The 115343-nt window shown below is 49.5% G+C and carries 112 protein-coding genes, 1 tRNA gene, 6 pseudogenes and 1 riboswitch (2 of these 120 running past the window's edge); of the genes and pseudogenes, 52 read left to right on the forward strand and 67 right to left on the reverse strand.

Annotated features, from left to right (window positions below; all coding sequences use genetic code 11):
* The 9 genes from FCL47_RS02550 to FCL47_RS24290 all read right to left on the reverse strand — a co-directional run.
* A protein-coding gene (locus FCL47_RS02550) for a multicopper oxidase domain-containing protein (protein WP_205747185.1) crosses the window boundary here: on the reverse strand, nt 1-748 show its 5' end (the start). Its footprint begins 4796 nt before the window's first position; the window shows 748 of its 5544 coding nt (coding positions 1-748); its start codon is at nt 746-748; its stop codon lies beyond the left edge, outside the window.
* 991 nt (nt 749-1739) lie between these two features.
* A complete protein-coding gene (locus FCL47_RS02555; RefSeq protein ID WP_136811879.1) occupies nt 1740-3599 on the reverse strand; it encodes a bifunctional acetyl-CoA hydrolase/transferase family protein/GNAT family N-acetyltransferase in 1860 nt (619 codons plus the stop codon).
* Between the two features lie 191 nt (nt 3600-3790).
* Entirely contained in the window at nt 3791-4324 is a 534-nt protein-coding gene (locus FCL47_RS02560) for a DUF308 domain-containing protein (protein ID WP_136811880.1), read from the reverse strand.
* A gap of 32 nt (nt 4325-4356) precedes the next feature.
* On the reverse strand, nt 4357-4782 hold the full coding sequence (locus FCL47_RS02565) for a cell envelope biogenesis protein OmpA (protein ID WP_205747186.1): 426 nt from the start codon (nt 4780-4782) through the stop codon (nt 4357-4359).
* A 214-nt stretch (nt 4783-4996) separates the two neighbouring features.
* Nucleotides 4997-5962 carry an ABC transporter substrate-binding protein gene (locus FCL47_RS02570; protein ID WP_136811882.1) on the reverse strand — a complete coding sequence of 322 codons (966 nt, stop codon included), beginning with the start codon at nt 5960-5962 and terminating at the stop codon, nt 4997-4999.
* 48 nt (nt 5963-6010) lie between these two features.
* Nucleotides 6011-6997 carry a sirohydrochlorin cobaltochelatase gene (locus tag FCL47_RS02575; protein WP_136811883.1) on the reverse strand — a complete coding sequence of 329 codons (987 nt, stop codon included), beginning with the start codon at nt 6995-6997 and terminating at the stop codon, nt 6011-6013.
* A 114-nt stretch (nt 6998-7111) separates the two neighbouring features.
* A riboswitch (cobalamin riboswitch) is annotated at nt 7112-7334 on the reverse strand.
* Between the two features lie 189 nt (nt 7335-7523).
* On the reverse strand, nt 7524-8831 hold the full coding sequence (locus FCL47_RS02580; protein ID WP_136811884.1) for a thiamine pyrophosphate-dependent enzyme: 1308 nt from the start codon (nt 8829-8831) through the stop codon (nt 7524-7526).
* Nucleotides 8824-9945 carry a transketolase C-terminal domain-containing protein gene (locus FCL47_RS02585; RefSeq protein ID WP_136811885.1) on the reverse strand — a complete coding sequence of 374 codons (1122 nt, stop codon included), beginning with the start codon at nt 9943-9945 and terminating at the stop codon, nt 8824-8826. The genes FCL47_RS02580 and FCL47_RS02585 overlap by 8 nt, the downstream gene beginning before the upstream one ends.
* 359 nt (nt 9946-10304) lie before the next feature.
* Nucleotides 10305-10448 (reverse strand): hypothetical protein, encoded by a 144-nt coding sequence (locus tag FCL47_RS24290; RefSeq protein WP_153306344.1) that lies wholly within the window; start codon nt 10446-10448, stop codon nt 10305-10307.
* Between the two features lie 188 nt (nt 10449-10636).
* Here FCL47_RS24290 and FCL47_RS02590 point away from each other — a divergent pair, with 188 nt between their 5' ends.
* The 3 genes from FCL47_RS02590 to FCL47_RS25535 all read left to right on the forward strand — a co-directional run bounded on the left by FCL47_RS02590 (nt 10637) and on the right by FCL47_RS25535 (nt 11978).
* Nucleotides 10637-11482, forward strand: coding sequence for a DMT family transporter (locus FCL47_RS02590; RefSeq protein WP_136811886.1), 846 nt, complete (start codon nt 10637-10639; stop codon nt 11480-11482).
* Between the two features lie 86 nt (nt 11483-11568).
* Nucleotides 11569-11814 carry a hypothetical protein gene (locus FCL47_RS24995; protein WP_167496303.1) on the forward strand — a complete coding sequence of 82 codons (246 nt, stop codon included), beginning with the start codon at nt 11569-11571 and terminating at the stop codon, nt 11812-11814.
* A complete protein-coding gene (locus FCL47_RS25535; RefSeq protein WP_370459540.1) occupies nt 11814-11978 on the forward strand; it encodes a hypothetical protein in 165 nt (54 codons plus the stop codon). The genes FCL47_RS24995 and FCL47_RS25535 overlap by 1 nt, the downstream gene beginning before the upstream one ends.
* Nucleotides 11979-12331: 353 nt before the next feature.
* Here the strand turns inward: FCL47_RS25535 and FCL47_RS02600 are convergent, their stop codons facing one another.
* Both FCL47_RS02600 and FCL47_RS02605 read right to left on the reverse strand, forming a co-directional pair.
* Nucleotides 12332-13552, reverse strand: a complete 1221-nt coding sequence (locus FCL47_RS02600) for a type II toxin-antitoxin system HipA family toxin (RefSeq protein WP_136811887.1) — start codon at nt 13550-13552, stop codon at nt 12332-12334.
* Complete coding sequence (locus FCL47_RS02605; RefSeq protein WP_136811888.1) at nt 13549-13854, reverse strand: helix-turn-helix domain-containing protein; 306 nt, start codon at nt 13852-13854, stop codon at nt 13549-13551. Before FCL47_RS02605 ends, FCL47_RS02600 begins: the two co-directional genes overlap by 4 nt.
* Nucleotides 13855-14742: 888 nt before the next feature.
* Between FCL47_RS02605 and FCL47_RS02610 the strand changes: the two genes are divergently transcribed.
* Nucleotides 14743-14922, forward strand: coding sequence for a CsbD family protein (locus FCL47_RS02610; RefSeq protein WP_136811889.1), 180 nt, complete (start codon nt 14743-14745; stop codon nt 14920-14922).
* Between the two features lie 255 nt (nt 14923-15177).
* Nucleotides 15178-16356, forward strand: a pseudogene (locus tag FCL47_RS25540) (DUF2254 domain-containing protein).
* A 202-nt stretch (nt 16357-16558) separates the two neighbouring features.
* Here FCL47_RS25540 and FCL47_RS02620 read toward each other — a convergent pair.
* The 8 genes and pseudogenes from FCL47_RS02620 to FCL47_RS02655 all read right to left on the reverse strand — a co-directional run.
* Nucleotides 16559-16783 (reverse strand): annotated as a pseudogene (locus FCL47_RS02620) (oleate hydratase); the annotation flags it as partial.
* Nucleotides 16779-17225: a hypothetical protein gene (locus FCL47_RS02625; protein ID WP_205747190.1), complete on the reverse strand. Its 447-nt coding sequence runs from the start codon at nt 17223-17225 to the stop codon at nt 16779-16781. The gene FCL47_RS02625 and the pseudogene FCL47_RS02620, both read right to left, overlap by 5 nt.
* A 725-nt stretch (nt 17226-17950) precedes the next feature.
* Nucleotides 17951-18097, reverse strand: a pseudogene (locus tag FCL47_RS25000) (IS1595 family transposase); the annotation flags it as partial.
* 52 nt (nt 18098-18149) lie between these two features.
* Complete coding sequence (fucP, locus tag FCL47_RS02635) at nt 18150-19481, reverse strand: L-fucose:H+ symporter permease (RefSeq protein ID WP_136811892.1); 1332 nt, start codon at nt 19479-19481, stop codon at nt 18150-18152.
* A gap of 200 nt (nt 19482-19681) precedes the next feature.
* Nucleotides 19682-20671 carry a glucokinase gene (glk, locus tag FCL47_RS02640; RefSeq protein ID WP_136811893.1) on the reverse strand — a complete coding sequence of 330 codons (990 nt, stop codon included), beginning with the start codon at nt 20669-20671 and terminating at the stop codon, nt 19682-19684.
* A gap of 32 nt (nt 20672-20703) precedes the next feature.
* Nucleotides 20704-21105, reverse strand: a complete 402-nt coding sequence (locus tag FCL47_RS02645; RefSeq protein WP_136811894.1) for a PqqD family protein — start codon at nt 21103-21105, stop codon at nt 20704-20706.
* A gap of 5 nt (nt 21106-21110) precedes the next feature.
* Nucleotides 21111-23093 (reverse strand): OPT family oligopeptide transporter, encoded by a 1983-nt coding sequence (locus FCL47_RS02650; protein ID WP_136811895.1) that lies wholly within the window; start codon nt 23091-23093, stop codon nt 21111-21113.
* Nucleotides 23094-23112: 19 nt separating this feature from the next.
* The gene (locus tag FCL47_RS02655) at nt 23113-24552 is read right to left on the reverse strand and encodes an aminoacyl-histidine dipeptidase (protein WP_136811896.1); all 1440 of its coding nucleotides are present in this window, start codon (nt 24550-24552) and stop codon (nt 23113-23115) included.
* A gap of 483 nt (nt 24553-25035) precedes the next feature.
* On the opposite strand from FCL47_RS02655, the gene FCL47_RS02660 reads away from it, so the two are divergent.
* The 8 genes from FCL47_RS02660 to FCL47_RS02690 all read left to right on the forward strand — a co-directional run bounded on the left by FCL47_RS02660 (nt 25036) and on the right by FCL47_RS02690 (nt 32988).
* Nucleotides 25036-25671, forward strand: a complete 636-nt coding sequence (locus tag FCL47_RS02660; RefSeq protein ID WP_136811897.1) for a MarC family protein — start codon at nt 25036-25038, stop codon at nt 25669-25671.
* A gap of 93 nt (nt 25672-25764) precedes the next feature.
* Complete coding sequence (locus FCL47_RS02665) at nt 25765-26184, forward strand: low affinity iron permease family protein (protein WP_136811898.1); 420 nt, start codon at nt 25765-25767, stop codon at nt 26182-26184.
* Between the two features lie 133 nt (nt 26185-26317).
* On the forward strand, nt 26318-26653 hold the full coding sequence (locus FCL47_RS02670; protein ID WP_205747191.1) for a YhjD/YihY/BrkB family envelope integrity protein: 336 nt from the start codon (nt 26318-26320) through the stop codon (nt 26651-26653).
* The gene (locus FCL47_RS02675; protein ID WP_136811900.1) at nt 26650-27603 is read left to right on the forward strand and encodes a cation diffusion facilitator family transporter; all 954 of its coding nucleotides are present in this window, start codon (nt 26650-26652) and stop codon (nt 27601-27603) included. Before FCL47_RS02670 ends, FCL47_RS02675 begins: the two co-directional genes overlap by 4 nt.
* A gap of 372 nt (nt 27604-27975) precedes the next feature.
* Nucleotides 27976-28140 (forward strand): hypothetical protein, encoded by a 165-nt coding sequence (locus tag FCL47_RS24295; protein ID WP_153306345.1) that lies wholly within the window; start codon nt 27976-27978, stop codon nt 28138-28140.
* Nucleotides 28141-28192: 52 nt separating this feature from the next.
* Nucleotides 28193-30595 carry a phosphoketolase gene (locus FCL47_RS02680; RefSeq protein ID WP_136811901.1) on the forward strand — a complete coding sequence of 801 codons (2403 nt, stop codon included), beginning with the start codon at nt 28193-28195 and terminating at the stop codon, nt 30593-30595.
* Entirely contained in the window at nt 30595-31050 is a 456-nt protein-coding gene (locus tag FCL47_RS02685) for an RpiB/LacA/LacB family sugar-phosphate isomerase (RefSeq protein WP_136812161.1), read from the forward strand. The genes FCL47_RS02680 and FCL47_RS02685 overlap by 1 nt, the downstream gene beginning before the upstream one ends.
* 450 nt (nt 31051-31500) lie before the next feature.
* The gene (locus tag FCL47_RS02690; protein ID WP_240744105.1) at nt 31501-32988 is read left to right on the forward strand and encodes an efflux transporter outer membrane subunit; all 1488 of its coding nucleotides are present in this window, start codon (nt 31501-31503) and stop codon (nt 32986-32988) included.
* On the opposite strand, the gene FCL47_RS24735 is transcribed toward FCL47_RS02690, so the two are convergent.
* Nucleotides 32957-33178 (reverse strand): hypothetical protein, encoded by a 222-nt coding sequence (locus FCL47_RS24735; protein WP_205747193.1) that lies wholly within the window; start codon nt 33176-33178, stop codon nt 32957-32959. The two genes, FCL47_RS02690 and FCL47_RS24735, sit on opposite strands and share 32 nt — an antisense overlap.
* Before the next feature lie 21 nt (nt 33179-33199).
* Nucleotides 33200-33346 (reverse strand): hypothetical protein, encoded by a 147-nt coding sequence (locus FCL47_RS24740; protein WP_205747194.1) that lies wholly within the window; start codon nt 33344-33346, stop codon nt 33200-33202.
* Here FCL47_RS24740 and FCL47_RS02695 point away from each other — a divergent pair.
* Genes FCL47_RS02695 through FCL47_RS02705 form a run of 3 tightly spaced genes read left to right on the forward strand, consistent with a single transcriptional unit; the run spans nt 33330 to nt 38280 of the window.
* On the forward strand, nt 33330-34376 hold the full coding sequence (locus FCL47_RS02695) for an HlyD family secretion protein (protein WP_370459541.1): 1047 nt from the start codon (nt 33330-33332) through the stop codon (nt 34374-34376). The two genes, FCL47_RS24740 and FCL47_RS02695, sit on opposite strands and share 17 nt — an antisense overlap.
* Entirely contained in the window at nt 34340-37150 is a 2811-nt protein-coding gene (gene rbbA, locus FCL47_RS02700) for a ribosome-associated ATPase/putative transporter RbbA (protein ID WP_136811903.1), read from the forward strand. The genes FCL47_RS02695 and rbbA overlap by 37 nt, the downstream gene beginning before the upstream one ends.
* 2 nt (nt 37151-37152) lie before the next feature.
* Nucleotides 37153-38280 carry an ABC transporter permease gene (locus FCL47_RS02705; protein WP_136811904.1) on the forward strand — a complete coding sequence of 376 codons (1128 nt, stop codon included), beginning with the start codon at nt 37153-37155 and terminating at the stop codon, nt 38278-38280.
* A gap of 44 nt (nt 38281-38324) precedes the next feature.
* Here FCL47_RS02705 and FCL47_RS02710 read toward each other — a convergent pair whose 3' ends face one another.
* The gene (locus FCL47_RS02710; RefSeq protein WP_136811905.1) at nt 38325-38657 is read right to left on the reverse strand and encodes a hypothetical protein; all 333 of its coding nucleotides are present in this window, start codon (nt 38655-38657) and stop codon (nt 38325-38327) included.
* Nucleotides 38658-38804: 147 nt separating this feature from the next.
* Between FCL47_RS02710 and FCL47_RS02715 the strand changes: the two genes are divergently transcribed.
* From FCL47_RS02715 to FCL47_RS02725, 3 genes are all read left to right on the forward strand, one after another.
* Nucleotides 38805-38996: a hypothetical protein gene (locus FCL47_RS02715; RefSeq protein WP_136811906.1), complete on the forward strand. Its 192-nt coding sequence runs from the start codon at nt 38805-38807 to the stop codon at nt 38994-38996.
* An 821-nt stretch (nt 38997-39817) separates the two neighbouring features.
* Nucleotides 39818-39991, forward strand: coding sequence for an ATP-binding protein (locus FCL47_RS02720; RefSeq protein WP_167496334.1), 174 nt, complete (start codon nt 39818-39820; stop codon nt 39989-39991).
* A 39-nt stretch (nt 39992-40030) separates the two neighbouring features.
* Nucleotides 40031-40405 (forward strand): response regulator, encoded by a 375-nt coding sequence (locus tag FCL47_RS02725; RefSeq protein WP_167496335.1) that lies wholly within the window; start codon nt 40031-40033, stop codon nt 40403-40405.
* A 70-nt stretch (nt 40406-40475) separates the two neighbouring features.
* Here the strand turns inward: FCL47_RS02725 and FCL47_RS02730 are convergent, their stop codons facing one another.
* The 9 genes from FCL47_RS02730 to FCL47_RS02770 form a co-directional block, all read right to left on the reverse strand.
* Nucleotides 40476-40964 (reverse strand): CreA family protein, encoded by a 489-nt coding sequence (locus FCL47_RS02730; RefSeq protein ID WP_136811909.1) that lies wholly within the window; start codon nt 40962-40964, stop codon nt 40476-40478.
* 361 nt (nt 40965-41325) lie between these two features.
* The gene (locus tag FCL47_RS02735) at nt 41326-41481 is read right to left on the reverse strand and encodes a DUF3309 family protein (protein ID WP_136811910.1); all 156 of its coding nucleotides are present in this window, start codon (nt 41479-41481) and stop codon (nt 41326-41328) included.
* 59 nt (nt 41482-41540) lie between these two features.
* Entirely contained in the window at nt 41541-42320 is a 780-nt protein-coding gene (locus FCL47_RS02740; RefSeq protein ID WP_136811911.1) for a BON domain-containing protein, read from the reverse strand.
* Nucleotides 42321-42401: 81 nt separating this feature from the next.
* Nucleotides 42402-42581 carry a CsbD family protein gene (locus FCL47_RS02745; protein WP_136811912.1) on the reverse strand — a complete coding sequence of 60 codons (180 nt, stop codon included), beginning with the start codon at nt 42579-42581 and terminating at the stop codon, nt 42402-42404.
* A gap of 100 nt (nt 42582-42681) precedes the next feature.
* Nucleotides 42682-43479 carry a BON domain-containing protein gene (locus FCL47_RS02750; RefSeq protein WP_136811913.1) on the reverse strand — a complete coding sequence of 266 codons (798 nt, stop codon included), beginning with the start codon at nt 43477-43479 and terminating at the stop codon, nt 42682-42684.
* Between the two features lie 868 nt (nt 43480-44347).
* On the reverse strand, nt 44348-45067 hold the full coding sequence (locus FCL47_RS02755) for a M23 family metallopeptidase (protein ID WP_136812163.1): 720 nt from the start codon (nt 45065-45067) through the stop codon (nt 44348-44350).
* Between the two features lie 23 nt (nt 45068-45090).
* Entirely contained in the window at nt 45091-46110 is a 1020-nt protein-coding gene (locus FCL47_RS02760; protein WP_136811914.1) for a L,D-transpeptidase, read from the reverse strand.
* 235 nt (nt 46111-46345) lie between these two features.
* A complete protein-coding gene (locus tag FCL47_RS02765; RefSeq protein ID WP_136811915.1) occupies nt 46346-46609 on the reverse strand; it encodes a hypothetical protein in 264 nt (87 codons plus the stop codon).
* 89 nt (nt 46610-46698) lie between these two features.
* Nucleotides 46699-47127: a response regulator gene (locus FCL47_RS02770; protein WP_136811916.1), complete on the reverse strand. Its 429-nt coding sequence runs from the start codon at nt 47125-47127 to the stop codon at nt 46699-46701.
* 720 nt (nt 47128-47847) lie between these two features.
* On the opposite strand from FCL47_RS02770, the pseudogene FCL47_RS25545 reads away from it, so the two are divergent.
* Nucleotides 47848-48121, forward strand: a pseudogene (locus tag FCL47_RS25545) (alpha-D-glucose phosphate-specific phosphoglucomutase); the annotation flags it as partial.
* A gap of 437 nt (nt 48122-48558) precedes the next feature.
* Here FCL47_RS25545 and FCL47_RS02780 read toward each other — a convergent pair.
* The 5 genes from FCL47_RS02780 to FCL47_RS02795 all read right to left on the reverse strand — a co-directional run bounded on the left by FCL47_RS02780 (nt 48559) and on the right by FCL47_RS02795 (nt 52321).
* Entirely contained in the window at nt 48559-48921 is a 363-nt protein-coding gene (locus tag FCL47_RS02780; RefSeq protein ID WP_136811917.1) for a hypothetical protein, read from the reverse strand.
* A 156-nt stretch (nt 48922-49077) separates the two neighbouring features.
* On the reverse strand, nt 49078-49554 hold the full coding sequence (locus FCL47_RS02785) for a hypothetical protein (protein WP_136811918.1): 477 nt from the start codon (nt 49552-49554) through the stop codon (nt 49078-49080).
* Between the two features lie 17 nt (nt 49555-49571).
* A complete protein-coding gene (locus FCL47_RS02790; RefSeq protein ID WP_136811919.1) occupies nt 49572-49736 on the reverse strand; it encodes a DUF3096 domain-containing protein in 165 nt (54 codons plus the stop codon).
* Between the two features lie 36 nt (nt 49737-49772).
* On the reverse strand, nt 49773-50225 hold the full coding sequence (locus FCL47_RS25005; RefSeq protein ID WP_240744106.1) for a PAS domain-containing protein: 453 nt from the start codon (nt 50223-50225) through the stop codon (nt 49773-49775).
* Nucleotides 50226-50236: 11 nt separating this feature from the next.
* Complete coding sequence (locus tag FCL47_RS02795) at nt 50237-52321, reverse strand: CheR family methyltransferase (protein ID WP_240744107.1); 2085 nt, start codon at nt 52319-52321, stop codon at nt 50237-50239.
* An 834-nt stretch (nt 52322-53155) separates the two neighbouring features.
* Between FCL47_RS02795 and FCL47_RS02800 the strand changes: the two genes are divergently transcribed.
* From FCL47_RS02800 to FCL47_RS02850, 13 genes and pseudogenes are all read left to right on the forward strand, one after another.
* Complete coding sequence (locus FCL47_RS02800; protein WP_136811920.1) at nt 53156-53518, forward strand: STAS/SEC14 domain-containing protein; 363 nt, start codon at nt 53156-53158, stop codon at nt 53516-53518.
* A 38-nt stretch (nt 53519-53556) separates the two neighbouring features.
* Nucleotides 53557-54153 carry a hypothetical protein gene (locus FCL47_RS25010; RefSeq protein WP_240744108.1) on the forward strand — a complete coding sequence of 199 codons (597 nt, stop codon included), beginning with the start codon at nt 53557-53559 and terminating at the stop codon, nt 54151-54153.
* The gene (locus FCL47_RS02810) at nt 54134-54571 is read left to right on the forward strand and encodes a response regulator (RefSeq protein ID WP_136811922.1); all 438 of its coding nucleotides are present in this window, start codon (nt 54134-54136) and stop codon (nt 54569-54571) included. The genes FCL47_RS25010 and FCL47_RS02810 overlap by 20 nt, the downstream gene beginning before the upstream one ends.
* Nucleotides 54572-55197: 626 nt before the next feature.
* The gene (locus FCL47_RS02815) at nt 55198-55398 is read left to right on the forward strand and encodes a hypothetical protein (RefSeq protein WP_136811923.1); all 201 of its coding nucleotides are present in this window, start codon (nt 55198-55200) and stop codon (nt 55396-55398) included.
* A 26-nt stretch (nt 55399-55424) separates the two neighbouring features.
* Nucleotides 55425-55754: a class I SAM-dependent methyltransferase gene (locus tag FCL47_RS02820; RefSeq protein WP_240744109.1), complete on the forward strand. Its 330-nt coding sequence runs from the start codon at nt 55425-55427 to the stop codon at nt 55752-55754.
* A 459-nt stretch (nt 55755-56213) separates the two neighbouring features.
* Nucleotides 56214-58856 carry a chemotaxis protein CheB gene (locus tag FCL47_RS02825; protein ID WP_136811925.1) on the forward strand — a complete coding sequence of 881 codons (2643 nt, stop codon included), beginning with the start codon at nt 56214-56216 and terminating at the stop codon, nt 58854-58856.
* Nucleotides 58857-59160: 304 nt separating this feature from the next.
* Nucleotides 59161-59697 (forward strand): annotated as a pseudogene (locus tag FCL47_RS25550) (PAS domain-containing protein); the annotation flags it as partial.
* A 195-nt stretch (nt 59698-59892) separates the two neighbouring features.
* Nucleotides 59893-61023: pseudogene (locus FCL47_RS25555) on the forward strand (sigma-54 interaction domain-containing protein); the annotation flags it as partial.
* Nucleotides 61024-61356: 333 nt separating this feature from the next.
* Nucleotides 61357-61695 carry a hemolysin III family protein gene (locus tag FCL47_RS02835; RefSeq protein ID WP_240744110.1) on the forward strand — a complete coding sequence of 113 codons (339 nt, stop codon included), beginning with the start codon at nt 61357-61359 and terminating at the stop codon, nt 61693-61695.
* Nucleotides 61696-62191: 496 nt separating this feature from the next.
* Nucleotides 62192-62338 (forward strand): lmo0937 family membrane protein, encoded by a 147-nt coding sequence (locus tag FCL47_RS02840; protein ID WP_136811927.1) that lies wholly within the window; start codon nt 62192-62194, stop codon nt 62336-62338.
* A 261-nt stretch (nt 62339-62599) separates the two neighbouring features.
* Entirely contained in the window at nt 62600-62890 is a 291-nt protein-coding gene (locus FCL47_RS02845; protein WP_136811928.1) for a hypothetical protein, read from the forward strand.
* Nucleotides 62891-63052: 162 nt separating this feature from the next.
* Nucleotides 63053-63181 (forward strand): hypothetical protein, encoded by a 129-nt coding sequence (locus tag FCL47_RS25285; protein ID WP_255580632.1) that lies wholly within the window; start codon nt 63053-63055, stop codon nt 63179-63181.
* A 136-nt stretch (nt 63182-63317) separates the two neighbouring features.
* Nucleotides 63318-63548, forward strand: coding sequence for a DUF302 domain-containing protein (locus FCL47_RS02850; protein WP_136811929.1), 231 nt, complete (start codon nt 63318-63320; stop codon nt 63546-63548).
* Nucleotides 63549-63693: 145 nt separating this feature from the next.
* On the opposite strand, the gene FCL47_RS02855 is transcribed toward FCL47_RS02850, so the two are convergent.
* The 6 genes from FCL47_RS02855 to FCL47_RS24305 all read right to left on the reverse strand — a co-directional run bounded on the left by FCL47_RS02855 (nt 63694) and on the right by FCL47_RS24305 (nt 66756).
* Nucleotides 63694-64269, reverse strand: coding sequence for a lipid-binding SYLF domain-containing protein (locus FCL47_RS02855; RefSeq protein ID WP_136811930.1), 576 nt, complete (start codon nt 64267-64269; stop codon nt 63694-63696).
* 264 nt (nt 64270-64533) lie between these two features.
* Nucleotides 64534-65100: a hypothetical protein gene (locus FCL47_RS02860; protein WP_136811931.1), complete on the reverse strand. Its 567-nt coding sequence runs from the start codon at nt 65098-65100 to the stop codon at nt 64534-64536.
* Nucleotides 65101-65112: 12 nt separating this feature from the next.
* A complete protein-coding gene (locus FCL47_RS02865) occupies nt 65113-65517 on the reverse strand; it encodes a hypothetical protein (protein ID WP_136811932.1) in 405 nt (134 codons plus the stop codon).
* Complete coding sequence (locus FCL47_RS02870) at nt 65489-66169, reverse strand: chemotaxis protein CheB (RefSeq protein ID WP_136811933.1); 681 nt, start codon at nt 66167-66169, stop codon at nt 65489-65491. The genes FCL47_RS02865 and FCL47_RS02870 overlap by 29 nt, the downstream gene beginning before the upstream one ends.
* 10 nt (nt 66170-66179) lie before the next feature.
* Nucleotides 66180-66305 (reverse strand): hypothetical protein, encoded by a 126-nt coding sequence (locus FCL47_RS25290; RefSeq protein WP_255580633.1) that lies wholly within the window; start codon nt 66303-66305, stop codon nt 66180-66182.
* Between the two features lie 301 nt (nt 66306-66606).
* A complete protein-coding gene (locus FCL47_RS24305) occupies nt 66607-66756 on the reverse strand; it encodes a hypothetical protein (RefSeq protein ID WP_153306347.1) in 150 nt (49 codons plus the stop codon).
* A gap of 1386 nt (nt 66757-68142) precedes the next feature.
* On the opposite strand from FCL47_RS24305, the gene FCL47_RS02880 reads away from it, so the two are divergent.
* The 4 genes from FCL47_RS02880 to FCL47_RS02895 all read left to right on the forward strand — a co-directional run bounded on the left by FCL47_RS02880 (nt 68143) and on the right by FCL47_RS02895 (nt 74617).
* Entirely contained in the window at nt 68143-68622 is a 480-nt protein-coding gene (locus tag FCL47_RS02880; protein ID WP_136811935.1) for a hypothetical protein, read from the forward strand.
* Nucleotides 68623-68756: 134 nt separating this feature from the next.
* A complete protein-coding gene (locus FCL47_RS02885; RefSeq protein WP_136811936.1) occupies nt 68757-71060 on the forward strand; it encodes a heavy metal translocating P-type ATPase in 2304 nt (767 codons plus the stop codon).
* Nucleotides 71061-71240: 180 nt separating this feature from the next.
* A complete protein-coding gene (locus FCL47_RS02890) occupies nt 71241-73178 on the forward strand; it encodes a potassium transporter Kup (RefSeq protein WP_136811937.1) in 1938 nt (645 codons plus the stop codon).
* Nucleotides 73179-73300: 122 nt separating this feature from the next.
* A complete protein-coding gene (locus tag FCL47_RS02895; RefSeq protein WP_136811938.1) occupies nt 73301-74617 on the forward strand; it encodes an APC family permease in 1317 nt (438 codons plus the stop codon).
* A gap of 275 nt (nt 74618-74892) precedes the next feature.
* On the opposite strand, the gene FCL47_RS02900 is transcribed toward FCL47_RS02895, so the two are convergent.
* From FCL47_RS02900 to FCL47_RS02915, 4 genes are all read right to left on the reverse strand, one after another.
* Nucleotides 74893-75609 (reverse strand): DNA/RNA non-specific endonuclease, encoded by a 717-nt coding sequence (locus FCL47_RS02900; RefSeq protein WP_136811939.1) that lies wholly within the window; start codon nt 75607-75609, stop codon nt 74893-74895.
* A gap of 492 nt (nt 75610-76101) precedes the next feature.
* Nucleotides 76102-76680, reverse strand: a complete 579-nt coding sequence (locus FCL47_RS02905) for a thermonuclease family protein (RefSeq protein ID WP_136811940.1) — start codon at nt 76678-76680, stop codon at nt 76102-76104.
* 215 nt (nt 76681-76895) lie between these two features.
* Nucleotides 76896-76972, reverse strand: a tRNA-Arg gene (locus FCL47_RS02910).
* Nucleotides 76973-77011: 39 nt separating this feature from the next.
* Nucleotides 77012-79243 (reverse strand): Rne/Rng family ribonuclease, encoded by a 2232-nt coding sequence (locus FCL47_RS02915; RefSeq protein ID WP_136811941.1) that lies wholly within the window; start codon nt 79241-79243, stop codon nt 77012-77014.
* 819 nt (nt 79244-80062) lie between these two features.
* Here FCL47_RS02915 and FCL47_RS02920 point away from each other — a divergent pair.
* The 4 genes from FCL47_RS02920 to FCL47_RS02935 all read left to right on the forward strand — a co-directional run bounded on the left by FCL47_RS02920 (nt 80063) and on the right by FCL47_RS02935 (nt 85834).
* Nucleotides 80063-82378, forward strand: a complete 2316-nt coding sequence (locus tag FCL47_RS02920; protein ID WP_167496336.1) for an LPS-assembly protein LptD — start codon at nt 80063-80065, stop codon at nt 82376-82378.
* A gap of 35 nt (nt 82379-82413) precedes the next feature.
* Nucleotides 82414-83370: a DHH family phosphoesterase gene (locus tag FCL47_RS02925; protein ID WP_136811943.1), complete on the forward strand. Its 957-nt coding sequence runs from the start codon at nt 82414-82416 to the stop codon at nt 83368-83370.
* Between the two features lie 243 nt (nt 83371-83613).
* Complete coding sequence (locus FCL47_RS02930) at nt 83614-84618, forward strand: lytic transglycosylase domain-containing protein (RefSeq protein ID WP_167496337.1); 1005 nt, start codon at nt 83614-83616, stop codon at nt 84616-84618.
* 10 nt (nt 84619-84628) lie between these two features.
* Nucleotides 84629-85834, forward strand: a complete 1206-nt coding sequence (locus FCL47_RS02935) for a murein transglycosylase A (protein ID WP_136811945.1) — start codon at nt 84629-84631, stop codon at nt 85832-85834.
* Between the two features lie 18 nt (nt 85835-85852).
* On the opposite strand, the gene aroA is transcribed toward FCL47_RS02935, so the two are convergent.
* The 3 genes from aroA to FCL47_RS02950 are packed head-to-tail and all read right to left on the reverse strand — an operon-like array spanning nt 85853 to nt 88892.
* Nucleotides 85853-87124: a 3-phosphoshikimate 1-carboxyvinyltransferase gene (gene aroA, locus FCL47_RS02940; protein WP_136811946.1), complete on the reverse strand. Its 1272-nt coding sequence runs from the start codon at nt 87122-87124 to the stop codon at nt 85853-85855.
* 2 nt (nt 87125-87126) lie between these two features.
* The gene (locus FCL47_RS02945) at nt 87127-88116 is read right to left on the reverse strand and encodes a dihydroorotate dehydrogenase (protein WP_136811947.1); all 990 of its coding nucleotides are present in this window, start codon (nt 88114-88116) and stop codon (nt 87127-87129) included.
* Nucleotides 88104-88892, reverse strand: a complete 789-nt coding sequence (locus FCL47_RS02950; protein WP_136811948.1) for a dihydroorotate dehydrogenase electron transfer subunit — start codon at nt 88890-88892, stop codon at nt 88104-88106. Before FCL47_RS02950 ends, FCL47_RS02945 begins: the two co-directional genes overlap by 13 nt.
* A gap of 177 nt (nt 88893-89069) precedes the next feature.
* On the opposite strand from FCL47_RS02950, the gene FCL47_RS02955 reads away from it, so the two are divergent.
* Complete coding sequence (locus FCL47_RS02955) at nt 89070-89861, forward strand: A24 family peptidase (RefSeq protein WP_136811949.1); 792 nt, start codon at nt 89070-89072, stop codon at nt 89859-89861.
* A gap of 10 nt (nt 89862-89871) precedes the next feature.
* Here the strand turns inward: FCL47_RS02955 and FCL47_RS02960 are convergent, their stop codons facing one another.
* The 16 genes from FCL47_RS02960 to FCL47_RS03035 all read right to left on the reverse strand — a co-directional run bounded on the left by FCL47_RS02960 (nt 89872) and on the right by FCL47_RS03035 (nt 104480).
* On the reverse strand, nt 89872-90510 hold the full coding sequence (locus FCL47_RS02960; protein ID WP_136811950.1) for a flavodoxin family protein: 639 nt from the start codon (nt 90508-90510) through the stop codon (nt 89872-89874).
* A gap of 123 nt (nt 90511-90633) precedes the next feature.
* Nucleotides 90634-91809, reverse strand: a complete 1176-nt coding sequence (dsrP, locus tag FCL47_RS02965; protein ID WP_136811951.1) for a sulfate reduction electron transfer complex DsrMKJOP subunit DsrP — start codon at nt 91807-91809, stop codon at nt 90634-90636.
* Nucleotides 91810-91816: 7 nt separating this feature from the next.
* Nucleotides 91817-92665 carry a sulfate reduction electron transfer complex DsrMKJOP subunit DsrO gene (gene dsrO, locus FCL47_RS02970; protein ID WP_136811952.1) on the reverse strand — a complete coding sequence of 283 codons (849 nt, stop codon included), beginning with the start codon at nt 92663-92665 and terminating at the stop codon, nt 91817-91819.
* Nucleotides 92665-93066: a sulfate reduction electron transfer complex DsrMKJOP subunit DsrJ gene (gene dsrJ, locus FCL47_RS02975; RefSeq protein WP_136811953.1), complete on the reverse strand. Its 402-nt coding sequence runs from the start codon at nt 93064-93066 to the stop codon at nt 92665-92667. Before dsrJ ends, dsrO begins: the two co-directional genes overlap by 1 nt.
* A 32-nt stretch (nt 93067-93098) precedes the next feature.
* Nucleotides 93099-94727 carry a sulfate reduction electron transfer complex DsrMKJOP subunit DsrK gene (dsrK, locus tag FCL47_RS02980; protein ID WP_136811954.1) on the reverse strand — a complete coding sequence of 543 codons (1629 nt, stop codon included), beginning with the start codon at nt 94725-94727 and terminating at the stop codon, nt 93099-93101.
* A 39-nt stretch (nt 94728-94766) separates the two neighbouring features.
* Nucleotides 94767-95789, reverse strand: a complete 1023-nt coding sequence (dsrM, locus tag FCL47_RS02985) for a sulfate reduction electron transfer complex DsrMKJOP subunit DsrM (protein WP_136811955.1) — start codon at nt 95787-95789, stop codon at nt 94767-94769.
* Nucleotides 95790-95880: 91 nt separating this feature from the next.
* On the reverse strand, nt 95881-96402 hold the full coding sequence (locus tag FCL47_RS02990) for an RsbRD N-terminal domain-containing protein (protein WP_136811956.1): 522 nt from the start codon (nt 96400-96402) through the stop codon (nt 95881-95883).
* A gap of 294 nt (nt 96403-96696) precedes the next feature.
* Nucleotides 96697-98907, reverse strand: a complete 2211-nt coding sequence (locus FCL47_RS02995) for a carboxy terminal-processing peptidase (protein WP_136811957.1) — start codon at nt 98905-98907, stop codon at nt 96697-96699.
* 282 nt (nt 98908-99189) lie between these two features.
* Nucleotides 99190-99387: a hypothetical protein gene (locus tag FCL47_RS03000; RefSeq protein ID WP_136811958.1), complete on the reverse strand. Its 198-nt coding sequence runs from the start codon at nt 99385-99387 to the stop codon at nt 99190-99192.
* Nucleotides 99384-99893, reverse strand: a complete 510-nt coding sequence (locus FCL47_RS03005; RefSeq protein WP_136811959.1) for a hypothetical protein — start codon at nt 99891-99893, stop codon at nt 99384-99386. The genes FCL47_RS03000 and FCL47_RS03005 overlap by 4 nt, the downstream gene beginning before the upstream one ends.
* 9 nt (nt 99894-99902) lie before the next feature.
* Nucleotides 99903-101192 (reverse strand): glutamyl-tRNA reductase, encoded by a 1290-nt coding sequence (hemA, locus tag FCL47_RS03010; protein WP_136811960.1) that lies wholly within the window; start codon nt 101190-101192, stop codon nt 99903-99905.
* Nucleotides 101182-102009 carry a c-type cytochrome biogenesis protein CcsB gene (gene ccsB / locus FCL47_RS03015; protein ID WP_136811961.1) on the reverse strand — a complete coding sequence of 276 codons (828 nt, stop codon included), beginning with the start codon at nt 102007-102009 and terminating at the stop codon, nt 101182-101184. The genes hemA and ccsB overlap by 11 nt, the downstream gene beginning before the upstream one ends.
* Before the next feature lie 72 nt (nt 102010-102081).
* Nucleotides 102082-102753, reverse strand: coding sequence for a bifunctional precorrin-2 dehydrogenase/sirohydrochlorin ferrochelatase (locus FCL47_RS03020; RefSeq protein ID WP_136811962.1), 672 nt, complete (start codon nt 102751-102753; stop codon nt 102082-102084).
* An 81-nt stretch (nt 102754-102834) separates the two neighbouring features.
* Complete coding sequence (locus FCL47_RS03025; RefSeq protein WP_136811963.1) at nt 102835-103530, reverse strand: methyltransferase; 696 nt, start codon at nt 103528-103530, stop codon at nt 102835-102837.
* Between the two features lie 115 nt (nt 103531-103645).
* Entirely contained in the window at nt 103646-103852 is a 207-nt protein-coding gene (extJ, locus tag FCL47_RS03030; RefSeq protein ID WP_136811964.1) for a selenite/tellurite reduction operon protein ExtJ, read from the reverse strand.
* A gap of 127 nt (nt 103853-103979) precedes the next feature.
* Complete coding sequence (locus FCL47_RS03035; RefSeq protein ID WP_167496338.1) at nt 103980-104480, reverse strand: TlpA disulfide reductase family protein; 501 nt, start codon at nt 104478-104480, stop codon at nt 103980-103982.
* 194 nt (nt 104481-104674) lie between these two features.
* Here FCL47_RS03035 and FCL47_RS03040 point away from each other — a divergent pair, with 194 nt between their 5' ends.
* From FCL47_RS03040 to recO, 3 genes are read left to right on the forward strand one after another with little or no spacing between them, the layout of a single operon-like run.
* Entirely contained in the window at nt 104675-105688 is a 1014-nt protein-coding gene (locus tag FCL47_RS03040; protein ID WP_136811966.1) for a peptidylprolyl isomerase, read from the forward strand.
* Nucleotides 105689-105721: 33 nt separating this feature from the next.
* Nucleotides 105722-106453: a helix-turn-helix transcriptional regulator gene (locus FCL47_RS03045; RefSeq protein ID WP_167496339.1), complete on the forward strand. Its 732-nt coding sequence runs from the start codon at nt 105722-105724 to the stop codon at nt 106451-106453.
* Between the two features lie 6 nt (nt 106454-106459).
* A complete protein-coding gene (gene recO, locus FCL47_RS03050; RefSeq protein WP_136811968.1) occupies nt 106460-107221 on the forward strand; it encodes a DNA repair protein RecO in 762 nt (253 codons plus the stop codon).
* Between the two features lie 19 nt (nt 107222-107240).
* Here the strand turns inward: recO and FCL47_RS03055 are convergent, their stop codons facing one another.
* Both FCL47_RS03055 and FCL47_RS03060 read right to left on the reverse strand, forming a co-directional pair.
* A complete protein-coding gene (locus tag FCL47_RS03055) occupies nt 107241-108170 on the reverse strand; it encodes a biotin--[acetyl-CoA-carboxylase] ligase (protein WP_136811969.1) in 930 nt (309 codons plus the stop codon).
* 218 nt (nt 108171-108388) lie between these two features.
* Entirely contained in the window at nt 108389-109045 is a 657-nt protein-coding gene (locus tag FCL47_RS03060; RefSeq protein ID WP_136811970.1) for a hypothetical protein, read from the reverse strand.
* A gap of 259 nt (nt 109046-109304) precedes the next feature.
* On the opposite strand from FCL47_RS03060, the gene FCL47_RS03065 reads away from it, so the two are divergent.
* From FCL47_RS03065 to FCL47_RS03095, 7 genes are all read left to right on the forward strand, one after another.
* On the forward strand, nt 109305-111563 hold the full coding sequence (locus FCL47_RS03065; RefSeq protein WP_136811971.1) for a YdbH domain-containing protein: 2259 nt from the start codon (nt 109305-109307) through the stop codon (nt 111561-111563).
* 16 nt (nt 111564-111579) lie between these two features.
* On the forward strand, nt 111580-111762 hold the full coding sequence (locus tag FCL47_RS03070; protein WP_167496353.1) for a YnbE family lipoprotein: 183 nt from the start codon (nt 111580-111582) through the stop codon (nt 111760-111762).
* 23 nt (nt 111763-111785) lie between these two features.
* A complete protein-coding gene (locus FCL47_RS03075; RefSeq protein WP_136811973.1) occupies nt 111786-112160 on the forward strand; it encodes a YdbL family protein in 375 nt (124 codons plus the stop codon).
* 22 nt (nt 112161-112182) lie between these two features.
* Entirely contained in the window at nt 112183-112920 is a 738-nt protein-coding gene (gene cmoA / locus FCL47_RS03080) for a carboxy-S-adenosyl-L-methionine synthase CmoA (RefSeq protein ID WP_136811974.1), read from the forward strand.
* Nucleotides 112878-113897 (forward strand): tRNA 5-methoxyuridine(34)/uridine 5-oxyacetic acid(34) synthase CmoB, encoded by a 1020-nt coding sequence (gene cmoB / locus FCL47_RS03085; RefSeq protein ID WP_240744111.1) that lies wholly within the window; start codon nt 112878-112880, stop codon nt 113895-113897. The genes cmoA and cmoB overlap by 43 nt, the downstream gene beginning before the upstream one ends.
* Before the next feature lie 104 nt (nt 113898-114001).
* Nucleotides 114002-114547, forward strand: coding sequence for a hypothetical protein (locus FCL47_RS03090; RefSeq protein ID WP_136811975.1), 546 nt, complete (start codon nt 114002-114004; stop codon nt 114545-114547).
* Nucleotides 114548-114832: 285 nt separating this feature from the next.
* A protein-coding gene (locus FCL47_RS03095) for a rhodanese-like domain-containing protein (RefSeq protein ID WP_136811976.1) crosses the window boundary here: on the forward strand, nt 114833-115343 show its 5' portion. Its footprint extends 86 nt past the window's final position; only the first 511 of its 597 coding nucleotides appear in the window; the start codon lies at nt 114833-114835; the stop codon falls past the right edge of the window.

A 115343-nucleotide genomic window follows, 5' to 3' on the forward strand; every position in this document is an offset into this window, starting at 1 on the left:
CGCCGCTGGCCGGCATTGTTGCCGGCACGACCACTAATACGGGCCCAAGGACGCCTGGCCCAGTCGCATAATCGGTGGCAAAGGTCCGAGCGATTGGCGGATTGCCAACCTGCACCAAGGTTCCCGTTCCCCCGCCACCCGAGATGTCCACAACAGGTGTGGTGTAGCCATTCCCAGGAGTATTAACAAGGATGGAAGTGACTGCACCCGCCGTGGTTATTTCAGCCATTGCTAACGCGCTGGTGTTCCCTCCAGCGGCATCGGTAATCGCCACAGTTGGAGGCGTCTTGTAGCCTGAGCCGGGGTTGGTAACGGTGATGCCGGTAATGGTGCCACCTGGGCCAACTGAAGCCGTGGCCGTCGCGCCCGTTCCGTCGCCCGTGATTGTCACGGTGGCATCAGGCAAAGTAAATGGGCTGTTGGCCCAGTTCGGGAAGGGTCCATAGTAGTGCGGAACCTTTGTTTGGTCCGTCGGTCCTGCAGGGACTGCCAACCTCGCGGGTGACGCCAACGTTGAAGGTGCTGCTAACATTGTGGGTGACGCCATCATAACGGCACTGGCCGCCTTTTGCAGTGCGGTTTGCCTGCCCGTCTTGCTGGGGATCGGTTTTTTCGTGGTGACTTTTTGCTTTTTCGGATTTTTTGGCGCTGCCTGGGCGGGTGCTGTAGCCACTGCCAAAGCCAAGGCCAGTACAAGCATCAGCACCGGCAGCGGATTCATCCATCGAGGAATCTTGTGTTTTGTCATTTTAACACCCCTTAGAACTAGTTTGGAAAATTGTAACCGCCTCATTAACAAAGGAGCATCTCTCAATCCTGCGGCTCGATTTGCTAGAGACCATCATTTCGCCCCGTAGACTCTGACCAAAGAGAGTCTGTTCAATTTCAGTCGTATTCTGGCAACTGTGCCGGAAGGGCAGAAGCCGACCCCGAAACAATCCAACACTGGTTTTTTTTTCCTGAACTGAAATTTCGCAGAGAAACCCTGACAGATGAGTATTCAGAGCGCAATATGCCACAGGAAGCAGCATATATTAGTATTCACTTGAGCAATATTCGTTCCGATTTTAAAATAATAATTATTATTTATATTCTGCATACATATACTACATTGTATCAACTGGTCCGGACAAAGCCATCCATTTTTCCGGAAAAGCAGCTCGCTTTTACGGAAAACATTACCCTGAAACACGTGGTTTATCTTACTGAACATATTGTTTTTTTAGGACTCGTCGCTTGGCGTGGAAACTCTCGCATGCTGTTTCAAAGCGCAAAACTGTCAGAATGTGCGAATAACAAAGCCGTGGGGAATGTGCAGCTTTTATCATGCACACCCAGCCCTCTTTGCCTTCACAGTTTTGCAGCGTAACAAAGGAGCTATGCTTACAATCGCAGAAAGTCTGTTTTGTCGTTGAGATATAATGGAGATTCTATTCTGCTTTTTAATGCTAGGCAAAATTACCACGGCTCTTGAAAAAAGTTTAAGAAGCTTGCACCCTTTCTGACCAGATTAATGACCTTTTCCTCAAAGGCTTAAAGCCACAACCTTTAAAGGCTTAGCTTTCTTCGATTTAACTACCGGTGCAGCCGGTGAAATAAATGGACGCGTCTGTCCTCTCTCAATGCGAGCACTGCTTTTCTGCTGGGAGCTACACATATTGGACCTTGAGCAATTTCGGACGTTGGTTATTTGCCACGTCATGACACAGGACGACAATTTCACTTTGATCGTCGTCCTGTTATTTCGGGGTAAATTTCATCCAGATGTCTATCTCATCCTGGTTTGTGGTTATTTTGGTGTCGGCAAAGCATTTCTTGCAGAGATGAATCATGGCCGTGTTTTCCGGCAATGTGGTGGCAAAAAACCCCTTGAACCCATTTGCCGATGCGATCCTTTCCAGTTCCATAAAGATATAGCGGGCAATGCCCAGATTTTGAAAATCTTCCCGCACCACGAACGCTACTTCGGCCCAGGTCGCATCCATTTTAGCGTAAGTCCCGACAGCCACGACCTCTTTCGTATCCCTGTTCGGCACAAGACCTATCAGGGATATATTATTCCGGTAATCAATGGTAGCCCAATCACGCTGTGCCATTTCCCGCGAAAAGATGGTGACGACATGAAAAAAACGCATGTACACCGTCTCTTTCGTCAGGGAATAAAAGAAATTGCGGTAGGCGATTTCATCTGATGGCAGAAGCGGGCGCAAGGACATGGTCTTGCCGTTTTTCAGTTTTATGCGGCTCTTGTATTCCTCGATAAAGATGAGATCTTCGGCCAGGGGCGGCAACTGATCGGGGAAGATATAACGATTTTTTTTCGCCTCCTCGATAAGGCTCTCCCTAAAATCCGGATGGGCAATCTGGCAGAGCTCGATGACTCGCTGACTGATGCTTTTCCCTTTCAGCTGCGCTATCCCAAACTCAGTCACGACAAAATTGACATCGGCGCGCAGCGTCGCCACGCCTGCTCCGGCACTGAGGTTGGCAACTATGCGTGAGACCTGACCGCCCTTGGCCGTTGAGGGAAGAGCGATGATCGACAATCCGCCTTTTGACAGGGTCGCGCCACGGATGAAATTCGCTTGATCTCCGGTTCCGCTAAAAAATTGCCGGCCAACGGAATCGGAACACACCTGCCCCGTCAGATCGATCTCCAAGGCAGAGCTGATAGATATGAAATTATCGTTTTTGCCGATTATACCTGGCGTATTCACCCAATCTGCCGTCCCAAAATAGAACTGGATATTGTTGTCTATATAATCATAGGCTACCCTTGTGCCCATGCAGAATGTCGCCACCGCCCGGCCGGTCATGAAATTTTTATATTTGTTGGTAATGACGCCCTGTTTGATAAGAGGAATAAAGGCATCGGAAATCATGTGGGTATGGATACCAAGATCGTTCTTGTTGCCAAAATACTGCAACAGGGCGTAAGGCATATGGCCATACCCGACCTGCAGGGTGCTGCCGTCGTCAATCAGGTCTTTTACGTACTGAGCGATCCGGCTTGCCGTCTTCTCGTCCACCGTTTCCTGATCGATACATATCAATTCCTCTTCAAATGGAACCAGATAGTCGATATCCTTGACATGGATGAATCCATCGCCATGGGTTCGAGGCATGCGTGGGTTGATCTGGGCAATGACTGTTTTCGCACTCTTCACTGCCTCCAGGGTGACATCGACGGAAACGCCCAGACTGGCAATACCAAACATGTCTGGGGGGCTTATCTGGATGAGTACCGTATCGATGACAATCTGTTTATTTTTGAAAAGCTGCGGCAGTTGTGAAAGATAGGTTGGAATATAATCAACCTTCCCTTCAAACGCGGCCTGCTGCATATTAACCGGTACAAAAAAGAGTTTTACCGAGAAGCGCTGCAGAAAGGTCTGATCGTTGAGATAATCGGCAAGAGTATGGGCCAGCATCTGAAAGACCATGATGTCGTTCATGTTTTGATTGTTGGCCAGGGTATGGATAAGATGCTGGGGTTCGCCGCACCCCGAACCAATAAAAACACGACTGCCATTTTTTATGGTTGCTATTGCTTCTTCAGCCGTAACTACTTTTCCCTTCCCCCCGTTGACGTTGCTCATTTTTCACGACCTCCCTTACCCCGTTGGCATGTTGAGCATGCAGGCGGTAAACACTCCAGATGTAACGATCCATCCATTGCCAGGCCAGCGATGTTCTGCAGAGAGGCGAAAGCGATCCTCAGCCCGCTCCGGGAATCCTTTTTGCAAAAGCAAGATAGGTAAAATTTTGCCCACTCACCGCAGTATCTCCACTACGACATTGGGTTGCCAGCCGTAAGAGTCATCCAGAGACTGACGCCGGCAATCAGCATATTCAGGCCAAAGAACACGCCAATGAGCCAGGCTGTTCCGGCAGCTCCAGACAGAATAAGAACCAGACCGAAGATACCGGTAATCACATGGCGCAGTTGCCACAGGACGGAAGGTTGACCGGTATGCTTTTCTGCCAGCCACCCCATGGCACCGGAAGCCATCAGGCCGGTTCCTATAATCAGTCCGGCGACAGAGAGCGTCAGTTTTGGTGTGGTTAAGAGCAGAAAGCCCAGCAGAACGAACAGCCAGGGTGCCAATTTTGCACCCGAATCTACACCCAGCCGGGCAAGCTGCCAGTTATAAGCAACACCCAGGATGCCGCTCGCCAGAACTGCGCCACCAAGAATAAGGACAGAAAACAGACCGAAATAAAATGGCAGAAGTATCGCCAGCACCCCAATCAGTATCATGATCCGCGCTGCCATTTTAGCATGAGCGAGAAACTCATCCGGAACAGGCGAATAGAGTTGCATGAATTTACCTCAATTTTTTAAAATTACATTCCTCAGCGCCAGCCAATCGGCTGGTATCCTTTGTCGCGCAGACACTGTTCAACAAATAGCCGATAGACCTGGGTTGGCTCCGAAGCCTTGAAAGCCCCGCCAACCAACGCTGCGGTGGCGGCCCCGGCACCACCGATAGCGGCACCGCGGCCGACACCTGTACTCGAAGAAATTGCGCCGACAACCGCACCCGTGGCTCCGCCAACGGCGCCGGCTTTGGCCGTATTCGCAACAAGTTCCTCACCCTTGCCCGCATTGGCTCCGCTTGCCTCTGCAGCTTGCATGCACGCCCTGATGTCGGCATCGGCCTGATACTGACCGACTGTATTCAGATATTGATTGGGATAGAGCACCGGTTTCTTTGCGCTGGCGCAACCGGTAAAAGTCAGCATTGCCAGAAACAGCAGCATACCAGGAGTTGATCTCATTGCCATACCTCCACAAGTTGATTCCCTGTCAGATATTCTAATCGCTCTGATCGATTTTTCCACTCCTGGTCGTGGCTTACGTATTCGCTCCGGCTTCTTCAAGCAGCCCGTTTAACAACCATAGCCGCCCCTGTCCAGCACCGCAAGATCCTTACGATCCTGGATAAGCAGGCCCTTTGTCCGCCGATAAACAGGTACAGCAAACGCCTGTCCATCACCCGGAGGTCGGATAAAAAATATCGTAAAGTTGCTGTATTCCCTGCAGAAGCCGCAATGTCGGCCGCGAAACCTCCTTCTCATCGATTAAAAACACCCTTCCCTCCCGGACGGCTTTGATCGACTCGAATCCCGGTTCTTCCAGGATCGTCATTTTATCCACCCGATTCATTCGCCCATTCTGAGCGAGAAAAATATCGATATCACCGGCATGGGAGAGTATTCTTTCCTTGCCGTAGTCGGCAATATTGCTCGAGCGTCTCGGAATGGCATCTGTTGCAATATTAATTCCTCCGGCACTTTTCAGGGCAAAGAGGGAAATTGAATCGGGAGAGAAGGTCCGCATCATTTCGTGGATGGCCTCGAAATAGACTTTGGGCCTTTTGTCCTCTGGAATAGCCTTAAATTTCTTGCGAACCTGAGCCAGTCCCGAGGTGAATGCGTCAATCATCGCTTCCGCTTCCTGTCGTTTTCCGGTCAGCTTCCCCAGGTCCCGCCAGTAGGCATACATTTCATCGATAGTGGTCGGTTGCAGGGAAACAACGGTTATCCCGACTTTCTGCAACCGGGTGAAGAGTTCGGGATGCCGGGCCTGCAACATCGGGCGGATTAACACCAGGTCAGGACGGGCGGCAATGAATTTCTCAATATTTTCGCTGCTGAACTCAGGTTTGGCAGTGATTGCCGGCGGATAATCGTCATCTCCCGACCTGCCGATGATTTCCTTATCCAGTCCAAGGCTTGCAAGATTTTCGGTATGGGCACCGTAAAGTGAGATAATCCGGGTAAAGGGACGATCGAAGTGGATGGTTTTGCCGCTGAGATCGGTGAGTTCGGCGGCCATTGCCGTATGCTGCAGGATGATCGGGATGAACACGAGAAACAGCGTGCACAGCCAATGTGAAAAAAAGAGAGATGCAGGGCAATGGCGAGGGTAATGACCTGATGTTTTGTTAAAGCGCATAGAGAACTCCAAAGTATCTGGTGTGAAAACGCACATCATTTCCGTCTTTTATTTGAGGGTAATTCCATAGTCAACGGCGGTCTGGGCCAGGTGGTCGACAAAGACATCGGCAAAGCCGTCTTGTTCCCCCAGACCTTCCATGATTATCGTCACCTGGAAGCCATTTTCTGTAAGCACTGATTTCAAGCTCTCCGGTCCCTCTCCTGCCATATCGTTATTGGCATGATCGCCGGCAACGCTCATAAAGGGCTTGAGCAGGACTTTCGTCACCTTGTCTCTTTTCATCTGGTTCATGACAGATTCAAGATTCGGAAAACCTTCCACCGTGGTGAGGTAGGTTTTCGTCTCCGGGTAGCGGGAATTCATCACATCAACCAGCTGCAGATATGAGCCGCTTGATGGAAAGTAGTCATTACCATGCCCCATGTAGAGGAGGGCCGATCCCAATTTCTGGGCTTTCTCGATGTCACCGGCCAGTACCCCGGCCACCTGCCTGATATCTTCTTCATAGGGATGTTTTGGGCCCATGGTTCCCAGGGCGGGACGACTGACAGCCAGCCTGAGAAAAGGCCGGTTTTTATCTTTTATGGTAGTGATTGAATTGAGCCCTTTGATATACGAGACAAGATCAAGATACTCTTCACCGAGGGTGAGATGTCCCGGTTGCACGAGGATAGTGGCAAAGCCCTCATCCTGGAGATCAGCGATAGTTGCCAGCGGTCCCTTGACATAAAATATATCTTCCGGGACGGAAGGGTTCTCTTTCTTAAAGGCGTCGTCGTGCTGCCGTTTATGCCAGGTCTTACGGATCATATTCGAGGTGAAGGCAAGCCTGATTTCGGTTCCGGGAAATCTTTTCTGCATCCGGTCCCGGATATGCAATATCCCGGGAAGGGCACGGGGAACGGTAGTGCCAAAGGTAGCTATAACGATAGCATTGGCATTGTTTTCGGGTTTTTCAGCGGCGAGAACAGTCGAGAGGGAGATGAGAAGGCAGAAAAAGGTAAGAAGTGTACAGCTGATCAAACGTTGCATGGCACCTGCTCCTTTAAGTCGGTCTGGGCAAAAAAAATCCCGGACCAATATTAAAATTGATCCGGGATATCCCAAACTACCCGAAATTCCTTATCATATGATCAGTCCACGATACTATGATAACACCACTCAGGCAGGTCTTCTGACTTCCGGATCATCCTTCTCCTGCGCCTTCCCATTTAGCATCGTCTTTTTACAAGACTGGTAAACAGTGGCAAAAAGCAGGAGTCGTCCCCGATTACAGCGGCGGGCCCGTCTTCGAATTACACGAAGTTCCCTCTTACACCGGCAAATACCAGTCAGGGTGATTGCCGGTACCTGAGCTTCTATACATGCGCAAGTAATCTAATTTCAAAAAATTTGTCAATCACTATCAGTACGATTCGGTTAGAAAACTGCAGCCCCAAAATTAAAACATCGTTGCGCCGCTTGTAAAGAGGAGATACGTATCTCAGCCAATCACAGAGTAAAATTGGCGTTAAATTCCCTGCAAGGTGATCTATCGATTCGATCAGCTCCGAAAACATCATGTATTACCAAGGGACACAACCGCTTTTTCCAGCATGGCGATCGCCGTCTCATATTGCCCGGCCTTGAAACGCAATTGCAAAGCAGCCTTGAGCATATCCATGGTCAACACTTTATTCTGCTGAGCCAGAACAGCCAAAGCAACCAGCGCCCAATCCTGAGACTTTATTTTTTCAGCCTTGCAATCAATCTCGATTATGGATGCCTGACATGACGGCAGTTCAATGCCGGAGGCTTTGATAACCAGTGCTTCCGGTGCCAGATGTGCCAACATTTTCTTCCGGCGATTGACGCCTTCCGGTGCCAGGGCAATAACGACAGAAGGATTTTGAATTCCGGTATATTCAATTTCGGTGTCGGAAATGATAATATCGGTCACGGAGTGGCCCCGCATGACGGTAATCGGATAGTCGCTCTTCTGTGCCGCATGACATCCCGCTGCAGCGCCTGCCAGACACAGCAATTCACCGGCGGTAATAATACGTTGGCCGGCACTTCCCAGTACAACCACTTCCATGCGGCCCGACTGCGGGGCCGTGCACGACTTTTCAATCCGGACCGGTTCGCCTGCGGGGACAAGCTTCGCGGCCTCCTGCCGGTAAGCCCTGCCATATTCCGGGCGGGCATTGCTGATCTTGTAATCAGCCAAACCCGGAAGTTTAGCCAGATCAGTTTCGATATTTTTGGGGGTAATCTTATTGCGGCGGGTGTAACGGCCGGGACAAATCCCCCAGATATCGAGCAGAGAAAAACCATCAAATGACAGGGCCGCTTCCAGGCCATCCACCAGCCCTTTATCATATGTGGAGATGCGGTCTACATACGCCGCTCCCGCGGCCCCCGCTACCTGACAAATATCAATGGGCTTTTCCAGCTTGTTTAAAAAGCCCGAGCCCACCTGCGCATCCTGGGGAGTCGTCGAAGAGCACTGGCCGCCCGTCATACCGTAGTTAAAGTTATTGAGGACCAAGAGCGTCAGGTCAATATTTCGCCGACAGGAACTCAACACATGGGCACCGCCGATGCCAAGGCCTCCGTCGCCCATGGTCACGACCACCTTTAAATCCGGCCGGGCCATCTTGATCCCGGTCGCATAGGTGAGGGCCCGGCCATGAAGACCATGAAAAGCGTGGGTATTAAAAAACGTGTCGAACAGGCCGGAACATCCGATATCAGAAACCATAACGATATCTTTTCCGGAGAACCCCATCCGCAGCAATGCCTGATCCAGGGCATGCAGAACCTGCTCATGGGAACATCCAGGGCAGAACACCGGGGGACGATTGCTGTTGAGTAGACTATCCATGTTGAATTACCTCCTGAATCTGCCCTGGCTTGATCAGCTCTCCATTCATCTGCCCTATAAAGTCGATTTTTTTATCGGTCAACACCCGCTGCAATTCCCGGACATACTGACCAAGATTCATCTCCGCCACGACCACCCGCCGATACGACGCAGCCTTCTCCAGAATCAGCTGTTCGGGGACGGGCCACAGGGTTTTCAGGACCAGCAGGGATGCCTTTGCGTTGGTGTGCTGAACTTTTTTCACCGCCGTCATGGCCGCACGGGCGGTTACCCCGTAGGTAATCACCAATGTCTCGGCGCCCGGCACCTGATATTCGTCGTAGTAAGTAAAGGAGGCGATGTTTCTGCGGAGCTTATCATCCAAGCGCTGCTGGATTGCACCTATTTGCTCCGGATCGGTGGTAATGTAGCCGTCTGTTCCGTGGGTTGAAGAGGTCTGCCTAACCAGACGTTCGCCGCCGATAGGCAGAAAATCCGGCACCAGCTGGTCTTCGTGCACGCCAAAAGGCAGAAAGGGCCGATCCGCAGCAGCAGTTCGGCGATCGATTGTCTGCGGCAGATCCAGTGCATCCAGATCAATCGTCTCGCGAGTCATGGAGACCTCCTTGTTGGCAGCCACAAAAACCGGACACCTATATTGCTCGGCCAGGTTAAAAGCCTGCATGGTGAGCGTATAACAGTCCTTTACATCCACCGGCGCCAGTACGATTACCGGCAGCCCCCCGCTGTTGCTCCATTGCAGAAACTGGATGTCCCCGTCGGCTCCTTTGGTGGCGGAGCCGGTGGACGGCCCCAACCGTTGTACATCAACAATCACAAGGGGAATTTCACTGCCGATGGCAAAGGAAATCTGCTCGCTGTAAAGACTGATCCCCGGACCGGAAGTAGCAGTCATTGCCTTCATACCCGACATCGAGGCGCCCAGGCAAAATCCTATGGATGCAATTTCATCTTCCCCCTGAAGGCATACACCACCTTTGGGGGGCAGGAGTTCAAGCATGGTATTGTAAATTGTTGTTGCCGGGGTAATCGGATAACCGGCAAAAAAATTACAGCCAGCAGCCATCGCTCCCCAGCCGATTGCCTCGTTTCCTTCCATTAAAGTCAGTCCCATGATATTCCATTCATTATTTTTTATCTGGATCAGTCACGCGTCAGACGAATCAAAAAATCGCAATACCTGCAAAGGCAAAAATACTTCGTCAATCGAGTATAAAGCAAGTGCCATGAATGAACTCCGGATAGATAGAGATAAAATATTACAGCTTTCGTAATTCCCCTTTTCTTACATCTCATTCTTATATCTTCGCGAATCGACCCGCACCCACCGACACCATAATCTCTCGTAAAAACATAACTTTGTCAATGAGAGATGTTTTTCCGTTGTCAAAAAAAGGTCATACAACCCGAACCTATATTTCCTATCTACACCCCATTCTAAAAATGGGTATAGTATCCTTGCGCCTCCGGCACCTAAAGTATAGCCTGAACAAGAGAGAACCAACAGCTCGTTGCAAAGCAGTCTTCTCGCGTGAAGGACCTGATGATACTGAGATCGGCGGTGCTGTTGGCAGCGAGAAAGAAACCGGCGGCGGTCGAACAATCTTTCGCCTTCATGACGCGCTGCAGACCATCTCGCATGAGCCGTCTTAATAATGGGAAAGATGGAATGAAAAGCGTATGATTTTACAAAGGAGTTGCCTGAAAACAGCTTGATGTATTAGTGTCGTTCTGTGGTTGAAAAATGTTGATGCAGACCGATCAAATATCAGCTTTATAACATCTATCAAAGGCGACCTCCCCTTATGTTAACCGGATACGTATTTATTCTCGCAGCTGCAATAAGTTGGGGGTTTATCGGCATCTTTTCTGCGGTGGCCTTTTCACAGGGACTCGGCCCGATGGAGGTTGCTTTCTGGCGCGCCATCCTGGCATGGTGCTGCTTTGGCGGTCAGGCTTTTTGGTGCGGACAGACGAAAGTGAAAAAGCAGGACCTGTCTCTCCTTGCTTTTTTTGCGGTCTTTGGCATCTCTTTGTTCTATATCTCTTATCAGTATGCAGTCAAATCAGGCGGAGCTGCGTTTGCGGCAGTTTTGCTCTACACGGCACCAGCCTGGGTCGTGGCCTTTTCGTTTCTTATGTATCGGGAAAAATTGACCGCAATAAAGATCAGCGCAGTGGTACTGGTCATGACCGGAGTCTACCTGATCTCCAGATCTGGTAATGCTGGAGGATCCGGTATTGGACCATTGGCACTGATTTCCGGACTTGTCTCCGGATTTTGTTATTCTCTCTATTACACAGTGGGAAAATACTTTTCAAAAAGATATTCCTCTGCAAATCTCTTCCTCTACGTGTTGCCTCTAGGTGCTCTTGGCATCTTTCCTTTTGTCACTTTCGTCGACAAAACACCTTTGGCCTGGGGGGCGCTGGTAGGCGTAACGGTAGTTTCGACATTCTTTGCGAACTATTGCTATTACAATGGCCTAAAATACCTGGAAGCAGGCAGAGCCTCTATTGTTGCGACCATTGAACCGGTGGTGGCAGCGGTGGCAGCCTATCTGTTTTTAGGTGAGTATTTTACCCCGCTTGGTTATCTGGGGGCTGGACTCATTCTTACAGCTGTTGTCGCCACTGTCTGCGAAAAATAGCATGCCGGCCCGGAGGGTCGCAGCGCTCATGGCTATCTTAAATAATTATCTTTTTCAGGATCGAATAATTTAGAGGAAATACGATAATGTATCGAGCTGCACAAAAAAATATTTATCTGCCATTGGCAGCTTTTCTTTTTCTTGGCATCGTCTGGGGAAGCAACTTTATTTATATGAAACTTGCGGCCAGTCTCATCACCCCGACCCAGATCGTATTTCTGAGGGTTCTTTTTGGTTTTTTTCCCGTATTGATCTATGCATACCTGTCGGGAGCCTTGGTGCCGTCACCGCGTCGTCCGTTACCTATATCCCCCCCGTCGTTGCGCTTCTGATCGGCGCACTCATTGTTGGTGAACCAATCGAATTCGTCGACTATGCAGCGACTTCGATTATTTTTATCGGTGTATTTTTATTAAAAAGAGGTTCAGCACGAACATCGCCTGCTTCGTCGAAGACAAGTGACCCAATAATTCGTGGGTTAAAAAGAGGTGAATGAGCAAAGCACAAAGTGATTCATAATCAGAACAGAAACCCGGATAAAAATCCTTAATCCAGGCTTTTTTTGTGGATAGACTTAATCAAATTAGAAGCTTGCAAAAACCGAAAAAGCGGTTACAGCCAAAAGACTGTAACCGCTTCAATTTCTTGGTACACCAAGCAGGATTCGAACCTGTGACCCCTGTTCGCAGGCATCGCCTTCGCAGTTTCGCAACCTCGTCAATTGCGATAAATTATTGGTTTTTCAAAAGATAAACATTCTATATTTTTTCTTATTTTTCATGTTTTTGCCTATTTGGGAACATTTTTCACACACGGAAAATGACCAGAGATCTTGTCGATAATTTCAAGTCAGCCTTTAATTCTGGCCATCCTTTCCTCGATGTCTCGACCAAGGATTTGTATATCCCTGTCCGGCACATCAAACTCCCTAAATACTTTTTCCCAATGTGACACTTCCGAGAATACAGCCGTAATAATCTTGTCCGCTTTTGCCTGCTGTTTTATCCCGAATTTTTTTGCTTCCCTGATAAGAACTTCTTTATTTGCTACCACATTATCATAACCGATGCGTAACACATGCTCACGATTCAAGCCGACATTTGGCACCAAGTCAAAGGCCGGACTAAGCCTCCAACCTTCGCCATCAAAAATCAGGCAGAAGTTTTTAAGGTGATCATCCGTATTTCCAATCAATATATTAAAAAGAAGCTGTTTGAAAAGCTTTAGCAGGTCTTGACCCGGATTTGTCGAAACCCGGCGGATAATATCGGCAATATCGCGATAAGCGGCAGTATAGTAACCTTCAGCTTTCAGTAAGGTCTGCATACTTATCACATGGTAGCGGCCCATGGTAGCATTATCGATGTCAAATCGTTCAACCAATAAAACTTTTTTGGTTTCGCAAGGTACAAGTTTTGTCGGCGCTGCGTTGACTCCGGCTCGCCTTGCCAGCTCCATAGTGGCAACCTCAAGGGCGACAACGTCAAACTGATCTCGGATACTGGAAAATTTAGCCAGGAATGAACGATCACTATCTTTGATAAGGGCTTTAGGACGTGCTCCCCCCGGAGAACTTCCGGCCTGGAAAAGAAGTGCCAGATCTTCATCTACCGAGGTCGCGTCCTCTTCGAATTTCCCCGCTAAACGTTGCAACTCCGTAAGATGTTGTCCATCGACATCTTTACCTTTTTCAGGGATCCCATCATCAGAACTGTAACTGAGCGCGCCCATCCCCTGCCCCCCAAGCAAAGCCAGCAACTGCGGAACACGCTGCTCATTTCTCTCCAATTGATAACGCCTGGCGAGAATCCGGCGGCCCCAGTCATCCGGCAAGCTGTCCTCAAATACGCCATGCACACCGGAATGCGGTCTTTCGGCATTGAAGTTGTCAAGTGTGAGAGGAAGATGAATTGGATCCAGCGCAAATGCTTCTGGATGATTGAGATAGTCTGCAGAATATCTGAACTGGCCTTGCAACCTCCCCTGCATATCTGGATCAGCGACGACGAGCTCGCCGACACGTAAGTTCTCCGCGTTGGCTAAGGTCACCCAAATATTTAGTTTGATCATTTTCTAACTCGCTTTCTGCTTGCCCTTTTTCTTTTCAACTTTTTTCTCTCAAACTGCTCAAAGAGATCATCTTTTTCAGCAAGCACCTCTTGCCATGTCTGAAGGCGATCAAGAATTTCACTTGCAGCAAGCCAATAGCCTATCGACACTGTAGGAACTCCCTTTTCCATCTTACTATACGTTTGTCTCGTCAAACCAATGCGGGCACCAAATACTTCCTGGCTCTCATTCCGGGCCAAACGAGCTTTTCTGAGCCGATCAGCGAGCTGCTCCAGTATAGATGCAATGTTAATGTTAATCATAATTTACATAATACTAATATAATTCATTAATGTATATATATTTTAACAATAAAAATATAAACGCATGGATGGAATCAATGATTGGATATCGACAATGCGTAAGGTATTGATCTGCCTAGAACAGTGGGAGTTTTAAAACTGTTTGACGCCGGTAATTGCTCTTGGCTGTGCAATCAACCAGGAGATATAATACGATCGATCTTGTCTATGCTTCTATCTCAGCTATCACAAAGCTTCATTGGTGAATTTCTGTCCGCCGACGGAAAATTCATACATGAGACCGCCCTTGGCGTGCACGAAGGTGGCCATCCCTTTGATATAATCTGACTTCACCTGAACGCCATTTTTAAATCAGGCTCTGGCGCCGGAACTTTTACCTGCGGTACCTGTCCTAGCCTCAAACGCTCATGTAAAATACAGAACAGAGACTCCATTGCTGGCGGGAAAAAAACACAACGCAGCGACAGACTCCCAATATAATTTGCCAGTTGTAATAGCATTAGCATGTTTCATCCATTGCTTTAGGATAGACGGGAAAATGGTTGCCTATGACCAAGAGGTTACCTACAACCATTTACATTCAGTTTTCAACCGTCTCTCTGCAGGTCCATTTTTTTGGTTAATAATTCCTAATAAATCAAGTGATGGACGACCTGACGCTGAGCATTGTAAACATGGCATAATGATTGCTCAGTGAGACCTATACCACAGACGAATTGATTCACGATCATGGTGTCAAGACGGTATTCAATAACATGACCATCGAAAGAATCGCACCCATAACCAAATAAGGATGTCGACTCGCAACCGACTGTGCTGGAACCTTAAACAGGCTGCAGTGGCCCCCTGTAGCAGTTACTTCAACCAAAATTCAACAGGAGAAACACTATGAAATCAAACACAAAAAACAGCGCCGAAGGAAGAATTCACCAGGCCAGAGGCAAGATCAAGGAGACCATCGGGAAAATCGTCAATAACCACGAGCTTGAGATCGAAGGAAAGGTGGAGGATGCCGAAGGAAAAATTCAGGAAAAGATAGGCGAAATTGAAAATATCATTGAAAAATAGTGGGTTAACTTTAAATTAGCAGGTCTTTCGGGTTTTTATGGTACCATTTTCTAAGTGACCAAAATAAATTGTCAAACTGAGGTGGGAGGAGTGCTGAAAGAGACGCACTGTGATATAGCTATTGATAAAAAAGATTATTGATTTATTTGCTAAAATAACTGCTCGTTGCTTCAGCTGCGTGCGTCGAATTCGCTCACTTAATCGGCAAAATGATCGCTTGAAGATAAACAGACCCAACTACCAAGAGGGGAAATAATGGGTGATCGATTGAGGTATCTTCTTAATCGCATCAGCGAGCGGCTATGGGTTAGACCGCTTACGATGTGCGTTCTTTCAACAACCCTGGTGTTTCTTGCGAAAACAATGGACACTGCAGAAATAGGTCGGCTTGTTCCGGCAATTACCAAAGAATCGTTAGAAACCCTGCTTTCCATTATTGCCGCATGCATGTTGGTTATCGCCACCTTCACTGTCGGATCAATGGTCTCCGCCTATGCTTCAGCCAGCAATACCGCAACGCCGCGCTTGTCGCCTTAATGAACGGCTATTATGAAAAAGCCGGTCGTTTTGCTTTATTTGCACTGACCTTAATAATTCTTGCTATGGTTATAATCACCTTCGTGAGTTGGGTGGATCGCATCGCCCGCCTTGGCAGGCTGGGGGGAACCATCGAGAAGGTCGAGGCGGCGACAGCTGCCGCTTTACAACGCAGGCGACGCGCACCCACCCTTCGAGGCGTCCCTGTAGACGAGCATCAGAAAGGAGGGCAGACCGTTTACGGACAGACTATTGGGTACGTCCATCGCATAGATATCACCGCTCTCCAGGCATTTGCTGAAACATTCGGGGTGCGAATCAGATTGGCGGCCTTACCCGGCACCTTTTCTGCTCCGGGCCGGGTTCTTGCCTATGTATCCACTGACTCCGGTGCCTTCTCCAATTTCGACAGCAGTCAGATAGCAAAGGCATTTCTGATCGGTAATGACCGGCAATTTGACGAAGATCCCCGGTTTGGTCTTATCGTTCTTTCTGAAATCGCCAGTCGCGCGTTGTCACCGGGCCGTTAATGCCCCCGGCACGGCAAACTATACAACCGGCGCTCTGGTCCGCCTTTTTGCCCACTGGAGCCAGCCTCTTGCTGAAGGCGGCACCAGTCCACCTCTATTTGATCGGGTAAAAGTACCCGAATTATCTGTCCAGAATATGTTTGACGATGCTTTCACCGCCATTGGTCGTGACGGGGCAGGTGTCATTGAGGTCGCTGGACGGCTGCAGAAAGCGTTTGCCTCGCTCGCATCGATCGGAGATGCCGCCATGCGGGAAACCGCAAATCACCATTCTCGCCTGGCGCTTGCCAGAGCGGAAAAAGTTCTGCAACTTCCGGAAGAACTCGAGATTTTGCATAAATTGGCCGAGTTCGCCAATCCTGGTTAGTTGAAGAAGTCGACAGGTCGTGAAGGTGCACTGCAGTTTCAGAAAAGAGTTTCACTGCCGTGGCACCCGGTTCCCTTATTTCAGCGCTTTTAACCTCGTTCGTGAGAAATCCAAGCCAGTCAGAAAATCAGAGGGCTGGCAACAAGCTCATCTTTTTTTTATTGTACGTTCTGATGATATTATTCAATATATAGCCTGTCTGTCATGTAAACGACTTCGTCACTACATCGAGCTGCACTTTGAGCGATTTGGAGTTTTGGGTTATGAGTGGAATCTTTCGCTCAATACCCAGTCGTTGATAAACAGCCATTTGCGCTGCGCGCACCGAATATTCCACCGTAAAAACGACATCATCGTCAATTTCAACGAACTGGCTGATGAACCCGAGATTCTTCACGCCGGTTGGCACAGGCAGTGGCCGATCATTGACTGCGTTGGCCTCCGGATCCCATACCAGCCCCATGGCCCATACTGCCACTGCCCTGATTCATCATACTGCCACCCTGGTTCATCATACCCCCACCTTGGCCCATACCTTGTTTACCGGCAGGAGGCTGATCGGGCAGGGTAATGCCATGAGATTCGGCGCGTTCCTGCATGGCCTGATGATTTTCGTTGCGGATTTTTTCCCGCTCTTCAAGAGATTTTGCAGCAGACATTCTGGCGCGAAATTCAGTACGTTCTTGTGGTGTCATCAGTTGGACGCCGTAGATTTGTCCCTGATCGTCTGATTGGGTGTTTTCCCGGCCTGCTGTTGGAACGGTGGTGGTCAACGCAGATGTATCTGTAGCGGTCGCTGCCAATGCAAAGCAGGTTTGCAGAGATAAGGCGCCGACCAGGGCGGATACTACCAAAAATCGTTTATTCATGAGAGACTCCTTGTGAGTGCAGGTTATTCAGACTGAGATCGTGACTTCTCTAACCCAGGTAAACGGGATTCATTTTTTCACAACTCTTCTGACAACAGAACGGCCGCGGTGGACAGGCCGGACAAGGGCAAGACCATATTGGGGCCAATAATATCGGAAGATTGTATGTGATAGACCAAGATGTTTCTGAAAATTTTGGATAAATAAGCAGGCCGTGCATGTTGCCAGGCTCCCTTTTGCACTTCTTGCTGGATTGTGGATATTTTCATCCCAGGCTCCCCTTCCGCAGTGGCTACCTCAATGATTTATTTCGCAATCATTGTGCCACAGCGCACTGTTTTCACATCTCTTCTCCTATTCCTTTGTTTTATTGAGCAATATTGATTGAAATGCGAAGACTCGATAACGGTTAATTGCTTATTTTGCAGGTCATATATAACCATGTGGTTGTATATGACCTGCGATGAGCAATCAGGATGTTTCTCCTTTTCTTTATTATTTTATTGGGTGGAAGCATCATTTTAGCCATCAGCCCCTAAGGCGGAAAGTTGCGTAACAAGGTCGTTACGCGGATTCTGGCTGGTGAGATGCAGACCTTGCAGGATTACCAACTGGCCGGGAAATATACCGGAACTGGAAAACGTCCTCGAACGGGCGGAGATCAATTCGTTGGGTACGAAACTGCGACTGGCCGATGATCTCATACAGCCGCTAAAGAATCCCGGACCCAGCACCTCTCTTCGAGTTTCCACGGCAACAAGCACAGGTTGTTTACCTCCTGCTCCGTGGCCTCTCTTACCAGTACGTTTGCCACCGACATAAATTTCATCGAGTTCAAGCAGCCTCTGGAGACGATAGATGCTGTCACGATGAGAATGACGAGGGTGGCTTTTGGCCTGACGAGTTTTTTTACTTTCTTTCCCTTTACGACACCCCTGCTGCTTTAACAAACTCCGGAACAGATCCCTTGACACCATAATATGCGATATAAATATAACAGAATACTGGTAAGAGGAATGCATGGTGTATCCCAATACTATCGGCAAGAGCTCCCTGCAATAAAGGAATGAGTGCTCCTCCCACAATAGCCATACATAAAATACCAGACCCCTGGCTGGTATGCTTACCCAGACCGCGGAGAGCCAGAGAAAAAATCGTCGGGAACATAATAGAATTAAATAGCCCGATAGATAGAATTGACCACATGGCGATTCTTCCATCGAACAGCATGGTAATAACAACCAGCACTCCAGCAACAGCGGCATTGAAGCTCAGTATTTTCCCGGGGTTCAGCTTTCTCATCAGCGCAGAACCAATAAAGCGGCCGACCATGGCGCCCCCCCAGTAAAATGAGACATAATGGCCTGCTTCAAATGGTGACATATCGGCGATATTTTTTTCACCGAGAAAATTAACCAGGAAACTGCCAATAGCCACTTCCCCGCCTACATACACAAAAATTCCGAGAGCACCAAGCACCAGGTGTTTGTAGCCCCAGGCGCTTTTGTGCAATCGATCAAATTCATGAAAATTGCCGGTTTCAGAGTCGTCTTCATTGTCCTTGATAACCGGAAGTTTAAGCAAGACCGTTATCCCGGCCAAAACAAATAGAGCAGCTGCCAATCCCAGGTAGGGAACCTGAACGGCCGCAGCCTCTGCCAACTGGTACATGTTCAGATCCGAGCTGGAAAGTTGCGACAATTCCGAAGCACTCTTTACTGCGACGGATAAAATCAGCAATGATCCAAAGTAGGGAGCGACGGTGGTTCCCAGGGAATTAAAGGCCTGGGTAAGGTTAAGACGGCTGGAAGCTGTTTGAGGTTTCCCTAAAATAGATACATAAGGATTGGCGGCAACCTGCAGCAGGGTAATTCCGGATGCCAGGATAAAAAAAGCCAGCAAAAACAAACCGTAAATACGAGAACCTGCGGCAGGATAGAACAAAAGACACCCTATCCCTGCTGTTACCAGCCCGACCACTATCCCCTTTTTATATCCTAATTTTTTAACAATATACCCGGAAGGTAAAGAGACGATAAAATATGCCGCAAAAAATACAAACTGAATCAGCATTGCCTCAAAGTAACTAAGCGAAAACACCGACTTTAAATGAGGAATCAAAATATCATTAAGACAGGTTAAAAAACCCCACATGAAAAACAGCATAGTCAGCGCCGACAAAGCCGGCGTGTAATTACTCTCACGCTTAGATTCCAGACTATTCGATTTGTTGACAGTCACAGATAAAGCCGCCATTATCTCATCTCCATATTGGTTAGGTGTGTTGAAATTCTAGTAATCGGTCACCGAAGCGCAATAACTGACAGCATAACCCCGATCACAGTAACCGTTCAACCAGCGCTCCAGGATCGTTCAAGCAGGCCTCCGAGCTATAGCTGGCTATGTGAAGTGGCCTGATCGGACGAAAATGAGGTGCTGGTGAACGGTTACTCATCCTATAATATTTCGAGGCCATAATAGGCGGTCCCTGTAAGGGCCATGTCACTTTTAAGGATGACATTAACCGGCATTTTAGAAAGTAATTTCGACATTCGCCCCTTCTGTAGAAAAGTCTTCATAAGAAGCCCTTTCTGAAGTTGCGGAAGAATCCGAGGTGGAATCCCTCCGCCTAAATAGACTCCGCCGGTTGGTAGTATTTTTAAAGCCATATTGCCTGCTTCTGCGCCTAGAAAAGAAATAAACATATCCAGCGTCGCTTTACAAATAGGGCAACTGCTCTCTTTTTCAAGAGCTGTATTGACGATCAGCGGTGTAGGATCCTGCACGTTTACGAGTTCTTTCATCAACCACGCGGGTTCTTCTATCCTGCCACTGTCCTTGAAAAAATTATATATATTGGGAATACCGATTCCGGAACATACCCTCTCATAGCTCACACGCTCATATTTCTTCAGTAAATAGCGCAGGAGTTCAATTTCCAGTTCATTCGTTGGTGCTAAATCGGCATGACCACCTTCTGAGGCATGGGCAAGGTATCGCGAACCATCCCATACCAGAAAGGCCTCGCCAAGACCAGTTCCGGGTGCGATAACAGCGATTGTTCCTCCCTTTTCAGGTTCGCCATTGTCGTTCAGAGCATAAATATCGTTTTCTTCCAGGGAAGAAACTGACCAGGATATTGCTTCAAGATCATTGAGGAGCTTGACAGATGAAGTATCGAGGGCGTTTTTCAACTGGTCTTCATCAATCGTCCAGGGGAGATTGGTAATTACTGCCTTTCCTCCGGCAACCGGGCCGGCTACTCCGAAAGCAGCTTTTTCAATTTCAAAATCAAACTTCAGGCGAAACTCAGCCACAATATCCTCAAGACAGGCATACTTTGCACTTGCAAATGTTTCCCGGGCAAGAGGCGTCCCTATACCTTTTTCAGGTGAGTATATCCCCAACGCTGTTTTGGTTCCGCCGATGTCACCCGCGAGTATCATTATGCACCTCTGTTTATGTCAAAGTTATTTTTTCAACCTGAATTTCTAAAACGAAGAGCAATCCGTGATGTCGGCCTGGCTTCGGCCAGTTTAAATTTGATCCAGCCTCTATTGGCAATATATCGCATAAACTGGACAATTCTTCGCGCAGCCTCGTCTATGTCGTCGCCGGTCTTTTTGCTTTGGATGCGCGCTATATCCAGGATGCTTCGCGTTCCATCCATGTTGAGCCATACTGAAGAAGAAAGCTCATCCAACTCAAGGTCTGCAGCAGGTTCTCTGTTTACAAGCCTGCCCAGCAGCTTTTTGGCTGGATTTATCTTGAAATCCAGAATGACCCTGCCCGTATCGGTTACTCTGAATTTCTGGTGGATGATTTCGGGAATATAGAGGACAAAATTATATTTATCCTTTGCACAGCTTTGCCGGTTCATTTTGATCAATCCTTTCTCGTCGAATAGATATACATCCAGATTGCCAGTAACAGGAACATGACAAAAGCTGCCAGATTGCTCTCTGCAATAACGGGGAAGAGCTTGAGTCCGAAGGCGATATCCGTCCCAATAGCGGCGAAGATGCCGATAACAATGCCGATCAAGGCGTCTCCCGCGACAAGGCCTGACGCAAGAAGTATCCCCTTTTCAACCGCCTTGTCGAGGTCAACATTTTTTTCCTTTTCAACCGTCTTGTCATCTTCAGCGTCCTTTTCCTTGGCGGCGGGTTGCATTTTTCTCTCCACGAGATCTCTGACGATGCCGCCGGCAAATATTGCCGCAGTGAGACCTATGGGAAGATAAATACCAAGGGCAACCGCGAGGATTGGTATTTTCGCCATGAAACAGAATACCGCCAGAGCCACACCGATAAATACCAGCGTCCACGGAAGTTGAGCCGTCATGATGCCGTTGACGATCATTTTCATGAGCGTTGCCTGTGGTGCAGGAACGGCCACGTCACCGATGCCATAGGCCGAATTCAATAAAATCAAGGTACCTCCCGCAGCAACAGAGGCAATCGAAAGAGCGGCAAACATGCCGAGCTGAACTTTTCTGGGAGTGCCGCCGATGATAAAGGTCGTCTTAAGACTTTGTGCCGTGCCACCCGCTACGGCGATGGCGACGCAGACGACGCCGCCAATCATCAGTGCGGTCTTGATCCCGAGATCACCGGTATTGCCCATAAGCTTCAGGACAGTCGTGACGACAAGAAGTGTCGCAATGGTCATGCCGGATACGGGGTTGTTGGAAGCGCCGACCAGGCCGACCATTCTGCCCGAGACGACCGCGAAAAAGAAGCTGAAGAACACGGCAAGGAGAGAGCCGACCAGGCCTCCGCCGATGATCGGCACAAACCAGGTCAACAAAAAACCCAATACCGCTGCAGCGATGACCCAGGTGAGAGGTGACTCAAGATCCATCCTCTTCACACTTTCGGTTCCACCTTTGCCCATTCCACCAATTGCCTGTTTGAAGCTGTTGACGATGGTGGGAAGGGACTTAATGAGCGATATGAAGCCACCGGTGGCAACGGCACCGGCACCGATATATCGAATGTAACTGGACCACACGTCAAATGCCCCCATTTCTGATATCGGCACTGTCGAGGGGAAAACAGGCTCCGTCATCCCGGCGCCGAAAAATTTAATTAAGGGAATAAGAGCAAGCCATGCAATAACGGAGCCGCCAAACATCAGTATGGAGGTTTTTGTGCCGACGATGAAGCCGACCCCCATGAGTGAAGCAACGGTATTTACACCTATCATGGTTCCCTGATAGGACTGTATGGTATACGAAGCATTTTCGCCGAAGAATTTGAAGCCGCCGGAGAATATCTTGTAAACGGCGCCAACCCCCATGCCGAGCAGGACGGTCCTGAATCCGCTGCCACCCTCGCTTCCGGTAACAAGTACCTCGGCCGCCGCCATCGACTCGGGATAGATGAGATGGCCATGCTCCTCGACAATAAGATATCTTCTTACCGGGGTGATAAAGAATACGCCCATCAGGCCGCCGATGATTGTCACGATAACAACCGTCATGATGCTCAGGCCAAAACCAAGGAGTATCAGTGCCGGAAGAACGAAGATGATGCCCCCGGCAATGGACTCGCCCATGGCGGAAAGAGACGCGACCATGTTCGCTTCCAAGATATTGTTCCTTCTGAAAAGTCCTTTCAGAAGGCCTGTCGCGAGAATCGCGCCGGGTATGCCTGCGGAAATAGTAAGACCGACCTTGAGCCCGAGGTAGGTATTTGCCGCGGCGAATATGAGGGCGAAGAGGACGCCGATAATGATGGAATATCCGGTTAGTTCAGGCATGACCTCTGTCGTCGGAATATAGGGCACATATTCGTTTCCGGGCTTTCCGCCGTAGGCGTCCTGAGACAGTTCGTATTTTTTGGCTCCAGACTTCGCTTTAGCCATGATTCTCCTCCGTGTTTCCCTATTTTAATTTTATGAGGATCGCCTTCAGGAATGCCCACATATTGGCTACCGAATGTATACTGAGATACTCATCCGGCGTGTGGACACTGTAAAGGTTCGGCCCGAAGCTGATCATATCCGTCTTTGGCAGTTTTTCCTTGAGTAGGCCGCATTCAAGTCCTGCGTGAATGGCCTGTATAGATGCATCGCTGCCGGAGACCTCCTTGTAAACAGCGACGCACAAATCCCGTATCTTCGAATCCGCCTGGTAATGCCAGGCGGGATACTCACCTGTTCGTGAGGTTTTTGCGCCGACCCTCTTCGCCAAGGCTTCAAGCCCGCGGGTGATCTCTTCCCTGATGGAAGTAACAGAACTCCTCACAGAAATAGTGATCTTGATAGATTTCTCCAATTGCTCGAGTACGCCAAAATTCAGGCTGCTTTCAACGAGATTTTCCAGATCGGGACTCATCGACTGAACGCCATTGGGAGCAATCAAGAGAAAGTCAATAAGCCTCGCCGTAGAACCCCTGCCAATGGATGTGGCAACTTTATCGACAGCAGTGACTGCCACCTGCAGATCCGGATCCGCAGATGCGAATTCCTTTTTTAATTCCCCGGAGAATCCTTTAACAATCACCTTGATCTTTTTGAGAACGGAACTACTGGCGGCAACGGTCACTTGCGCTTCTTTGGCGATGGCATTGTGAGCCGAACCTCCTGAGATCGCGGAAATATTAAACTCTCCAGCTTTCCTGGCCGAGTCCAGTACTCTTCCCAGAAGCTTGATGGCATTAGCTCTTTGCTTGACAATTTCCAGGCCTGAATGCCCGCCTTGCAAACCGGAAATCTTTATGAGAAGGCCACTACCGGAAGTCTTCTTCCAGCGGGGGGTGAACTCATTTATGAGAATCAGTCCACCCGCGCAGCTGACAAAGAATACGCCCTCCTCCTCCGCATCGATATTCAGAAGCGTTTTACCGGTAAGATGAGCTGTTTTGAGTGATGCCGCTCCGTGCATACCGGTCTCTTCGTCGGTTGTGACGAGCAACTCAATAGGTGGATGGGGAATGTCCTTCGAATCCAAAATAGCCAGGCCATAGGCCACTCCGATGCCATTATCCGCGCCGAGCGTTGTGCCATTCGCTCGTAGAAAATCCCCATCGATCTTTAAGGATATCGGCTCCTTGGTAAAATCATGACTGGATTTTTTGGATTTACCACAGACCATGTCCATATGTCCCTGAATAATCACCGCGGGTGATTTTTCATATCCTGCGGTTCCGGGTTTTTTGATAATGACGTTCAGAGCTTTATCCTGAAACACTTTCAGCTTTCTTTGTTTTGCAAAATTAACCAGATAATCGCTCACCTGCTTTTCGTTACCGGAACATCTCGGAATTGCAGTCAGTTCTTCAAAATAGTGAAACACTTGTTTTGGCTTCAAATTTTTTAACATCAAGGTCTCCATTCGAATGAATTATGCAGCAGCATTTTGCTTCTCTAATCTGCAGGCATTCAAACTTCATACCAGAGATACAGCTTTTGCTTTTCAATGCATATCTTACTGATTTGTCTATATAATAAATATGCAAATCGCTGATAACGCAGATGCCGGGAATCACACGCTGAAAGGTCATATGCAACCACTGGTCATATATGACCTCTATTTGACAACATTACCGCGAAGAGATGCTCTGAGACTCGGTAGTCTCAGAGGACTATGTGATAATGGAAAGCAGGGATTTTCTATAGGTTGTTCTGGTTAACTCATCGGTACAATGAAATAGGCATTAAGTTTGCAATCATAAGAATCAGCAATAATGCGGAGCCTTTTCCTGGAAAACCGCGCGCAGGGGTTTGCGAGGGGCTGTCCCGTAATTGGTACTCCGATTCCCTTGGCTACCATAGGCAATATCTGAGAGAGGGTGAAAGCTAAAAAATGGAAGAGATACTGCTACACGCATTGACGGTCTTTATGGGATTCTTTGCGATTATGAATCCCATCGCTAACATTCCTATTTTTATGAGTCTTACGCATGAAGAGGATAAACAGACGAAGAGTGCCATAGCATCAAAATCGCTGATATTGGCATTCCTGATCGTTGTCGTTTTTTCCTTTGCGGGAAAGGTGATTTTCGAATTGTTTGGCATTACCCTGCCTGCCTTTCGCATTACCGGAGGTCTGCTCGTTTTTCTTATAGGTTTTCACATGTTGCAGGGTGATTTTTCAAGGGTTAATCACCCAAGCGAAAAAGACAGGCGGGAGTCAAAGGCGGCGGCACTCAGTGTGTCGGTATCTCCACTGGCTATACCGATTCTCGCAGGTCCGGGCACCATTACAACTGCGATGAATTTCTCCGCGGGCGGTTTTGTCAATATGGCAGTGACTATTGCGGTGTTCGCCATTCTTTGTGCAATAACATACGTGTGTTTTGTCTTCGGTGAGAAGTTTGTGGCCTTCATCGGTACCAGCGCATTAGGAGCAATTACTCGTATGATGGGTTTAATCCTTGCGGTAATTGGGACGCAGATGGTGCTTGATGGACTCTATGATGCCATCAAGCTTACGCGCTGATTGACGAAAGGAACCTGCAGAAACAGCCTTTTTTGCCTGCATCCGAGACAAAAAGCAAACACCTGCATCTTTTATCAAAAATGAGGAATCGTTATGAAACCTACAAAATCTACCTCCTGTTTTACCCGCTTTGCAAAAGCGACAGCGCGGAAAACCGGACAGCCCACTGCCTTTATGATGGCTGTATCAGTCATTATTATCTGGCTCATCACAGGCCCAATCTTCAAATTCGGTGATACCTGGCAACTGGTTATTAATACCGGCACTACTATTGTCACCTTTCTTATGGTGTTCCTCATACAAAACACACAAAACCGTGACTCTATGGCCTTACAGGTAAAATTGGACGAATTGATCCGCGTTATGGAAGGAGCACATAATGCGCTTCTGGATCTGGAAGAATTAGACGAGAAGGAACTCGATTTGGTTCGATTCAATTATGAGAATCTGGCAAAACAAGCAAGAGAAGATTTGAGAAAAAATACGAGCGATACCGGAGTACCAAAAATATAAAATTATTGTAGTTGCTCAGATTGGTCATTAATGCCTTACTCCTGAAATCCGGCCATTTGGTGCAATTAAGACCCAGGAAGACAGAGATCGGATAATTCTGGGTTGGAGTTTAAACCTCGGAGGTACAACCGCAGTGGCACTGTCTCTTTTGAGAATAGTCGGCGAAGTGTTGATACTCACCTCTATCTATCTGGTGATGCCTGTGGTGCGGGTCAGGTTTCGTCACGCGCTCATCGGGGGAGTGACCGCAACGGTTTTATGGGAGATCACCCGCCGTGTGCTGATCTGGTATTGCGCGAACGTATCCATGGTTAATATCATTTACGTCTCCATCGCCATAACGGTGGTGGCTCTCATAAGTATTGAGATTGTCCCAGTGATACTGCTGCTTGGAGCCCAGGGTATTGTAGAACTGGAGCGTAAATCCGATACATTGACCGGAAGGAAAAACCTGGGAATTAAGACATGATGACCCCTTCTAAAAAGGTTATCTATGCAGCCTTGATCGGAAATTGCCTGATAGCAATATCCAAATTCACTGCAGCCGTTATCACCGGAAGTTCGGCCATGTTGTCGGAAGCATTCCATTCGGTCGCTGACACGGGCAACGAAATCCTGCTGCTGTATGGATTGCAACGAGCTAAAATGCCGGCCGACAGCCAATTCCCTTTCGGACATGGCAAGGAGATTTATTTCTGGAGCTTTGTTGTAGCCATGGTCCTCTTTGCCGGTGGTGCCGGACTTTCCCTGTATAAAGGAATTGATCATCTCATCTCTCCGGTGCCGGTGAAGAATTCTTCCGTCAATTACGGCGTTATCTGCCTGGCTTTGATATTTGAAGGGACCAGCTGGTATATCGCTCTCAAAGAATTCAACAAATCGAAAGGAACCTGGGGCTATATTCGGGCTATTCACAGAGGGAAAGATCCATCGATTTTTATCGTGCTGATGGAAGATTCCGCCGCAATCCTCGGTCTTGGCATCGCATTTCTGGGAATCCTTGTCAGCGATATTACTGGCAGCCCTGCCTATGATGCAGCCGCAGCCGTCATCATAGGCTTGATACTGGCCGGAACCGCCCTTCTGCTCGCATCCGAGACGAAAAGCCTGTTGATCGGGGAGAGCGCCAACAAAGAGGTCGTTCAGGGGATACGGGAAATCGCCAGTTCCTATAAAGAAATCAAGCAGGTCAACGAAGTATTGACCATGCATATGGGGCCTGACTTCATTCTTGTGAATATCAGCGTCGATTTCGTGGACCCGATACTCGCCACAGACGTTGAGGTGACCGTGGCGGGATTGGACAGGGCTATCAAACAAGCTTACCCGCATGTGCAACGCATATTTATCGAAATAGAGACATGGCAGGCAAAAGAAAAGCACAGAGATTCTCAGTATTGTAGCGATACCCTCAAGTGAATCAAAAAAAGTTTTACGTCTGTTGTTTTTTTGGGCTGCGCTCATGATCTGCGATCTGCCATGCATGATCACCAGGAAAACCTGAACAAGGTCATATATGACCATTTGGGCAAATATGACCCCGTCCCTTGATCGTCAGCGCTTTCAAGCGCATCTTTTTTCGGTATTTTCTTCATAAATAGCAAAACGATAGATCACATGAACAAAGTGCCTAAGACCTGGCACAATGATTGCAAAATTAAAGAATAGCATAGTTACACCCTCCCCTTGGAAACCTCACTAGCGTAATCCTAACCACGATCTGTGACCGAGATATTGGAACACCATCAGTGTCGATATCGGCGACAAACAATTCAGACAGGATTCAAAATCATGAACATAAGCCCTTACGCAGGCAAACTCGCTGGCCCATCGATGCTGGTTCGCGTACCAGAACTGGTCACGGCCTACTATACAACGAAACCCGATCCCGCGGTTCCGGAACAACGGGTTGCTTTCGGCACCTCGGGGCACCGTGGTTGCATATACCAACGATGACCGGACCTCCGGAAGAAAGAAAATAGATGGCTAAAAAATGGAGAAATGAACCATGCAGAATGAACCTCTTACACCTGAATTGCTCAACCGGATGGATGGTTACTGGCGCGCCGCCAACTATCTGTCTGTCGGCCAGATTTACCTTTACGACAATCCGTTGCTCAGAGAACCCTTGCACCTCTCGCATGTGAAGCCGACACTGCTCGGGCACTGGGGCACGACCCCCGGCCAGAATTTCATTTATGTGCATCTGAACCGGGTCATCACCAAATATGACCTGGATATGATTTATATTTCCGGCCCGGGCCACGGTGGCCCGGCGCTGGTCGCCAATACCTATCTTGAAGGCACCTACAGCGAGGTTTATCCAAATATCAGCCAGGATGCCGCCGGACTGAAAAAACTGTTCACCCAGTTCTCCTTCCCCAGCGGGATTCCCAGCCATGTCTCCCCGGAGTGTCCGGGATCGATTCACGAAGGAGGCGAGCTGGGATATTCGCTCAGCCACGCCTTCGGGGCCGTATTCGACAATCCGGATCTGATCGTCGCCTGCGTCATAGGTGACGGCGAAGCGGAGACCGGCCCTTTAGCCACGGCATGGCATTCCAATAAATTTCTGAATCCAATCACCGATGGCGCCGTACTGCCGATCCTGCATCTCAACGGTTATAAAATAGCCAACCCGACCCTCCTTGCCCGCATCACCCATGAGGAACTGGATCAGTTGCTCCGAGGCTACGGCTGGACGCCGTACTTTGTGGAAGGTGATGAACCGGAAAAAATGCATCATCTTATGGCCTCGATACTGGAGACGGCAATTATCGAGATCCGGGGCATCCAAAGTAACGCCAGGGACAATAACGATGCCGCCAGACCGCGCTGGCCGATGATAGTTTTTAATTCACCCAAGGGTTGGACGGGACCGAAAGTCGTCGGTGGTCAGCAGATAGAGGGCACTTTTCGAGCGCACCAGGTGCCGATCCTGATCGATGCGGCACATCCCGATCACCTGAGCCAGCTCGAAAGCTGGATGAAGAGTTACAGACCGGAAGAACTGTTCGATACGAATGGCCGGCTGATGCCGGAGTTGGCAGAGCTTGCGCCAAAGAGTGACCGGCGGATGGGGGCCAATCCACACGCCAACGGCGGCATTCTGCTGCGTGATCTGATTATGCCGGACTTTCGGGACCTTGCGGTGCCGGTGCCAGCGCCGGGATCAGTTCAGGCCGCTGACACCCACGTGCTGGGAGAGTTCCTGCGCGATGTGGTCAAAGTCAATAAAGAGGCGCGGAATTTCCGGATTTTCGGCCCCGACGAGACGCTTTCCAACCGCTTGAACGCCGTTATGGAGGTGACCGATCGGCAGTGGGAGGCCCGGACCCAGGACAACGATGAATTTCTCGCAACAGAAGGCCGGGTCATGGAGATGCTCTCCGAGCATCAGTGCCAAGGATGGCTCGAAGGGTATCTGCTCACCGGTCGACATGGTCTGTTCAACAGCTATGAGGCCTTTGTGCACATCATCGACTCCATGTTCAACCAGCACGCCAAGTGGTTGAAGGTCACCGCCGAATTGCCCTGGCGGCGAAAAATCGCCTCGCTCAATTATCTGCTCGCCTCCCACGTCTGGCAACAGGCCCATAACGGTTTTACCCATCAGGATCCTGGTTTCATCGATCATGTGGTCAACAAGAAGGCTTCCATCGTGCGTGTTTACCTGCCGCCTGACGCCAATTGCCTGTTGTCGGTCTGGGACCATTGTCTGAGGAGCCGGGATTACGTCAATGTCGTGGTTGCCGGCAAGTACCAGGCACCGCAGTGGTTGACTATGGATGAGGCGGTGGCACACTGCACTGAGGGAATAGGCGTCTGGCACTGGGCCGGCAACGACCGGGGAACGGAACCGGACGTGGTAATGGCCTGCTGCGGCGATGTGCCGACGCTCGAAACGCTCGCTGCCGTTTCCATTCTCCGCAAAAATTTACCAAATCTTAAAGTCCGGGTGATCAATGTCGTTGACCTGATGAAGCTGCAGCCGCAGATGGAACATCCGCACGGGCTCTCCGACGACAAGTTCGATGCGCTCTTCACCAAAGACAAGCCGATAGTCTTTGCTTTCCACGGCTACCCCTGGCTGATACACCGGTTGACCTACCGCCGCACCAACCATAAAAACATGCATGTCCGGGGCTACAAGGAAGAAGGTACCATCACCACGACCTTCGACATGACGGTCTTAAACGATCTGGATCGATTTCACCTGGTCCTCGACGTACTTCATCGTCTGCCGCAGGAGGGCGCTGGCATCACGCTGAAAAAGGACATAGAGGACAAACTCATTGAGCATAAAACGTATATCAACAAGCACGGTCAGGACATGCCGGAAATATTGAACTGGAAGTGGGACCAAAGCGATACGCAGGAAAAGAAAACACCGAGTGTGGAGAAAACATGATGCGCATCGGCATAGCTGCAGACCATGGCGGTTTTGAGTTGAAGGTACACCTTTCTGCCGCCCTCAAAGCCGCCGGTTATGAAGTGGTCGATTTCGGCGCCTATAAGCTGGTTGCAGGAGATGACTATCCGGATTTTGTAGTGCCGTTGGCCCAGGCAGTGGCGCGGGGTGAGGTAGAGAGGGGATTAGCTATTTGCGGTAGCGGGGTTGGGGCTTGCGTAACAGCCAACAAGGTGCCCGGCGTAAGAGCGGCGTTGATCACTGATCCTTTCTCTGCCCATCAGGGAGTAGAGGACGACGATATGAATATCATGTGTTTAGGCGGCCAAGTTACAGGAGATGCACTTTCCTGGGATTTGGTCCAGACGTTCCTGCACGCCAATTTTAAGGGAGACGAGCGGTTCAGACGCCGTCTTCTGAAGGTGGCTGCTTTGGAAAAAGACAAGCATCCTTAAAAGTAGAAATATCAAACGGGAAAGAATTTTTATGAACTTAGATCTCGATACGCAGTGCATCAATACCATCAGTTTTCTCGCCGTTGACGATGTGTCAGCTCAATATCCAGAAAACATAATTTTCATCCCTAGAAAACAGGGGTCAGATATGACCACTTGGACAAATATGACCATTCTCCCAAAGCTGCCAACAACAATCTGAATTCACCCTCAGTTCATAATCCCTTAATATCAACACGATGATTGATGTGCTGCCAATGATTGGAATGTGGCACAAAGAATGCAAATTGGAGCGGTACTAATTAAGACATCCAAAGTGCATCTGCCGGATTCGGCAATTTTTTAAAGAGAAATTGATGATACCGCACACGACTTGTTGACATAGTCCAATTTGAAGTGGATTTAAGAATTTCCGGGGAGTAGGGTCTTACACCCCCAAGAAGGAGAACGATGAACATTTTCACGCCGTTCCGTTGGTTCCAACTTATGACAGGTCTGCCCGTCATGGCTGCCACCATCGCTCTGCTTCTGCCCGGCTGTGCTTCAATGGCGCCGCCCTATAAAGTGCCGGCCTTGCCGGTCTCTCCGGTCTATGCAAGCAACTCCTCGCAGGAAGGCGCAAGTATTACGGCCATCGGCTGGCGCGATTATTTCACCAGCCCGCAACTTCAGGCTGTGATCGCGATAGCGCTCGAAAACAACCGCGATTTGCGTACTGCCGTGCTGCGCGTTGCGGAAATGCGTGCCATTTACGGCATCCAGCGCGCCGATCAGTTTCCCGCCATCAACGCCCAGGCCGGGGGAGACCGTATACACCTTCCCGCAGACTTGAGCTTGACCGGTGAATCCTCGGAAAGCAGTCTGTATCACGTTGCGCTGGGCCAGGCGAGCTGGGAGATCGATTTCTGGGGCCGCGTCCGCAATCTGAAGGATGCAGCCCTGGAGAACTATCTGGCCACCGATTCAGCCCGCCGTGCTGCCGCCATTGGACTGGTCGCGCAGGTCGCGGGCAGTTATCTGAGTTTGCGTGAATTGGATGAGCGTCTTGTACTGGCGCGCCGGACAATTGCCAGCCGTGCTGAATCCCTGCGCATTTTCACGCGCCGCGTGGAAGTCGGATCAACCTCGCGGCTCGACCTGACCCAGGTGCAGACATTGCTTATGCAGGCACAGGCGCTGGGTGCCCAGCTCGAACAGTTGCGCGCGGCCCAGGCCCATGCGCTGACGCTGCTGGTCGGTGCGCCCGTCGATCTCCCCCTCATGCCGGAACACCTTGATGAACAGTCCTTGCACATCGAATTACGCGCCGGACTGCCATCCGACCTGCTGATCCAGCGACCCGACATCGTCGCGGCAGAGTACCAGTTAAAAGCTGCGCATGCGAATATCGGCGCTGCACGCGCTGCTTTTTTTCCTCGCGTAACCCTGACCAGTTTTCTGGGCACGGCCAGCTCCGAACTTGACGGCCTGTTCGCCTCGGGGAGCCTGGCGTGGATCTTCTCGCCGAGCATCTCACTGCCGATTTTCGATGGCGGTCGCCGGCAAAACAACCTGAGTTTGGCAGAAGCGCGCCGTGACCTGGCAGTGGCCAATTATGAGAAAACCGTGCAGAGCGCTTTCCGCGACGTGGCCGATGCGATGTCGGCCCGCCGTTGGCTGGCCGAACAGTCTGCCATCGCACGAAGAGCCCTGGCGGTTCAAACCGAGCGCGCGCGGTTGTCCCAATTGCGCTATGACAATGGGGCGGCCGCTTTTCTCGAAGTGCTTGATGCCCAGCGCGACTTGCTCGCCGCCGAGCAGCAGGTCGTGCAGATTCGCCGGGCTTTGCTTACCAGCCGCGTCAGCTTGTATGCGGCCCTGGGTGGCAGTTCAATGGATTTCATTGCGCCGCTGGCATCCGATACCCTTAACTCGAAACGAGGCACAAACAGCCAATGAACGCCACCACTCCACCACCGGTCACCGTTACAGCAACCGCGCCTGATGCGGCAACGGACACCGCACCGGTCACTGTAACAGTCACCGTAACGGTTATACCACAGGCTGCTGTAACGCCCCCTGAGGTTACCGCAAAGGTCTCGACACCGGTTAGCCCTGAGGTCACAACACCAGCTGCTGCACCAATCACCGCAACCGCCGCACCAGCTCCTCAAACTGATTCAGTCACCGCACCGTTAGCTGCACCGGCTCCCCCACCGACCACAAATGCCTCGACACCGGTTAGCCCTGAGGTCACCGTACCGGTCACTTCATTCCTGCAGAAATGGAAGAAATGGTTCATTCTGGCTGTAGTCATTGCGGCCCTTGCAGTGACCGCTCTGATAGCCTGGCAAATGCTGCGCCCCAAGGGTCCCGGCAAGGGCTTTGTCAGTGGCAATGGCCGTCTCGAAGCCACGGAGATTAATGTGGCCGCCAAACTCGCCGGGCGCGTCCAGGACATTCTGGTCGACGAAGGCGACTTCGTTACGGCGGGCCAGACACTCGCTCACATGCAGGTTCAGACACTCGATGCGCAACGCGACGAAGCGCAGGCGCGGCAGGATCAGTCCATCACCGCCGTCGCCAGTGCCGAGGCGCAGGTGGCCGTGCGCGAAAGTGATCGGCAGGCTCTGCTAGCCCTTGTGGCGCAACGAAAAAGCGAATTCGATGCCGCACAACGGCGTCTTTCGCGCTCGGAGACGCTGACCCGTGAAGGTGCAGCGTCGGAACAGGAACTCGACGATGACAGGGCACGGGTGCGCAGTGCGCAGGCCGCCATTGTCGCCGCCAAGGCACAGGCGGACGCTGCGCAGGCCGCCATTGTTGCAGCGCACACACAGGTGGTGAGCGCACGCTCTGCCGTCACCGCAGTCGAGGCTACCGTCACACGCATCAAGGCCGACATCAACGACAGTGCCCTCACCGCACCACAGGCTGGCCGCGTGCAGTATCGCATCGCCCAGCCCGGTGAGGTGTTGGCTGCCGGTGGTAAAGTACTCAGCCTGGTCGACCTTTACGACGTATACATGACCTTCTTTGCCCCCGAAGCCGTCGCTGGAAAACTGGCACTGGGCAGCGAGGTGCACATCGTCCTCGACGCTGCGCCGCAGTACGTGATTCCAAGCAAGGTGACGTTTGTCGCCAGCACAGCCCAGTTCACACCGAAAACGGTGGAAACCGCCAGCGAACGGCAGAAGCTTATGTTCCGCGTCAAGGCCCAGATTGATCCCGAGTTATTGCAAAAACATCTGAAGCTGGTCAAGACCGGCCTCCCGGGCATGGCCTGGATCAAGCTCGATGCGCAGGTACCATGGCCTGCCGAATTGGCGATGAAGGTTCCAGAGTGAATACAGATACAGCGCGTCCCGCACCGCCGGTCGCACACTTAGCAAATGTCAGCCTGCGGTACCGCAAGACACTGGCGCTCGACGACGTCACCCTGGATATACCCGCCGCCTGCATGGTCGGCCTGATCGGCCCCGACGGCGTGGGCAAGTCCAGCCTGCTGGCACTCATTGCCGGTGCACGCGCGGTGCAGCAAGGCAAGGTTGAGGTGTTGGGCGGCGACATGACCAGCACCCCCCATCGCAATACGATATGTCCACGCATCGCCTACATGCCGCAGGGCTTGGGAAAGAACCTCTATCCTACCTTATCGGTGGAAGAGAACCTGCAGTTTTTCGGCCGCCTGTTCGGCCATGATGTGGCCGAGCGTCGGCGCCGTATCGACGAGTTGACGGCCGGCACGGGTTTGCAGCCCTTCCTGTCACGCCCGGCAGGAAAACTCTCGGGCGGCATGAAACAGAAGCTCGGCCTGTGCTGTGCACTGATCCACGATCCCGATCTGCTCATCCTGGATGAGCCGACCACCGGCGTTGATCCGCTCTCACGCAAGCAATTCTGGAGTCTGATCGAGAACATCCACGCCGAGAGAAAAGACATGAGCGTGATCGTCGCCACCGCCTACATGGAAGAAGCGGATGGCTTTGACTGGCTGGTGGCGATGGATGCAGGCAAGGTCCTGGCTGCCAGTACGCCATTTGACCTGCACGGGCGCACCGCCTCTACGACCCTGGAAGAAGCCTTCATCGCCCTGCTGCCCGAAGAAAAACGTCGCGGCCACCGGGCCGTGGTAGTGCCGCCTCTGATGGCATCGGTTACGTCCGAGATCTCCATCGAGGCCCAGGGACTGACCAAGCGTTTCGGCGACTTCGTGGCTGTGGATCATGTCGACTTCCGCATCCGGCGTGGCGAAATATTCGGCTTTCTGGGCTCCAATGGCTGCGGCAAGTCGACCACGATGAAAATGCTCACCGGGCTGCTGCCGGCAAGCGCAGGCACAGCGCTGCTGTTCGGCCAGGTCGTCAATGCAGGCGACATTGACACCCGGCGCCGCGTGGGATATATGTCTCAGGCCTTCTCACTCTACGGTGAACTCACCGTGCACCAGAACCTGGTCCTGCATGCCCGGCTGTTTACCCTCCCCGAGGCCGGAATCCCTGACCGTGTCGACGAGCTGGTGGTGCGCTTCGGCCTGGCCGAGGTCATCGACACCCTGCCTGAGAACATGCCGCTGGGCATCCGTCAGCGTCTGTCCCTGGCGGTGGCCGTGATCCATAAGCCCGAACTGCTGATCCTCGATGAGCCGACTTCCGGGGTGGATCCTATCGCGCGCGATATGTTCTGGCAACTGATGATCGACCTTTCGCGCAATGACCAGGTAACGATCTTCATTTCCACCCACTTCATGAACGAGGCTGAGCGCTGCGACCGCCTTTCGCTGATGCATGCCGGCCGGGTACTGGTGAGCGACAAGCCTGCAGAACTGAAACGCCTGCGCGGCACAGACACTCTGGAGGAGGCCTTTATCGCCTATCTGGAGGAGGCCTCGGCCAACGGTCCCCAGGCCGATGCAGCTCAGCCCGAGAACGCACCTCCAGCTGTAAAACCTTCGGTTACCATGGCGACGAGGCCACCGGTCAAACCACGCCGATCCCACTTTGATCCAAGTCGCGCCTTCAGCTACGCACTCCGTGAGACCCTGGAGCTGAAGCGCGACCCGGTTCGTGCGACATTGGCACTGCTGGGCACGGCGATCCTGATGTTCATCATGGGCTACGGCATCAGCCTTGATGTGGAAAACCTGTCCTTTGCCGTACTCGACCACGACCAGACCATACTGAGCCATAACTACACGCTTAACCTTTCAGGGTCGCGCTACTTTATCGAAAAATCGCCGATCACCAACTACGCAGGCCTGGATCGACGCATGCGCAATGGCGAGCTGGCACTGGCCATCGAGATCCCTCATGGCTTCGGGCGTGACATCGAGCGCGGCACCCCGGTGCAGGTCGGCGCCTGGGCCGATGGCGCCATGCCTACCCGTGGCGAGACTGTGCGCGGCTACGTCCAGGCCATCCACCAGATGTGGCTCGTCGACATGGCCAAGCACCAGCTGGGCATAAACCTGGCGTCAGCCAGCACGCTTGAAACCCGCTACCGTTACAATCCCGACGTCAAAAGCCTGCCCGCCATGGTTCCGGCCATACTGCCGATGTTGCTGATGATGATCCCCGCCATGCTGACGGCGCTGTCGGTCGTGCGTGAGAAGGAACTGGGTTCGATAATCAACCTCTACGTCACGCCGGTCACGCGCAGCGAATTTCTGCTCGGCAAACAACTGCCCTACGTTGTACTGGCAATGATCAACTTTTTTCTGTTGTCAGCCCTGGCCGTCACCGTATTCGGGGTGCCGATCAAGGGCAGCTTCGCCACCCTGACACTGGCGGCGTTTATTTTTGTGGTCGGCTCCACCGGTTTTGGCCTGTTGGCCTCTACCTTCACTCAAAGTCAGATCGCCGCCATGTTCGTGACCATGATCGGCACCATCGTCCCCTGCGTGCAGTTCTCCGGCCTGCTCAACCCGGTGTCCTCACTCGAAGGCATGGGTGCCTTCATCGGCCGCATCTATCCGGCGACCCACTTTCTGACCATTAGCCGGGGCGTGTTCAGCAAGGCGCTGGACATTTCCGGCCTGATGTCCTCGTTCTGGCCGCTGCTGGCCGCAGTGCCCGTGATTCTCTGCCTGTCTGTCTTGCTGCTGAAGAAACAGGAGGTTTGAACATGAACTCACCAATCGCCAAAATTTATCGTCTGGGCATCAAGGAACTGTGGAGTCTGGCACGCGATCCGATGATGCTGGTACTGATCGCCTACACCTTTACCGTGTCGATCTATATTGCTGCCACCGCCATGCCCGAGAGCCTGCACAACGCGCCGATAGCCATCGTCGACGAGGACGCGTCGCCGCTGTCGGCGCGCATCATATCAAGCTTCTACCCACCGCTTTTCAAGACCCCGACCATGATAACGCTTGCCGAGGTAGATGCCGGCATGGATCAGGGCGACTACACCTTCGCGCTGAACATTCCGCCGAACTTCCAGCGCGATGTGCTGGCCGGGAGTAAACCAACAATACAGCTCAACGTGGACGCAACTCTTATGAGTCAGGCCTTTACCGGCAATGGGTACATCCAGCAGATTGTCGCCAGCGAAGTGAATGAATTTGTTTCGCGTTATCGAAGTACGACAGCGCCACCGGTGGATCTGACGCTGCACATGCGCTTCAACCCCAACCTGGAGCAATCCTGGTTCGGTTCGCTGATGGAGATCATCAACAACGTGACCATGCTGTCCATCATTCTGACCGGCGCTGCACTGATCCGCGAACGAGAACACGGCACCATTGAGCATTTGCTGGTGATGCCCGTGACACCAACCGAAATCATGCTGGCCAAAGTCTGGTCCATGGGGCTGGTAGTGCTGTTGGCCGCCCTGGTGGCACTGGTATTTGTGGTACAGGGCATGTTACGCGTACCAATTCAGGGGTCGGTGACACTCTTCATGCTGGCCGCCACACTGCATCTGTTTGCCACCACCTCGATGGGCATATTCATGGCTACGCTGGCGCGCTCCATGCCCCAGTTCGGCATGTTGCTGGTGCTGGTTCTCTTGCCGCTGCAACTCCTCTCGGGCGGCGCCACCCCACGCGAGAGCATGCCGGCGTTTGTGCAAAACGTAATGCTGGCCGCACCAACCACGCACTTTGTCTCGGCAGGGCAGGCGATTCTTTACCGTGGCGCAGGTATAGATGTAGTGTGGCCGCAGTTTTTCATCATCGTTGCGATTGGCAGCGTGCTGTTTATCGCATCCCTGGTTCGTTTCCGTAAGGCAATCGGCCAGATGGTCTGATTGTGGCTACCTCAAATAACACCAATATCATTTTTAACATGACTCTATCCCGTGGAACCCAAACCTTCAGAAGGACCTGAAAAAAAGTCATATATGATCAATGGTTGAATATGACCTTTGATTTTGGGCTGATATAACGACATATCGACACAGGGCATTTCTTGAAAACCAATAAATTTCAGCACAATGAGTGGCATGACGCGGGGTGCATATAACCCGGAATGAAGATTGCGAATAAAGCAGAAGGTGACAACGGATGGCATCATTGAGGCCAGCTCGTACAGCACGGAATCAGAAATTGCGACTTCAACACATTGGAATTTCTTTCCCTCTCTTTTAAAAGGGGAAGGGAAAGAAAAGATCATGCGATCGGACATGACGACTCAACAGCAAAAGGAAGATCAGGAACAAAACCAATTCTGTCATAGCAAACAAATGTAAGTGTCGTTCACAGCATAAATGCAGTGGTAAACAACAAGACCATCTCGGGATGAAAGTAAACGAACTCAAAAAGGAGAAACGCCTTGAAACTGAGCACAGAAAACAATATCGAAAACAAAAAAGAAAATTTGGACGGGGACCTTCAAGAAAATTTTGGCCAGGTTGATATTGATAGTTCTTTCGTTCTCGTAAACGCCTTGATTATGAGACCGGTAGCTGGGCCTTTAATGGTGATTGATTCCGATAAAACAGGTTTTTTACCTATCGCCATGTGACTACCTTGAACATTGACAAAACTCAACCAGTTCAAGTGAAGTTTATTGATGTTTAGCAAAGCCAAAACACTCAAAGGTTACAAATGAGACAGCCTTAATAGAAAAATAAGGAGGGCTAAAGAATATTAAAAGAAACGGGTGAACGTTGATTTGGTCGAAGTTTTTACAGGAATGAGTAAGTACCTAAACATAAAAAATTGGAATAACCGCGAATTTTCGGTATGTTAGTAGGTTAGAGAGGTTTTAAGTGTCACTTGAGAATGTTGCAGGGTTCCCTGTGTTTGAAAGGGTAACAAATGACCCGAATCTCGGGTCTACCACACTTGATAAGTGTGAGATGTTTTACAACACTAAACAACATCAGACTTATCTCGTGTGTCTCAGCCCATCAGACTTTAAGAAAATGATGACATTGAAAAAAGCATATTTAAGACAGTTGTCCATTTTTACCTGACCACGTCAAGCCACCTTCCTGGAAAACACCTCATGCACACAAGCTATCCCGCAGCTCTTGTCTGCACCCTGAAGCTTTGATTGGGACCGTTTCCTAACACAGATCAGCAAAGATCACTTGAAGGGCCCATAGACTTGGTCATATATGACCAGTTGAGCGTATATGACCTTTAGGCCGGCACCTCCCCCCTGCATTGTTCCTCGACTAATTGGCATGATTGAGAATAAATCAACGAGATAGACACTGCGCATAGCTCTTGGATCGATAATTGCTAGATAAGTGAAGAAAGTAAGATATCTGCGGTCAAGCTTTTGGTTTGTACCTTCGCGGATGGTTGCCGGCAGCATCTCCATCGCGGTGGCTTTGGTTGAAGCGGGTTCCACCGGGAGCGAACAACGGCACTGGTTTAGGACTGGCTACTGTCTATGGCATCGTCAAACAGAACAATGGTTTCATCAACGTCTACAGCGAGCCGGGTAAGGGAACAACTTTCAGGATATTTCTGCCGCGGCATAGCGAACAGGGCAGCAACGCGGGATAGCAGTGTGAGGAAACGATCCGGCGTGGCCATGGAGAAACTGTGCTTGTCGTGGAGGATGAAATATCGATTCTCAAACTCGCAGCGCAAATTCTCAAAGATCCTGGTTATGTCGTTCTTACCGCCAATAGATCAAAAGACGCCATCAACCTAGTCAAAGAGCATAGCGAGACAATCGATCTGGTCATCACCGATGTAATAATGCCGGAGACGAACGGAAGGGATCTGGCAAATTTGCTTCTCACAATACACCCAAACATGAAGTGCCTGTTTATGTCAGGCTATACTTCAACCGTCATTGCCGACCAGGGTGTTCTGGTAGAAGACATGCAGTTCATTCAAAAGCCATTCTCAGCAAAAGAATTGGGCGAAAAGGTGCACGAGGTATTGAAGAGTGACAAGGAAAATTCAACTTGATACTGTATCTTGCCTCTATCCATTGATTTGAAAACCTTGGAATCCGCCGACCAAGCTGCGAAATCCAACTTTACGGTGCCGACCACCCCATGATAGGCACCGTGCTGATACTGTTCTTCGGGCTTCCCTCGACAACCCGATCGCTATACGCCACGTAAACCAACACGTTGCGTTCGCGGTCGAAGAAGCGGACGACCTGAAGTTTCTTGAAGATAAGGCTGCGGTGCTCGTCAAAGACGCGCTCACCGTCCTTAATCTCGCCAACGATTTTGATCGGGCCGACTTGACGACAGGCAATGCTTGCGTCACTCGTGTCCTCTGCCATACCTAATTCACCTTTCACCCCTCCTGTTTGCGCTCGGGAAATATGACAAGCGACGCCCGTGACTTTGGGGTCGTCAAAACCGTCAATCACGATCTTGTCGTTGGGCCCAAGCATACGAAAATGCGTGCTCACCGAGCCCGTCGTGCCGCGTTCGGGTCGACTGAAGACCCATAATCCGAAAAGTACAATAACCAAAAAAATCAAGCTGCCAAGAATAATTCCGATCCGTTTCATGATGATTTGCCTTCCTTGGGTGAATTTACATCCCACCTTGTGCCCAGTGGGAAGATGATTCGAAAAGTTTTTAGAATTATCTTAAGCGCTTGCCCTATTGCAGGATCTCTTTGCAATTAATATTTTGCCTTATAACTGTACTTCCGTGACTCTGATGGTTTCCTTGCTGAAGTCAACCATCGAAATAGAGGCCAACCTTTCCGGTCCTGACCTCTATTCCGTCAAACTCAGCATTCCATTTGTCGAAAAGAGAAGAACATTTCTCTTTTTTAAATCATCGGCGGATTCAATCATCTTGTGAAATGGTTCGTCATAAGTCGCGGCTTTTCATACGTGACTGCTGATGGATCTAAAAACCTGATCAGAGTCTGCCCATGAGAAGCAGGGCCACAACAATAAGGACTATCAGGCCGACTCCACCACTGGGCCCATACCCCCATGACCGGCTGTGCGGCCAGACCGGGATCATTCCCAAGAGCGCCAGTATCAGAATTATGACTAATATTGTACCTAACATATTTTACTCTCCCCTTAACAGTAATGGCCAATCCCAAACTAACCGGTTTTGGATCTGGTTTACTTGACGATCATGTTATTGACCACCTTCCTTACTCCATGCACATCGCTCACGAGTTTGGTGGCCAGGTCCTTTTCAGCTGCATTTTTTGCCGTACCTCCCAGATTGACAACACCGTCTTTTGTCTCGACGGTGGTTTTCAGGGCGCTCGTTGAGCGATGGTACAGCAAAGTCGACTTGACCAGAGCGGTAATGGACGCATCGTCAATCATCTCGCCCATGGCATCCATTTTTTCTCCCATTTTTGTTTCGCCCGACTTCATTTTCGCGGAGGGTGTTTTCATCTCATTTTTTACAATTTTGACTCCTTCAACATCCTTTACATATTCGGTTGTCAGGTCTTTTTGCGCCTGACTAGAGGCATTACCGCTCAGAGTGACGGTCCCATTTTTTGCTAATACCTCAGTTTCGGTGGCCTTCACGTTCCGATGGAATAAAAGTGCGGCTTTGACTTTGGTGATAAGCCACGCATCTGAGGTTTCACTGAGGGCCTCACCTTTTTCTTTCAGTTGGTTATCTACGGTTTTCACTCCCGGCAGGCTCGCCACACAATCCTGAGCCAATGTCTTGTGGGATCCATCGGAAACAGTCCCGGTCAAGGTAACAACACCATCCTTGGATTTGACTGTAATGTCATCGCCTTTGAGGTAGGTTCTGAACACATACGACTGCGTTGCGGATGCTACGATGTCGTCATCAGTCACAGATGCAAAGACAGGAGCACCGACAAACAGCAAGGAAGCTAGAATTGCAGCCACTGCTAAACGATAGGTTGACATGGTATTTTTTCCTTTATTTGTTGGAATGTTTGGGTGAATCACCAAGAAATCATTTTCCTGCTGCTTTGCTTTGTCAAAAGGCTACTTGCCTGCAACCTTCTCGATCTCGGCGATTTTTTCCTGAACTTTACCTTCTAAATTTTCAACTTTTCCTTCAGATTCCAGGTCACGGTCATCGACTACTTTCCCGACGGTCTCCTTGACCTTACCTTTCACTTGGTGCATCTTCCCTTCTACATTGTCTTTTGTGCTTGATTTCATGGTGTTTCTCCTGGTTAATTTTGGTTGAAGTAACTGTTGCAGGGGGCCTCTGCACTTTATTTTTCGGGTCCCGGCACAGTCGACTACAAGCCGACTGTCTTTAGTTGGTCATGGATGCGATTCTCTCGATGGTCATGTTATTGAACACCATCTTGACACCTGGAACGTCAATAACACGTTTGGAGACGAGGTTTTTCTCATCCCAACTCCCGGCTTTTCCCTCCAGCATGACCACGCCATCCTTCGTCTCGACAGTGATGCCCAAGGTCCTGGTCGAACGATGATACGACAGGGTGGTCTTGACCAGGGCCGTGACAGACGCATCATCAATCGATTCGCCTGTGGTGTCGGCGTCTTTCCGTATTTTCTCTCCTGTCTTCAGAGTGGCAGGTGCCACCGTCATTTCATTTGTTACCTTGTTCACCCCTTCCACATCCTTGGCATACTCAGCCGTCAGATCCTTTTGGGCAATGCTGCCTGCCTTGCCGCACAAGGTGATGGTGCCGTTTTTTGCGACAACCTCAGTTTCGACAGCATTCACATTCTGATGGAATAAAAGTGTCGATTTTACTTTAGCAGCAAGCCACGCATCTTTATTCAGAGCGGAGACTTCATTATGTTCTTCCAATTTACTGTAAACACCGGTAACCCCGGGCAATCTCGCAAGAGTCTCACTGGCCAGTAATTTGTGAGATGCATCAGAAACCGTCCCGATCAGAATGGCAACGCCGTCTTTATACTGTATCGTGATGTCATCGCCCTTGAGATAGGTCCTGAACACATACGACTGTCTAGCATATGATTCAGTGTCGATTCTGGATGCGAAGAGAGGGGTGTTAAGTGAAAACAATGAAGCCATGGTTTCCAGTAATTGCTTATGGTATGGTATTTTTCTCATCGGCTTTTCTCCTTTTGTTGAATGAGACCTGCGCAGTTTCGGAATACTTTTTTCAGGTGATCCAACCTCTGGAACTTTCTTCCTTCTTTCCTCATAGAGGCATGGCGAGGATGGCGGACCGCAGGAGCAAAACCAGTGGAAGAGTGCCATTCGTCACTCTCTTAAAGCAATATTTATGCCATGTTTACAACGCTCAGCGTCACCTCATCCATCTCTTTGATGTTTTTGGAATAAGTAACCCAAGAATAGATCTACAGGGAGGCCATTGAACACTGAATGTAAAGGGTTGTATTTAATCTATTGGTCATAGATAACCACTTGGGCAAATGTGACCTGACCTTTGGAATCTGGTTGCAACAGTCCCTTCCGGAGAATTGGGAAATATTGAAGTAAAATGAATAATACAGGAGATGTGACAGAGTACTTTCAACCCTGACATAATGATTACTCTGTAAAGTGAGGGGAGTGATGCACCCCAACAGTGACGGTTTACATCGTCAAACAAATAAGCAGCGGATAGCCTAACTCCGAGGGAACAGTTCCCCTTTGTTTCTTCAACGAGGATGTAATCGCTACGTGTCGTTCCCTACAGGATGCGATCGACCCGAACGAGGAAGATCTTCCTTCAGCGAGACTTCCTTCCTCTGGCTTGTTCGACCACCCATTTAGCTAAGTATAATATAGAGGGAATATCTGAAAAGAGCGACAAAAGGAAAAATAACAGTGCAGATACCTCGACAGGATTGTTTATTAAGTTAGGGGTTTGGGCAGGAATCCGGACATGGCGCCAATCAGATAGGGCACGGGTAGGTGCATGTCGAAATCCAGTTGTACAATGACGGATGCCAGGGGCTAGGAATCGCGTTTGTCAGGGCCCGCGCAACATAGGATACGGGTTTATCACCGTTGACTTCCACCAAAGCTTTTCCGGACCCAGCACGGATACCTCGAAGTGCAGGTGCGGCGCCGCATCGCTGGCATTGCCACTGGAACCGACCAGGCCGATTGGATCGCCACTTCGTAATTGTTTGCCTTCCACGAGGCCCGGCGCATAGCTGTCCAGGTGCGCGTAATAATATACATATTTTTCTGTGGGATCGAACTGGTAGACGGTCAGGCCGCCCTGATTGCTGTAGAACAGTTTCACGACTGTGCCATCATCCGCTGCGATCACCTTGGTTCCACTCGGTGCCGTAATGTCGATTCCGTTGTGGATACGACCTCCGCTTCGTGCATCGGTGTAGCTGTCGGTCAACTGGCTCGCCTTGATGCCAACGACCGGGATCAACAGTGGCAACGAAGGACTCTCGGTCGACGCCGGGGCCACTAACATCGGCGTTACCGCGGTCGCGGTGGATTGCAGAGAGGGAGAGTTGGCGGCATCCATTGGGATCACTGGGGACAACCATGGATAGGAACCATCCGCCGCCGATTCCGCATTGCAATTTACTGTCGGCGTGGCGGATTGTTGTGGCGGATTGATTGCTGCTGGCGTATCTGCCGCCAACGGTTGCGGACAGAACACAAAAGCGAAGATGCCGGCCGCGCCGAACAGCGCACCGCCGACAAAGGACAACACGTGTTTCAAAGCAGGATGAATGCCAGCCAAACTCATTCCTGCAAAATTGCCGGCATGCCGGGCGAGACCGCCTCTGCCAGCGCCAGTGCATTCCAGTTAGTTAAGCGGATGCAGCCATGTGACTGCGTCTTGCTGATTTTCGAAGGCTCCGGCGTGCCGTGAATGCCATAATGCTCTTTTGACAAATCGATCCAGACCACGCCAACCGGGTTGTTCGGGCCGGCCGCAATTGTCGCTTTCTTTTTTACCGATTTGGCATCCCAGAACAGCGCCGGGTTGTAGCGGAACACCGGCTTCTTGGCGATGCCCAGGATTTTCCAGGTGCCAATTGGCAGCGGATCGTGCTTGCTGCCTGTGGTCGCAGGAAATTGGGCAATGATCTTGCCCGCCGCATCCACCAACATCACCACCGAATCGGACCTGTCGACGACAACTTTCGCTACCTCTGGCAAAAGCACAGGCAAACATATATTCGGCACCACAATGTTCTGTCCAGCTGTGGCGAAATCTTGGCCCGGATTCAGTTGTTGCAGCAAAGCCGGGCTCGCATGGAATTTTTCGCCAAGCGCTTCGGCCGGCGAGGTATATCCGAGGGCCGGCAGTTTGGCCTGTTCCATAATGTCGTGCGGTATCGGGACGAAGGGACCTGTGACATCCTCTGCCGTAATCCTGTAGGACACCAGTGCCGGTACCGCATCGCGATTCAGCGTAGCCCAAGTGTTTGCGTCGATCGTGCCGTTTGCATCCAGCCCCTTGCTGGCCTGGTATCCAACGACCGCACTGCGCATGGTCGAGCCATAGACGGCATCGATCTCGCCAGGCCCGAAGTTCGCGAGACCCAGCAGTATCTGCGCGCGCAGCACCGCGGCGCCGCGGGTTTTCGGACCGATCGTGGTGACCAGGCTGGCGTCGTTGACAGCCTCCGTTGATAATGGTGATAGATAGTCGCTGTCCAGGGGGGAAGAAGCTCCCACATTGGCGGCAACGGAAGGATAGCAAATACCCGAAACAGACACCGAAATTGCCAAAAACAGCACCCAAAAATAGCTCATTGTCCTGCTTCTCCATTCATGCTCAACCCCTGTATGAGCTCAGCCAATTAATTGCTTGCTGCCGGACGTCGTCCTCGTAGCGGTCATACGATCACCCACCTTGGTGTAGTGGACCGTCACCGGCATTCCTGATTTTACAGTCTCCAGGGAGACAGGGACACCCGCATCATCAACATACGCAGTACTCTTTGTGTATGCCGAATGGATGGAGCATGTCTTTTAACCATGAACAATTTCAAACTGAACCAGAAACAACCTCATCCAACGATGTGATCTTTCCGACCAGAGATGTATAGAGAATATTATTCTGAGCAGTGCTCAACGCACGTTCCAATACCTTCGCCTCAAGTCCATTCGCCAAGTATACCTTTTCCATGGTGGCATCTGACCCCGTCTTCCCTGCCCTTTTTAGTCTTTCAGCATTTTTTACGGGGATAAACTTTCCGGAACTTGCGTTAAAAACAACGCTATAAGTATCTGATTTCTGTTGTTCAGCCATGCTATCCTCTTTCAATATAGTCTCCAACATTAGCAGTAAAAGTGCAGATGTCTTTGTCATCAGCGAATTCTATCATCGCTGAAGATTTCTCATTGTCTGACAACGTTTCGGCTGTGGAGGTTTGTTGCGTCAACAAGTACTCGATTCAGTAAGCTCTTAAGACCATCCCTTGTGTATGGTTTGTGCAGGAAAGCTTGGGGTAAATCCTTGTAATCACCTTCCATTGCATGGGTTTCATCGTAACCGCTGGAAAGGATTACCGGAAGATCTGGCTTGATTTTACGCAGGGCAGCAAGGGTTTCCCAACCGTTCATATCCGGCATGGAAAGATCGGTGAGAAGACAATCTATACTGTTATGATGTTTTTGAAACAGAGCTACTGCCTCGGTTCCACCTACAGCTACAAAGACCGTAAAACCTAGGTTTTCAAGTACTGCCTCTGTTACCGTGCAAAATAAAGGATCATCGTCGACCAATAGCACAGTTTTTTTTACCGTGAAAGTCTCTTGTTTTGTCATCAGGGTACCCTTTACAAAAATGATTATTAATAACTTCCTTCCCTTACTTTATGCGCCTTTGGGGAATAGGGCTCAATAGCAAGCCAAGACGGGAAATGTTGCTTTCGGTCTCCAAAACTGGCTTTTCCTGTTGGGTTGTCAATTTGTGAACCTTACTCTTTTAAAAGCAATCATTGTGCCAGGTACACATCATTATTGACCACATCGACTAACATGGCGCTTTGTCAGAGACAATTATTCAAGAAACAACGCACAGGGATCTATCAATGGACCTACGATATTGGTCAGATATCGCCAATTGGTTACGTGTGACCAATATGGATTTTCAGGGCTTTTAAGATGAGAGATCACAAAGGAAGTACTGAGAAGAGGAGGTCGCTCTCTACAGATGAGAGGTTGTTGATACGTGTCACAGACATTATGTCTGTGACATGATATCTGGAGGTGTCTTAAAGACCTATCAAAAGGAAAATCGTTTTTCACCATTTAAAAACGATAGAGCACATGAACAAAGTGTCTAAGACCTGGCACAATCGTTGCTAGATTAAAGAGTAGCATAGTTACACCCTCCCCGCGGAAACCTCACTACCGTAATCCTAACCACGATCTGTGACCGAGACATCGGAACACCATCAGTGTCAATATCGGCGACAAACAATCCAGACAGGTTTCAACATCATGAACATAAGCCCTTAGGCAGGCAAACCCGCTGGCCCATCGGTGCTGGTTCGCCGACCAGAACTGGTCACGGCCTACTATACAATGAAACCCGATCCCGCGGTTCCGGAACAACGGGTTGTTTTCGGCACCTCGGGGCACCGTGGTTGGGCCTTTGACAAGGCGTTCAATGAAAAACCATATCCTTGCCATCAGTCAAGCCATCTGCGGGTACCGGGCACAGAAAATGATCGATGGTCCGCTTAGTATCGGCATGGACACACATGCCCTTTCGGTGCCGGCACATGCCGGGGCGCTCGAGGTCCTGGCCTCGTCCTTGCCTCAACCGGAAACTTTGCCCGCATCGGAACCAAAGGAGAATAGGTCTCGAGCATCCACTATTCAAGAATCATACGATACTTTGTGTGCCTCATCCCTAACAAAAGTTCCGGTTTACTGGCCTTTTACCGGGGTTAGGTAAAAACCCTAATCAATGACTGGCGATACCAGGGTGAAAAGCATTTTCAACCTATTCTTCCTTCCACTGTCAAGCCCGACAAACTCAACGCTGTATCGCCAGGTTGGTGCCTTGCTTTTCTGATCAGTGACTAATTTTTTTGTGATTACCACTAAAGTTCAGCTACATGGGGATATGAGGTGCCCTTTGCACGGGTGTTCCGCAGCCTGGATGGCTGCGGTCAAGCCCCCAGGGATGGGTTTATGGCGTCCCGTGCAAAGGGCACCTCACATCCCTCTGGACCTTCAAGCTGAACTTTAGTGGTAATCACAAAATTTTTTTGACTTAACATGCCCCGTAACTTGATTTATCAGATATTCAAAGTTCGTCAGGATATCAAAAATGAGAATATCCCTCTTCAGTGCACCCTCAATAAGATTCATTTCCTCTGCGCACAATAATGAAATTCCGCCTGGTGCTATGTCGTAAATTCTTGTTACGACAGGCTTTGGAAAATTTGTCAGCGCTGCGATACCGTTGGCCCAGATCCTGTTTGATTTTCGTTTGGTGTGGTGGACATCAAGGAGAGTGCCGGGTGTGTAAATACATTCCCTGTCAAATCCATTTTGATAAAATGATGGAAGGCTTTGCCGGCTGTTTTCAGTGTTTAAAACTTCCATGGTTTTTGCGGGTTCCTTAGGTGTTGCTGGCAGATGATGCAATGCACTTTTGCTTGTAGAATAACCCTGTCAAACGCATGATTCCGTTATGTTTGCACTGAACTCCTTGGCTGTTTCATAGTTCGCATAATCGTCTCCCATAGCTGCCTCTTACTACTAATATTCCGGGTATTGTCTTTCCCAGCTTCCGAGCCTTTTTCCAGTTTCCGGTCTGAAAGAAAATGTGAGGATAGTTTCAATTATCCGCTGATGCTTTTCTACTTCCCGGGCAAGGCTTAAAAATAACCGTCTGTCATTTTTCCGTTCGGCATCTGCTGCCTTTTTTAGATAAAATAACCGACTCGTCTCTTCAAAATTCAGCGTTTTTCTGTAGTAATCGAGGTCGGAATAATCAAAGTATTCGTCGGCATCATCCTCCTTCATCCTGAGAAAAACATTATTCACATTTTCTTGAACTTTTGTCTTCGCTGGTGAACAGTTACCTTTTTGTCCTTCGAGGAAGGCAATGGTATTAAAATGCTCCATTTCTTCGCTTGCGAGCATGCTCAAAATAGTCCTAAAGCCTTGTGTCCGGCAATTCTCAGTAAGCTCCAGGCAGAGGCCGTCTTCGTTTAGCTTCATTTGGTCTGGCATGAATCTTCTCCCAGCTATTAGCGCATATGAAAGTTGCTGCCGCCGATCAGGCCGAGCAGGCCGATAACAATCAAATATATGGCAACGATGTAGTTCAGCAGACGGGGTGCAACCAGAATAAGAATGCCGGCGATCAATGAGACCAGCGGCGTGAGGCTCAGATGCAAATTATTGATGCTCATGTTTTTCCTCCCTGGAGATGATTTAAGCGTGTACGGTTATGACGGACCACCTGTGCTTGCGGAACCCAGATCATAATCAGGATAAAGTTCCTTCGCACATTCAGGACAGATGCCGTGACTGAACTCCGCTTCGGGGTGGTCTCGACCATAGACTTCCACCTGGCTCCAGAAGCCTTTATTGTCACGGACCTGCTTGCATTTTGCACAGATCGGGACAATGCCCCGCAGGGTGCGGATTTCATCAAAGGCTTTTTGTAGGGCATCTTCCACCCGTTTACGTTCGGTGATGTCAAAAAAGCTGATCACCGCCCCTTCCATCACATTGTCGATGGTGCGGTAGGGGTGAATGCGCATGGTGTACCAGAGTCCCTCGACTGTCTGCACATCTTTCTCCTTGGGAACCAGGTTATCAAGCACGGCCTGTACATCAGCGACAAAGTAGTCATATCCTGTCAAATTACAGACAATATGACCGATGGGCCGTCCCACATCGGTCTTGATCAGGTTGATGAGGGGGCAGAACCGTCAGTGCCTGCAGAGCTGTCATCGTCCGCCGGCACCACTTCCTCCAGAATAACCAGATAGAGAGGGACTTCGGTCGACGTTGCGGGACCGGTAATCATCGGGCTGACGGTCAGATTTACCGTGATGAAAGCTCCATTGCTGTTGACCCGTAGACCGGTGCGCCCTGAAGTCTTCTGTGATGTCGATGTCTTGCGCAGGACCGCAGCCAATTCGTGCTGCAAGCCTTCACGAGCCATCTTCAGGATATTATTGACGGCAGTCTCCCCAAGGGGCGGATTCAGGTACATCCCGGTCCGACCATGGAGATAGAGGATATCGCCGCAACCGTTGACCAGTGCCCCGGTGGGAGCTACCTGCTGCAGCAGTGCCTGCTCGGTCAGCTCGCGCAAAGACATTTTGCCGATACCATATTTCTTCCGGGCCGGTTGTGGCTGGATACTATCTTCAACCGCCCTGGTGGGAAAATTGTTGCCCAGGGGAGCTCTAAAGACGCCGTTCATCCTCTGCTTGCGGCGATAGAGTTTTGCTTTTTTATCAAATAAGGCAAACAAATCGCCCCAATCCCCTGCTGTTTCCGAAGAACCCAGGAAAAGAAAACCGCCTGGTTTCAACGCATAATGGAAAAGAGAAATGAGTCTATTTTGCAGGTTGGAGCTCATATAAATAAGGAGGTTGCGGCAACTGATGAGGTCGAGTTTTGAAAAAGGTGGATCTCGAGTGACATCCTGCTCGGAAAAGATCACCATATCCCGTATGCCTTTGTTGATACGGTAGGTGGTATTATCGGGTTCGATGGAAAAATAGCGAGCCAACCGATCAGGGGAGACATCCGCGGCGATGCTGGCCGGAAAGAGGCCGGCACGGGCCGTGGCGATTGCCCTGCTGTCGATGTCGGTGGAGAAAATCTGCACCGTGTAGCTCTGGTTGAGTTTATTCAAATGCTCCTGCAGCAGGATAGCCAGTGAATAGGCTTCCTCGCCGGTCGAGCAGCCCTGTGACCAGACCCGAACCATATCGCCTACGAGTCGGTCGGCAAAGAGCTTGGGGATGATTTTTTTTTCAAGAGCCTTGAATGGCGCAGGATCGCGGAAAAAACTGGTCACGCCGATCAACAGATCCGAGAAGAGTGCTTTCACCTCGGCGGGAGTCTGCTGCAGATACCTGGCATAGTCAGCCATCGTCTCGATCTGGTGGAGGGCCAGCCGTCTTTCAAAGCGGCGATTAACAGTGCTTGGCTTGTATTGGGAAAAATCGTGTCCGGTCTCCTTACGCAGCACATTGAATATCGTTTGCCTGGTGTCTTCATCCTCTGTCGATGCAGGAGAAGAGATCTTGGGTAGCCCGTGGAAGGCGTGCGCCGCATAGGCCATGAGCTGAACAGCCATCTCAACCGGCGGCAGCTCATAATCAATCAGACCTGTGGCGATGGCACTCTTTGGCATGCCGTCATATTCGGTGGTGTTGGGGGTTTGCGCCATGGCCATGCCACCCTCGCCTTTAATTGCCCGAACGCCCAGGGTGCCGTCACTGCCGCTACCGGAAAGGACGATACAGATGGCTCTTTCCCGCTGATCCCTGGCCAGGGATCTGAAGAAAAAATCGATAGGCAGTCGCTGACCGCGAGGCGCGGAGGGTTCGAGCAACTGCAGGCCGCCGTTCAGAAAGGCCATGTCCCGACCGGGCGGGATGATATAGGCACAGTTCGGTCGCACCTCCATTCCATCCTCGACTTCGAAGACCTGCATACGGGTATAGCGCTGGATGAGGCTCGTAAGGATGCTTTTATGGTCCGGGGCTAAATGCTGCACCTGGACAAAGGCCATGTTGGGATCGGTTACCGCCGGCATACCCGAGAAAAAGGCCTCAAAGGCTGCCAGTCCAACGGCTGAGGCACCGATGCCGACGATGGGGAACTGTTCTCTGGGTTCGATTGTCGACTGCGTTATCTCTAGCTCCGGGGCCGCAGCACCGCCAGATTGCTTGGGCGGCAATAATCGTATCGACTTAGTAGCAGACGCCGTGGGTTTTATTTCTTGAGGTTTTTTTTCCTCAATGGCCATGAGACTCCCCCCGGAATGATGTGCTTCGCTGCTTGATTTGCATACCTTCACAATTGAGGGAGGTTGTCCCTCTCTTCTTACAAAGCAATCATTATGCCAGGGTTTGAAAGGCCCTGTTGTATTAACTATCCTATTAATTTTTCGTCAAAAAATACAAATAGAACGGAAGAAACAGCAGAAGCCTGGGCCAATACGTCAGGTCATATTTGCCCAAGTGGTCATATACAACCTTTTTCGGTCTTCCTAGCTCTATGGATGGAGCATGATAATGCTATTACTTTTCCCACATAATTTCGATACAATCGATTCGACCCGCGCTTGACGTTTCCTTTCCGCCTGGGCCTGATCCTGCCTTGGATTTTCTCTTGAACTTGCAGGACAGCCGCTGATACTTTGCCGGCATTAAGCTCATTATCCACAAATTGTAGATTAGCCCCCTGAAGCGGGTCCGAAACCACATAAAGACGGGTATTAACTATCCGTCCCATCCGTCACCCCAAACATGATCAGACTCCGGGCGGTCATATATGACCGTTTGGCTAAATATAACCTTTTTTGGGGAGTGTTCACAGTCACCCTTCGACTGATTTATTTGTTAATTGTTGATTAAAATCGAAATGATGAAGGAAGTGATGCCCGATACTGCAAACCTGGCAAAAAGTTTGCAATGTCGGGACAAGAGATTTTGATTTCCCCCTAAATGAATCGACAGGATCAGCTCGACGGTCAATCACAGGATATATGGCTGGGCGCTATGCTTTTTATTCCCTTCTACTGAAGTCCAAGGCTGATCTTACATGCAAAATATATGAATTTACAACAGAGGAATTGACAATGTCTATTGAACTCAAGGAAGAAAAAGGTGGCAAATTGCTTGTTATACAGGTCACCGGCAAGCTGGAAAAAATGGATTACGAGCACTTTGTGCCTGAGTTCGACCGGCTTGTCAAGGAGCACGGGAAGTTAAGGGTGCTGTTTGATATGACCGACTTCCATGGTTGGAAGCTCAGCGCACTGTGGGAGGACACCAAATTTGCAATGAATCATTTCAGCGACATTGAACAGCTGGCCATGGTCGGGGAAGAGCGGTGGCAGCATGGCATGGCTATCTTCTGCAAACCATTCACCAAAGCGATTGTTCGCTACTTTGATCATGCCGATACCGCCGGGGCAAGGGTATGGCTGGCTGAGGCTTGAGCTATGGTGAAAATCAGCCACTTTGGAGAGGATATATTTTGAAAACCACGAAATTTTCTAAAAATCTAACTGTATCATATTTCACAAAAAAAAAGGATGAGCTGCAACAAGAGTTCATCCTATTGCTCCACTGTGGAGTGAACCACGAGAATATCCTTGTCCAAGGCAGTTATGAGCCAGCGAGACACGCCGAATCGATTTTCGTGGAACCGAATCGCAAGCATGTCAGGAATAACCTGAAAAAGCGTAACCGCTCACTGCATGCCATTGTGTCAATTGAAGCTGTTTTGGATGGCGGCACTTTTGCAGGTTGCCGGTTTGTCGCCAACAACGATACTTTTGAGCGTATGACGGGGATCATAGGCGAGCAGGCGCAGGGCAAAATGGTAAATGAGATCTGGCCGAACACCGAAGTGCACTGGATCAAAGCCTACACTCAGCTGACCGAAAGCGGGTCGCCGAGTGCCTTCACTCTATATCATGCCCAGATCTCAAAGTTATATCGTTGCCATTTATTTAATCCGGGTCAAAGCAGGAGCCTTTTTTTTGTGATTTTCACGGACATTACTAATCAAAAGACGGAGGAGATTCCCCTCATCCTAAAGGAAGGACAGAATGAACACCTCAGGTTATAGATCTCCCCCAGAGGAAGCACCTCAATTGGACAACGAGCATATACTGCGCCATCGGCCCAAGGTGCAAGTCCAACCGCTGAAAGAAGAAAAACTGGAGATTGGAGGAGGCGATACGGTACTGGTAGTTGATGATGATCTCATGTTTCTTGAAATAGTTATTTTTATGTTAAGACGTTTAGGGTTTACCGTGCTTGAAGCAAAAGACGGTGTTGAGGCCGTAGAGGTATTTAAACAACATCCCGAATCAATCCGTTGCGTCCTTTGCGACATGATCATACCTCGCATGAATGGCTGGGAGACGCTAGATGCCTTGCGACGTCCTGTACCCGGAATACCGGTGATATTATCCAGTGGAAGCGCTCAGGCTGAAGTCTTTGCAGGCGACGACCCCGAATTGCCCCAGGTCCTTTCTGGGTAAGCCGTATTGTTTGAAAAAGCTGCAAGAGGCAACCCTCAAAGCTCTCGAAAAAAAAGCATAGTAGGGCAGGTAAAATGAAAACTCTCGAAGATGTTAAAATTTCCCTGTATGGAGAATAGACTCCGGGAAATGTAAATCCGCGCTGCTGGCATCAACAACGCTTGCTCCTTCTAAACGCAGGTTAAGAGGAAGATGTAAATAAGCTGGTTTCGTACATTACCAATTTAAAGGTATTACAGATGTTTTTTACTAGATATATTGTCGAAGTCTCAGCACTGCCTGAGCCTGTAAACAGGCTTGAAAAAGCCTCATGGCATCATTCAGATAAACATAGTCAAGGGAGGAAGAGATGAAGGATTTTTACGAAAAATATGCGACGATAGAAGATTTTTTCCCGAGTATATCATCTACTGTTTCTAAGGATCAATCTTCCATGACAAAGGGAGAAAGGTGTCCAAGCTGCGGCAGAGATACAAGCCAAAGGAATCTCCTTCATCCATCGATATCCAGGTCTTGTGTGAACCAAAAAGAGATTTCTCATGGATACGGCATTTGCCATCAATGTGGTGGCTTAGGGGCCGGTTTATTTGATGGAATTCTTACGACAGGATGAGAGGAAGGTTTCAATGGATAATTTCACTGAGGTACCTGCAAAATCTGAGATCACTTACAAAGATGTAAAAAGTGATAACGGCTTGCAAAACTTAGTACTGTACTATCAACACCAATTCGATATTGAAGAAAATTTTAACCATTATAACAAAACCGATTACCAAAGCGCTAAACGTAAGTTTATAAAATATTTCATGAAAAACAGAGAAGCATAGAAATCCGCTTTCAGGATTACCGTGATGTGTCCGAACACTTTGACCGGGTCATCTCGATCGGTATGTTTGAGCACACTGATGACAAGAACTACAGGGGATACATGAGGACGGTTTTTACAAACCTGACCGATGATGGCCTCTTTCTGCTCCATACAATCGGCGTCACCGGCCTCGAAAGCGGGATTGAGGCCTGGGTGTCCAAATATATTTTCCCCAATTCAGTGCTTCCCACCGCCCAGGCTATTTCCGGGGCATGCGCCGACATGTTCGTGATTGAAGACTGGCATAATCTCGACAGTGATTATATAAAACGCTCCGGGCTTGGTATAAGAATGTCATTGTCAATGTTACCGTAACATCTGACTTCACCATCGCGACCTTCATCGGCTATTCCAATTGAAATTGAGTTTTTGTGGACACCTAATCCAATACTCTTTATTGTTTTCTCCATGACCTGCCTCCTTGATTTTGGCTCTGAGTTGTTGGTTGTTGCTTTCAACTTGACGTACGTTTGCATGCAGGAAAGCCGATCTATTTTGCCTATGTGTTAACCATTAAATGTAGCTATATGGAAGTGGCACTTGGTGGTAATGTGAATACTTCGGTTTGAGCCTCAAAAGAATGAGATATTAATAATTTATGTCGAAAAAAATGCGATACTTTGGTAGTAAAAGTGATAACCAATTTATATTTATGTGAGTATAAGTGCAAATATCAGTACATCCGCTCCTCCATCAAGAAATTCCATAATGTTTCATTTTGGCTACGAAGCAACGACGACAAAGACAAAAATCGTTTTGGTATCGGAGGGCATCATGAGAGCAAAGGAAGCAACAGCCAAAGCCGAGACCATCGAGAACCGGAAGGTTGCTGAAAAAGCTCCTGAGGTGCAGGAAACGGTCAAAAAGACCTCTGCTGATTTTCCCATTATTGGTATCGGTGCCTCTGCTGGCGGATTGGAAGCTCTGGAACAGTTCCTGCGGAATGTTCCAGAAAAAAGCGGCATTGCCTTTGTTATCATCCAGCACCTTGACCCGACACACAAAGGAATGATGGCCGAACTTCTCCAGCGGATCACCGGAATGCAGGTCTTCCAGGTCGTGGACCGCATGCGTGTCGAGCCGAACTGCGTCTACGTAATTCCTCCCAACAAAGATCTATCAATCTTACACGGTGTGCTGCATCTGTTCGACCCGACAACACCGCGTGGCCTGCGCCTCCCCATTGATTTTTTTCTCCGTTCCCTGGCTGCTGACCAACAGAAAAGGAGTATTGGCGTCATCCTTTCCGGCATGGGGAGTGACGGCACGACGGGTATCAAGGCTATAAAGGAACACGAAGGTTTGGTACTGGCACAGGAGCCCGCTTCGGCCAAATTCGACAGTATGCCCAGATGCGCCATAGAATCAGGGATGGTCGATATTGTGGCCCCGGTTCAAAATCTGCCCGGCAAGATTATCGACTATCTCCTTCACAATCTGATCATTGGCAAAAAGGAACTAGCATTTGAAGAGAAGGAGCAGAGCGCTCTGGAAAAAGTCTTGATCCTGCTACGGACCAAGACCGGACATGACTTCTCCCTGTACAAGAAGAACACGATGTACCGCCGCATCGAACGGCGTATGGGCATTCACCAGATCGACAAGATTGCCTCCTATGTCCGCTACCTGCAGGAAAATCCTCACGAGGTGGACCTGCTCTTCAAGGAACTGTTGATCGGGGTGACCAATTTTTTCCGCGATCCTGAGGCATGGGAACAGCTGCGGGGAGAGGCAATTCCAGGGCTTCTGGCGTCCCGTCCGGCTGGCAAGATACTGCGAGCATGGTCGGTGGGGTGCTCAACCGGCGAGGAAGCCTATTCGCTGGCCATCGTCTTCAAGGAGGCGATGGAACAGTCCATTCCGGCGGAAAATTTCACTCTGCAGATTTTTGCCACCGATCTGGATCAGGATGCCATCGACAAGGCACGCCAGGGAATCTATCTCACTAACATCGCAGCGGACGTATCTCCCGAGCGACTACAGCGTTTTTTTGTCAAAGAAGCAAACACCTATCGGATTCGCAAGGAGATTCGCGAGATGGTGACGTTTGCGACTCAGAATGTCATCATGCATCCGCCTTTTACCAAGCTGGATATCCTTATCTGCCGCAACCTGCTGATCTATCTAACGCCTGAACTCCAAAAAAAACTCATGCCGCTCTTTCACTACAGCCTAAATCCAGACGGTATTCTGTTCCTGGGGAGTGCGGAGTCCATCGGCACATTGACTGATCTTTTTTCGCCGCTGTACGCCAAATCGCGGCTTTTCCGGCGGAATGAATCGGTCAAACAGGTACAGCCGCTCTCACTTCCAACTTCATTTGTCCTCGCCCCGTGGGGAGCCTCCAAGGAGTTACCGATGTTGCAGCCCGCTATCGATATACAATTGCTTGCCGATCAGCTGCTTCTGCAGCACTATTCACCGCCTGCCGTGATAACTAATAACGAGGGTGATATCCTCTATTTCAGCGGTCGAACCGGCAAGTATCTTGAACCCCCGGCTGGCAAGGCCAACTTGAATATTTTTGCCATGGCCCGTGAAGGTCTCCATTTCGCATTGGGAAGCGCTTTCCAGAAGGCACTCCGGCAAAAAGAGACCGTCAACGTAAAGGATATCAAGGTCGGGACCAACAACGGCACGCAGCTTGTTGATATCACGGTCCAGCCGGTTGCAGAACTGGGTGAACTTCAAGGGATGGTGATGATTGTCTTTAGAGACGTGGCGACCCCACCGAAGAGAAAGCGCCGGACATCCTCCTCTACCGTTCCGGACGACATTGCCAGGGTTCTCGAACTGGAGCAAGAAGTTCAAGGTTTACGCGAAGAACTGCAAACGACCCGAGAGGAGATGCAATCTTCGCATGAAGAGCTGACCTCTACCAATGAGGAGCTGCAATCCACCAACGAAGAGCTACAGTCCACCAACGAGGAACTGACAACCTCTCGGGAAGAGATGCAGTCCATGAATGAAGAGCTGCAGACGGTCAATACCGAGCAGCAGTCTAAAATGGAAGAGCTCGATTGGATTAATAACGACATGATCAACTTGCTCAATAGCACAGAAATCATCACCATATTTTTGGACAACCTACTGAGAATCCGACGCTTCACCACCGGGGCTGATAAACTTTTCAAGTTGATCCCGAGTGATGTCGGGCGGCCGCTTTCCGATATCGTCAGCAACCTGCACTATTCCGAATTGAGGGCAGAAGCGGAAGAGGTGTTGCGGACGCTAGTCTTTACGGAAAAACAGGTCACCACCACCGATGGACGATGGTATTCTGTGCGCATCATGCCCTATCGCACCACAGAAGACGTCATTGGCGGAGTGGTGATCACTTTTTCAAACATCACTGCGGTCAAAGCGTTGGAGGCGGAATTGCGCGAGAAGATCGCACAACTTGAAGCTAAAAATTAGTACCTCAGAAATCCCGGCTTATTTTCCCGTTTACCGGGGTTAGTCATGGAAAGATTGGATTTAGAATATTTGCAAAATTCGGGACGACACTAGAGAACCAACAATGAGTAACTCTAAAAATAAAAATGCATTAGCATCCGCCTCCGACCTGCGCCGCCGGGCCGAAAAACTTCTAGAAACGAGAGAGCCTGATTCGGTCTTTTCTCAGGGAGAAGGTGAGGTGCTGCGACTCCTGCATGAACTGCAGGTTCACCAGATCGAACTGGAGATGCAGAACGCAGAGCTCCTTCAGGCCAGGGACGAGATGGAAATTGCGTTGGAGAAGTACACCGACCTCTATGAATTCGCCCCGATTGCCTACTTTACTCTCGATCACACTGGAGCGATCCGCGCCGCCAATTTTACCGCAGCCAGTCTTCTTGGGATCGAACGTCCCCGATTGCTCGGCCGACACTTTCACCAGTTCGTCATTAAAGAACAACGTCAACAATTTGTTGATTTTTTTGGGGAAATATTCGCGAGCCAAAACAAGAAATCCTACGAAGTGATGCTCACCACCGAGAGCAACTCTCCGCTTTATGTGCATCTCGAAGGTGTGGTCCTGGGAGCAGGGCAGGAGTGCCGTGTTGCCTTTGTCGACATCACCGCGAGCAAGCAGGCCGAAGAGACGTTACGCTTGAGTGAGGAGCGGCACCGCATCCTGGCGGAAACGATGCTGCAAGGCGTTGTTCATCAAGACGCCAGTGGCAAAATCATTGCAATGAATCCGGCTGCCGAACACATCCTCGGCAAGAACCGTGAGCAGTTATCAGGCGACGTTTCAGCTTTGGAGGAGCATCACGCCATTCGCGAAAACAGGGACCCCTTCCCCGACTTGGAGCATCCGTCTCTGGTTGCCTTGCGCACTGGTCTCCCTGTGAGAGGCGTAATTATGGGCATATTCAACCCGAAGCTCAATGATTACCGCTGGATCAGTATCGATGCAGTACCTGTATTCTCTCCCGGAGAAATACGTCCGGTGGAAGTTTTCGCGATATTCGAGGATGTCACTGAACGGGAATATTATAAACGAGGCCTTGAGGAGATGGTTGCCAAGCGGACCGTCGATTTTGTAGCCGCAAAGGAAGAGGCGGAAGCCAGAAAACAGATAGCAGAAACGTCCCTGCTCGAAATAAAAAAGCTGAAAGACCTGCTGGAGGCAGAAAGAGCCTATCTGCAGGATGAAATAAAGTTGGAATACAACCATGAGAATATTCTCGGCAAAAGCGACGGGCTCAAACAGGTTCTGTCTAAGATAGAACAAATTTCACGCAGCAATACGACCGTTCTCATTCTTGGTGAGACAGGAACCGGCAAAGAGCTGGTTGCCCGAGCCCTGCACGGCTCGAGCCTGCGGAAAAATCGGGCTCTGATAAAAGTAAATTGCGCCACCCTGCCGGCAAACCTGATCGAAAGCGAATTATTCGGCCACGAGAAAGGAGCTTTCACCGGGTCCCAGGCCAAACACTTGGGGAGATTTGAGGTTGCCGACGGCGGCACCCTGTTTCTCGATGAAATAGGAGAATTGCCCCTGGAGCTGCAGGCAAAACTGCTGCGAATTATCCAGGACGGCGAGTTTGAAAGACTCGGCAGCTCCCATACTATCAAAGTTGACACGCGGATCCTGGCCGCCACCAATCGAAACCTGGTAGAAGAGGTCCGCAACGGCAAGTTCCGTGAGGATCTCTGGTACCGTTTGAATATTTTTCCGATAACCGTTCCGCCTCTCCGGGAGCGCCCTGATGACATTCCGCTTCTGGTCGATTTTTATGTCAAGAAGATTGCCAAACGGATGGGCAAGGCTATTGAAATCATTCCGAAAGGCATCATGAATGCCTTACAGGACTACCACTGGCCCGGTAATGTTCGGGAACTCGAAAATGTCCTGGAACGGGCGGTAATCAACTCTTCTGGTCCAAAACTGCGCCTGGCCGATGAACTGAAGAAGCCGGTCAAGAAGCTCGGAGCCAGTCAGAAGTCCCTGCAGACAGTAGAGAAGGAGCATATCCTTCAGATACTGGAACAGACGAAATGGAAAATAAGCGGCAAAAACAGTGCAGCCGAAATCCTTGGTCTTGATCGCAGCACCTTGCGCGCTCGCATGCGCAAGCTCAATATCGTAAAATAGCCATCCCCCTCACCACGGCGGCGCCGACCACAGCTGTCGGCTATCTTCGCCGGCAAATCCGCCCCCCTCTTCATCTTTTCCAAAAGCATCCGGGTACCTCACCGCAGGTCATATTTCACCACATGGTCATATATGACCTGTTGGCTGACTGTGAATCATTCTTGAATCTCTGCCTTTCAGGTAATTTTTCACAAGAAAGCAGAGTGATAGGGGCAATCATTGTATGAGAACGACACCTGGCACATTGCTTGCGAAATAAAGAATTGAGCCGGTTGCCGCCAAGGAGTTATGGTGTCCGGTTCAAATTGTAATGGCAACATGTTGAGGTGAATTGTGGAAAGGCTTTCGATTTGGGTGTCAGACCGTAAAGAAGTTGACGTACGCATCGTCGCTGCAGAACAAAATCGTCCGCAATCTGTGGCCGAAGAAATTGCAAACTGCATTAGCCACGGCATAGGGTTGGTCGCCGCATTTGTCGGAACTCCAATACTCATCGTTGACGCGATCCGCAACGAAAATGGTCGCTTCATTATCGGCGTCAGTGTTTTTTGCGCGACTATGATAATGCTGTATTTTACTTCTTCAGTCTACCACGGATTACCCCCGGGCAAAGCCAAACTTATCGCCGGCACTTTATGCCATTACTTCGCGATACTATGGTATGCAGCCTGACTTCGGACATGGCTATTATAGGCAGATATATTTTAATGCAGGAGATAAAATGGGCTACTTGAAAGTAATTATCGCCTATGGACTCAGACATCCCGCCCCGGGTGAGCAGTTAACGAAACATCTTAAAGAGGTTCTAGCTACTTTATGATCCATCGGAAGCGGCAGGGTCGCTCGCCGTATGCCGACGTCCCCCACGGCGACTTGGTTATATATGACCATTGAGCAAATATGACCATTTCCAGGAGCTTGTCAATCACGTTCAAGCTTATATTCTTTCACACATTATGCAATAATAACAAACCAGTACACGGTTGCTCTTGATGTTCTCTAACTTGGTACAATATTTGAATAATTAAGGGTAGAGATCGCGCATCATTTTCCATGTGGTGCATTCTGGGGCCACCTTCCTCCTGAGGACATTTGGAATTTTCAGCTGAGTGTTGACCGATGTGGAGATGTCTCTCGTAATTTTCATCGTAAAGAAAGGAGTTCTATCATGCTTGGAACAATTGCCATTATACTCATCGTCCTTTGGCTCCTGGGTCTGGTCTCATCGTATACTATGGGAGGATTCATTCATATCCTTCTGGTCCTTGCAATCATTGTAATTGTGGTTCGGTTGGTTCAAGGCCGGCGTATTTAAACGGTACGCTGGAGGCCGTTTATCACCTCTTCTCTTGCCCCGGGAGACTCTTTAAAAGCTGGAGCAACCAGAACGAGGATCGCGGAGCCAGCTGAGACCGATGAGTCGAGCTTAATAACGGCGGCACACCTTAAATGGGATTCATCAAATCCTGCAAGACACGAAAAAGTCGCCAGGAAGAATAAAGGCAGCGATCAAAAATTTTGTTCAATCAATTGCAATAACGTAGATTTATCGGAATACGATTACAGGAGTTATACAATGCGGAACAGAGATGCCTATAAAAAGAAAATATACACCGAGCTGGAAATAGTTCAGGCCAGATTCGCCGAATTCAAAGCCCAGGGACAGAATTTTGATACCGCTACTCAGGCAAAACACAACCGACATGTTGAAAAAGTTGAACAGCATATCATCGCCACGAAGGCTAAACTAAAAGAGCTTGATGCTGCCCATGATGACGTGTGGGAGGAACTCGTCGACGGTGTGGAAAATACGTGGACGGTATTGCAATCGACCCTGGAAGATGCAGTTACGAGCTTTAAGGATTGAAAATTTCCAGTAAAACAAGAAAACACCCCCTTCCCGTCACTGACCACAGGCGGCATATCCCTGCCTCACTGAGTGCCGCGATGGGAGTCGGCAATTTCCTCAACAACATGCTGCGTCGCCGGATAACCGGCTGACTCATCATGAGCTAGAAGGAGTATTACTATGATGAATTACGTAAATGGATGGATGGATGGTGGAATGATGGGCGGAAATAATTGGATTTTCCCGGTCATCGGTATATTAGTGGTAGTCCTGCTGGTTGTCTTGATCAGCAAGGTATCCCGAAAATAATACCCAGTTCGAAACTGACTTATTTTACCCCTGAAGGAAAACCATACTGATTACATTCTCTGCCGAAAAATCCCTTACAGCAGTCTCGGCAGCCCTGCATCTTGCCGTCGCCGCCAATCATTTGGTAATTACCCGGATGCACGACCTCCATAAAACCATGACCCATATTGGCGTGGAGGTCGTACGTCGATGTCTGGTCTTGGAGGTCGGTCAGTCGCAGGAAGAGAAGGTTTTCGAACAGAACCCGAGGATTTTCTCCGTGTTTTCCTGTCGAATTTCCATGTACGAGGAGGGCAACAGGACCGTTCTGGCTATATTGAAACCATCCATGGCTTATCCACTGGAGATTCTGTGCAACTTCCCGTGAATGACAATGGTTGCGGTATAGGCAAGGAGAAGATAGATATTGTGTTCGAACCGTACCTCAACATGTAACTGAATATGCGACGGTAGGTGTGCACTCCCACCGCCGCATCGGTGTTCTCGCGGCTTTTACCCCTCTGATTCAGATATCACAGAGGTTCATAGGTGAATTTCTGTCCTCCGATGGAAAGCTCATACATAAGGCCGCCCATTGAATGCACGAAAGTAATTGTTCCTTTATAATATTTGGGGTTGGCCTGAACATCAGACTTTGGCCCGGCACTTGCGCCGGCACTGACACCCGTGGTGCCGCCCTGGGCTTCAGCTCCCACTGTTACAACTATTGCCTGGGCAGTGGCGTCGAATTCAAAATTGCCGCTGATGAACTCGTTGTAGGCTCTTTTGTCCTTAAAAAAGATTATCTCACTGAACGCTTTACCTCCCGCCTGGAAGCCTATTGAACCCTCAATCACCGATGACTTTCCGGTTACCTTGCCACCGCGATAAACCTGTCCAACCCCGTAGGAGCCGCCAACGACAAAACCAGCCTTGCCTATCGTTGGAAACACCGCATAACCGTATGCGGTCTTGAAGTATTTTGCCGGAACGGGTGAATCTTTAAACACATTTATGGTGCTCGAATAATCCTCTGCTGCTCCTGCAGCAGCAAAGGACGATATTCCGAAAATTAAAGCGACAACTAATAATGCTGATAATTTTTTCATTTCCGTAATCCTCTGTAAAGTTATGGTTTTTTGTTGGATCAGCGATCCTTCAAAACCGAATGCTGTCAAAATACAATTCCGATCACTTTCACCTTATCTGTTCTGTGTGCGGCATATTTTTTCTCCTTTAACTTCGTTATGTTTATCTTGTTTTTCACGCGCTCCGCTCCTCAGCCTTTTTATTATCGTTCAGGCCGACCCAAGAACACTTTCCTCTGGTTGTGGAAACATCAATCTTTAATATTGTCGACTTTCCGAACAATGTTACCGGAACCGATCCATATCTCTTTCCAGCAAATCAAGTCGTTGGGAAATATCCACGCTCTCTTCATGCGACGGGTATCTTCCATCTTCCGTCATCCGAAGATACTCTCGCCGGATGGAGTCCAGTCTGGATTGAAATTCCCGCACCTCCTTTGAAGGCAGGCGTCTGCTAAGCCTTCCATCGTCAATACTTTTCTGAATGGTGTTGATCCTGTCAGCATTTCTGGGTTCCTCCATCCGTACTGGCTTCATGAGCGCCTTATCGATATCCTCTTGAAGCCTATCGAGTCGTACAAAGAGCCTATCCCATTCGTCCCGGTAAACCGTTCTGCCTCTCAGGTTGGCATAGTCTGTTTTGATACCCTTCAATGTGGTCAGAAACACCTGGGACTCATCGAGAGAAAGTGTGCCGGTTTGCAACCCTTCCCCAATCTTCTCCTGAATGACAACCATCTGATTTTCTGCATTTCTTTCATTATCAGGCCAAGTATGCGGCAGAGTGGCGCAGCCCGAGAAGATGGCCAATGAAAATATCCCGAATACTGCCAACAAAATAAAATTCTTCATTTTCCATCTCCTCTAATGTTGAAAATAGTCTCGGACTTTGGCCGCAATCTGACGATCTGTCATGGTATCTTCTGTTTCTACAGCCTCAATACGTCCCCCAAGCTTTTTCCTTTCGAGACGTTTTTTCAGCTCGCCTTTTGCCTCACCCGGACCAAACAGCAGGATCGATTCCGCCTCTCGAACAGCCGAAACGACTTCATCGTAGTAGGTATTAATTTGTTCGGTAAATTTTCTTTCATGGCTATCGTCCGCCTGAACCTTCTGCGCTTCAAAGGGGGTTGTCGAACGTACTCCGGCAAATCGCCCGGGCTGTTTTTCCACCATTGATTCGATAACGTTTGTTTTCTCTCCTTTGTCTGAAACTGTTACAATCACAGCTCTACGATGATCAATCCACAAACCAATGGTCGTTTTCATATATATATCGCCCTTTTGTATACCATTTCCTCCGGCATTCAGACGCCGGAACGTATTGTTGCTTAGCCTCTTTCATATATGTATCCGTTTGCTCCCCGAATCGGATATCTTCAGGGGCAAGGACAAAATCTATACACCCGCTTGCTATGGCGCAAAGAGGCATATCCGGCCGAACGGCCGTCTCGGGTTTTTGGGCGATGGTGAATCCGCCTACTTCTTTTATGCCGCACAGTGCTGCTGCCCCATCGCCATCATAGCCAGAGACAATGACGGCGATAAGTTTGCCGCCCCAGTGCTCCGTCAGGGAATTTATAAAAACCGTAATCACGTCGGGCCACCCCCAGGGCTTTGATATCGGTTTGAGGCGAAATTCGCCGTTTAGAATGCGCAAATCCCGCTTTTCCGGGATGATGAAGACATGGTTGGGCTTGATGTATAATTTCTCCGCGATCAACTCAACCGGCATCTCTGTGTAGCGGGGGAGAATCTTGTGGAGCATGGTAGCTACCGTTCTTAGATGATTAACGATGACGATTGCACCCCCCATATTGGTCGGCAGATGCCAGAGCAAACGGGTATAGGCGTCGAGGCCACCGGCCGAACCGCCCACGCAAACAACAGGGAAGTTGTGTGCAATAGTCTTGGCTTTCATTGACAATCACTCAATTTCGGTTTTCCACGCAGACATCCAGCTCTCCAGATGTCGCATCCACAAGGGCTCGGGCATGGTCAGTGATGTGCCGCATTTCTTCAGTCATTTTTTGGGTATTGTCTTGCGTACTTTTCATAATGGATACTCTCCTTAATGTTATTCTTTCTGCTCAGTGTATTACTGGAACATGCAAATTTGCCTGCGTGGGCAGATCGTGGTTATGGTGGCTAAACTTGCTTGTCTAAAAAGCTCTATGGCGTTAAACTCGGTCTTCTTTTGGTCGATCAGATTCTGCCCATTAAGAGTACAACCACAATGATTAAGCACTATCAAGCCGACCCACCGCTGGGCTGATAAGCGATAGATGAAAATGAATTTATCGCTTATTTTGTTTTATTTATCCGGTACGATCTGTGCTTCATGGCAGACCTGTTAGCTTAAAATGTTTCCGATGGTTCATCGGAATTATCTTCTTTCATAGCGGTCACCATCCCTGTCATGATCGTTTCCTCGGTCCGAGTGATGGTCATATCCGCCCCTGTCATGGTCATGACCTCTTCCTCGATCATGTCCTCTGTCCCTGTCATGCCAGGGACCTGGAAAAAAGCATCCGCCAAGAGAGAGCAGGATTGACAACATTACTATTGCTGATGTCATAATTTTTTTCATTTCATTCGCCATTCTTTGCTGTATGCCGGTTCGATCAGGCTGTGTTCCCGTTTAGACAGTGACCTGCATTGATGATCCGGCGGGGTTTCCTAAATGAGGGTTAGATTTTATGAGTATTGGATAACTTCATGCTCTGTCAGACTCCTGTACCCAGGTAACGATAGCAGTAGTGAATTCCCTGAACGGAAGGTGATTCTATTTGGGTTCTACTCTTTATGAAGCAATCCCCGTTCCAGGTCTTATTAAATCAAATAGTATTTTGTAACTGTCTATTATTTATTAATAATTTTATAAAAAGGATCTGTGAGAAGTTCGTTGACGGTTATTGAATAAAGGTCATATTTGCCCAACTGGTCACACGTGACCAGGTTTCAGGTTCCAGATGCCAGCTTGTTTTTGAGTTTAAATGAGCAGAATCGTCTGATTCCAATAACGCACTCTGATTTTTTTCGTGTGTCGCACGCCGGAATAACATGGTAATTGGGTTCGTCTTTTCTGACGTGCATATCCGGCCTTACAATGACAAGAGGTCTGCGCCAAGGAGTCCAAATTCGGGAAAGCAAAACCTAAAAGAACGGATCAGTCATTCGAATCTTTGGCCGCCTGTTTGTCCTTTTCATTACGGCCAATTGTTATCGAAGCGCAAAATTTTCGGCAGCGTGATTCGAAGTGATTTTGAGTTTTGACGATCAGACTGCTCTGACGGTCTGCCATGCATAATCACCAGAGAAACCTGGAAGTGGTCATGTGTGACCACTTGGGCAAATATGACCCTTTCCCATGGTTGTTGGCTACCGACCTCCATGTATTTTTTTGTTATTTTCTTCATAAATAACAAAACGATAAATAACATGACCCGAGTGTCTAAAAACTGGCTTAATGATTGCATTTCTGAGAGTGATGCAGATTGTCACGTCTTCTCGTTGACCGCCTTTTAAAGACCTGCCTTGTTAGAGCGCATTAGAAATATTTTCGAGTGGTTTGAGCTGTCAAAACATACAGGAAATATCCTATTCGCTACGGATGAGTGGACTTCCGAAACGGGGATAGGGTTTCTGTGTCTGGGTCATTTCTAATCATGAAGAAAATTAATTGATATCAAAGGCTTAATATTTCTTATCGTTTTGAGCGGAGTAACTGGCTGGCTGACAGATGCATTTATGAAAAACTGGAGCATTGGTTTTCTGGAGACACAATTGTCGGTATTGTCGAAGGCAATCGGTCTCTTTTTTATGACTTTTGCAAAGGTCCAAAATTAAACGAACGCTCGTGAGAGGGCACCGAAAAATTCAAAGGAGATTATTATGAAGATTATTCTTGTGTCAGTTTTGGCTATTGGAATTGCAACTGCAGGTCTCGCTTATGCACATGGGGGTGGCTGTGGTTATAGCGATAGCTATGATATGATGGGCGGAAGAACAGGACGGGGGATGATGAGTGACGACCATGGCGGAATGGGAGCTGGAATGATGGGTGATGGCCGTGGGATGGGGCCGGGAATGATGGATAATCAAAGAGGGTATAATAATAGCCTGGGCGGAGTCCGTTTTGGTCCGAACGGCTCACAAAACGGCTGGACGAGTGAAAACTATCAGAAATTTTTGAACGATACAGTCCAATTACGCAAGGAGATGCATGATAAACGTTTCGACTATCAGGAGGCTCGGAGAGACCCCAAAACCACCAAAACACAACTTGCTGAAATTGAGAAGGCAGTGATTGATCTTCGCTATAAAATCGAAGAAAAAGCTGATCAGTATTGCCAAACCCCTTCGCCGAAGTAATCATTTATCATATAGCCGGAAAAGAAATAAACATCGGGTAACAGAAAGAGTACACGTTTTTCTCCGTAAAGAGCACGCGTATTATAGAATAAAATAATGGAGAAAAAATTGTAAAAAACATCGAAGGAGGTGGCATGATGGCAAGCCAAGGCAATGGAACATCCCTTGACCCCATCTGCGGCATGAAGGTGGATAAACAGTCCGCACTTTCTGCAGAACGTGACGGACAGACATTCTATTTCTGCAGCGACCACTGTCGGCAGAAGTTTCTGTCAAGATCGGATGCTGCCGCAAAACCCCAGGAAAAACCATCAAGCAAGGCCATCTATACCTGTCCCATGCACCCTGAAGTACAACAGGATCACCCCGGCGAATGCCCGAAGTGTGGCATGGCGCTGGAAGCAAAGACAGCGACGATCGGCACGGATGAAGAAGAGAACACCGAACTGCGCAACATGACCCGGCGTTTCTGGATCGGCTCTGCGCTGGCATTGCCGGTGTTTATTCTGGCGATGACTCACTTGATACCGGCGCTGGACAGTCTCTCCTGGGTGAAGAGCGACGGCTTGCGCTGGTTGCAATTTGCGCTCACCACCCCCGTAGTCCTGTGGGCTGGCTGGCCGTTTTTTCAACGGGGCTACCGCTCGGTCATCAACCGTCACTTGAACATGTTCACTCTCATCAGTATCGGCGTCGGGGCCGCTTTCATTTTCAGCGTCGTGGCGATGTTCATGCCCGGTCTGTTCCCGCCCACAATGCTCCATGAAGGCAAGGTTGTCATCTACTTTGAGGCCGCCGGCATGGTCACGGTGCTTGTGCTTCTCGGCCAGGTGCTCGAACTGCGGGCCCGCAGCCGTACCGGCAGTGCCATTAAAGCCTTGCTCAACCTCGCCCCGCCCACGGCGCGACAAGTCGTGTCGGGAGGCGATAAGGAAATCCCGCTTGAGCAGGTGAAGGTTGGCGACAAGTTGCGGGTGGTTCCTGGTGGTAAAATCCCCGTCGATGGTGAGGTGGCGGAAGGTCACTCCAGCGTCGAGGAATCGATGGTCACCGGTGAGCCGCTACCGGTGGAAAAGAGTGTCGGTGATACAGTTACCGGCGGCACCGTCAATGGCTCAGGCAGTTTTGTCATGACAGCTGAACGCGTCGGCAACGACACCCTGCTCAACCAGATCGTCAATATGGTTGCCGAGGCCCAGCGCAGTCGCGCGCCCATTCAGGGCCTGGCCGACAAGGTCGCGGCCATCTTTGTGCCGGTGGTGCTGGCGGTCGCGGTGATCACCTTTGTTGTCTGGATGTGGCTGGGGCCGGAACCTAAGCTCGCCCATGCCATCGTCAATGCCGTTGCTGTCCTGATTATCGCCTGCCCCTGTGCCCTCGGCCTGGCGACGCCTATGGCCATTATGATGGGGGTTGGACGGGGTGCGCAGGAGGGAGTACTGGTGAAAAATGCCGAGGCCCTTGAACGATTGGAAAAAGTCACTACCCTCGTCGTCGACAAGACGGGCACCTTGACGGAGGGTAAACCCCAACTCATCGATGTGCTGCCGAGCGAAGGTTCTACGGCTAAGGAGATGTTGGGGCTGGCCTCCTCTCTAGAACAGAATAGTGAACATCCGCTCGCTGCTGCGATTGTGCGGGGCGCCAAGGAAAAAGACATCGTCCTTGATGACGTGAAGGATTTTCGCTCGGTGACGGCGGGAGGAGTTGTCGGCAACGTCACTGGTCGTTCGGTGATGGTCGGCAAACCGGATTTCCTCCGGGACGAAAAGATCTCCGGCCTGGAACAGTTGGAGGTCACTGCCAAAAAACTGCAAACAGAGGGTAAGACTGCAATGTTTGTCGCCATTGATGGCAAGCCCGCTGGAATCCTCACCGTCGCCGACCCGATAAAGGCCACTACCACTGAAGCTATCCACGAGCTCCATGCGCTCGGTCTGGAAATCGTCATGCTCACCGGCGATAACCATCGCACCGCAGCAGCCGTGGCCGGCGAACTCGGCATCGATGTGGTCGAGGCGGAGATCGAACCAGCCGGCAAGGTTGAGCACATTAAACAGCTCCGCGCGAAAGGCAAACATATTGCCATGGCCGGTGACGGCATCAACGACGCCCCCGCCCTCAGCGAAGCGGATGTCGGCATTGCCATGGGCACGGGTACCGACGTGGCCATGCAAAGTGCAGGTGTTACGCTGGTCAAAGGCGATCTCCGGGGCATCGCCAAGGCTATACGCCTCAGTCATGCCACCATGCGAAACATCCGGCAGAATCTGGTCTTCGCTTTTCTCTACAACTCCTTGGGCATTCCTGTGGCAGCCGGGGTGCTTTACCCGTTCTTTGGGTTACTGCTCAGCCCGATTATTGCCGGCGCCGCGATGAGCCTGAGTTCCGTTTCGGTCATCGGCAATGCTCTCCGACTCCGGAAGGTGAAACTGTAAAAATGTTGCAAAAGTTGAAATGAAAGGGCAGTTCCTGAGCAGTGGATCAGGTAGCTCTTCGATTAAAAGTACCTTTTTCAGGAAACCTGAAGAAAGCGACCACCTGTCGCTTTGCAGAAAAGTTATGCGAGTGGTAAAATCGATACACAGGAATTTGACCGAAAAAAAAAAGGATTTGGAATGACCAATCCCCATGAAGTTTCTGAAAAAGCAGCTCCGAAAGAGTCCAAAATTCATGGCGCGCAACCTCAACAAAAAAACCGACTGTCGCAGCTTTCACTTGCCGCTCTGGGGGTAGTTTTTGGAGATATCGCCACTAGCCCTATATACGCCATTCGGGAGTGTTTCCACGGTGAATACGGTATCGATGTGAGTCATGCCAACGTCTTGGGAATCCTTTCCCTGATGTTTTGGGCTTTGGTAATGATCGTGGGCCTGAAATACTTGACCTTCGTTTTTCGCGCCAACAACCATGGAGAAGGCGGTGAAATTGCTCTAATGGCCTTGATTCGCGGTAAAAACAGGCCTTCCGAAAATAGGAGGAAGTTAGGCATCCTTGCCCTGGGCCTTTTCGCGGCGTGTCTGCTGTATGGAGACGGCATGATCACTCCGGCGATTTCGGTTATGAGCGCAGTAGAAGGGCTCGCGGTTATCACACCCCTGTTCAAAGGCTATGTTATCCCCATCACCATTGTTATTCTCGTTGGCCTGTTTCTGATCCAGCGACATGGCACGGCAAAGTTAGGCCGTGTTTTTGGACCGGTAATTCTGGTGTGGCTCTGTTTTCTGGCTGTAACCGGGGCCATACAAGTGGCCCATACGCCGCAAGTGCTGTCGGCTGTTTTTCCGTGGTATGCGATCCACTTCCTGGTTATTAATAAACTGCAGGGAGTTGTGGTGTTGGGAGCCGTATTCCTGGTGGTCACCGGCACCGAAGCGTTATACGCCGACATGGGGCACTTCGGTCCCCGTCCCATTCGTCTGACCTGGTTTGCCATTGTTTTTCCAGCTCTTGTGTTGAATTATTTTGGGCAGGGAGCCCTTCTCCTGGTCAATCCGGAAGCGGCCAGTCATCCTTTTTACGCTATGGTGCCCGCTTGGGCTATGGTTCCGACGGTGTTATTAGCTACCCTGGCCACCATCATCGCCTCACAGGCGGTCATCAGCGGCGCTTTTTCCATGACCCGACAAGCAATCCAACTGGGATACCTCCCGCGTTTAAACATCCGGCATACCGCCGCAACGCAAATCGGCCAGATCTATATCGCTCCGGTCAATTGGCTGCTCATGGTCTGCACGATCTCCCTTGTGGCCGGTTTTCAATCCTCCAGCAAACTTGCCGCTGCATACGGGTTAGCCGTAACCTCCACGATGATCATTAACACGGTGCTGTTTTTTGTTGTAACCCGCAGAAAGTGGCATTGGCCTTTGATGTGGGCCGCACCGCTGGCAGGCCTCTTTTTGCTGGTGGACGTGCCATTTTTTGCGGCCAACCTCAGCAAAATCTTTCATGGGGCATGGTTCCCGCTGGTTATCGGAGCTACATTTTTTACAGTGATGCTCACCTGGGCCAAGGGACGTGGTGTACTGGAGGCCAAGCTGCACAAGGTCATGTCGCCGGTGCATCAATTGAGCGTCGATCTGGCCAACCACCCGCCAAACAAAATCGAAGGGGACGCAGTTTATTTAACCGGAAATCAAAATGTCGTGCCCGTGGCCCTGGCAAAGAACCTCAAACACCACAAAGTCATTCACAATCGGACAATATTGCTGACTTTTCAGGTGGAAGACATTCCGCGAGTTCCTAATCTCGAAAAGATCCAAACCGAAAAATTGGGTGGAGGGTTACATCGCGTCAGAGCTTGCTATGGCTTCATGGAAGATCTTACGTTGGAGAGTGTATTGTCATTGATGCGGGATCAGGGCTTGGATCTGGATCCGGAAACAACGAGTTTTTATATCGGCCATGAAAACCTGGTTATCGCTGAAAAATCGGCCATGATGCGATGGCGTGCGAACCTCTTTATTTTTATGTCCCGCAACGCAGCCGATGCCATCTCATTTTTTAATCTTCCAGCGGAGCAAACAATTGAAGTCGGCGTTCGGCTGGAAATTTGACACGCTTTCTTATTTCAGGGAGTAATCTTTCTTTTTGTAATTGTTTCAGAGGGACCAGACCATCACATTAATGAACAAAAACAATTGTAAGGTACATAAAACGTTGACGGGAAATGAGTGTCATGGCTGATTCTAGATCTTCGGACAAAGGTTCCATTAGTTTGTGGGGCGCCGTATCCATAGGTGTGGGCGGAATGGTCGGCGGCGGTATTTTTGCCGTGCTTGGTCTTTCCGTACAGATTACCAAAGCGGGGGCACCTCTCTCTTTTTTACTGGCCGGATTTATTGCACTTGTCACTTCCTATTCATACACGAAATTGTCGGTTGCCTTGCCCAGTCAGGGTGGTACCGTCACCTATCTGGATAAGGCATTTGGTTCGGGCATCTGGACAGGTTCGCTGAACATTCTGCTCTGGATCAGTTATATCGTCATGCTCTCGCTCTACGCCTATGCCTTCGGTAGTTACGGTGCTGAACTATTTCCATCGTCCTGGCACGCTGTTGCCAAACACGTCCTTATCAGCGGTATTATTCTCCTGATCACAGGGCTGAATATATTGAGCTCTAAGCTGATCGGCGAGGCAGAGGAGTGGATTGTCGCCATCAAGGTGATCATCCTGCTGGTGTTTGTCGGGATCGGATTTTTCGGAATTGATCCATCGCAGTTGGCAGTTTCTCACTGGGCGGCGCCTGTTCCCCTGATTGCAGGTGGAATGGTGATTTTTCTGGCCTATGAGGGTTTCGAGCTTATCGCTAATACAGCCGGCGATATCACCAGCCCCTCAATAAACCTGCCGCGAGCCTTTTTCATATCGACTATATTTGTGATCGTCCTGTATGTCCTGGTTGCCTTAGTTACGGTGGGAAATCTGCCTGTTCCCGATATCGTCCAGGCCAAAGATTACGCACTGGCCGAAGCCGCCCGCCCGTTTTTGGGTCAAAAAGGATATGATATCATCACGGTAGCCGCCTTACTATCCACGGCATCGGCTATTAATGCTACGCTGTACGGCGCTGCACGCCTGTCGTTTATAATCGCTAAAGATGGCGAACTGCCTGCCTTTCTAGAGAACAAGATCTGGGATAAGCCCATTGAGGGCCTGTTGATCACCGCGGCGGCCACCCTGGCTATGGCCAACTCTTTTAACCTGGATAGTATTTCCATGATGGGAAGCGCCGGGTTTCTGTTGATCTTCGCAGCGGTCAATGGTGCCTCTTATCGGCTATCCGGAAAAATCGGGAGCAACAAGGGGATTTCGATCCTCGGGGCATTTCTTTGCCTTGCCGCTTTAGGAAGCCTGATCTGGCTCACGATGCGCGATAATCCCCTGCATATCTTATTCCTGGCGGGAATGGTTGTTCTCTCAGTTGCTATCGAATATGCCTATCGTATCATTCGAAAACGGGAGATAGACGTGACCAAAAATGAGCGATCTTGATCAGACAGTCACCACTTCCATCTCAACTTTCAATAACCAAAAAACCTCTTAGAGAAGAGCAGAAAGTGGCAAAGTGAGGTCAGTCTTCAAATTTGGTACCTGCAAGCCCCGCTAGAAAAATTTCTCTTGGCAATCTTAACCATTTTTTAAAAAAAACAGAGTAGAAAAGACGCACCACAACTAATCTCGCAACATAACCAAAGAACACCTTTTAAAACTGCAACAGAGCTCCAACTCGAGGTGTCGACTGTTAACCTTCCAGACAGCACCAACTCTCACCACATTTTTCGCACCAGCTCTTTTTCATGTTTAATTTTTGTGCCAACAAGACGCTCCCACAAAAATATTCCGGATAGTTTTTCCACCTTTGTTGTTGGCACCAAAAACTCCTCAAGTGGTAAATTTGAGCCGTCATTGGGTATGACAAAGGACCACATGTTAAGTGTTCCTCTATTGTCTTCTGTTAATATGGATTTGAAAAACGCGTGAGGGATTGGCAGGGAGACACCATTATCATCTTCTGCACCAATCATTTTAACCTCAACATCAAAATAAAAGATAGGGCCACAGATAACGTAAGTCTCAAGAATGTCCTTCTTGGCATCTAGTTCTCTTACCGCCTCCTCAAGCTTCTTCCATATTATTCTATTCAAAGTAGGCTTTTGCGGTGACATATTCGACAGCAGGAAGGTTTCACTGTTTTGAATCTCAGTTTCTATTTGGTTTGCGCTGGCGATCAAATGCCCCCGATCATAGCCAGATCCCACATAGTCAACCAGGTCAGCTCTAAACATGTCAGCGATTCGGTAATCTGGACGAAAATTATCAGCCCTTCCAATAGTAGATTTATTTGGATCTACTATCTCCAGGGCCCATTTGGCTTGTCTAAAGTAATATGAATATCCAAGGACGTAATGCCTGTTAAACAACAATAGATCAGCCGCAGGAACTCCATACCTCGTCTCACGCCTTAAACTCGGTATTTCTAACATAATCCCTCCATGCCTCTGTGATTTTCTATCGCAATTAATGCGATTTTTACCTTAATACTAAAGATTTAAGTAAACTTATTTTGTTTTGAAGAGAGTCAAACAATTCTGAATATGGACCATTTGAAATAGACCTGGCTGACTTATCAGCTACGGTCTATTTCACCCTTCCTTAGTATCTATAACCATGTTGCCAGCAAGAGCTAAATTTAAGAACCTACATTAGTCCTTGGATCTGTCGACCTGTGCGAAAAATGATCTGCTACGAAAAAAAGCACTCCATTTCTTTGGAAATAAGATTTTTTGGCGATATCTTTCCTAACCTCATTACACTCAAAGAGACAGAAAGGATATGAAACGATTTTTGGTTCTTAACGCCTCGTCCGCACTAACAAAGAGGGGTAGACTTTTTAGTTTCTTTCTGCTTGTAATTCCTGTATCTCTTGACACAAAAATTGCAAATCCTGCTTCATTTTTTCCAATACCCTGATGAGATCATCCATTATTGAACCTCCTTGAAAGCTTTTTATCAGGCTGGTATCTGCTAAAGACACATTGCCAGCTCACAATCAATAAAATATAGAAATAACTATTCTTATTTCTTAATAAATAGCCATGGAACGAGGAACTCTTAAGAAGAGTTGCATTGTTTTGCGAGATAACTCCACAAAATCTCAGCGATGTCCTTGGTAGAAGGAAGAAACCATCTGCACGTCTTGCAGTCATCCTTGAAGAATAGCCGGCTTTGATAAGGCTCTGGTTAACATTCACACCATTGTTCATGACAATGCCCACAGTCCTGCCGTATCTATCGGTATCATAGGCGATGACTTCTGCAGTCTTTCCTGCAGTTAGACTCGCGGTGTATTTTTTAGCAGCGTTGCCAAATGCTTGTCCTTTTTCTGGTGTATCGATGCCGTACAGACGGATCTTGTGCTGAATCTTGTTGCTGTCCAATATGGCTATGGTGTCGCCATCAGCAATGCCCACCACCTTGCCGGTGATAACTCCGGCTTGGGCTGAAATGGATACGAGCAGGAACACCAGCAGGAAGGATAACAGCAGTCGTTTCATTATTTCAAACTCTCAGATAAAGCATGTACCGGATTTGCCATCCTGGGTTTGGCGTAAGCGCCACATAAAGCAGGCCCTCCCGACGTCATACATGGCCCAGATTCGCCAGGATCAGTTTTTTAGAAGAAGACGAAAAGAGGTTGTACAAGGGTTGTACAAAACAGATCCAAAACAAAAAAGGACTTACCGAATTGACGATAAGTCCTTGAATTTCTTGGTACACCAGACAGGATTCGAACCTGTGACCCCCTGATTCGTAGTCAGGTACTCTATCCAGCTGAGCTACTGGTGCATTGGAGAGATGGTTTTATACCCTAGATTGATCGGTAACTCAAGCCTGTTTTTTGGAAATATTTTCTTTTTCCGCCTTATGGAAGAGTATCTCATTGTCGGCAGGCTTCATATCAACTTCGGCGACTATGTTAATTTCAACCTGATACCGTTTCTCCAGCTCCGCGAGTTCGCTTCTTTTATTGTTGAGCAGATAGGCGGCCACATCAAGAGGAAAGTGACACTCAATAGCCTCTACCTGTTTCCGGCTCGCGCCGGTCTGGATTCGCCGCAGATAGTAGAGAGAGAGTGTTTCGACTGATCGCACCGTCCCCCGGCCTTTACAATGCTCGCAGCGTCGGTAGTTGCCGGCCTCGATAGGGGCACCGAGCTTTTGCCGGGAAATCTCCATCAAGCCGAATTTGGATATCCTGCTGAAATCGACTTTGGCTTTATCTTTTTTCATCGCCGTCTTCACTTCTCTTTCGACGGCGAGGATATGCTTTCTATTGCGCATATCGATAAAGTCGACGACTATCAAGCCGCCAAGGTCTCTCAGTCTCAGCTGTCGGGCCAGTTCTGCGGCGGCTTCCATGTTGGCCTGAAAAATTGAGGCCTCAAAATTTTTGCCCTTGGAGGTCGAGCCGGAATTGACATCGATTGCCACCAGTGCCTCGGTCGGATCGATAACAATGGAGCCGCCCGAAGGCAGACTCACCTGGGACTGGTAAATCGATTCTATCTGATCTTCAACACTGTACTGATTAAAGATTGGTCGAGCGCCCTGATGAAAACGGACATTGACGGTTCTCTGCTGCTCCGGCAGCATTTTGACAAACTCTTTAACCTGCTCCAGTGCGGTTCGATCATCAACCAGTATTTCCTGGATGGAGGGATCGAAATGTTCGCGCAAAAACCGGAGAACACTCCGATGATCTTCATAGACCAGACCAACCCCATCCATCTCCTGACCTTTGTTTTTAATCTCATTCCACAGTTCAAGGAGATACTCGACATCGCGGGCTAAGGCATCCTGGGTTATATCAACGCTGGCCGTTCGGACAATCCAACCAATGCCTTCCGGCAAATTCATGGAAAGCATGGTATCCCGCAGTTGCGATCTTCGCTGCTCTCCGGAGATTTTCCGGGAAATTCCCGCCGAGTCCGATCCCGGCATCAGAACCACGCAGCGCCCGGGGATCGACAGGAAGGTGGTCATGTTTGCACCCTTTTTACCCACCTCTTCCTTGACTACCTGGGCCAGAATCTCCTGCCCCTTCTCAATGACATTAGTTATGTTCAGTTTTTTCCACTGATTATTTTCCACCAAGCGAAGAGTTTCTGCCGATAAGTCCTGCTTATAGTACTCGGGGTGAATCTCGCTAAAGGGCAAAAATCCGTTTTTTTCGGTCCCGTAATCGACAAATGCCGCCTGAAGACTCGGTTCGATAGCGACGATGCGGGCCTTATAGATATTGCTTTTTGTCTGCGTTCTGGAAATGGTAGAGACATGGATGGATTCCAACCGGCCATCTTCAAGCAAGGCCAGACGGCATTCTTCCGGTTCTTCTGCGTTGATCAGCAGCTTGCAGACTTTTTTAGTTTCTTCTTTTGCGTGAGCCCTGGTACTCTTTTCTTCTACCGTTTGTCCAGCAGCCTCGGCGTCTTGCTCTTCCAATGCATTTTCGGAATCGGCATCCAGAGACCAGTCAAGTCCTGCCTCTTCAAGCGTGCTCTGTTCGGCGGCGGGTTCCGCGTCATCATCGGCCACGCTCGCAGCGACAGCGGGCTTATCCGCAGTCGTCGCCTTTTTCCTTCCTCTTCCCCGGCGCCCGCGAGGACGTTTTGGCTCGTCTTTTTCCTCTGCAGCTGTTTCTACAACCTGGGCGACGACAGTTTCAATTTCAGAGCCGACCTCTTTCTGCTCGGTTACGGCTGCTGTATCCGCCAAGATATCCTCGACGACTTCATCGGTTTTTTTCTTCGGTCGTCTGCCGGAGCGCTTTCTGGCAGGAGCGCTCTTTTTCTCTTTTTCCTGAGTTTGCTCCCCGGCACTGTCCTGAGCAGTACCAGCTTCTTGTTCAGGACTGATCTCTACCGCGGTTTTTCTGGGGGTTCTTTTTCTGGGTCGACTCTTGGCTTTTACAGGGGTGACCGCCTCCTGTTCTGGTTCCGGCGTTTCTGAAGCAGCGTCCGATGCCACCTCACTGGTGGTGCTCTTCCACCACGCTCCCGTCGTCGCCTTTATTTGCACAGTTTTATTTTCTTTATCAGCATCTTTTTTTCCAACCATATTTTGTCCTTTACACCGGATAGAGCACACCAAAGGCGGCCGCAACCCGACAATTTTATTGATAGAATCGTTGACAATGCAGGCATTAAAAATCCTGTTTTGCAACAATCAGCATATTTGTATTCACTTTTTTATCGGTATTCATTGAGCAAGCTCGTTTGCGGTTGCAACTGCACAGAGGGTGCACACTGCCGTCACACCACGTCGTACCCGCGCATTTCAGCCGGCCTGACAAAACTGTCTCTTACTCAATGTAAACCTGCAATTCTTAGTACCTTACCGATTATTTTCCTGTTTTTTTGCAGGAAAAACATCAGCCACAAGGTACTTATCCCGGTTTATTTCCAGTTTACCGGAGTTTGGAGGTAATGATCTTAGGCATTTTATGAAGCCAGACACGTCCGGTGCAGTTACAGTAATTCCTGCCGTCCCCATGTGCTCAATTCCCCGACATACTAGTACTGTCAATTCCCATGAAACACAAATGGTATTTGACATTATCCAACGAGAGACTGTTGATTTCCGTCATCATTTCCTGTACCGGGCCATCTTGAGGACATATCTCTTCCGGGTCACTGTTTTCTCAATTATATGAAATAGATGTTCGGTTCGACCAGAACACAGGTGCTGAGTTTAAACTTGACAGTATTCGCTCTGAACCGTACATTTCCAGCTTCAGGTAACATTTAACTGCAATGTCGTCCATTGGTAACCATACACAATGCAGGAATGACGACAATATTACGCATTTTACTCTTTTCTTCATCAATAGAAAAGGTTATTACACCGCCGACAACGATCTCTCGAAAGGAGTACACTGTGCCACCATGCTTGTTCCGTATCAGCCTTTTGCAACCGGCCGCCATTGTACTCACGGTTCTCTCCTCCTGCGTGATTACCTGTCAGGCATATGCGGAAAAGGCCTCGACTGAAGAATGGAATGTTTCTGCGGATAAAATTGTCCGTTACGAGAACCCAAACAGCATTGTCGCCAAGGGCAATGTCGTTCTTATAAAACGAGAAAAGATGGCGCAGCCGCAATCGGCGGCCGACATCCAGTCTTCGCTCTGGTCGAAACTCCTTACAGAGAACGCTGAAAAAACTCCGCTGATGGCTGGTGATGCGCAATCTCCGTCACCACAATACCAGACAACCATGACAATCAAGGCTGACTGGATAGTTTACGATGTAGACCTGAAATCCATTAATGCCAAGGGAAACGTACACATCACCACAAAAGATGACCAGCTTACCGCCAAAGCTGGAACCTTAAATCTGGTCGATGAGACCGGCACGTTTACCGATGCAACGATTCTTCACAAAAACAACACGCTTCATCTCGAAGGGAAAAAGATTGAAAAGACCGGGCTTGATACCTACCGGATTATTGACGGCTGGGCGATAACCTGTAAACTAGAAAGTGGTCAGACTCCCCCGTGGAGTTTCGCCAGCTCCGAAACTAACGTCCGGCAGGATGGCTTCGCGGTCCTAAAAAACGCGCGATTCAACATTAGAAATGTTCCGGTCTTTTATTCGCCTTACCTGCTTGTTCCAGTTAAAAGTACTCGTCAGACCGGGTTTGTTTTTCCCGAATTTTCCTCCTCAACAAATAACGGCTATGGCGTAAACCTCCCCTTCTTTCTCAATATCTCTGAATCTGCCGATGCAACTTTTTACCCACATTACATGAGCAATCGAGGGCTTATGCCGGGGGTCGAATTCCGTTATGTTGCGAGCGAAACCGACAAGGGAATTTTCACTGGGGATTTTCTACACGACAGGCTTTCGGACCCCTCGGAAACTTCCTATTATGACAGTACCGGATATACCCATGACAACAGCGACAGGTACTGGCTGAGAGGAAAGGCGGACCAATCTTTTGCCGAATGGCAGACACGTCTCGATATTGATATTGTTTCCGACCAGGATTATCTCAGCGAGTTTGACTCCGGCTTAACGGGATTTGAAAATACGCACAACCGGTACATGGGAACTTTTGGCCGGGGTTTCCAGAATAAGACAGATACCTTGCGAGAGAACACATTTAAAACGCTGCGCAGCTGGAATGGTACAGCACTGCAGGTCAACCTCATGGCCATCAACGATGCCGACACCACCGCCAGCGATACCGACACCCCACTGTGGTCGCTCCCCAGCATCGACTACGCCGGTATAGTGCCCCTCGGCAACACACGCTTTTCTTTTGACTGGGAGACAAGTTATGTCGACTACTGGCGGGAAGACGGTGTAGGCGGACATGTATTCGACCTGAACCCGTCAATTTCCACACCTCTTTCACTGAGCCCATACCTTGAATCAAGAGCAGAACTTGGTCTCCATGACACCTTTTACCTTGCTCAAACCTATGGGGATGCCGAGTGGGCATACAACGACACCCAGAACCGTCTGTATCCTGAGTTCGAAATCGAGGTGGCAACCACTCTGGAGAGAAATTTTACCTTCGGAGCAAAGAGTGACCGGACCGTCACCCACCAGATGAGACCCTATGTTAAATATGGTTACATCCCTCTGGTTGACGAGGGAGATCTCACCGAATTTGAGGCGGTCGACGCATTTGATAATAAAAATGCCATCACCTACGGTCTGGACAATTACATAAATACATTCATGGGAAATGAAGAGACCTGGAATCCCATCAATGACTATGCCGAACTGAACATTGCACAATCCTACGATCTTCGCAGTGAATCCTCGGACCAACCGTTTTCAGCTATCCTTTCCGAAATAAAATGGAAACCGTTCACCAGGACCTCAATTTCCTACAAAAATTATTATGACGTCTATGACAATACATTCACCCGACAAATCCTGGAAAGTGCCTACAGCAACAGCAGGGGCGATTCCTTAAGTCTTGATTATAGTTACAGCGAGATCTCCGACATCGAGCAGATCAACGCGACGGTTCAAGCGTATATCATCAACGGCTGGTATGCCGGCGGCAAAATTGAACATTCTATCTCGCAGGAGGAAACGGTCGAAGCCAGGGGTTCCCTCACCTATCGGGCTCCCTGCTGGGCGGTTAAATTTGAGACACGATACACCCCCACCGACACCGCTGTCCTCGTCGTTTTCAGTCTGGCCAACATTGGTTCGCCGCTGGGGATCAATTTTTAAATTTAACCCGTATGGAACACTGACTAAAATCTGCCATGTACTATGACATTTTCAATGGCGATGCCGATGGTATTTTTGCCCTTCATCAATATCGGCTGGAAAACCCACTGCCAGAGACACAGCTTATAACCGGTGTAAAGAGGGATATACAGCTACTCTCCCAGGTAGAAAACCAGCACAACACGCTCCTTTGTGTTTTTGACATCTCCCTCGACAGTAACCGGTCCGCACTCCTGCAGTTGCTGCAGCACCAGAATAAGATCGTCTATTTTGATCACCATTTTGCAGGCAGCATCCCGGATTCCCCCTTCTTGCAGGCATGCATTGATCCCTCACCCAATACCTGCACCTCAATGCTCGTTAATAAAACTCTGGCCGGCAAACATTGCCTCTGGGCCATATGCGGCGCATTTGGTGACAATCTGCACCATCTGGCAAACCAGCAGGCCAAAAAACAAGGTTTGACAGAAGATCAGACCGGGCAGTTACAAGAACTGGGAGAACTTTTCAATTATAATGGGTACGGAACGACCATCGATGATCTCCACTACCACCCCCGAGATCTTTATACGGCTGTTCATCCGCACACCACCCCTTTTACTTTCCTGGAAAATGCCCCGGAGATTGTCGTACTGCGGCGGGGATATCAAGAAGATATTACCCTGGCAATGCAGATGCACGAGATGAAAACGGTTGGCAAAAACCGAGTATATATTCTGCCCGATGCCCCATGGGCACGGCGGGTTACCGGAGTTTTCTCCAATTTCCGGATGCGGGAACAACCAGACGCAGCCCACGCTATACTCACTGAGGACAAAAACAACAACCTGAGGGTGAGCGTCCGCGCTCCGCTTAACGATCGACGCGATGCTGACACCCTCTGCAACCTGTTCCCTACCGGTGGCGGCAGAAAGGCTGCGGCAGGAATCAACAGCCTCCCGGCGCATCAACTCGACGACTTTATCGAAAAATTCCTCTCTTTTTACCGTTGATAATGGTAAGTTTTTAGTGCCTTACTCCAGAATTCCTGCCATTCAGTTCAATACCCCCTCGAGGGGTACAAAAATCAAAATAATCTGGAGAGTGTCTTAAAATTAAAAACTTAAAAATACCACCAAGGCATTTATCCCGACTTTCTTCCCGTTTACCGGGGTTAGCATAACAATAAACGTGAGGGAGAGACTATCATTTATTCGCGTCTTAAATTTTATATATTCGGCTCCGCGCTTTTCAGTGTGCTGCTGGTTTTTCTGATTGATGTCACCTGTATTGCCGAGGATGTCCCAAAGGCTGCCGATCTGGTGGTCGACAACCAACCTATCGACCTGAACAGCCAAAGTTATCAGCAGCTGTTTCAAGAACTGGTGAACCAGCATCACTTTGTCAAAAAAGACCTCGAACAACTCTTTCAAGGATTGCAAGGCGACCGAAAAGTACTGGAGCTGATGGATAAACCTGGAGAGGCCAAACCCTATTATGAATATTGGCCTCTGTTTATCACACCTTCTGTTATTGCCAAGGGCAAAGACAGTCTTGTCCAATACCGGCAGGTGTTTGATCGAATTGAAGCTGCATTTGGCGTCGATCGAGAATATGTTGTCGCCATCTGGGCCATCGAGTCCAGATTCGGCTTCAACCAGGGCGGTTTCAACCTCTTTCGGACGCTTAACACCCTTTTTGACATGTATCCCCGCAGGTCTGATTTCTACCGGAAAGAGCTCATCAATTTTCTCATTCTGTGCAGGGCCAATAATATGGATCCACTGCGGGTTAACGGCTCGTACGCGGGAGCTTTTGGTCAGGCCCAGTTTATGCCGTCAAGTTTCAACAAATATGCGGTAGATTTCGATGGCGACGATCGGCGGGATCTCATTAATTCGATGGATGATGTCTTTGCCTCCATTGCCAATTACCTGAAAAATTTTGGCTGGACACTCCAGGCGCCTGTTTTTGCAGAGATCGGCGGTGAGCTTAAGCCAGAACTGCAGAATACACTCAAGAAAGAAGGACCTGAGGCCTTGCTTGACTGGCGAGCTGTCGCTGACATCCAGCAGGTCACCATTCCACGCCCACCAAACAATGGAAAACTGTCTATTGTCGAGTTGGAAAGATCCCTCTTAGAGGGCGGCGGAATGCGTTATGTCGCAGGCTACCCTAATTTCAGGGTTATTTTTGAATACAATCACAGCAACAAATACGCCATGACCGTAAGCGAGATGGCCGAATCATTCAAAAAATAAGCAGACCTCGATGCCTTATCGATTGCGTCCTCTTGCCCTGTTTGCTGTTCTGCTGACGATTGTTGGCCTTTCAGGATGCTCCCTGCCAAGCCCCGAAGATCCCTACAAACCGCTTCACCGTCTTACAGCGAGCGAGGCGCCTGTCTTCACCGATGATCTGCACATCGATTCGCTGATCGATTCCGCCAAACGCCAGGCTGCATATCTGAAAAGACAGAACCCTGCACAAAAGATCGTTTTCGGCTCGGACGTCTATGACAATCGCTGGCTGCTGTTTTCCGTACAGGAATTCCTGGCAAAGCTCCAGCAACAACCGGACAGCAACGAGCTGCACCGGTTTATCCAGGAACATTACCTTGTCTATCAGGCCGGCGGGCGAACCGAATCACGAGATCGCAGCATGCTGGTCACCGGCTATTATGAACCGACATTCGCCGGCAGTCTTACGAAAACCCCACCCTTCCTGACTCCCATTTACTCCCTGCCGAAATCTCTTGTCACTCTGCCTGCGCCAAATGGCAAGAAGTCCATTGGCCGATATGATAAAGACCATACCTTTGTCAGGTTCTGGGATCGGGCGGAAATCGAAAATAATGCACTGCTGCAGGGAGAAGAACTGGCCTTTCTCCAGGATCCTTTTGACGCTTTTCTGCTCCACGTACAGGGATCGGGCCGGATTCAACTGCCGGACAAATCAATCAGAACCGTGCGTTTTGCCGGCTCCAACGGTCTTGATTATAGAAGTATCGGCAAGCTGCTGGCTGATGAAAAGAAAATGACCCTGGAAGAAGTAAACATCCCGGCCATAAGAGCGTACCTGCACGATCACCCGGATCAGCGGCAGCGGATTCTCCAGTCTAACCCCCGGTTTATATTTTTCAGCTGGGGGGATGTTCTCCCCCCCAGAGGCAGCAGCGGGGAACCCCTGACCCCCGGTCGATCGATTGCCATAGACGGGGCTGCTCTGCCCGGCGGCACTCTTGGTTATTTAATCGCACGGCGACCGCTAGTGGCTGAAGACGGGACTATCACCGGCTGGGTGCCGCTCAAACGTTTTGTATTCCCGCAGGATTCCGGGGCGGCTATAAAAGGAACGGGCCGGGTAGATATTTTCTGGGGGGCTGACGACTATGCCGAGGTCGCCGCCAACCATATGAAAGAACAAGGTTCACTGTTTTTTCTGGTGAAAAAGGGCTTTCCCGGAGTCACTCAATAAAGAACCACCGATACCAATTTACTTTGGATAAAGAAGCGCAAATCTCTGCCAGAAATCAGGAAATGACTTGGCCACACATTGCTCGCCGGTAATCCGCACCCCGGGAATGCGAAGACCGGCCACGGCCAGACTCATCGCCATGCGGTGATCGGCATAGGTTTCGATCGCAGCCCCGTGAAGTCCCTCGCCTCCTTCGCCATGGATGATCATCGCCGCATCCTTTTCTTCTACCTTCACGCCCAGTTTAGTCAGCTCTGCAACCATAGCAGACAGCCGGTCGCATTCCTTTATGCGCAAATGGGCGATATTTTCAATCACCGTGGTGCCGTGGGCAAACGCGGCGACGACAGCCAGTGTCGGGACCACATCCGGCATATCCCCCATGTCCACTCTTATTCCTTCCAATCGCGAAGCCCCCTGCAGAGTAATACCATTGCCTGACCTGGTCACTTCACAGCCCATTCGACCCAACAGAGGCACCAGCATCGCATCGCCCTGCAGTGACGGCACGGGGACGTTGGTCACCGTTACCCGTCCACCGGTGACTGCCGCTGCAGCCCAGAAGTAAGAAGCGTTGGAGGCATCTCCTTCAATCCGATATTCTCGTGCCCGGTAACAGCCCTGGGGGATGCTGAAAAAACTGAAATCCGGGGTGCATTCAACGGCGATGCCGAAGGCGTCCATCACCGAAAGGGTCATAGCGACATAGGGCCTGGACAAAACCTCGCCCTCCACTTTGAGAACCGCCGGCGTTTTGGCATAGGGAGCGACAAGCAGCAGGGAGGATAAATACTGACTGCTTTTTCCTTCCGGGAGAATAGTGGTTCCGCCGGCAATCCCCTTCCCGTTGATGGCCAGAGGAGGACAGCCGGTCCCCCTGGTGGCGATGATATCCACCCCCCAGCCCTGCAGGGCATGCATCAATGGCTCGATCGGACGCTGGTACATACGTGGGTCGCCATCTATTACATAGCTTGAATTGCCAAGTGAAGCGACAGAAGTCAAAAATCGTGTGGCTGTCCCGTTATTGCCAAGAAAAATTGGTCCGGCAGCTGGCTGGATAAGCCCCCCGTTGCCCTGAACTCGCCACTCTTTGTTTTTATCTATGGCAATACCCATCTGCATGAGTGCTGCAGATGAATACTGTGTATCCTCGCTTTCCAGTGGCCCAAACAGCCTGCTCGTTCCCTGTGCGAGTGAAGCCGCTATGAGGGCTCTCTGGGTGAGACTTTTTGAACCGGGAACTTCGATTACGGCGTCAACATGGGCGATGGGCTTTATGGCAATCATGATTATTTCGCGACAGGGTTATGGGAACTGGTTGCATGGTCTTTCAAGGAATCCAGGCGAAGGCCGCCGATAATGGAGCGGATTGAGGTCAATTTTTCATTAGCGGCATAGGCACTGATCCCATCGACGACATCCTCACTGGCTCTTGGGTTGACAAAATTTGCGGTACCGATCTGCACGGCGGTCGCCCCGGCGAGCATGAACTCCAGCGCATCCTCCGCCGACTCGATACCACCTATGCCGATCACCGGGATAGAGACCACCCGCGCGACCTCAAATACCATGCGCAATGCTACCGGCTTTATGGCCGGCCCGGAAAGACCGCCGATGACATTAGCCAGAACGGGGCGTCTCGTTTTCAGATCAATGCCCATACCTATGAGGGTATTGATAAGAGAAATCGAATCAGCCCCTGCCTGTTCAACGGCTCTGGCAATAAGGGTAATATCCGTTACATTAGGCGAGAGCTTGACCATTACCGGCACATCGGCCTTGTTTTTGACTGCCGCTGTGACCGCCGCGGCCATCGCCGGATCGGTGCCAAAGGCAACCCCGCCTTTTTTTACATTCGGACAAGAGATGTTCACTTCAATTCCGGCAACTCCCGGTACCCCCGCCAGCCTTTTGGTTATCTCCTCATATTCCGCCAGGGAATCGCCAAGAATATTGACAATAACCGGAATGTTCAGCCCGGCAAGGTAGTTCATCTTCTCGGTGATAAACCGGTCGACCCCAACATTCTGCAGGCCTATGGCGTTCAGCATACCGCAGGCAGTTTCCATGATGCGCTGCGGCGGGTTCCCAGCACGGGGATGAAGCGAGATGCCTTTGACTATTACGGCTCCCAGGCGGTGCAGGTTCATAAGATTTTCAAACTCTCTGGCATATCCGAAGGTTCCCGAGGCGGTCATCACCGGATTGGCCAGCTCAAGAGAGCCGATATTTACCCGCAGATCAGGCACCTGACCCTCTTGAAGGCTTACATTTTCCATTGTAAATCCTCCGCATTATACACCGGACCATTGAGACATACATGGGTGTAGTTTCCCTTGCTGTCAGGTCTGCTGCAGCCGAGACAGGCACCCATACCGCAGGCCATGACACTTTCAACCGAGACCTGGCAGGGGAGACCTCTAGACGCGCAAAAACTGCTCAGACCGGCCAGCATTGGTTCGGGGCCGCAGCCATAGACTGTGCATCCACTTGGCAATTGCATGGATTCAAGTATGCCAAGCGCGAAACCATGATGGCCTAAAGAACCGTCATCGGTCGCCGTCATGATCCTGATACCAAATGGCCGGAAATCATCCAATAAAGGTTCAATTTCAATCCTCTCCCGCGCCCCGAGGACGATCAGATCCTCAGTGCAGTCTTTTTTCACCCGGCAATTTTCTTGCACAAGAAAGAGCAAGGGAGCGATTCCCAGTCCGCCGCCGACGATGACGGAGGGGGTGCCTGTATTCAGGCGATACCCTCTGCCTAGGGGGCCGAATATGGAGAGCGTTTCCTGCTTTTTCACATGGGCAAGAATATCAGTCCCCCGACCGACCACTTTGAAATAAATCTGTATTGTCCCATCCCGACTGGTCTGGTGAATAGAGAACGGTCGGCGGAGCAGTGGATCTTTGCCTCGTCCGGTCCTGATCATGACGAACTGACCGGGCCTGGCAGAACCTGCGACCGCAGGACAATCAAGGGTCAGACGATAGTTTGTTGCCGTAAACTGTTCAACATGCGTAACAGTTGCATTTTCCTGGTATTGTGACATAGTTAAGTTATATAATGAATGGCCAGGTAAAAAGCCCGATCCCCTTTGGTTGTTCTTAAGGGACACTTCCTTTGGACGTATCTCAAGCTTTGTACCCAGTTATTTATGAAGTTTTCGTTGGCTTTTTACGAACCCATCAATTTTAGGTTTATACGATTTTATACATTCACCTGCATTATGATTACTGACCCAATTCTTGTTATCATATCTGCCATTTTCGGCGGAATTGTCGGCAGCTTTTTAAATGTCGTGATCCTTCGCCTACCGGATCCTGATCAATCTATAGTCTTTCCTGCTTCCCACTGCCCCAGATGCTCTGCTGCTCTACACTGGTACGAGAACATACCGGTTATCAGCTACCTGTTTCTGCGTGGTAGATGCAGCCACTGCCAGGTTTCGATTTCCTTGCAGTATCCCCTTGTCGAACTGATGATGGCGCTTCTTGCCGCCGCCCTCATGTATACATTTCAATTCACAATCGCAACTGCAGGATATTTTCTGTTCTGTGCGGCGCTTCTGGTTATTATCTTTATCGACATTCGCCACCAGATCATCCCGGATGTGATCAGCCTGCCGGGTATTGTTCTCGGTTTCCTTTTTTCTCTCGTCAGTCCCACTGTCACCTGGCAGAATTCACTTATCGGCCTGCTCGCTGGCGGCGGTGTCCTCTATGCAGTAGCATTGTTTTATTTTCTTCTGCGCAAGGTCGATGGTATGGGCGGGGGTGATATTAAGCTGCTGGCCATGATCGGCGCCTGGCTTGGCTGGCAATCGCTGCCCTTTGTTATTTTTACCAGTTCTTTCAGCGGCACGATCGTCGGACTGATCGCCATGCTGTACCAGAAGAAAGGAGGCCGGACTCGTATCCCCTTTGGTCCTTTCCTGTCTCTTGCCGCCATTGCTTATACTTTTTATTCTGAAAATATTCTTTATTTTTTCCACCTCTATTTAACCGGACAATGGCCGTAACCTATCGGTGTCAAATGTCATCAAGCAATCCAAGAGCCACTTTTCGGCCTGCAGCTTTGGCCTCGTCACCCTGTATTTTGCTGTGCCCATACGCCGGATAATGTTTTCTGAACCAGGAATTTTTCGATCGAACCATTTTTCCGCGCAGTTGCAGGACAAGACCGATAAATCGCCATGGTTCTTTTATGGGATGAACAAAAACTATCGGCTGAGCAGGTCTTGCACCAACCCGCTGCAATCGTCGCTTCACTGTCCAGTAGTGCAGACGCCAGTAGGACCTGCATGAGATAAACGGGATAACCACCTTCCCCGCACAGACCTGCTGTGCATATCTATCGAGAAAATCAAGCATGGGGCCGCTCGGGTGATACGACCAGGTGGGGCCGGCCAGAATAATGCAATCCCAGTCCTTAAAACATATCTCATTTATCGGTCGGATGTTCATTCTGCACCGGAAAAAAGTACCGGACATCGCTGCGACCAGACGAAAATTTGTTTGGAAAGGAAAGCTGTAGGGAGCTACCGGCACCAGCTTTTCAAAAGCGACTTCGACCCCTTCACCTTCAAGACCTTCAACAAATTTCTTGAGCAAAAGTCTGGTTTGCTGGGTAAAAGAATAAAAAACAATGAGCACTCGTTTCTTTTGCAAATGAAATCCTCAGAAATCAGTTTACGCAATTTTAAAACAGTTTCTCTGCGCTCTCTTCTTTTAACAAAAAAAAAAGCCCCCGACAAGTCGGGGGCTCTGCTATTATGAGTTGCGGCCTTGCAGCTACGCCTCTACTTCATGCTCAACACCGACAGCAATTTTGTACAGAACCGTCACCAGCAGGAATCCAGTCGCCCAGATTCCGAGGGTAATACCAATTTCATTGGCAGTTGGATAATATTCCACGATTTCCTCTAAAGGATTGACTACCAGACCACCCATTACAAAACCCAGACCTTTATCCAACCAGAGTGCAATAAAGACTGCGGCACAGCCTACTCCCACCATCAGATCAGAGTAAACATTGGCAATCTTCATATAGGCAAACAAACCAAGCCCGCCGAAACAGAGAAGGACTGAACTCCACATAAAGGGAACAAGGTTGTTATACACATGCCCATTATGCTCAAGACCAAAAAACAGATACTGGAGTGAATGCATATGGCCAGGAATATTGGAGTAGTAGCCGACAAAGAATTCCATGCAGACAAAAAATGCGTTAATTAAAGCTGCATACATGATAATTGTTGTCAGCTTATTGATCGCCTCTTTGCCGGCGTCAAAATGGGCAACCCGCTTCATGATCAGGCAGGCAATAACAATAAGTGCCGGCCCTGCAGCAAAAGCGGATGCGAGAAACCGGGGAGCGGTAATCGCGCTCAGCCAGAAATGCCTGCCGGGCAGACCACAATAAAGCATAGCAGTAACTGTATGGATCGACACGGCAAAGGGGATAGAAATATAGACGAAAATATACACCCACTTCGGAGGTTTCACCTGTTTACGCTCTGCGGTAAGAATAACCCAGCCACAGATGACGTTTAATCCGAGATATCCGAGCAGTACACACATATCCCAGAAAAGCATGGAATTAGGGGTCGGATGGAGAATCATATTCAGGCCACGTAGCGGCTGACCGATATCGGCCATAATGAACATGAGACACATGACAAGCGCGCCAATAGCCAGGAACTCGCCCAGGATGGTAATCCTGCCAAATACTTTATAATTATGCACGTAATAGGGGAGTACCAGCATCAAGCCTCCAGCCGCTACACCGACCAGGAAGGTGAATTGGGAAATATACAGCCCCCAGGACAGGTCACGGCCCATACCCGTCAAGTACATACCTAAGAAAAACTGTCTGAGATAACAAATCGCTCCGACGGCAATGAATGCAGTGAGAAATGCCAGCCACATCCAGTAGTTAGAGTTGCCTTTTAATGCTTTTTCAATCATGACTCCCTCACACTATGTAAAAGACTGACGGTTTCGTTCCAAGGGATGGTTTCCGTTGGATGGTATGGTCCTGGTCAAGACGCTGACGAATCTCCGAGTTTGGATCATTCAGGTCTCCAAAAACGAAAGCTCCGACTTCCTTGACAGCTTCAACACAGGCGGGTTCCTGCCCAAGGGCCAGGCGTTCGCCACAGAAATTGCATTTTTCAACAACACCACGCATACGTGTTGGAAAATCGGCATTATACTCTTTAATATATGGGCGGGGATCCATCCAGTTAAAGCTTCTGGCACCATACGGACACCCCATCATACAGAATCGACAACCGATGCAACGATGAAAGTCCATGGCCACTATACCGGTTTTTTCATCCCTGAAAGTTGCTTTGGTCGGGCAAACCCGAACACAGGGCGGCTCATCACAATGATTACAGAGCACCATAAAGTCGTTTTCAGCAGTCACCTTTGACTCATGGTAGGAAGAATGCTCCGGGAAAACATTTTCAAAGGGAGCATGCCAGAGCCATTTTATTTCATTCTTTTTGTTCTCAATATGCGGAACGTTGTGCACTTTGTGACATGCCGCAGTTGCCTTATCCATGAGATCCGGACGACCATATAGCTTGCGCATGTCAATGAGCATGCCAAGACGTACCCCTGTATGGGCGGCCTGTTCAGCTCCATGACCTTCAGCACCATGCGCTTCAGCCGGAGCAGCGTGTCCTGCGGCTTCACCAGGTGTCTCTGATGAAGCAAGAGCCGGGGAGGAAGTCAGTTTTATTACCGCCGGAGCACTCAAACCGGCTAAAGCCGTTACTCCGGCAATCTTCAGGAATTTTCTTCTTTGCTTATCCATTAGTGTGTCTCCTTCTTGGTCGCCAATACGGCCGGAGTCAAATGACAATCCCAGCAGTAGGGTTTGACAGATGCATATTCATGACAGGAGTCACAAAATTTCTCCTTATTTGAGTGGCACTGCATACAGGCCATCTGCAAACCTTTCCGATATTCTTTTCCGTTTACTGTCACAGCAACACGGTCTTCATCTCGCAGAACAGCATCACGCCATTCATTGAGCATGACCATGTGACTGGCCCGCATTTCAGGGATAGACGCGACACACTGTTTTTCTCCACCCGGCGGCAGTTCAGGCTTTGGTACCGCACTTGCCTTCGAGAACGCATTGAACCAGAGCGGGAAAGTTACAATCAGGACCAATATAGCCAGCCCTGGTATTATAAATCTTTTGTTGTACATTAGGTTAACTCCTCTGTTCTGTTCAGGGTATTTTAGAGCATAGTACGGAAGCCATCATCCAGTTCAGCGCGGTTTTCGCCTTCTATAACGAGCGCATTGGCAACAAGCTCAGTTACTCCGCAGACCCCGACCCCGGGATTCCAGTAGTTCATAAGTGAAGTCAGCGTGGCCCGGTCGATGGCACAGACACAGGCCAGCATGTTCACATCATGTTTGTCATGAACATACTTGACGGCATTGGCGCGCGGCAATCCTGAACGCATTCTCAATTCCATAATTTCGTCGGTATTCAGACCGGTTCCTGAGCCACAGCAGAAGGTCTGCTCGCGAATGGTATTCTCCGGCATTTCAACCCAGTCGACAACATGATCCAGAATGTACCGCGGTTCATCCATCAGCCCCATAGCCCTGGCGGTATTGCAGGAGTCATGATAGGTTGCTTTGACATGACTGTTGCGGCTCTTGTCGAATTTCAATTTGCCATGTTTAATGAGATCGGCAGTAAATTCGCTTATGTGGACCATCTTAGTCGATGCCGCATTCTCGAAAACCGTGCCGGTAATCGGCGATACCGGTTTTTCAAGGAAATCGGCCGGGCCGTTCATGGTGTCCATATATTGATGGACAACACGCCACATATGACCGCACTCCCCACCGATGATATATTTGACCCCCAAGCGTTTCGCTTCTGCATACATCTTCGCATTGAGCTTTTTCATGGCCTCATTGTTGGTAAACAGACCAAAGTTCCCACCCTCCGAGGCGTAGGTCGACCAGGTATAGTCGAGGCCGATAGCTTCGAAAAGAGCAAGATACCCCATTGCGGTATACAGCCCGGGCTCGGCAAAAACGTCGGCGGAAGGGGTAATAAACAGTACTTCCGCACCTTTTCTGTTAAAACTGATATTCGGCCTGACGCCGGTCAGTGACTCGACATCGTCTACCAGAAATTCCACATTGTCTTTAAAGGTGTGCGGCTGCAACCCCATATGGTTACCGGTACGATTGGAATTGGACACCGGCTCCAAGATCCAGTTGATCCCCACACCAACCAGATGCAGGAGCTCGCGGAGCATCATGGTGACTTCCGCGGTATCGATACCATACGGGCAAAAGACCGAACATCGACGACACTCGGTGCATTGATAGGAGTACATGAACCACTCTTTCAGCACACCAACAGTCACCTCGCGGGCACCGGCCATTTTGCCGAAGATCTTGCCTGCCAGTGTGAAGTCATTGCGGTAAATGGATCTGAGCAGCTCGGCGCGCATAACCGGCATATTTTTCGGATCACCAGTACCGAGAAAGAAATGGCATTTATCCGCACAGGCCCCGCAACGGACACAGCAATCCATGAAAATTTTCAGGGAGCGAAATTTATCAAGGCGCTCTTTCAAGCCTTTGATGATTATTTCCTTCCAGTCCGCCGGTAATTTCCAGTCTTCATCCTCCGGAGACCACTCACGGGAGTTAGGGAAATGCAGCCCCGACTGACTGTCGAGATACGCTACTTTCTCAGCCTTGGCGGGGTAGGCATAATTACCCGGTTTGAATACAGCCGGGTATTCCATCCAATCCATGGTAGGTATCGCTCCTGTCGCCAAGGATGGTCCCTGCACTACGCTTTTCGATAATTGTTCTAATTTTGGAACTGCCATCGTTATCTCATCCTTTTAAGCTAGTTTTGGGTCAATTTTTTACTCTTCATCCTTTTTGGGAGCCAGTTCCTTTTCAACCGGAATACCGGCATCTACCATAAACTCACGGAATTCATCCTCATATCCGGCATAGGAATGGGGCAGGATTCGTGGATTCCAGGGATTGACGTGGCGCTTGGCACGGCTGTCATTTTTCATATTCCTGGTCGGGCTCATGAATACGCCGGCGAAATGCATCAATTTGCTGAAGGGGAAATAGGCGAGCAAAGCACAGACAAGAAAAAGATGGATATAAAAAATAGCGCCTATTTCCGCACCTATTGTCGGAGAAAAAGTAACCAGTCCAACAAGCAGCTGCTTGATATTGACGATATCAATATTGGTACGGAGCACGTAACGCATCAGGATACCGGTCAAGGCGATGGTGAAAATAAGCACCAGCGGAAAATAATCGTTCATCAGGGAAATGAAGCGAACATGACGGGTGGCGATTCTTCTGGAGAACAAGAGCACACAGCCAAGCAATATTGTGACATCAGTGATGTACCAGTTAGGTGCTCCAACCTGGAAAATGCCGTCAAGGGTCTCAATCCAGCCCACCCAGAATGGAATCGGATCGAGGAAAAGACGCATATGTCGAAGGACAATAACCAGGAAACTGTAATGAAAGATCAGAGCAAACAGCCACAACCACTTCGAAGATTCATAAGTGATCTTCGGACCATCATAGATTTCTGATTTAGTGTTGCGAAACAGAGACCTGAAAGTTACTACTTCAAGAAACATTCGCGCCACGACCTCGGCAGTTGTATTCGGGGCCTCAAGCTTGTTGTGCTTAATAAAATCCAAAGATTTACCCTGGCCGCAGGTTGTCTGGATAGAAAATGGCACGGGAGATTTCCCCCACTGCACCACTCTATAGACCGAACCTCCAAGGAAGATCATGATGGCCAGATACGGCAGAGCGACACCAAACAAATAGGGCATCCCCGGTATCTGCGATCCGAGTCCGGCAATCATTACCAACGCCATGACTGCCAGGAATGAGAAGGCGTACTTCATTTCTTACCTCGCTTCAGTTGAACTGTTTTGGAAACCAAGCAGCCGACATAACCTCTGCCAACTCCGTGGAGACCAGTTAAAGACCATTAACCTATTTTAAAACTTTTTTATCAGTCAGCAGTTTCGATGGACACTTGCTGTCTGTCAATATGTGACTTCCTGACTTAATCTCATTAATCCGGACCTGATAGAGACGTTCCCGGAACTGCATGTATATATCAAATGCTGCCAGCATGGCCAGATCTACTGCAAAATCAAAATCATACAGCTCTGCGACAAGGTGTTTTCGTTCTTTATCCGCAGCAAAAACTTCACGAGTGATATGCTTGACTGCATTCAGTGGGGCTATAGCCTGTGCCGGGGTAAATTGCTGGACGGAACGTATACTTATTATTTGTTCCAGAGGAGCAGTAAATTCTCCAGCATCAGCACCCTTGGAGAGCTTGACAAAAAGTTGGCCCAATGCCTGCCGGATATTTCCACCAACCGGATTGGCGAAGATGTCACGTTCTTTCACAAAAAAACCGGACGAGGTATAAGTAGAAAGTGTATATTCTACCCACTTATCGACAATTTTCTCCCCGTGGTTCCGAAAACCTTCCGCCAGATCCATATGGTCACAACCCTTTTCATACCTACGAAACTTCAACCGAACTGACACTCATCAAGGTGAGAAAACAAATGAATGATCATTCACAAAGTGACATTTCTATCACCTTTCCTTCTCTTTTTCAAGAAGATTTTTAGCATGCACAGCTCGCTCAAATGACGGTATAGTGAGGGCTCCCGCGTCGTTTCGCGTAAACACTCACCCGCACCGAATGTATATTGTCCTCACCGCAGCTGAAGCGTTTACCGTCCTCAGGCTATGTGGTTATCATTAGTTTTTCAAGGTAGGACGAACGTTTCACTTTCCCGAAAATCGGATGATATCGCCGACGATATTGACGGCTTCCCTGATGTAAGGATCTTGCTTGACATCTTTCAGCCACTTATCCTTTGGATCTTCCTGGTCAGCATCCTGTCCCTCAAAATCAGGGTCATCCCCCGCTTCGTCTCGGTATTTTCGGTAATAGGCGCCAACTTTCTCGCGCATCAGCCGTGCTTCATCGCGCTTTAACCGCATGTCGTCAATCTGCACGGTCAACATGGTATTTTCGCTTCGCTCGGCGCCTCTTGCCGCTTCTTCGCTGATAATTTTAAAACCTTTGTCCTGCGCCACGCGCATAAGGCTCATTTCCCTCAGTTTGGCCATATTGAAGGGCTGTTTACTTTTGTACGCGGTGAAGGCAACCGGTGCAATTGAATCCCAGGGAAGCGAGTAATCCAGATAGCGCTCTCCTGATTTGATATATTCAAAGAGGTTTGGCAGCACAATATCGGACTCCACCCCTTTATACTGGGTTGAGCTGCCTGTCACCCGGTAAAATTTCTGAATGGTGACTTTCAACGCCCCGAGATCCTCGTATTTGCGGACATTCAGCAGGGGTATATTTTCGTTGAGATTGATAATCGTCTGGACCGTCCCCTTGCCATGGGTATGTTTGCCGCCGACAATTACCGCCCGGTGATAATCCTGCAGTGCCGCGGCGACAATTTCAGATGCCGATGCGGAAAATTTGTTGACCAGGACAACCAGTGGTCCATCATAGGACACTCCATCATTGGTGTCGCTCAGCACGCGCTTATCTCCATATTTGTTCAGCACTTGCACAACAGGTCCTGACTTGATAAAGAGACCGGTTATATCAACTGCATCAACCAGAGCGCCGCCGCCATCGTCACGCAGGTCAAGGACGATCCCATCGACATTTTGCGCCTTTAAATTATTGATTTCCTTGAGCGTATCTTCTGTCGAGTTTCGACCGTTCGCCCCATTTCTGGTGCCCTCGAAATCGCGGTAGAAGCTGGGAATGAAAATATATCCGGTGCGTCGGCCGTCCGGGGAATCCATTACCGAACTTTTAACAAAGGTTTCTTCAATCTGCACCACATCACGTACAATCCTGATAACCTCCGTCACACCGTCACTCCTTTTCACGGTGAGAATGACCGCCTGACCTTTGGGACCCCGGATTAGACGGACCGCATCCCTCAGCCGCATATCGGTAATATCGACCGGCTCCTCACCCTCCTGGGCCACCTGCAAAATGATATCTTCCGCTTTCAAGCTGCCCTGCCTCGCCGAGGCACTTCCGGGAATAATTCTGATAACCTTGATAAAACCGTCATCCTCACGAAGAAGCGCACCTATCCCTTCCAGACTGCCGCGCATGTTTATGTCGAACTGCTCTTTTCCGGCCGGGGGAATGTAATTGGTATGCGGACCAAATGCCCTGGCGACACAGTTGAAGAAACGGTCGTAATGATCCTGCAGGTTCTCCTGCCGCAGCCGCTGGAAAAAATTTTTATTTCTTTTACTGACCTTGGCCAGAGCTTCCTGCCAGAGCTCCTCCTCAGTCATTTTTTTAGCCGCCGGCTTTTTCACTTTCGGCTGCCCCCCGATGCTTTCCGGCTTCTCTTTCTGGGCATCCTCAAGATCGAGATACTGCGAGATGACCTGGGCCTTCAAGACCAGACGCCAGCGATCTCTTAATTCAGCAATGTTTTTGGCAAAGTCAATTTTTTCGGGGTCGGTTTCGTAGGATTCGCTTTTGCCGACATTAAAAGATCCGACATAGAGGTCTTTTGAGTCGGGCTTGCCTATCACCACTTTATTGCTCGCCATCATTTCCCCGGCCATCTTCTGCACGAGGTCGATCTTTTCGGTCAAAATGTCGTAACCGGTATCCGGCAGGGTAATCTGGCCGTCAGCGAGGTTGTTGTCAATATAGGGGGCAAATGCTTCGAGTTGCTGCACATCTTTTTTCAGGAGAAATCTTTTCTGGTAATCAAGCTGTTTGATATACAGATAAAAAGTGGCCTGCGACAATTTGTCGCCCATCACCTTGTCACTGAAATGCAGAGCCGGCAGCTGTTTGCTGAGAATATAGCCAATCAGCCGGTTTCTTTTTTGATCAACTGCGTCAACCTTGCCCGTATCGCCAAAGCAGATATTCGATAAATTCAGGCACAACAATGTCAGACAAAAGACCAGAACAATCTTTTTGTTTTTCATAAGTATCATTAAAGTTAAACTTGTAAAAATTCAAATTCCAGGATGGTTATATAAAATATTTCATCTACGGGGTATAATATTTTTCTCTCGTTTCCGGGGTACCAGTGGGACGTCGTATATTGACAAAAATATTGACAAAAAAACTGCAACTGCGGAGCAGACGAAGAATTTTCACGACACCGTTTATAGATTACCTCGTAATCTGGACGAACGAATACAGAGTAAATATTGTCGTAAGAGATAACAGAACGGAAAAACAAATACTACGACAAACAGATCCACCTAAAAAAAATTCTGCTTGCCCCAAAAACTCTGCCTGTCGGAATGGAAGGGTGTGAGCTGTTCGTTTTTCGGGTCTCTGCAGCCATGGACGGCGGCAGTGAAGCCCCCACGGATGGGTTTACGGCGTCCCGGGAAGGAACAGCTCACCCCCTGGTTCAGCAGCGAAACATCGGGGGCAGTCAGAAAAAAAATTATCATGAAAAGGGAGCTGCTGGGCACAACTCTGCCAATACTGTATGCCGATCGTTCAGCTCCACGCCAAGCTCCCCGGCAAAACTTTGCAGCTCTGCATAGGTGCAGTTGATAATGGTCGGCCGACCGACGGCCTGCAGCTGTTGCATTTCTTGTTCAAGAAAACGCAAAAATGCATCCGCAGCCCTGCGCCGCACCCGACTGACCTCCAGATCTTGACGCGAACAAAAGGTGCAAAACCGCTGATAATTGATGATCGACCGGCAGATTCCGCGATATATGGATTTGGTACTGTTGGCATGCTGCAGGTCACGGACAATAATTTCCAAGAACCGTTCAACCGCAGCATTTTTCAGCAGCGCAACATGCGCATCAGTCAAGCAGATACGAGGTCCATCCTGCGCTCTAGTGAGCTGGTATATAGCCGAATTATAGGCGATCTCGGGAGTTTCTCCGGAATATCTGACGATATACCATTCATTTTCAATTATTTCAGGCAGATCGTCTGTCATCACAACCGGCTACTGCTCGTCTTTTTTATTTTCCAGGCCAAAGAGTTCGCGAACAGTAGTTACCTTGAGATCGCTGTTGTCCCGCCCTGCACAGGATTCACTCTTCAGAAACATCAGCGGATCGTGGAGTATTTTCGTGGTAATGGCCGCGACCATTCTGGCCAGATTTTCCCGTTCGGAATCCGTCATATCGGGCATTCTCGCCAAAGTCCTGTCCAACTCCAACTGCCCTATCTCATCCATTTTTTTCTTTAAGGCCTGGATGGTCGGCGTCACCGCCAAGCCATTGAACCATCGCTCAAACTTCAGCGTCTCCTCATCGACAATACGAGCCGCCTTCACTGCCTCTTTATCCCGTTCCGATTTATTTATCTGGACGACATTGCTTAAATCGTCAATATCGTACAGATAGACATTTTCCAGCTCATTTAACCCGGGATCGAGATCCCTCGGGACGGCGATATCGATAAAGAACAGCGGCCGATTCATCCTCGCCCGCATAACCGATTTGACTGCATCTTTGCGCAGGATGATCTCTGTAGCCCCAGTAGAGCTGATAATAATATCAACGTGTTTCAGTTGTGCCACCAGCTCTTCCATGGACACGGCACTGCCATTAAAGCGCTGGGCCAGAGCAACTGCCCGGGCCAGAGTTCGATTAGCGACGGTGACCGACCCCACTCCCTGGCCGACCAGATGTTCTGCGGCCAGCTCAGCCATCTCCCCCGCCCCGATCAGCAGAACTTTTTTATCACTCAGATTGCCAAATATTTTTTTGGCAAGTTGTACGGCGGCATAGCTTATGGAAACGGCGTGGGAACCAATAGCCGTTTCCGTGCGGACTCTTTTCGCCACGGAAAAAGACTTATGGATCAGTTTGTTAAGCAGTGGCCCGGTGCAGCCGAAGTGGGCAGCATGCCGATAGGCTTGCTTCAACTGTCCGAGTATCTGCGCCTCTCCGACCACCATTGAATCGAGACTGGCGGCAACCATGAACAAATGATGTACCGCCTCCCTGTCGTGCAGAATATAGAGATATTGACTACTCTCTTCCCGGGTAACCGTATCACCAAAAAGAAAATCGACAATCGCGTCTTTTACGGAATTGCCGGCCTCGGTCACCAGCAATAACTCAACCCGGTTGCAGGTAGACAGAAGATAATATTCCCGCAATCCGGTAATGTTTTTCATTGCCGCAAGCGGCTGTTCATAGCCGTCGGCAAGAGCAATTTTCTCGCGTATTTCGACCGGCGTGGTTTTATGATTTACCCCAAGGAGCATTATCTTATCACTTGGCATAACTATGCACCCCTCCAAGCAGATACGGAACGCCCCACAGGGTAAAAATGACCGCGGCAAATCCGACGATGGCCATTACCGCCGCCCTTTTCCCCCGCCATCCCACGGTAAACCGCTGATGCAGCTGGACCAGATATAAAAACCAGGTAATCAGCGACCAGGTCTCCTTGGGATCCCACTGCCAGTAGGTGCCCCACGCCTGTCGTGCCCAGATTGATCCTGTCACGATCCCTAAGGTTAAAAAAACAAAGCCTGCGGTCAAGCAATGATTATTCAGTTGATCAAGGGCATCAAGAGAAGGAAAACGGGCAAAAAAATAACCGAATTTTTTGCTTTTCAGTTCCCGCTCCTGCAACAGATACATAAGCCCGCCGCAGAACGCCAGGGACAAAAAGCCGTAGGCAATAATGGAAACGCCGGCATGAACAGGCAGCCATGCGCTCTGCAGCGCAGGCACCAGCGGACTGAAATCCCTTTGCGAAAAAGAAGCAATCAATAATTGGCAGAAAATGAGTATCGAAACAAAGGTGCCAAAATTTTTGACGGTATACCGCCACCTAAAAGAAAGATAGGCCCAGGTCGTGGCCCAGGCAAAAAAGGCTACGGCTTCGTGCTGTGACGTTATCGGGGTATGGCCGGCCAGAACAAAACGCGAACCTATATAGAGTGTCTGGACCACCCCCGAAACAAGCAGGATCATCCGCGCTAATTTGCGTATTTTATTATTCTGGCTGACAAAAAAAACCAGATACGCTGCAGCGGCAGTGAAAGTTATGCCCAGGGCCGACTGAAAAAGGAGGTAGTTTATTTCTTCCATGGGTATCCTTGCATGATGAATTACTGCCCAACCGTTCACGCGTTCATTGTCTTTGCGATCAATTGATCGAAATCACTCTTCGACAATTTTTTTCATGAGCTCCACCGCATCGGCCTCGGCGGGTAACTCCCGAAGAAGCATCATCTGCAGTTCAAACCAATTGCCATTAAGCACCAGTTCAACAATTCCCTGCTGCAGTAATCTGCGAAAAAGTTCGCTGTTGCTATCGGAATCATCATCCAGACCGATAATTTTTTCTCGAATCAAGGCCAGGAGCTCAACGACAATAGCGTACTCCGGAACTATTTCTTTTTCCATCTGCTGTCTTATTTTTTTTGCCAGCGCCGGACTGCTTCCCTCCGTGGAAACGGTCACCAGCATTTTTCCCCGTCGAAAATGTGCCGGCACATGAAAATGACTGTGCAGGGGATCATCGGCACTGTTCAAAAGTACCGCATTTTTTGCGGCCTCCCTGGCGACCAGAAGCTGCACATCGGGGTTGTCTGTTGCCGCGAAAACCAGAAATGCCCCTCGCAAATCACCTTCAGCGAAGCCTCTTTCGAACCACTCGATCTCGTTTTTTTTGATGATCGCATCTAATTCCGGGGTAATTTCCGGACTGATTATCCGGATTCTGGCATCACAAACCAAGAGACTCTTCGTTTTACGTAAAGCGACGACGCCTCCCCCAACCACCAGGCACAGTTTGTCGGTAATATTTAAATTGACAGGATATAAAGACATGGGCTTACCAGGGATAAGAATAGCGTACTGGCTTTTACTCAGTTAGTGCGGAGCCATTGTGCTCATGGCGGGCAAAAATAATCAGTTTATTTTGTGTCGTAACCGGTTGATAATGATTGCTATCTTTTTACCATCCCGCTTGATGACCTGTTCCTTCGTGCCAATGGCAAAATCTTTCTGGGCAAGTTGGAGAAATTTAGGCAGACTCTGTCTTTTCGCATCATGGGCCAGGTATATTTCCCCATCAGCTTTCAGATACGTTTTAAATACATTCAATAATGGCTGAAAAAATTCATCTCGAAAAAGAATTTCTGCACCAGCCAGCACATCGAATGGTTCCATCTGGGGCGGATTCAACCAGTCCAGATGGGCAAACTGCACATCTTTGAGTCCGGAGGCGGCAGCGCTCACTTTCTGAAAATCCATTATTATGTCTTCATAATCGCTGATGGTGACAGCAAAGCCGGCGGCGGCAGCGGCAAGCCCGGGAGCCCCGAGGCCGGCACCAAGTTCCAAAAGTGTCCTGCCGGCAGCCCGAGGTTGCGAACCGAGGACATATGCCAGAATCATCGCGGCATCCCAGAGACGGATCCAAAAGGGAAACTGCGAAACATCGGAAAAAGGGTTTTTCCCATCTAAAAATTCTTCCAGATCAGCTATTTTGAGCAGACGGATCTGCTTTTCGCCAAATCGAAGTCGATCGAAAGTCAAAGTGTATTTTTGACGAATACGGTTGTAAATCTCCCGTTCGGCGTCCGGAAGAGTGCGAATATCCATAGCTGGGGCCTTCGTGAGGTGCAATACCTGCGTTTTAGAATAGGGTAGAAAAAAAATGGGCCAGCTGATCCGAAATCAGCCGACCCACAATACTTAAAGAGCAACGCTCTGTCAATTAGCAACCCTCAACAGCACCTTTCTTGGAAGGGGATACTTTGACTTTGTCACCAGGAGCCAGTTTAGCGGCGTCTTCACAGGTCATGGTCACTTTGGTCCCATCAACCGCATCGACAGTACATTTAAGCTTCGCAGCAAAACCAAGACCTGCTGTGGAGAGGGCAAAAACCAAAGCCATTGCAAAAGCTACCATTTTCTTATTCATTGTAATTCTCCTTTATTTTGTGGTTACCGATCGGAGCCAAGCTCCACTAAATTATATCCGACAAACAATCACAGCTATAACACTAGACACTCTATTTCATTTATTAATGAAATGCAACTGAAACCAATCAGTTGAGCAGGCCCCGGATATCTTTTTCAAGAATATCATGCTGGATATATCCGGTGTACTTTTTGACCACATTACCGGATTTATTAACTAAAAATGCAACTGGAATACCGTACACCCCACCGAAATCAATTGTCGTCTGCGCCTCAGCCAGTAAAACCGGATAGGTGATATCCTGCTTCTCAATAAATTTTGCCACGACTGCCGCACCCTGTTGATCTACCGATAAGCCCACCACCGAAAATCCTGCACCCTCCAGTTCATTGTGTAATTTTCTCAGAACAGGAACTTCTTCTGCGCACGGTGGACACCACGTTGCAAAAAAGGTGAGCAGCAGTACCTTGCCCTGAAATGAATCCGATTTTATTATCTTACCGTCCCGCACACTCTCCAGGGCAAAAGTCGGCATTCTGGTCGATGCCTCGGACGCCACAGTCATGAGTACCGTCAAGCAGAACAGTACACACAATACTGTCGCATGGAACAACTTCTTTTTTTTCATATAATCCGCTCCCGGAGAGATTTCAAAATTGCTGTGCTTATGATATACTGTTGTGAGAAAATATTCCATATTAATTGAAAGTCAACCAACTGCAGAGAAAGATGGCATCTCAACAATAAATTATGTAAAGTCGCACAGACCAGGTAAACACAACTCCCTTCTCCCCATACTTTATTTTTCAATTCAGGGTCTTTATGAAACTATGTACTTATCGGTGGAATCGACATTATTTCCGCGTCTTACTGCCTGTTTTATGTGCCTTTCTGCTCATCCCCTTTTACCTTTCAGCTGAAGTTGTCGATAAAGTAGTTGCCGTAATTAACGACGAGGTCATTACCCTCTCTGAGCTCGAGGATGAAACAAACGGCATTTTCAAGTCCATCACCAAGGAAAATCCAGGGGCGCCCGTCGCCGAGGCTTTAAAGCAGGCACGGGAAATTGCCCTTAACAGCATGATTGAACGCCGCCTTATCCAGCAAAAGGCCAAAAAATACAAGGTCAGCGTGACGGATGAAGATGTCAATGCCGCTTATGAAAAGATGCGCACGGGCATGTCTCTCGACCCCACCGAATTCAGGCACAAACTTGAACTTTCCGGCCTGACGGAAGAATCATACCGGAACAAGCTGAAAGTCCAGATTCTGCAAAGCAGACTCCTCAGTTTTGACGTGCGGTCAAAAATAATCGTCACCGATGAGATGATTCGTGATTATTACGATAAGAAGTATACTTCAAGAGTGGACAAAGGCAGTTATTACCTACTGCAGATTGGCTTAAGCTGGCCCAAAAATGATGACCCGGACAAACTGGCCGCCGCCAAAAAAGAAACCAGGGATAAAATCGAACGTGTGTACAATTTGGCCAAAAGCGGTCAGGATTTCAAAGCCCTGGCTAAAAAATTTTCCGACCTTCCGTCCGCCAGTGAAGGCGGCGATATAGGGGTGTTCACCATTGACGAGATGGCCCGGAGCATGCGTGACGCGGTCGGCGCTCTGCAACCGGACGAAATAAGCGAGATAGTCGAAACTCCTTCCGGTTACCAGTTCTTCAAACTCCTTTCCGGCGATAAAAACGCCACCGTCGCTACCTCTTCTTTTGAAGCGGTTAAAGAAGAAATTCGGGAAGAGCTGTTCGAAGAAAAGTTAAAAGTTGCCTATACTGAATGGGTAAAAAAACTTAAACAAGAAGCATATATTAAAAAACTATAAATTCTCATGCCAAAAATTTATCAGGAAAAGGTTATGTCGCCTCACGGCTCTGAACATGACTACACTGGCCTCGGGGAATATCTCCATACAACAAGAATCAACCTTGGTTTAGACCTGGCGGCCATAGCTGGAGAAACCAAAATATCCGCGAGAAGTCTCCAGGCCATGGAAGAAAACAACTTTGCCGCGCTGCCGGCGGAAGCTTTTGCACGTGGTTTGTACAGTCTGTACGCGCAGACTCTTTCCCTCGACTGCCGGGAAATACTGCAGATGTATATGCAGCAGAAGCCACAGCAGGGCAAGTCGGGAAACCTGCCAACAATACCAGCGACGAAGCTGGCACAGGAAGTAGGAAACATGGCGGAGCGTCCCACATTCATGCCATTTTCTTTTTTTGGCCTGATACTGCTCGTGCTGCTCCTGTTTGGTTGTTTTCTCTGCTGGTATTTTTCCTGGAATCCGGCCACGTATCTCAGTCAGAAGTTGCGCAGCCTGGAGGAACCGCAGCGTATTGAACAGATGTCCGCAAGCACCGCTGTTCCAGATATAGTCAGACCCGGCTCGAGAACCGGGGCAATGTCCAGACCGCGGTCAAACCGTTTGAATATATTCAGTCTTTCTTATCCAACGACGGCAACCGCTTCCGTTGGCGAGGAGATAAGCAGGGCGCCACTCCCGCCGCCACAGGAGGGAAGTAATTATTACACCAATACTGAATTCAGCGAGGATACTTCGGATAGCCGTTATGAACGTCTGCTGCAATAAGCCGCAGTGGTAGAGTCCAGGCAAACCGATGCTGTTGTCTTAAATTGCATAGAACATGGCGAGTCTGATGTAATCGTCACCCTGTTTTGCCAGGATGTTGGTCGCCTGAGCGCAATAGCCAAAGGTGCTAAAAAAAGCAAAAAACGTTTCGTCAACAAACTTGAGCTGTTCAGTTTTCTCCACATAACATACCAGCAGAAAGCCAACAGGTCATTGGCTTTTCTCGCCGAAGCCGATCTGCATACAGGTTTTCTGCACATTCGGCAAAACCTGGAATTATACAGTATCGCCTCGGCAATACGGGAATTTTTGCTGATCGGAATTCGCGAGAATGAACCGGATATTTCGATTTTCCGACTCTGCTTATGGGCTCTGCATAACCTTGATCAGAAACAACCACCGCTGACTGTACTCAGTCTCTTTCTCATCCGCTTCTTCGACTCTGTCGGATACCGCCCGGATTTACAGAATTGCGCCCGCTGCAGCTCACAGGTAACCAATGACAACCGGTACAGTTTTGACGCCAGCAACGGGCGGATCGTCTGTTCCGCCTGCAGTCCTCACCTGCTGCAGAAAATTCCCCTGTCCCACGGTACGATCAAAATTCTGCGATCAGCCCAGGATCAGCCGATCGAACGTTTGCATCGCCTGAAGATGTCCGGCAGTATCCTTTACGAGGCAATCTCTCTTCTGCAGAGTTATGGCAATCAGTTGTTTCAGCGGGACATGGCTTCGTGGAAGATGGTGCGGAAATTTCTCAAAAAATAAGCCGAACGACAGCTGCGACTCAGGGCTGCAGATAGCGGATTTCCCCGCTGTATTCCGTCTTCTTATAACCGTCCTCCAAAAGCAGGACAAGGCCGCCATCGTCATCGACGCCCAACACCTCTGCCTGGTAATCAGGGGCGGTCATCACATCAAAACCGTATACCACTTTTTTGCCGACGGAATCGGAACAGGCCTGCCATCTCTGCAACAGCATATGCCTGCCGTCACGTCCGGAAAAACGTCCACCTTTCAGTCCTTTGGCCTCCTCATGGTAGAGCAGACCGAAATTCCAGGCCAGCCGGGCAAGAAATAAGGATGTGAAGTCCGGGAGATTAATTTTTTCATCAAGAACCTGTTTAAGAGAGACTGACGAATCGACCAGGTCGGCGGGAAACAAACAGTTATTGGCATTGATACCGAATCCAACCAGGGTAAACTCTTCTCCATGCACCGGTTCGGTATAGGTCTCAACCAGAAAACCGGCGAGCTTTTTCCCGTCGACCAGGACATCGTTCACCCAGCGCAAGGTCGCCTGTTCCACGCCGACCTCGCGCACAGCCTCGCAGCAGGCGAGACCAGTGGCAAGAGAAATGAAACTTCGGGATTGCGGCAGAAAAGTATTCGCATGGATCATACATCCCCACACTCCACCCGGAGGAGCAAACCAGTTTCTGGTAAACCTTCCCTTCGACTGGGTCATCGTGTCCGCCAGAATCACGGTCCCGCTGGCCATGGAGCTGCCGGCGCGAACAGTTTTCTCAATCAGGCTGCGGGCATGATCCATTGCCCGCGGCAATGAATCATGGCTGTTAATCACCGAACCGATAAATGCGCCATACCGGCCAACCGCCTGCGCATCAACCGGACTGCCGGCAACATCCGCCTCCCTCGCCAGCATCTCCTGCAAACGTTGATAAACCGCTTCAGGGGTCGGGTTATTTTCTATCATGATCGAAATGAGTTAAGAATACAGACCGCCATTGGAAAAACCTCCAGGCGATGATAGCTCAATAGATAAGCGTAGACTTCGAGAAACGTCCAATGCGAACGAGGTGTAAGCTTATCCAATCATTCCGACGTTCTCAAGTACGTCGGAATGATAGTGACATTCACAACAACGAAGAAGAGGAAGATTTCTATGCCCTTTGGGTAGTTTTTACAACACCATCAATGATCAGTGTCCCAGTCCGCCTTAACCCGGGTGATAATTTTCTGAATGATCGGCAGCTTCTCCGGGGCGCAGATGCCGATCAGCGGTTCGCCCTGGGCAACCGAAACACCCTGCTTAAAATAGATGGAATGAATAACTCCCCGTGGCCCTTGATAATATACCGGCGTATCACGTTTCATCAGGGACATGGTCAGGATCTCCTCCCCCTGATCAATGGTTACAGCCCGGGCACCTTTTTTATCGATACGGGATTGAATATCCATGGCAAAAAAGTATTTTGCCGATTCGGGGGCGGGAAAGAGCAGGAGCACTTCTTTTAAAATATTTTCAATAATCTCTTTCTTTTTCAAAGGATGCTTAATGGTCAGAAGCTTTTCGCCCGCCTCAACAAACTGACCGTCAAGCTCGGAATGGATCTTTGCTACCGTGCCATTGGTTCGGGCGGCAATTATTTTCGGATTCCGTTCCCTGTTGATTTCATACAATTGGGTGCCCGGAACCTGCAGCCATTCACCACTGGGAGCGTTTACCTCTTCACCTTCCACAACCTTGAATGTAACCCGGCCAGTATGCACGGCAAAAACATCAACATAGTCAAAAGGGTCCGATTTGTATTTACTGAGCAGTTCGTCAAAATCTATTTCGTTAGACATACCAACAACCTATTTTTCTTTATCTGAGCAGACCGGAAAGATGATGACCAGTCCGAAATACCGCCGATTAATTATGCAAGTCTTGAGCAATACGTTTATAATGGCTGAAAAGAGACAAGGCAAGGCTAATATTAGATGACGTCTTAAAAAGCTCGATCTCCTTCGCTGTACCCCGGGGACACTTCCAGAAGGGCGAAGTTTTTCTTTAACCGTCATTCATTGTTCATTCATAGTAGTAAAAAAACAATTCGCAAAGTTAATGAAAAAAAGATCCCGCCTTTTGCTTACCCTTCCAATTTTGCTAGTGCTGGGATGCGGCTTTTTTTTCCTGCTTCTGCCCTCTCTGCTGAATCTTTACCTCTTCCCCCGCCTCTTGGCCGACCTCCCCTTCACAGAAAAAGAACTGAGCCTCTACAGTATCACCCCCTGGAAAGCAAGTGGTGTCCTGACCCTGGCCAACCCCGATCAACCAGGCGTCTCCGTACCCCGATTCGAACTGACCTACACCCCCGGCTCCCTCGCCCGTGGCAAAATTGACGGCCTGCTCCTTGATTCGGCGGCACTTCACCTGGTCATGCAGGATGGACATCCGGTCATCCGCGGCCTGTCAGGACACGATACGCCGGCAGGAACGCAAAGCAATCGAAACGACAATTCCACCGCCATTCTTCTGCCTCTGGCAGTTGAGACAGTTATCTTGAAAAACTGTACTCTTACTCTGCAGCAAGAGCAACAGGAACCCCGCCGGATCATGGTTGATGGCCGCTTTGACCTCGGTTTTCTGGAAAGCCCCCGCAACAGCAGACTCCTGGCAACCGCAACAGGGCAGATAGTAACGGAAGGCGACCTGGCAATGACGGGTGCAATCGACCTGCATGCACTGGATACCGGATATGAAGCAACCGTGACCTTCTCCCGGTTGCAGTTCAAGCAGGACGACTTTATTTTTGCAACCAATGCAACCGAACGGCCGATTTCGCTCCGCATAACAGGAAACCGGGAAAAAGCCCGTTATACCCTGGCCAATATTGTCCTTTCCAAACCGGAAAAGGCGACTCTCAGCATAACCGGCGAGATAGAAGCAGCCAAAGGCACCTTTCGCGGCATCGGCCAAATTTTCTTTCCCCGGACAAAATCGGCCGTTTCTGTACATCTTAACGGTGAAAAGAGGCAATCCCAAACCATTATCAACTATGCACTCGCCGGCGAGGCGATGACGACCGCAGAAGCTTTTTCCCTCAGTCCTTATACCGCAGAGGGAAACATTACTGTCGAAGGCGGCACGCTGGCAGTACAACTGAACGGGAAGATCCCCGAAATCACCCTCAAAAAAAGCAGGACAACGCTGACGGGACTTTCATTCCAACTGCCACTGCAATGGCCTCCTCCCCGGCAGACCGGCACCGCGGGAATTGTTAAAATCGAGCAGATAGGCTACCAGAACAAAAGCAGCGGCACCTTGCAGGCAAAAATTTCTCAGTCGCCTCAAGGTGTTTCAGCCTCCACTCTGTTGACCACGCCTTTTGTACCGGGGCTGCAGCTCGTCTGCGAGGGGTCGGCGCAGATGACCGGACAGCTGGCCGCTCACTGCCGCATCCCGGCCACAAAAATCGATTCGACCACTCTACCGCGCTTTCTATCTCTTCCAGACAAGCTGTCTTTTACCGGTAAACTTACCGCGGACGGTGTCTTTGGTTTAACCGATGCAGTGCCTACTGGAAAAATCACCGTAGAATTCAATAACGGCACCTTGAAACAGGGCAAGAACAAGCTTTCGAATATCAATCTATCCGTCGTTTTTCCCCACCTGCCGCTACTGCAAAGCGCTCCGGGCCAGCTTTGCACCATCGGAACTGCCGATTTCGGCAAGATAAGGCTTTCGGAAGGACGCATACATTTTCGCGTCGAAGACGAGCAAGCGGTTTTCCTGGAAAAGATACGCCTGAGCTGGTGCGGCGGCAAAGTGGAGACGGGCAGTTTTTCCCTGGCAAAGAATATGAAAGAGCTGGAGACAACGCTGTATTGCGACCGGCTGGGCTTCACCGAACTGCTTGCCCAGTTCGGCATCGACAAAGCAGAAGGTCAGGGGTCGCTCAATGGCCGGCTGCCCATGGTAATCAGCCGGCAGGGAGTCAAATTTGACGACGGATTTCTGTTTTCCACACCCGGCAATAGTGGTATAGTCCGCTTCAATGACACCAGGCAGCTCCGCCAGGGGATACCGGATATAAATAAAAGCTCCTATCTTGATTATTCCATGGAAGCCCTGACTAATTTCTCGTACAACTGGACGAAACTTACTTTTAACAGCCGGGACAAGGATCTGTTGATAACCATGCAACTTGATGGTAAACCAGCCGAGCCGTTACCGTTCGGTTATAAAAACGGCCAGCTTGTTCCAAGCGATAAAGGTCCCGGGCTGCAGCATCCGATCCGGCTGGATGTGAATTTTCGCCTCCCCATGCATGATTTATTTCAATATGGCACAAGCATCCAATCGATGCTGGAGAAGATGTAATATGACACTTTTAAAAATGACTATCGTCTTCAGCTTCCTCTGGGCTGGCCTCCTCGCGAACTCTGGCTGCACCAGGCATGAGGTTGAAGTAAAACCGCTGGAAATCAAACCAATTCACATTACCATCGATGTCAACGTCAAGGTCGACAGAGCCCTTGATGATTTCTTCGGCGATCTGGATAAAGCAAAGCGTGAGTAATTTCTCATTAATTGAGGTGTGAGATGCATAAAAATCTGTTTTTTTCCTCCTTTCTGTTTGTGTTTATTGCCTGCATGCTGTTTATAGTGTCATCCGTCCATTCCGCCGATATCAAAGAACGAATGGCCGGACGAATACCCGCTATTGACGCCCTGAAAGACCAGGGAATTATTGGTGAAAACAGCAAAGGCTTTCTTGAATATCGCACCGCCAGCAAACCGCAGCAGCAGCTCGTTGCCGACGAGAACAGCGACCGTGCCCTGGTCTACGAAGCCATTTCCAGGCAACAGGGTGCCCCGGTGGCCCTGGTAGGAGAACGGCGGGCAAAGATGATCGTGGAAAATGGCCGGGCCGGCCAGTGGTTTCAGAAAACAGACGGCACCTGGTATAAAAAATAGCACGCTACATGGAATCTGGCAGATGACCGGCAGGGCAAGGGATACACTCTTTAATATTAAAACCGTCGAAGAAGATTTTGCATTTAATGAACGGGTCGTCGAGGTCTTTGACGACATGCTTGATCGGTCGATCCCCTTCTACCGGCAGATCATTGATGGTCAGGCACAGCTGCTCGACGACTTTCTGGAACCCGGCGACACGGTTTACGACCTCGGCTGTTCTACCGGGACGACCATGCTCGAGCTCGCCCGCCTGCTGGAACCGAAAAAATTGCAGTTCATCGGCATAGACAACTCCCTGCCTATGCTCGATAAAGCCCGGCTGAAGGCAGAACTGTACAGAAAGCAGCAAATCCTGTCTTTTGTCAATGAGGACATCACCGAATTCGACCACCCGAATGCCGGCTGCATCATTCTCAACTATACCATGCAATTTATTCGCCCCCTGCAGCGGGAAGGGTTTCTCCAGCGACTTTTCCACAACCTGCGCCCCGGCGGGATCATGCTGATCAGCGAGAAAGTGATCAACCACGATCGACGGCTCAATCGTGCCTTTATCGACATATACCACCAGTACAAAAAAAACCGCGGCTATTCCGAACTGGAAATTGCCAGAAAACGTGAAGCCCTGGAAAATGTGCTGATCCCTTTTTCCATTAAAGAGAATAAAACGATGCTGAAAAAAAGTGGTTTCGTATCGGTCGAGACCTACTTCCAGTGGTTCAATTTTTCCTCTTTTATCGCAATCAAACCAGCCTGACCCAGATTTTCAAGATGAATTACCTCGAACTGCTGCCCGCTTCGGCGCATACCGATGCCATCCTCTGTGAACACACCAAACGCCAGAAATGGGTTCAGCAAGAAAAAAAAGGTTTTCTGCGCTACCGCAACCCTTATCTGCAGCTTGCCAACTACCCGGCCAGACATGTCGATTGCAGCGGGGAAACTGTTATCATCGGCCGGCCGGACGAAATATCCGGTCTCCAGCGGCAGCAGCTGACCAAACACCTTCGGGCCTTCATGCCCTGGCGCAAAGGCCCCTTTTCCGTATTCGGCATAGATATTGACGCCGAATGGCGCAGTGAAAAAAAATGGCAGAGAGTCCTGCCGGAACTTCCCGATCTCAAAGGGAAAGTGATTGCCGATATCGGTTGCAACAACGGCTATTATATGTTTCGCATGGCCGCCGCAGGACCCCGGCTGGTCCTTGGTTTTGAACCATCGGTGCAACACTATTATTGTTTCAAGGCCCTGAACAGTATGGCCGGCAAATCGGAACTGGAGATAGACCTGCTCGGCATAGAACACCTGAGCCTCTTCGAACGTTGCTTTGATGTCGTTTTCCTCATGGGAATAATTTACCATCGTCCATCACCCATCGATACCCTTCGCGATATTCATTTGGCCCTGCAGCCCGGCGGAACCCTGATTGTCGAATCACAGGCCATTCCCGGCGAGGAACCATTCGCTCTGTTTCCCGAAGAAACCTACGCCAAGGTACCGGGCACTTACTTCGTCCCGACCGGCAGCTGCCTGTGCAACTGGATGAAAAAAGCCGGATTTATCGATGTCAAACTCTTCTGCACCCATCCGATGTCGGATCAGGAACAGCGCCGAACGGACTGGATGCACTTTGAATCATTCACCGATTATATCGATACTGACAAGCCGCACTTAACGGTAGAAGGATATCCCGCCCCCTGCCGCATTTTTGCCAAAGGCAGAAAAAAAATATGACCGAGCCCCCTCAAAATAACAGGAAATGTTGCCTTTCCTGGCAACTATGAGTACATTGCAACGGAACTGAAATTCACCCTTTTCCCGACTAAAGGAGTCATTCAATGGATTTGTCAAAGTACACTTTATACAGCAGCGGCCTCAAAGGAGCCGAAGCCACTTTCGCTGAAATAGCGGAGCAAACCGGTATCACCGATGTCGTCTACTCTTTTGACGGACACAAACTCACCAGGGAAAAAAATGTTGTTATCCTGAATAAAGAGCAACTGGAACGGGGTGACATCAGCATGGAACTCGCTTCCCGCATGCTCAACCGTACCTATTACGAAACCGAAAAGATTCGCAAGGTCCTGCAGACTATTTTCCATATGGTCAACAGCGGTCACCAGGTTTTTGTCATAGGTGCAATTCAAGAAGATGGATCCGTCAAAGGCGGCACCGGCTGGGCGGTGGAACTTGCCAAAATGTTTAACCGGCCGCTGCATGTTTTCGACCAGCCCCAGAAAAAATGGTTCACCTGGAAGGCCGGATGGCAGGAAGATTCCCCCCGTATCGAGTATGATACCTTTGTCGGCAGCGGCACCCGGTATCTGAGCGATGCCGGACGAGAAGCAATCGAAAAACTGTTCCTCGACTCATTTTCCAAATAGCGGTCCTGCTTCCCTTACGGGGCTCTACCTTTACCGGTTCGTCGCCCCGTAAGCCAATGTCTCTCCCTCCTCTTCTCTGCTGTTTATCCCTGTTATTTCAATTGCGCAGCAGCCATACTCCGTCGTTATCCTGCAGAAGGCCCGGCAAGGAAATTTCTTGCTTTTTCATTAGTGCCACATTAACATTACATTGAATAATTAAACAGAAGCACATTTCCCTCAACTTACCGCTCGGGTTGAGATCGCCGACCCCTGACAGGGTTACTTCAACAGAAGAGGAGAACCATGAAAAAAACAGTACTAAAGCTTGGACTCAGCGCCCTGCTGGTAACCAATGTGATTTTTGCAAGCGATGCAGTCCCCGGTGTGAACGGAGTCGCTTTTGCGGCTGATACCGCAAAAGCTGTGAAAACAACCGAAGCCCAAAGCGTCAAAGGGATGATCTCCAACATCTCGCAAAAAGCGAAAACCGTCGCTCTTACCAAGAGTGACCAGAGCTTTTTCCTGTTAAAATTCACCGATGAAACCGAACTGAAAGGAATTGCCTCCGCCAAAGAGCTCAAAGAAGGAGAGGCAATCATCGTCAAGTACACGGTTGTCAACGGCGAAAACATCGCCACCTCCATGGAAAAAGCTGTTTTCAAACTGCCGGCAGGCATTAAAGAGATTAAAACCGAAGAACTGGCCGATCTGCTTGCAAACGGGAAAAAGGATCTGGTTGTCATCGATGCGCGGCCTGCGATCAAATACGATGAAAGTCATATCCGGGGCGCTGTTTCCATCCCTTATTCAAAAC

The organism is Desulfopila sp. IMCC35006, from assembly GCF_005116645.1.
Lineage (GTDB): Bacteria > Desulfobacterota > Desulfobulbia > Desulfobulbales > Desulfocapsaceae > Desulforhopalus_A.

Bases quoted from the DNA above. Each gene is read 5' to 3' on its own strand.
- FCL47_RS02555 (WP_136811879.1), bottom strand. From the start codon at position 3,599: ATGAGCAACGTCAACGGGGGGAAGGGAAAAGTAGTTACGGCTGAAGAA.
- FCL47_RS02560 (WP_136811880.1), bottom strand. From the start codon at position 4,324: ATGCAACTCTATTCGCCTGTTCCGGATGAGTTTCTCGCTCATGCTAAA.
- FCL47_RS02565 (WP_205747186.1), bottom strand. From the start codon at position 4,782: ATGAGATCAACTCCTGGTATGCTGCTGTTTCTGGCAATGCTGACTTTT.
- FCL47_RS02570 (WP_136811882.1), bottom strand. From the start codon at position 5,962: ATGCGCTTTAACAAAACATCAGGTCATTACCCTCGCCATTGCCCTGCA.
- FCL47_RS02575 (WP_136811883.1), bottom strand. From the start codon at position 6,997: ATGCAACGTTTGATCAGCTGTACACTTCTTACCTTTTTCTGCCTTCTC.
- FCL47_RS02580 (WP_136811884.1), bottom strand. From the start codon at position 8,831: ATGGATAGTCTACTCAACAGCAATCGTCCCCCGGTGTTCTGCCCTGGA.
- FCL47_RS02585 (WP_136811885.1), bottom strand. From the start codon at position 9,945: ATGGGACTGACTTTAATGGAAGGAAACGAGGCAATCGGCTGGGGAGCG.
- FCL47_RS24290 (WP_153306344.1), bottom strand. From the start codon at position 10,448: ATGAAGGCGAAAGATTGTTCGACCGCCGCCGGTTTCTTTCTCGCTGCC.
- FCL47_RS02590 (WP_136811886.1), top strand. From the start codon at position 10,637: ATGTTAACCGGATACGTATTTATTCTCGCAGCTGCAATAAGTTGGGGG.
- FCL47_RS24995 (WP_167496303.1), top strand. From the start codon at position 11,569: ATGTATCGAGCTGCACAAAAAAATATTTATCTGCCATTGGCAGCTTTT.
- FCL47_RS02600 (WP_136811887.1), bottom strand. From the start codon at position 13,552: ATGATCAAACTAAATATTTGGGTGACCTTAGCCAACGCGGAGAACTTA.
- FCL47_RS02605 (WP_136811888.1), bottom strand. From the start codon at position 13,854: ATGATTAACATTAACATTGCATCTATACTGGAGCAGCTCGCTGATCGG.
- FCL47_RS02610 (WP_136811889.1), top strand. From the start codon at position 14,743: ATGAAATCAAACACAAAAAACAGCGCCGAAGGAAGAATTCACCAGGCC.
- FCL47_RS02625 (WP_205747190.1), bottom strand. From the start codon at position 17,225: ATGAATAAACGATTTTTGGTAGTATCCGCCCTGGTCGGCGCCTTATCT.
- fucP (WP_136811892.1), bottom strand. From the start codon at position 19,481: ATGGCGGCTTTATCTGTGACTGTCAACAAATCGAATAGTCTGGAATCT.
- glk (WP_136811893.1), bottom strand. From the start codon at position 20,671: ATGATACTCGCGGGTGACATCGGCGGAACCAAAACAGCGTTGGGGATA.
- FCL47_RS02645 (WP_136811894.1), bottom strand. From the start codon at position 21,105: ATGAACCGGCAAAGCTGTGCAAAGGATAAATATAATTTTGTCCTCTAT.
- FCL47_RS02650 (WP_136811895.1), bottom strand. From the start codon at position 23,093: ATGGCTAAAGCGAAGTCTGGAGCCAAAAAATACGAACTGTCTCAGGAC.
- FCL47_RS02655 (WP_136811896.1), bottom strand. From the start codon at position 24,552: ATGTTAAAAAATTTGAAGCCAAAACAAGTGTTTCACTATTTTGAAGAA.
- FCL47_RS02660 (WP_136811897.1), top strand. From the start codon at position 25,036: ATGGAAGAGATACTGCTACACGCATTGACGGTCTTTATGGGATTCTTT.
- FCL47_RS02665 (WP_136811898.1), top strand. From the start codon at position 25,765: ATGAAACCTACAAAATCTACCTCCTGTTTTACCCGCTTTGCAAAAGCG.
- FCL47_RS02675 (WP_136811900.1), top strand. From the start codon at position 26,650: ATGATGACCCCTTCTAAAAAGGTTATCTATGCAGCCTTGATCGGAAAT.
- FCL47_RS24295 (WP_153306345.1), top strand. From the start codon at position 27,976: ATGAACATAAGCCCTTACGCAGGCAAACTCGCTGGCCCATCGATGCTG.
- FCL47_RS02680 (WP_136811901.1), top strand. From the start codon at position 28,193: ATGCAGAATGAACCTCTTACACCTGAATTGCTCAACCGGATGGATGGT.
- FCL47_RS02685 (WP_136812161.1), top strand. From the start codon at position 30,595: ATGCGCATCGGCATAGCTGCAGACCATGGCGGTTTTGAGTTGAAGGTA.
- FCL47_RS02690 (WP_240744105.1), top strand. From the start codon at position 31,501: ATGAACATTTTCACGCCGTTCCGTTGGTTCCAACTTATGACAGGTCTG.
- FCL47_RS24740 (WP_205747194.1), bottom strand. From the start codon at position 33,346: ATGACTACAGCCAGAATGAACCATTTCTTCCATTTCTGCAGGAATGAA.
- rbbA (WP_136811903.1), top strand. From the start codon at position 34,340: ATGGCCTGCCGAATTGGCGATGAAGGTTCCAGAGTGAATACAGATACA.
- FCL47_RS02705 (WP_136811904.1), top strand. From the start codon at position 37,153: ATGAACTCACCAATCGCCAAAATTTATCGTCTGGGCATCAAGGAACTG.
- FCL47_RS02710 (WP_136811905.1), bottom strand. From the start codon at position 38,657: ATGTCCGATCGCATGATCTTTTCTTTCCCTTCCCCTTTTAAAAGAGAG.
- FCL47_RS02730 (WP_136811909.1), bottom strand. From the start codon at position 40,964: ATGAAACGGATCGGAATTATTCTTGGCAGCTTGATTTTTTTGGTTATT.
- FCL47_RS02735 (WP_136811910.1), bottom strand. From the start codon at position 41,481: ATGTTAGGTACAATATTAGTCATAATTCTGATACTGGCGCTCTTGGGA.
- FCL47_RS02740 (WP_136811911.1), bottom strand. From the start codon at position 42,320: ATGTCAACCTATCGTTTAGCAGTGGCTGCAATTCTAGCTTCCTTGCTG.
- FCL47_RS02745 (WP_136811912.1), bottom strand. From the start codon at position 42,581: ATGAAATCAAGCACAAAAGACAATGTAGAAGGGAAGATGCACCAAGTG.
- FCL47_RS02750 (WP_136811913.1), bottom strand. From the start codon at position 43,479: ATGAGAAAAATACCATACCATAAGCAATTACTGGAAACCATGGCTTCA.
- FCL47_RS02760 (WP_136811914.1), bottom strand. From the start codon at position 46,110: ATGAGCTATTTTTGGGTGCTGTTTTTGGCAATTTCGGTGTCTGTTTCG.
- FCL47_RS02765 (WP_136811915.1), bottom strand. From the start codon at position 46,609: ATGGCTGAACAACAGAAATCAGATACTTATAGCGTTGTTTTTAACGCA.
- FCL47_RS02770 (WP_136811916.1), bottom strand. From the start codon at position 47,127: ATGACAAAACAAGAGACTTTCACGGTAAAAAAAACTGTGCTATTGGTC.
- FCL47_RS02780 (WP_136811917.1), bottom strand. From the start codon at position 48,921: ATGGAAGTTTTAAACACTGAAAACAGCCGGCAAAGCCTTCCATCATTT.
- FCL47_RS02785 (WP_136811918.1), bottom strand. From the start codon at position 49,554: ATGCCAGACCAAATGAAGCTAAACGAAGACGGCCTCTGCCTGGAGCTT.
- FCL47_RS02790 (WP_136811919.1), bottom strand. From the start codon at position 49,736: ATGAGCATCAATAATTTGCATCTGAGCCTCACGCCGCTGGTCTCATTG.
- FCL47_RS02795 (WP_240744107.1), bottom strand. From the start codon at position 52,321: ATGGCCATTGAGGAAAAAAAACCTCAAGAAATAAAACCCACGGCGTCT.
- FCL47_RS02800 (WP_136811920.1), top strand. From the start codon at position 53,156: ATGTCTATTGAACTCAAGGAAGAAAAAGGTGGCAAATTGCTTGTTATA.
- FCL47_RS02810 (WP_136811922.1), top strand. From the start codon at position 54,134: ATGAACACCTCAGGTTATAGATCTCCCCCAGAGGAAGCACCTCAATTG.
- FCL47_RS02815 (WP_136811923.1), top strand. From the start codon at position 55,198: ATGGATAATTTCACTGAGGTACCTGCAAAATCTGAGATCACTTACAAA.
- FCL47_RS02825 (WP_136811925.1), top strand. From the start codon at position 56,214: ATGAGAGCAAAGGAAGCAACAGCCAAAGCCGAGACCATCGAGAACCGG.
- FCL47_RS02840 (WP_136811927.1), top strand. From the start codon at position 62,192: ATGCTTGGAACAATTGCCATTATACTCATCGTCCTTTGGCTCCTGGGT.
- FCL47_RS02845 (WP_136811928.1), top strand. From the start codon at position 62,600: ATGCGGAACAGAGATGCCTATAAAAAGAAAATATACACCGAGCTGGAA.
- FCL47_RS25285 (WP_255580632.1), top strand. From the start codon at position 63,053: ATGATGAATTACGTAAATGGATGGATGGATGGTGGAATGATGGGCGGA.
- FCL47_RS02850 (WP_136811929.1), top strand. From the start codon at position 63,318: ATGCACGACCTCCATAAAACCATGACCCATATTGGCGTGGAGGTCGTA.
- FCL47_RS02855 (WP_136811930.1), bottom strand. From the start codon at position 64,269: ATGAAAAAATTATCAGCATTATTAGTTGTCGCTTTAATTTTCGGAATA.
- FCL47_RS02860 (WP_136811931.1), bottom strand. From the start codon at position 65,100: ATGAAGAATTTTATTTTGTTGGCAGTATTCGGGATATTTTCATTGGCC.
- FCL47_RS02865 (WP_136811932.1), bottom strand. From the start codon at position 65,517: ATGAAAACGACCATTGGTTTGTGGATTGATCATCGTAGAGCTGTGATT.
- FCL47_RS02870 (WP_136811933.1), bottom strand. From the start codon at position 66,169: ATGAAAGCCAAGACTATTGCACACAACTTCCCTGTTGTTTGCGTGGGC.
- FCL47_RS25290 (WP_255580633.1), bottom strand. From the start codon at position 66,305: ATGAAAAGTACGCAAGACAATACCCAAAAAATGACTGAAGAAATGCGG.
- FCL47_RS24305 (WP_153306347.1), bottom strand. From the start codon at position 66,756: ATGACAGGGACAGAGGACATGATCGAGGAAGAGGTCATGACCATGACA.
- FCL47_RS02880 (WP_136811935.1), top strand. From the start codon at position 68,143: ATGAAGATTATTCTTGTGTCAGTTTTGGCTATTGGAATTGCAACTGCA.
- FCL47_RS02885 (WP_136811936.1), top strand. From the start codon at position 68,757: ATGATGGCAAGCCAAGGCAATGGAACATCCCTTGACCCCATCTGCGGC.
- FCL47_RS02890 (WP_136811937.1), top strand. From the start codon at position 71,241: ATGACCAATCCCCATGAAGTTTCTGAAAAAGCAGCTCCGAAAGAGTCC.
- FCL47_RS02895 (WP_136811938.1), top strand. From the start codon at position 73,301: ATGGCTGATTCTAGATCTTCGGACAAAGGTTCCATTAGTTTGTGGGGC.
- FCL47_RS02900 (WP_136811939.1), bottom strand. From the start codon at position 75,609: ATGTTAGAAATACCGAGTTTAAGGCGTGAGACGAGGTATGGAGTTCCT.
- FCL47_RS02905 (WP_136811940.1), bottom strand. From the start codon at position 76,680: ATGAAACGACTGCTGTTATCCTTCCTGCTGGTGTTCCTGCTCGTATCC.
- FCL47_RS02915 (WP_136811941.1), bottom strand. From the start codon at position 79,243: ATGGTTGGAAAAAAAGATGCTGATAAAGAAAATAAAACTGTGCAAATA.
- FCL47_RS02925 (WP_136811943.1), top strand. From the start codon at position 82,414: ATGTACTATGACATTTTCAATGGCGATGCCGATGGTATTTTTGCCCTT.
- FCL47_RS02935 (WP_136811945.1), top strand. From the start codon at position 84,629: ATGCCTTATCGATTGCGTCCTCTTGCCCTGTTTGCTGTTCTGCTGACG.
- aroA (WP_136811946.1), bottom strand. From the start codon at position 87,124: ATGATTGCCATAAAGCCCATCGCCCATGTTGACGCCGTAATCGAAGTT.
- FCL47_RS02945 (WP_136811947.1), bottom strand. From the start codon at position 88,116: ATGGAAAATGTAAGCCTTCAAGAGGGTCAGGTGCCTGATCTGCGGGTA.
- FCL47_RS02950 (WP_136811948.1), bottom strand. From the start codon at position 88,892: ATGTCACAATACCAGGAAAATGCAACTGTTACGCATGTTGAACAGTTT.
- FCL47_RS02955 (WP_136811949.1), top strand. From the start codon at position 89,070: ATGATTACTGACCCAATTCTTGTTATCATATCTGCCATTTTCGGCGGA.
- dsrP (WP_136811951.1), bottom strand. From the start codon at position 91,809: ATGATTGAAAAAGCATTAAAAGGCAACTCTAACTACTGGATGTGGCTG.
- dsrO (WP_136811952.1), bottom strand. From the start codon at position 92,665: ATGGATAAGCAAAGAAGAAAATTCCTGAAGATTGCCGGAGTAACGGCT.
- dsrJ (WP_136811953.1), bottom strand. From the start codon at position 93,066: ATGTACAACAAAAGATTTATAATACCAGGGCTGGCTATATTGGTCCTG.
- dsrK (WP_136811954.1), bottom strand. From the start codon at position 94,727: ATGGCAGTTCCAAAATTAGAACAATTATCGAAAAGCGTAGTGCAGGGA.
- dsrM (WP_136811955.1), bottom strand. From the start codon at position 95,789: ATGAAGTACGCCTTCTCATTCCTGGCAGTCATGGCGTTGGTAATGATT.
- FCL47_RS02990 (WP_136811956.1), bottom strand. From the start codon at position 96,402: ATGGATCTGGCGGAAGGTTTTCGGAACCACGGGGAGAAAATTGTCGAT.
- FCL47_RS02995 (WP_136811957.1), bottom strand. From the start codon at position 98,907: ATGAAAAACAAAAAGATTGTTCTGGTCTTTTGTCTGACATTGTTGTGC.
- FCL47_RS03000 (WP_136811958.1), bottom strand. From the start codon at position 99,387: ATGATAATTTTTTTTCTGACTGCCCCCGATGTTTCGCTGCTGAACCAG.
- FCL47_RS03005 (WP_136811959.1), bottom strand. From the start codon at position 99,893: ATGACAGACGATCTGCCTGAAATAATTGAAAATGAATGGTATATCGTC.
- hemA (WP_136811960.1), bottom strand. From the start codon at position 101,192: ATGCCAAGTGATAAGATAATGCTCCTTGGGGTAAATCATAAAACCACG.
- ccsB (WP_136811961.1), bottom strand. From the start codon at position 102,009: ATGGAAGAAATAAACTACCTCCTTTTTCAGTCGGCCCTGGGCATAACT.
- FCL47_RS03020 (WP_136811962.1), bottom strand. From the start codon at position 102,753: ATGTCTTTATATCCTGTCAATTTAAATATTACCGACAAACTGTGCCTG.
- FCL47_RS03025 (WP_136811963.1), bottom strand. From the start codon at position 103,530: ATGGATATTCGCACTCTTCCGGACGCCGAACGGGAGATTTACAACCGT.
- extJ (WP_136811964.1), bottom strand. From the start codon at position 103,852: ATGAATAAGAAAATGGTAGCTTTTGCAATGGCTTTGGTTTTTGCCCTC.
- FCL47_RS03035 (WP_167496338.1), bottom strand. From the start codon at position 104,480: ATGAAAAAAAAGAAGTTGTTCCATGCGACAGTATTGTGTGTACTGTTC.
- FCL47_RS03040 (WP_136811966.1), top strand. From the start codon at position 104,675: ATGAAACTATGTACTTATCGGTGGAATCGACATTATTTCCGCGTCTTA.
- FCL47_RS03045 (WP_167496339.1), top strand. From the start codon at position 105,722: ATGTCGCCTCACGGCTCTGAACATGACTACACTGGCCTCGGGGAATAT.
- FCL47_RS03055 (WP_136811969.1), bottom strand. From the start codon at position 108,170: ATGATAGAAAATAACCCGACCCCTGAAGCGGTTTATCAACGTTTGCAG.
- FCL47_RS03060 (WP_136811970.1), bottom strand. From the start codon at position 109,045: ATGTCTAACGAAATAGATTTTGACGAACTGCTCAGTAAATACAAATCG.
- FCL47_RS03065 (WP_136811971.1), top strand. From the start codon at position 109,305: ATGAAAAAAAGATCCCGCCTTTTGCTTACCCTTCCAATTTTGCTAGTG.
- FCL47_RS03070 (WP_167496353.1), top strand. From the start codon at position 111,580: ATGACTATCGTCTTCAGCTTCCTCTGGGCTGGCCTCCTCGCGAACTCT.
- FCL47_RS03075 (WP_136811973.1), top strand. From the start codon at position 111,786: ATGCATAAAAATCTGTTTTTTTCCTCCTTTCTGTTTGTGTTTATTGCC.
- cmoA (WP_136811974.1), top strand. From the start codon at position 112,183: ATGACCGGCAGGGCAAGGGATACACTCTTTAATATTAAAACCGTCGAA.
- FCL47_RS03090 (WP_136811975.1), top strand. From the start codon at position 114,002: ATGGATTTGTCAAAGTACACTTTATACAGCAGCGGCCTCAAAGGAGCC.